The organism is Bacillus sp. BS98, assembly GCF_008432245.1.
GTDB classification, from domain to species: domain Bacteria; phylum Bacillota; class Bacilli; order Bacillales; family Bacillaceae_G; genus Bacillus_A; species Bacillus_A toyonensis.
The window spans coordinates 870141-985483 of the sequence record NZ_CP043830.1 but is presented as its reverse complement, the minus strand read 5'-3'; the positions used below and the strand labels follow the sequence as shown (position 1 = coordinate 985483).

General features: G+C 34.8%; 113 protein-coding genes and 12 pseudogenes (2 of these 125 cut by a window edge). 36 read left to right on the top strand and 89 right to left on the bottom strand.

Annotated features, from left to right (window positions below):
• Positions 1–209: the 5' end (the start) of a sensor histidine kinase gene (locus F0362_RS05120; RefSeq protein WP_000736484.1), read on the bottom strand. Its footprint begins 1165 nt before the window's first position; only the first 209 of its 1374 coding nucleotides appear in the window; it begins with the start codon at positions 207–209; its stop codon lies off the left edge, out of view.
• Entirely contained in the window at positions 206–880 is a 675-nt protein-coding gene (locus tag F0362_RS05115) for a response regulator transcription factor (RefSeq protein WP_001264540.1), read from the bottom strand. Before F0362_RS05115 ends, F0362_RS05120 begins: the two co-directional genes overlap by 4 nt.
• Before the next feature lie 174 nt (positions 881–1054).
• Between F0362_RS05115 and F0362_RS05110 the strand changes: the two genes are divergently transcribed.
• Positions 1055–1525, top strand: coding sequence for a hypothetical protein (locus tag F0362_RS05110; RefSeq protein ID WP_001246804.1), 471 nt, complete (start codon positions 1055–1057; stop codon positions 1523–1525).
• 20 nt (positions 1526–1545) lie between these two features.
• Positions 1546–1869, top strand: a complete 324-nt coding sequence (locus F0362_RS05105) for a PepSY domain-containing protein (protein ID WP_149889685.1) — start codon at positions 1546–1548, stop codon at positions 1867–1869.
• A gap of 100 nt (positions 1870–1969) precedes the next feature.
• On the opposite strand, the gene F0362_RS05100 is transcribed toward F0362_RS05105, so the two are convergent.
• Entirely contained in the window at positions 1970–2482 is a 513-nt protein-coding gene (locus tag F0362_RS05100; protein WP_001200345.1) for an RrF2 family transcriptional regulator, read from the bottom strand.
• A 210-nt stretch (positions 2483–2692) separates the two neighbouring features.
• Between F0362_RS05100 and F0362_RS05095 the strand changes: the two genes are divergently transcribed.
• Positions 2693–3334 carry an FMN-dependent NADH-azoreductase gene (locus tag F0362_RS05095; RefSeq protein WP_001044357.1) on the top strand — a complete coding sequence of 214 codons (642 nt, stop codon included), beginning with the start codon at positions 2693–2695 and terminating at the stop codon, positions 3332–3334.
• A 74-nt stretch (positions 3335–3408) separates the two neighbouring features.
• On the opposite strand, the gene dhaK is transcribed toward F0362_RS05095, so the two are convergent.
• Entirely contained in the window at positions 3409–5160 is a 1752-nt protein-coding gene (gene dhaK, locus F0362_RS05090) for a dihydroxyacetone kinase subunit DhaK (RefSeq protein WP_000720708.1), read from the bottom strand.
• A 177-nt stretch (positions 5161–5337) separates the two neighbouring features.
• On the opposite strand from dhaK, the gene dhaS reads away from it, so the two are divergent.
• A complete protein-coding gene (dhaS, locus tag F0362_RS05080; RefSeq protein WP_000204220.1) occupies positions 5338–5904 on the top strand; it encodes a dihydroxyacetone kinase transcriptional activator DhaS in 567 nt (188 codons plus the stop codon).
• Between the two features lie 19 nt (positions 5905–5923).
• A complete protein-coding gene (gene dhaQ / locus F0362_RS05075; protein WP_000723340.1) occupies positions 5924–6922 on the top strand; it encodes a DhaKLM operon coactivator DhaQ in 999 nt (332 codons plus the stop codon).
• Between the two features lie 111 nt (positions 6923–7033).
• Here dhaQ and F0362_RS05070 read toward each other — a convergent pair whose 3' ends face one another.
• Positions 7034–7651: a VanZ family protein gene (locus F0362_RS05070; RefSeq protein WP_000556718.1), complete on the bottom strand. Its 618-nt coding sequence runs from the start codon at positions 7649–7651 to the stop codon at positions 7034–7036.
• 244 nt (positions 7652–7895) lie between these two features.
• On the opposite strand from F0362_RS05070, the pseudogene F0362_RS30810 reads away from it, so the two are divergent.
• The 6 genes and pseudogenes from F0362_RS30810 to F0362_RS05040 form a co-directional block, all read left to right on the top strand.
• Positions 7896–7997: pseudogene (locus F0362_RS30810) on the top strand (TetR family transcriptional regulator); the annotation flags it as partial.
• Positions 7998–8191: 194 nt separating this feature from the next.
• On the top strand, positions 8192–8503 hold the full coding sequence (locus F0362_RS05060; RefSeq protein WP_000433544.1) for an ArsR/SmtB family transcription factor: 312 nt from the start codon (positions 8192–8194) through the stop codon (positions 8501–8503).
• A gap of 266 nt (positions 8504–8769) precedes the next feature.
• A complete protein-coding gene (locus F0362_RS05055; protein WP_000757557.1) occupies positions 8770–9945 on the top strand; it encodes an MFS transporter in 1176 nt (391 codons plus the stop codon).
• Positions 9946–10600: 655 nt separating this feature from the next.
• Positions 10601–11020: pseudogene (locus F0362_RS30720) on the top strand (Branched-chain amino acid permease); the annotation flags it as partial.
• A 1017-nt stretch (positions 11021–12037) separates the two neighbouring features.
• Positions 12038–12931, top strand: a complete 894-nt coding sequence (locus tag F0362_RS05045; RefSeq protein ID WP_000393590.1) for a helix-turn-helix domain-containing protein — start codon at positions 12038–12040, stop codon at positions 12929–12931.
• A gap of 233 nt (positions 12932–13164) precedes the next feature.
• Positions 13165–13272: a YjcZ family sporulation protein gene (locus F0362_RS05040; RefSeq protein WP_000505673.1), complete on the top strand. Its 108-nt coding sequence runs from the start codon at positions 13165–13167 to the stop codon at positions 13270–13272.
• A gap of 521 nt (positions 13273–13793) precedes the next feature.
• On the opposite strand, the gene F0362_RS05035 is transcribed toward F0362_RS05040, so the two are convergent.
• The 9 genes from F0362_RS05035 to F0362_RS04995 form a co-directional block, all read right to left on the bottom strand.
• Positions 13794–14165, bottom strand: coding sequence for an ATP synthase subunit I (locus F0362_RS05035; protein ID WP_000620620.1), 372 nt, complete (start codon positions 14163–14165; stop codon positions 13794–13796).
• A 22-nt stretch (positions 14166–14187) separates the two neighbouring features.
• Positions 14188–14772, bottom strand: coding sequence for a CDP-diacylglycerol--serine O-phosphatidyltransferase (gene pssA / locus F0362_RS05030; protein WP_139784042.1), 585 nt, complete (start codon positions 14770–14772; stop codon positions 14188–14190).
• On the bottom strand, positions 14765–15223 hold the full coding sequence (locus F0362_RS05025) for a MarR family winged helix-turn-helix transcriptional regulator (RefSeq protein WP_016090905.1): 459 nt from the start codon (positions 15221–15223) through the stop codon (positions 14765–14767). The genes pssA and F0362_RS05025 overlap by 8 nt, the downstream gene beginning before the upstream one ends.
• Before the next feature lie 159 nt (positions 15224–15382).
• Positions 15383–16822 (bottom strand): 6-phospho-beta-glucosidase, encoded by a 1440-nt coding sequence (locus F0362_RS05020; protein ID WP_000048730.1) that lies wholly within the window; start codon positions 16820–16822, stop codon positions 15383–15385.
• A gap of 95 nt (positions 16823–16917) precedes the next feature.
• The gene (locus F0362_RS05015) at positions 16918–18810 is read right to left on the bottom strand and encodes a beta-glucoside-specific PTS transporter subunit IIABC (RefSeq protein WP_097880682.1); all 1893 of its coding nucleotides are present in this window, start codon (positions 18808–18810) and stop codon (positions 16918–16920) included.
• Positions 18811–19080: 270 nt separating this feature from the next.
• A complete protein-coding gene (gene licT / locus F0362_RS05010) occupies positions 19081–19929 on the bottom strand; it encodes a BglG family transcription antiterminator LicT (RefSeq protein ID WP_001219859.1) in 849 nt (282 codons plus the stop codon).
• Positions 19930–20185: 256 nt separating this feature from the next.
• Positions 20186–20542 carry a DUF4259 domain-containing protein gene (locus tag F0362_RS05005; protein WP_000501498.1) on the bottom strand — a complete coding sequence of 119 codons (357 nt, stop codon included), beginning with the start codon at positions 20540–20542 and terminating at the stop codon, positions 20186–20188.
• Positions 20543–20961: 419 nt separating this feature from the next.
• Positions 20962–22788, bottom strand: coding sequence for an N-acetylmuramoyl-L-alanine amidase (locus F0362_RS05000; RefSeq protein WP_088115775.1), 1827 nt, complete (start codon positions 22786–22788; stop codon positions 20962–20964).
• A gap of 813 nt (positions 22789–23601) precedes the next feature.
• Positions 23602–23841: a hypothetical protein gene (locus F0362_RS04995; RefSeq protein WP_000013684.1), complete on the bottom strand. Its 240-nt coding sequence runs from the start codon at positions 23839–23841 to the stop codon at positions 23602–23604.
• Positions 23842–24026: 185 nt separating this feature from the next.
• On the opposite strand from F0362_RS04995, the gene F0362_RS04990 reads away from it, so the two are divergent.
• The 6 genes and pseudogenes from F0362_RS04990 to F0362_RS04965 all read left to right on the top strand — a co-directional run bounded on the left by F0362_RS04990 (position 24027) and on the right by F0362_RS04965 (position 26241).
• On the top strand, positions 24027–24152 hold the full coding sequence (locus F0362_RS04990; protein WP_000540377.1) for a YjcZ family sporulation protein: 126 nt from the start codon (positions 24027–24029) through the stop codon (positions 24150–24152).
• A 254-nt stretch (positions 24153–24406) separates the two neighbouring features.
• Positions 24407–24748 carry a PadR family transcriptional regulator gene (locus tag F0362_RS04985; protein ID WP_000683177.1) on the top strand — a complete coding sequence of 114 codons (342 nt, stop codon included), beginning with the start codon at positions 24407–24409 and terminating at the stop codon, positions 24746–24748.
• On the top strand, positions 24741–25223 hold the full coding sequence (locus tag F0362_RS04980) for a hypothetical protein (protein WP_000606978.1): 483 nt from the start codon (positions 24741–24743) through the stop codon (positions 25221–25223). Before F0362_RS04985 ends, F0362_RS04980 begins: the two co-directional genes overlap by 8 nt.
• Positions 25220–25747: a permease gene (locus tag F0362_RS04975; RefSeq protein WP_001004197.1), complete on the top strand. Its 528-nt coding sequence runs from the start codon at positions 25220–25222 to the stop codon at positions 25745–25747. The genes F0362_RS04980 and F0362_RS04975 overlap by 4 nt, the downstream gene beginning before the upstream one ends.
• A pseudogene (locus F0362_RS30450) lies at positions 25746–25886 on the top strand (sortase); the annotation flags it as partial. The gene F0362_RS04975 and the pseudogene F0362_RS30450, both read left to right, overlap by 2 nt.
• A gap of 154 nt (positions 25887–26040) precedes the next feature.
• Positions 26041–26241, top strand: coding sequence for a hypothetical protein (locus F0362_RS04965; protein ID WP_000042281.1), 201 nt, complete (start codon positions 26041–26043; stop codon positions 26239–26241).
• A gap of 120 nt (positions 26242–26361) precedes the next feature.
• Here the strand turns inward: F0362_RS04965 and F0362_RS04960 are convergent, their stop codons facing one another.
• Complete coding sequence (locus F0362_RS04960; RefSeq protein ID WP_098015954.1) at positions 26362–27837, bottom strand: MDR family MFS transporter; 1476 nt, start codon at positions 27835–27837, stop codon at positions 26362–26364.
• 142 nt (positions 27838–27979) lie between these two features.
• On the opposite strand from F0362_RS04960, the gene F0362_RS04955 reads away from it, so the two are divergent.
• The 3 genes from F0362_RS04955 (at position 27980) to F0362_RS04940 (ending at position 31608) form a co-directional block, all read left to right on the top strand.
• On the top strand, positions 27980–28555 hold the full coding sequence (locus tag F0362_RS04955) for a TetR/AcrR family transcriptional regulator (RefSeq protein ID WP_000999298.1): 576 nt from the start codon (positions 27980–27982) through the stop codon (positions 28553–28555).
• A 312-nt stretch (positions 28556–28867) separates the two neighbouring features.
• Positions 28868–29755, top strand: a complete 888-nt coding sequence (locus F0362_RS04945; protein WP_000776049.1) for a DMT family transporter — start codon at positions 28868–28870, stop codon at positions 29753–29755.
• Between the two features lie 473 nt (positions 29756–30228).
• On the top strand, positions 30229–31608 hold the full coding sequence (locus F0362_RS04940; RefSeq protein WP_149889684.1) for an aldehyde dehydrogenase: 1380 nt from the start codon (positions 30229–30231) through the stop codon (positions 31606–31608).
• 181 nt (positions 31609–31789) lie between these two features.
• Here the strand turns inward: F0362_RS04940 and F0362_RS30445 are convergent, their stop codons facing one another.
• The 3 genes from F0362_RS30445 to F0362_RS04930 are packed head-to-tail and all read right to left on the bottom strand — an operon-like array spanning position 31790 to position 34110.
• Positions 31790–31942, bottom strand: a complete 153-nt coding sequence (locus F0362_RS30445; protein WP_000788475.1) for a hypothetical protein — start codon at positions 31940–31942, stop codon at positions 31790–31792.
• 21 nt (positions 31943–31963) lie between these two features.
• A complete protein-coding gene (gene dnaB / locus F0362_RS04935; RefSeq protein ID WP_139380009.1) occupies positions 31964–33253 on the bottom strand; it encodes a replicative DNA helicase in 1290 nt (429 codons plus the stop codon).
• A complete protein-coding gene (locus tag F0362_RS04930) occupies positions 33250–34110 on the bottom strand; it encodes a DnaD domain-containing protein (protein WP_149889683.1) in 861 nt (286 codons plus the stop codon). The genes dnaB and F0362_RS04930 overlap by 4 nt, the downstream gene beginning before the upstream one ends.
• A 384-nt stretch (positions 34111–34494) precedes the next feature.
• Here F0362_RS04930 and F0362_RS31350 point away from each other — a divergent pair.
• Positions 34495–35440, top strand: a pseudogene (locus F0362_RS31350) (ParB/RepB/Spo0J family partition protein).
• Between the two features lie 93 nt (positions 35441–35533).
• On the opposite strand, the pseudogene F0362_RS31345 reads toward F0362_RS31350, so the two are convergent.
• From F0362_RS31345 to F0362_RS04875, 10 genes and pseudogenes are all read right to left on the bottom strand, one after another.
• Positions 35534–35767 (bottom strand): annotated as a pseudogene (locus F0362_RS31345) (hypothetical protein); the annotation flags it as partial.
• A 342-nt stretch (positions 35768–36109) separates the two neighbouring features.
• A complete protein-coding gene (locus tag F0362_RS04915; protein ID WP_001010748.1) occupies positions 36110–37144 on the bottom strand; it encodes a reverse transcriptase domain-containing protein in 1035 nt (344 codons plus the stop codon).
• A gap of 170 nt (positions 37145–37314) precedes the next feature.
• The gene (locus F0362_RS04910) at positions 37315–38724 is read right to left on the bottom strand and encodes a phosphoribosyltransferase-like protein (RefSeq protein ID WP_000455702.1); all 1410 of its coding nucleotides are present in this window, start codon (positions 38722–38724) and stop codon (positions 37315–37317) included.
• 265 nt (positions 38725–38989) lie between these two features.
• Entirely contained in the window at positions 38990–39886 is an 897-nt protein-coding gene (locus F0362_RS04905; protein WP_000879938.1) for a protein NO VEIN domain-containing protein, read from the bottom strand.
• Positions 39867–41795: a DEAD/DEAH box helicase gene (locus F0362_RS04900; RefSeq protein ID WP_002155259.1), complete on the bottom strand. Its 1929-nt coding sequence runs from the start codon at positions 41793–41795 to the stop codon at positions 39867–39869. The genes F0362_RS04905 and F0362_RS04900 overlap by 20 nt, the downstream gene beginning before the upstream one ends.
• A gap of 5 nt (positions 41796–41800) precedes the next feature.
• On the bottom strand, positions 41801–43135 hold the full coding sequence (locus F0362_RS04895; protein WP_000256855.1) for a hypothetical protein: 1335 nt from the start codon (positions 43133–43135) through the stop codon (positions 41801–41803).
• Positions 43125–44741: a DNA cytosine methyltransferase gene (locus F0362_RS04890; protein WP_000862952.1), complete on the bottom strand. Its 1617-nt coding sequence runs from the start codon at positions 44739–44741 to the stop codon at positions 43125–43127. Before F0362_RS04890 ends, F0362_RS04895 begins: the two co-directional genes overlap by 11 nt.
• 596 nt (positions 44742–45337) lie before the next feature.
• On the bottom strand, positions 45338–46309 hold the full coding sequence (locus tag F0362_RS04885; RefSeq protein WP_149889682.1) for a tripartite tricarboxylate transporter substrate binding protein: 972 nt from the start codon (positions 46307–46309) through the stop codon (positions 45338–45340).
• Positions 46306–46983: a response regulator gene (locus F0362_RS04880; protein ID WP_000921508.1), complete on the bottom strand. Its 678-nt coding sequence runs from the start codon at positions 46981–46983 to the stop codon at positions 46306–46308. The genes F0362_RS04885 and F0362_RS04880 overlap by 4 nt, the downstream gene beginning before the upstream one ends.
• 19 nt (positions 46984–47002) lie before the next feature.
• Positions 47003–48592, bottom strand: coding sequence for an ATP-binding protein (locus tag F0362_RS04875; RefSeq protein ID WP_149889681.1), 1590 nt, complete (start codon positions 48590–48592; stop codon positions 47003–47005).
• Positions 48593–48815: 223 nt separating this feature from the next.
• Between F0362_RS04875 and F0362_RS04870 the strand changes: the two genes are divergently transcribed.
• The gene (locus F0362_RS04870; RefSeq protein ID WP_000035833.1) at positions 48816–50138 is read left to right on the top strand and encodes an MFS transporter; all 1323 of its coding nucleotides are present in this window, start codon (positions 48816–48818) and stop codon (positions 50136–50138) included.
• A gap of 596 nt (positions 50139–50734) precedes the next feature.
• Entirely contained in the window at positions 50735–51682 is a 948-nt protein-coding gene (gene blaIII, locus F0362_RS04860; protein ID WP_000497833.1) for a class A beta-lactamase BlaIII, read from the top strand.
• 217 nt (positions 51683–51899) lie between these two features.
• Here the strand turns inward: blaIII and F0362_RS30440 are convergent, their stop codons facing one another.
• From F0362_RS30440 to F0362_RS04835, 7 genes are all read right to left on the bottom strand, one after another.
• The gene (locus F0362_RS30440; RefSeq protein WP_002105584.1) at positions 51900–52058 is read right to left on the bottom strand and encodes a hypothetical protein; all 159 of its coding nucleotides are present in this window, start codon (positions 52056–52058) and stop codon (positions 51900–51902) included.
• 144 nt (positions 52059–52202) lie between these two features.
• Positions 52203–52364 (bottom strand): hypothetical protein, encoded by a 162-nt coding sequence (locus F0362_RS30435; protein ID WP_000633634.1) that lies wholly within the window; start codon positions 52362–52364, stop codon positions 52203–52205.
• Positions 52365–52652: 288 nt separating this feature from the next.
• Positions 52653–53057, bottom strand: a complete 405-nt coding sequence (locus tag F0362_RS04855) for a hypothetical protein (protein WP_000598101.1) — start codon at positions 53055–53057, stop codon at positions 52653–52655.
• 317 nt (positions 53058–53374) lie between these two features.
• On the bottom strand, positions 53375–53776 hold the full coding sequence (locus F0362_RS04850) for a DUF1433 domain-containing protein (RefSeq protein ID WP_000757424.1): 402 nt from the start codon (positions 53774–53776) through the stop codon (positions 53375–53377).
• Between the two features lie 77 nt (positions 53777–53853).
• Positions 53854–54243, bottom strand: coding sequence for a DUF1433 domain-containing protein (locus F0362_RS04845; protein ID WP_000757423.1), 390 nt, complete (start codon positions 54241–54243; stop codon positions 53854–53856).
• An 81-nt stretch (positions 54244–54324) separates the two neighbouring features.
• Positions 54325–54711: a DUF1433 domain-containing protein gene (locus tag F0362_RS04840; protein ID WP_000757438.1), complete on the bottom strand. Its 387-nt coding sequence runs from the start codon at positions 54709–54711 to the stop codon at positions 54325–54327.
• Positions 54712–54793: 82 nt separating this feature from the next.
• On the bottom strand, positions 54794–55177 hold the full coding sequence (locus F0362_RS04835) for a DUF1433 domain-containing protein (RefSeq protein WP_000728331.1): 384 nt from the start codon (positions 55175–55177) through the stop codon (positions 54794–54796).
• Between the two features lie 58 nt (positions 55178–55235).
• Here F0362_RS04835 and F0362_RS04830 point away from each other — a divergent pair, with 58 nt between their 5' ends.
• The 3 genes and pseudogenes from F0362_RS04830 to F0362_RS04820 form a co-directional block, all read left to right on the top strand.
• Positions 55236–56417 carry an alpha/beta hydrolase family protein gene (locus F0362_RS04830; protein WP_149889680.1) on the top strand — a complete coding sequence of 394 codons (1182 nt, stop codon included), beginning with the start codon at positions 55236–55238 and terminating at the stop codon, positions 56415–56417.
• A 12-nt stretch (positions 56418–56429) separates the two neighbouring features.
• A complete protein-coding gene (locus tag F0362_RS04825) occupies positions 56430–56813 on the top strand; it encodes a hypothetical protein (RefSeq protein ID WP_000968640.1) in 384 nt (127 codons plus the stop codon).
• A gap of 174 nt (positions 56814–56987) precedes the next feature.
• Positions 56988–57227, top strand: a pseudogene (locus tag F0362_RS04820) (tyrosine-type recombinase/integrase); the annotation flags it as partial.
• An 84-nt stretch (positions 57228–57311) separates the two neighbouring features.
• Here the strand turns inward: F0362_RS04820 and F0362_RS04815 are convergent.
• From F0362_RS04815 to F0362_RS04760, 13 genes and pseudogenes are all read right to left on the bottom strand, one after another.
• Complete coding sequence (locus F0362_RS04815) at positions 57312–57593, bottom strand: hypothetical protein (RefSeq protein WP_000242739.1); 282 nt, start codon at positions 57591–57593, stop codon at positions 57312–57314.
• A gap of 21 nt (positions 57594–57614) precedes the next feature.
• Positions 57615–57848, bottom strand: coding sequence for a DUF4176 domain-containing protein (locus F0362_RS04810; protein ID WP_073990571.1), 234 nt, complete (start codon positions 57846–57848; stop codon positions 57615–57617).
• A 282-nt stretch (positions 57849–58130) separates the two neighbouring features.
• Positions 58131–58781 (bottom strand): Yip1 family protein, encoded by a 651-nt coding sequence (locus F0362_RS04805; RefSeq protein ID WP_000449717.1) that lies wholly within the window; start codon positions 58779–58781, stop codon positions 58131–58133.
• Positions 58782–59013: 232 nt separating this feature from the next.
• A complete protein-coding gene (locus tag F0362_RS31340) occupies positions 59014–59151 on the bottom strand; it encodes an EndoU domain-containing protein (protein ID WP_073990573.1) in 138 nt (45 codons plus the stop codon).
• A 42-nt stretch (positions 59152–59193) separates the two neighbouring features.
• The gene (locus tag F0362_RS04795; RefSeq protein ID WP_000748161.1) at positions 59194–59865 is read right to left on the bottom strand and encodes a hypothetical protein; all 672 of its coding nucleotides are present in this window, start codon (positions 59863–59865) and stop codon (positions 59194–59196) included.
• A gap of 331 nt (positions 59866–60196) precedes the next feature.
• A pseudogene (locus F0362_RS04790) lies at positions 60197–60547 on the bottom strand (SMI1/KNR4 family protein); the annotation flags it as partial.
• A gap of 19 nt (positions 60548–60566) precedes the next feature.
• Entirely contained in the window at positions 60567–61019 is a 453-nt protein-coding gene (locus tag F0362_RS04785) for a YrhA family protein (RefSeq protein WP_061529545.1), read from the bottom strand.
• A 140-nt stretch (positions 61020–61159) separates the two neighbouring features.
• Entirely contained in the window at positions 61160–61729 is a 570-nt protein-coding gene (locus tag F0362_RS04780) for an imm11 family protein (RefSeq protein WP_000707075.1), read from the bottom strand.
• A gap of 34 nt (positions 61730–61763) precedes the next feature.
• Positions 61764–62124, bottom strand: a pseudogene (locus F0362_RS04775) (AHH domain-containing protein).
• A pseudogene (locus F0362_RS30795) lies at positions 62093–62209 on the bottom strand (hypothetical protein); the annotation flags it as partial. The pseudogenes F0362_RS04775 and F0362_RS30795, both read right to left, overlap by 32 nt.
• 109 nt (positions 62210–62318) lie before the next feature.
• Entirely contained in the window at positions 62319–62510 is a 192-nt protein-coding gene (locus F0362_RS04770) for a hypothetical protein (protein ID WP_001147553.1), read from the bottom strand.
• 11 nt (positions 62511–62521) lie between these two features.
• Positions 62522–62605: pseudogene (locus tag F0362_RS04765) on the bottom strand (DUF4176 domain-containing protein); the annotation flags it as partial.
• A gap of 22 nt (positions 62606–62627) precedes the next feature.
• Entirely contained in the window at positions 62628–63296 is a 669-nt protein-coding gene (locus tag F0362_RS04760; RefSeq protein ID WP_016513836.1) for a hypothetical protein, read from the bottom strand.
• Positions 63297–63336: 40 nt separating this feature from the next.
• Here F0362_RS04760 and F0362_RS30790 point away from each other — a divergent pair.
• Positions 63337–63670: pseudogene (locus tag F0362_RS30790) on the top strand (tyrosine-type recombinase/integrase); the annotation flags it as partial.
• Positions 63671–63750: 80 nt separating this feature from the next.
• Here F0362_RS30790 and F0362_RS04750 read toward each other — a convergent pair.
• The 7 genes from F0362_RS04750 to F0362_RS04715 form a co-directional block, all read right to left on the bottom strand.
• Positions 63751–63960 (bottom strand): hypothetical protein, encoded by a 210-nt coding sequence (locus F0362_RS04750; RefSeq protein WP_149889679.1) that lies wholly within the window; start codon positions 63958–63960, stop codon positions 63751–63753.
• 3 nt (positions 63961–63963) lie between these two features.
• Positions 63964–64434 carry a hypothetical protein gene (locus tag F0362_RS04745; RefSeq protein ID WP_000595046.1) on the bottom strand — a complete coding sequence of 157 codons (471 nt, stop codon included), beginning with the start codon at positions 64432–64434 and terminating at the stop codon, positions 63964–63966.
• An 18-nt stretch (positions 64435–64452) separates the two neighbouring features.
• A complete protein-coding gene (locus tag F0362_RS04740; protein ID WP_000056150.1) occupies positions 64453–65877 on the bottom strand; it encodes a pre-toxin TG domain-containing protein in 1425 nt (474 codons plus the stop codon).
• A complete protein-coding gene (locus F0362_RS04735; protein ID WP_000373346.1) occupies positions 65874–66236 on the bottom strand; it encodes a DUF3958 family protein in 363 nt (120 codons plus the stop codon). The genes F0362_RS04740 and F0362_RS04735 overlap by 4 nt, the downstream gene beginning before the upstream one ends.
• Before the next feature lie 40 nt (positions 66237–66276).
• Positions 66277–66552 carry a TIGR04197 family type VII secretion effector gene (locus F0362_RS04730; protein WP_000529667.1) on the bottom strand — a complete coding sequence of 92 codons (276 nt, stop codon included), beginning with the start codon at positions 66550–66552 and terminating at the stop codon, positions 66277–66279.
• Positions 66553–66712: 160 nt separating this feature from the next.
• Positions 66713–67009 carry a WXG100 family type VII secretion target gene (locus F0362_RS04725; protein WP_000918593.1) on the bottom strand — a complete coding sequence of 99 codons (297 nt, stop codon included), beginning with the start codon at positions 67007–67009 and terminating at the stop codon, positions 66713–66715.
• 251 nt (positions 67010–67260) lie between these two features.
• Positions 67261–67890 (bottom strand): hypothetical protein, encoded by a 630-nt coding sequence (locus F0362_RS04715; protein WP_000913408.1) that lies wholly within the window; start codon positions 67888–67890, stop codon positions 67261–67263.
• Between the two features lie 300 nt (positions 67891–68190).
• Here F0362_RS04715 and F0362_RS04710 point away from each other — a divergent pair, with 300 nt between their 5' ends.
• Positions 68191–68976 carry a hypothetical protein gene (locus F0362_RS04710; RefSeq protein WP_000418480.1) on the top strand — a complete coding sequence of 262 codons (786 nt, stop codon included), beginning with the start codon at positions 68191–68193 and terminating at the stop codon, positions 68974–68976.
• Positions 68977–69157: 181 nt separating this feature from the next.
• On the opposite strand, the gene F0362_RS04705 is transcribed toward F0362_RS04710, so the two are convergent.
• From F0362_RS04705 to F0362_RS04640, 14 genes and pseudogenes are all read right to left on the bottom strand, one after another.
• The gene (locus tag F0362_RS04705) at positions 69158–69538 is read right to left on the bottom strand and encodes a BA_1872 family lipoprotein (RefSeq protein ID WP_000771813.1); all 381 of its coding nucleotides are present in this window, start codon (positions 69536–69538) and stop codon (positions 69158–69160) included.
• 196 nt (positions 69539–69734) lie between these two features.
• Positions 69735–70706, bottom strand: coding sequence for an ABC transporter ATP-binding protein (locus tag F0362_RS04700; RefSeq protein ID WP_000544141.1), 972 nt, complete (start codon positions 70704–70706; stop codon positions 69735–69737).
• Positions 70699–71691, bottom strand: coding sequence for an ABC transporter ATP-binding protein (locus tag F0362_RS04695; protein WP_001291166.1), 993 nt, complete (start codon positions 71689–71691; stop codon positions 70699–70701). The genes F0362_RS04700 and F0362_RS04695 overlap by 8 nt, the downstream gene beginning before the upstream one ends.
• Positions 71692–71717: 26 nt before the next feature.
• Complete coding sequence (locus F0362_RS04690) at positions 71718–72569, bottom strand: ABC transporter permease (RefSeq protein WP_001065314.1); 852 nt, start codon at positions 72567–72569, stop codon at positions 71718–71720.
• Between the two features lie 6 nt (positions 72570–72575).
• Positions 72576–73526, bottom strand: coding sequence for an ABC transporter permease (locus F0362_RS04685; RefSeq protein WP_000278784.1), 951 nt, complete (start codon positions 73524–73526; stop codon positions 72576–72578).
• Between the two features lie 177 nt (positions 73527–73703).
• Complete coding sequence (locus tag F0362_RS04680) at positions 73704–75293, bottom strand: ABC transporter substrate-binding protein (protein WP_000823576.1); 1590 nt, start codon at positions 75291–75293, stop codon at positions 73704–73706.
• A 455-nt stretch (positions 75294–75748) separates the two neighbouring features.
• The gene (locus tag F0362_RS04675; RefSeq protein WP_000895898.1) at positions 75749–76174 is read right to left on the bottom strand and encodes a hypothetical protein; all 426 of its coding nucleotides are present in this window, start codon (positions 76172–76174) and stop codon (positions 75749–75751) included.
• A 21-nt stretch (positions 76175–76195) separates the two neighbouring features.
• The gene (locus F0362_RS04670) at positions 76196–76972 is read right to left on the bottom strand and encodes an HNH endonuclease (protein WP_000871141.1); all 777 of its coding nucleotides are present in this window, start codon (positions 76970–76972) and stop codon (positions 76196–76198) included.
• Positions 76973–77244: 272 nt separating this feature from the next.
• A pseudogene (locus tag F0362_RS30715) lies at positions 77245–77337 on the bottom strand (hypothetical protein); the annotation flags it as partial.
• 32 nt (positions 77338–77369) lie between these two features.
• Positions 77370–78347 (bottom strand): ornithine cyclodeaminase family protein, encoded by a 978-nt coding sequence (locus tag F0362_RS04660; protein WP_000960271.1) that lies wholly within the window; start codon positions 78345–78347, stop codon positions 77370–77372.
• A gap of 168 nt (positions 78348–78515) precedes the next feature.
• A complete protein-coding gene (locus F0362_RS04655) occupies positions 78516–79568 on the bottom strand; it encodes a proline racemase family protein (protein WP_149889678.1) in 1053 nt (350 codons plus the stop codon).
• Between the two features lie 299 nt (positions 79569–79867).
• Positions 79868–81070, bottom strand: coding sequence for an L-2-hydroxyglutarate oxidase (gene lhgO, locus F0362_RS04650; RefSeq protein ID WP_149889677.1), 1203 nt, complete (start codon positions 81068–81070; stop codon positions 79868–79870).
• A gap of 211 nt (positions 81071–81281) precedes the next feature.
• The gene (glaH, locus tag F0362_RS04645; RefSeq protein WP_149889676.1) at positions 81282–82220 is read right to left on the bottom strand and encodes a glutarate dioxygenase GlaH; all 939 of its coding nucleotides are present in this window, start codon (positions 82218–82220) and stop codon (positions 81282–81284) included.
• Between the two features lie 503 nt (positions 82221–82723).
• A complete protein-coding gene (locus F0362_RS04640; RefSeq protein ID WP_001225458.1) occupies positions 82724–83077 on the bottom strand; it encodes a DUF3870 domain-containing protein in 354 nt (117 codons plus the stop codon).
• A 225-nt stretch (positions 83078–83302) separates the two neighbouring features.
• On the opposite strand from F0362_RS04640, the gene F0362_RS04635 reads away from it, so the two are divergent.
• Positions 83303–83533, top strand: coding sequence for a YflJ family protein (locus tag F0362_RS04635; RefSeq protein WP_100064179.1), 231 nt, complete (start codon positions 83303–83305; stop codon positions 83531–83533).
• Positions 83534–83658: 125 nt separating this feature from the next.
• On the opposite strand, the gene F0362_RS04630 is transcribed toward F0362_RS04635, so the two are convergent.
• The 3 genes from F0362_RS04630 to F0362_RS04620 all read right to left on the bottom strand — a co-directional run bounded on the left by F0362_RS04630 (position 83659) and on the right by F0362_RS04620 (position 86685).
• Entirely contained in the window at positions 83659–84612 is a 954-nt protein-coding gene (locus F0362_RS04630; protein WP_000064982.1) for a TRM11 family SAM-dependent methyltransferase, read from the bottom strand.
• A 240-nt stretch (positions 84613–84852) separates the two neighbouring features.
• Complete coding sequence (locus F0362_RS04625) at positions 84853–85566, bottom strand: hypothetical protein (RefSeq protein WP_079519117.1); 714 nt, start codon at positions 85564–85566, stop codon at positions 84853–84855.
• Positions 85567–85635: 69 nt separating this feature from the next.
• Positions 85636–86685 (bottom strand): M42 family metallopeptidase, encoded by a 1050-nt coding sequence (locus F0362_RS04620; protein ID WP_149889675.1) that lies wholly within the window; start codon positions 86683–86685, stop codon positions 85636–85638.
• A gap of 127 nt (positions 86686–86812) precedes the next feature.
• Here F0362_RS04620 and F0362_RS04615 point away from each other — a divergent pair, with 127 nt between their 5' ends.
• Positions 86813–86992: a hypothetical protein gene (locus F0362_RS04615; RefSeq protein ID WP_149889674.1), complete on the top strand. Its 180-nt coding sequence runs from the start codon at positions 86813–86815 to the stop codon at positions 86990–86992.
• Between the two features lie 21 nt (positions 86993–87013).
• On the opposite strand, the gene F0362_RS04610 is transcribed toward F0362_RS04615, so the two are convergent.
• The 3 genes from F0362_RS04610 to F0362_RS04595 form a co-directional block, all read right to left on the bottom strand.
• Entirely contained in the window at positions 87014–87340 is a 327-nt protein-coding gene (locus F0362_RS04610; RefSeq protein ID WP_000109210.1) for a nucleoside triphosphate pyrophosphohydrolase, read from the bottom strand.
• Between the two features lie 178 nt (positions 87341–87518).
• On the bottom strand, positions 87519–87830 hold the full coding sequence (locus F0362_RS04600; RefSeq protein WP_149889673.1) for a hypothetical protein: 312 nt from the start codon (positions 87828–87830) through the stop codon (positions 87519–87521).
• Positions 87831–87962: 132 nt separating this feature from the next.
• Positions 87963–88751, bottom strand: a complete 789-nt coding sequence (locus F0362_RS04595) for an enoyl-CoA hydratase (protein ID WP_149889672.1) — start codon at positions 88749–88751, stop codon at positions 87963–87965.
• A 322-nt stretch (positions 88752–89073) separates the two neighbouring features.
• Here F0362_RS04595 and F0362_RS04590 point away from each other — a divergent pair, with 322 nt between their 5' ends.
• Positions 89074–90432 (top strand): O-antigen ligase family protein, encoded by a 1359-nt coding sequence (locus F0362_RS04590; RefSeq protein WP_149889671.1) that lies wholly within the window; start codon positions 89074–89076, stop codon positions 90430–90432.
• 115 nt (positions 90433–90547) lie between these two features.
• On the opposite strand, the gene F0362_RS04585 is transcribed toward F0362_RS04590, so the two are convergent.
• Positions 90548–92017 carry a SulP family inorganic anion transporter gene (locus F0362_RS04585; protein WP_000486660.1) on the bottom strand — a complete coding sequence of 490 codons (1470 nt, stop codon included), beginning with the start codon at positions 92015–92017 and terminating at the stop codon, positions 90548–90550.
• Positions 92018–92204: 187 nt separating this feature from the next.
• Here F0362_RS04585 and F0362_RS04580 point away from each other — a divergent pair, with 187 nt between their 5' ends.
• Positions 92205–92669, top strand: a complete 465-nt coding sequence (locus F0362_RS04580; RefSeq protein WP_000955010.1) for a hypothetical protein — start codon at positions 92205–92207, stop codon at positions 92667–92669.
• Positions 92670–92704: 35 nt separating this feature from the next.
• On the opposite strand, the gene F0362_RS04575 is transcribed toward F0362_RS04580, so the two are convergent.
• From F0362_RS04575 to F0362_RS04560, 4 genes are all read right to left on the bottom strand, one after another.
• A complete protein-coding gene (locus tag F0362_RS04575) occupies positions 92705–94261 on the bottom strand; it encodes a fatty acid--CoA ligase (protein ID WP_000281987.1) in 1557 nt (518 codons plus the stop codon).
• Between the two features lie 383 nt (positions 94262–94644).
• A complete protein-coding gene (locus F0362_RS04570) occupies positions 94645–96135 on the bottom strand; it encodes a coproporphyrinogen III oxidase (RefSeq protein ID WP_002047350.1) in 1491 nt (496 codons plus the stop codon).
• A 141-nt stretch (positions 96136–96276) separates the two neighbouring features.
• Positions 96277–100710 (bottom strand): SpaA isopeptide-forming pilin-related protein, encoded by a 4434-nt coding sequence (locus F0362_RS04565; RefSeq protein ID WP_253265936.1) that lies wholly within the window; start codon positions 100708–100710, stop codon positions 96277–96279.
• 384 nt (positions 100711–101094) lie between these two features.
• Positions 101095–101967, bottom strand: a complete 873-nt coding sequence (locus F0362_RS04560) for a Cof-type HAD-IIB family hydrolase (protein ID WP_000640434.1) — start codon at positions 101965–101967, stop codon at positions 101095–101097.
• 134 nt (positions 101968–102101) lie between these two features.
• Between F0362_RS04560 and F0362_RS04555 the strand changes: the two genes are divergently transcribed.
• Positions 102102–102719, top strand: coding sequence for a DNA-3-methyladenine glycosylase (locus F0362_RS04555; RefSeq protein WP_016090877.1), 618 nt, complete (start codon positions 102102–102104; stop codon positions 102717–102719).
• Between the two features lie 179 nt (positions 102720–102898).
• On the opposite strand, the gene alsD is transcribed toward F0362_RS04555, so the two are convergent.
• The 4 genes from alsD to F0362_RS04535 form a co-directional block, all read right to left on the bottom strand.
• A complete protein-coding gene (gene alsD, locus F0362_RS04550; protein ID WP_000215029.1) occupies positions 102899–103657 on the bottom strand; it encodes an alpha-acetolactate decarboxylase in 759 nt (252 codons plus the stop codon).
• A 16-nt stretch (positions 103658–103673) separates the two neighbouring features.
• The gene (alsS, locus tag F0362_RS04545) at positions 103674–105362 is read right to left on the bottom strand and encodes an acetolactate synthase AlsS (RefSeq protein ID WP_000103539.1); all 1689 of its coding nucleotides are present in this window, start codon (positions 105360–105362) and stop codon (positions 103674–103676) included.
• Between the two features lie 251 nt (positions 105363–105613).
• Complete coding sequence (locus F0362_RS04540) at positions 105614–105967, bottom strand: YlbF/YmcA family competence regulator (RefSeq protein ID WP_000164615.1); 354 nt, start codon at positions 105965–105967, stop codon at positions 105614–105616.
• A gap of 143 nt (positions 105968–106110) precedes the next feature.
• Positions 106111–107247: a DUF445 domain-containing protein gene (locus F0362_RS04535; RefSeq protein ID WP_149889669.1), complete on the bottom strand. Its 1137-nt coding sequence runs from the start codon at positions 107245–107247 to the stop codon at positions 106111–106113.
• A 134-nt stretch (positions 107248–107381) separates the two neighbouring features.
• On the opposite strand from F0362_RS04535, the gene F0362_RS04530 reads away from it, so the two are divergent.
• Both F0362_RS04530 and F0362_RS04525 read left to right on the top strand, forming a co-directional pair.
• Positions 107382–108434: a YheC/YheD family endospore coat-associated protein gene (locus F0362_RS04530; protein WP_000242732.1), complete on the top strand. Its 1053-nt coding sequence runs from the start codon at positions 107382–107384 to the stop codon at positions 108432–108434.
• A 20-nt stretch (positions 108435–108454) separates the two neighbouring features.
• Positions 108455–109915 (top strand): YheC/YheD family endospore coat-associated protein, encoded by a 1461-nt coding sequence (locus F0362_RS04525; RefSeq protein ID WP_000658084.1) that lies wholly within the window; start codon positions 108455–108457, stop codon positions 109913–109915.
• Positions 109916–109931: 16 nt separating this feature from the next.
• Here F0362_RS04525 and F0362_RS04520 read toward each other — a convergent pair whose 3' ends face one another.
• Positions 109932–110177, bottom strand: a complete 246-nt coding sequence (locus tag F0362_RS04520; protein WP_000510453.1) for a hypothetical protein — start codon at positions 110175–110177, stop codon at positions 109932–109934.
• 521 nt (positions 110178–110698) lie between these two features.
• Between F0362_RS04520 and sasP the strand changes: the two genes are divergently transcribed.
• Complete coding sequence (gene sasP / locus F0362_RS04515; RefSeq protein WP_000013349.1) at positions 110699–110902, top strand: small acid-soluble spore protein, SasP family; 204 nt, start codon at positions 110699–110701, stop codon at positions 110900–110902.
• 50 nt (positions 110903–110952) lie between these two features.
• Here the strand turns inward: sasP and F0362_RS04510 are convergent, their stop codons facing one another.
• From F0362_RS04510 to F0362_RS04490, 4 genes are all read right to left on the bottom strand, one after another.
• Positions 110953–111687, bottom strand: a complete 735-nt coding sequence (locus F0362_RS04510) for an amino acid ABC transporter ATP-binding protein (RefSeq protein WP_000623596.1) — start codon at positions 111685–111687, stop codon at positions 110953–110955.
• Between the two features lie 28 nt (positions 111688–111715).
• Positions 111716–112414 (bottom strand): amino acid ABC transporter permease, encoded by a 699-nt coding sequence (locus tag F0362_RS04505; RefSeq protein ID WP_000281495.1) that lies wholly within the window; start codon positions 112412–112414, stop codon positions 111716–111718.
• Positions 112401–113198 carry an amino acid ABC transporter substrate-binding protein gene (locus tag F0362_RS04500; RefSeq protein WP_061529755.1) on the bottom strand — a complete coding sequence of 266 codons (798 nt, stop codon included), beginning with the start codon at positions 113196–113198 and terminating at the stop codon, positions 112401–112403. The genes F0362_RS04505 and F0362_RS04500 overlap by 14 nt, the downstream gene beginning before the upstream one ends.
• A gap of 279 nt (positions 113199–113477) precedes the next feature.
• A protein-coding gene (locus F0362_RS04490) for an ABC transporter ATP-binding protein (protein ID WP_000116604.1) crosses the window boundary here: on the bottom strand, positions 113478–115343 show its 3' portion. Its footprint extends 135 nt past the window's final position; 1866 of the gene's 2001 nt are visible here — the last part of the coding sequence; its start codon lies beyond the right edge, outside the window — the gene reads right to left on this strand; the stop codon is at positions 113478–113480.

Sequence of the window (115343 nt, the reverse complement as noted above, 5' to 3'; positions counted from 1 at the left end):
TCAAACTCATCGTCAATCTTTAACTGCCCATGCTTATATTTGATATCTTCCATGCTTTCTTTTACTGTGCTCTTTAATTGATTTTTCATATTAAAAAGCACAACTTTATCTGAAGAAGCTAAAATAAAAGCTAACACGAGTGCCATAATAATTACAATTAACCCCGTATACCAAAGGGTTACTCTCATTTTTATTGATAGTTTTTTCATGACTCTACTCGCAATACGTAACCAGTGCCTCGTACTGTATGAATTAACTTCGTTTCAAACTGGCTATCAATTTTTTTACGAAGGTATCGGACGTAAACATCAATAATATTTGAGCCACCTTCATAGTCGTAATTCCACACATGTTGCTCAATTTTATCTCGTGTCAACACAACTTCTTTATTACGAATCATATATTCTAAAATAGCAAATTCTTTACTGGAAAGATTAATAACCTGCTCTCCCCTTGTTACTTTATGCATATTGCAATCCACCACTAGATCAGCAATTTCAAACACATTAGAGGTATTCCCTGTTTTTCTTCGCATCAACACTCGAATTCTTGCTAATAGTTCATCAAAAGCAAATGGCTTTACTAAATAATCATCCGCACCTAAGTCGAGTCCTTTTACGCGATCATCAATTGTATCTTTAGCTGTAAGAAGCAAGACAGGAGTTGTATTATTGTCTGCGCGTAATCTTTGTAACACTTGTAACCCATCTATTCGGGGAATCATAATATCAAGCACAATCAAGTCATAAGTAGCCATGCTTATATAATCCAAGGCATCTGCTCCATTCCCACATCCATCGACACTATAATATTCTGCATTTAATCGTTTTACTAATATATTTTGTAAGTCTTGTTCATCTTCGACAATAAGAACTCGCATTAGCATCCTCCTTTTTTCTTATTATATATATCACTATAGTTCCAAAACATTAAAGAAAGATTAGAAACGATTTAATTATATCATTTTATTTTTTGGCACATTAATCTTCCTTTAATGTTTGTTCAGTAATATAAAGGCAAGGATAAGGTGCTCAATTAAAGGGAGGAAAACATAATGAGAAACTGGATAATAATTGGAGCAATGTCTTGTTTATTCTTAACAGCTTGTTCTACTCAATCTGATAACAATACAGAAGTACAACAACTGAAAGCGGAAAATGATAAATTACAAAAAGAAGTTGCTCAACTACAAAAAGAACCAAACAAAACAGAGCCTGCTACGAATGATACGAAGCAAATACAAGATTTCAAAAATGAAGTCTCATCTATTATAGAAAAGGCACATAACACAAAACCAGTTGGAGCAAAAGAAGAGGACTTAAATACGTACTTAGCAGCAAAAAAAGAAATTGACCAATTAGATGACAAAATAGATTTATCTGATAATCAGCTAGAAGCAGATTATCGCGCTGGAACGATAACTGTTGAACAATATCAAACACAAGAAAGAGAACAAGATATACTGGAAGATCAATTAGAGCAAGCAGAAAATGCACTTGAAGCAAGATTTGGAATAGATGATTAATCATTAAGGAGTGAATGAAAATGTTAAAACATAAAAAGAAAATAATGATAAGTGTAATTGCTACTTTAGTAATTGGTATTGCTATTGTTGGTGGATATTTTGGTATGGGTTACAATTATGCAAAAAAGAATGACCACTACACAGAAAAACAAGTTCGTGAAATTGCTTTAGCACAAACAAATGGAGAAATTATTCATGTGAAAAAAGAATTTGAATTAGAAGATGACAACTTAACACAATCTCAATTCGAATATGAAGTGGAAATCAAGACACCTGATAATCTATTGAATGTTTTAAAAGTTAGCGCTAGAACAGGCACAATAGAAATCGATCACGAAGATTAAAAAATATAATTAAGCAACGTGAATTCCATATTTTTAGGAACTCACATGATGGCATTCATGTTAAAAAACAAAAAAACTCTAACTAATTCGTCATGGCGATTTAGTTAGAGTTTTTTTGTTTGAAGTATTCACGAGTATCTACCCTTATCTTTTCAGGTAAAACAATATCAAGTTCTTTATCTAACCATGCAAGAGTCTTTTTACGAAGAAACTCACGCATGTGTTCTTCTGCTTCAAGCATTACTAAGTTAATTGTACAAGAAGAATTGCTAGGTTCACAAGAATTGCAAGCCTCGGCCTCGTCTCGATATAGTAGACCATTCTGTACAATATTTTTACATTGAAAAATAGGTTTTGGACCTTCGACAGCTTCTATTACATCCCAAAAAGAAACATCTTCTGGAGACTTAGCTAACCTATACCCGCCCTTTACACCTGGGACAGAATTTACAATGCCAGCTTTAGATAATTTACCGAAAACTTTTGAAAGAAATGTTTCAGAAAGCCCTTGGAACTCTGCCAAATCTTTTATTCCGACACTTTCCTTGGAAGGAGTGTTAATTAAATAAACTAGGCAATGCAAGGCATATTCAACCCCAACACTATACTGCATATACAAATCACCTGCTTTTTATTTTAAGGGTTATCAAATTGTATCTTAGGACCATTTAGAATTTTAGTCAAATAAAAAAAGGCTCTTTTCGAATAGTATGTATTTCGTTTGACAAAAATAATTTCAGAGCTTATATTAAAGACAAAATTAATCGACGATTAACTTTGTCGACAATTAAAACGTAAAAACTTTTAAAAAGGGGAAATACAAATGAACAAAACACTTATCATAAACGCACATCCAAAAGTGGATGATACATCATCAGTCAGCATTAAAGTTCTTAACCACTTTTTAGTATCTTATAAAGAATTAATTCCTAATAATGAACCGATTGAACAAATTAATTTATACGATGATATAGTACCAATGATAGATAAAACTGTTTTAAGTGCATGGGAAAAGCAAGGAAATGGACAAAAGTTAACTGATGAAGAACAAAAAGTAACAGAGCGTATGTCCGAAATTTTACAACAATTTAAAAGTGCAAATACGTATGTTATCGTATTACCTTTGCACAATTTTAATATTCCATCAAAGTTAAAAGATTACATGGACAATATCATGATTGCACGTGAAACATTTAAATATACTGAAACTGGATCAGTGGGACTACTTAAAGATGGAAGAAGAATGCTTGTTATACAAGCAAGTGGAGGAATCTATACAAATGATGATTGGTATACAGAAGTGGAATACTCTCATAAATATTTAAAAGCAATGTTTAATTTCTTTGGTATTGAAGATTATCAAATCGTTCGTGCACAAGGAACAGCAGTACTAGATCCAAATGAAGTATTACAAAATGCGTATAAAGAAGTTGAAGAAGCAGCTTCTAGATTGGCTAACAAATAAAATTTTTCACTGGAAGAATGATGATTATAAATAAAGATCCCCTCCACCTTAAGGCAGAGGGGATCTTCTAATTCCTATTTCAAACTACCCGCAATCTCCGTAAAGATAACTCCAAGCGCATGTGCACCTGCATCTGGATAGCCTAAACTTCTTTCACCAACTGTACCGGCGCGGCCCATGCGAGCTACGATTTCTTTCGTGTACTCTGCTCCTTTAACGGCTGCTTCTGCACCTTTTTCAAAGGCAGTTTTCATGTCTACTTCGTTTGAAGCGCTAGCTAACCAAGAATCCACACATGGAGCAAGTGCATCAACAAGTGTTTTATCACCAACTACTGCACCTCTACCGAACGATCTTTCACCGATAGATTGTATGCCTTGCAGTGCTGCTTGCAACATTTCAGCAAATTCTTTCACTGTTAACTCACGCTTCTCGCCTGCTGCTTTACTAGCTGCGCGGAATGCACCGCCCCAAATTGGACCAGATGCGCCGCCGCAATGTTCCATAATAATCATGGAACAACCGTCAAGGAATGATCCGATCGTTACATTTTCTTGTTCTACAATAGAATGCCACTCACGTTTTAATTGCTTAAATCCTTTCGCAACACTCATTCCGAAGTCGCCGTCACCTGCATGTGTATCTAACTCACAGAACGGTACTTCATTTTTAATAATAATGTCGCTCATTTTATCAACGAGATAAATCATGTTGTTTAATGTAATGATATTATCTTTAATCACAGCGTGCTCTTCCGCTGTTTCTATTTCAAATGAAACTTCTTTCTCTTCTGCCTCTTCAAGTACATTCACGTACTCTACACTTTCAACTGGTCCATCTACTTTGAACGCTGGTGTATTACATTCTTTCGATAGTAATGTTTTTAGCTCATCATCTAACTTCATCACTGTTAAAGACATACCAGCCATATCAATACTCGTCATATAGTTACCGACGAATACTCTATTAATTTTAATGTTTCTAGCAGCTAATTCTCTCGTAACTGCGTTATTAAATAAGTATAGTTCTTGCAGTGGTGTACCACCAAAACCATTTACTAGAAGCGCAATTTCCTCGCCATCTTTTACTCCTAAATCTTTTATTAAATCATTTGTCATACGGTTAGCTAACTCATCAGCTGACATCGTTTTTTCACGCTTAATTCCTGGTTCGCCGTGAATACCAACGCCGTATTCCATTTCATCTTCCGCAAGTGTGAAAGTAGGTGATCCGCTCGCTGGAACTGTACAAGAAGTTAACGCTAAACCGATTGTACGCACGTTAGCCGCTGCTTTTTCCGCTACGGCTTTCACCGCGCCTAAATCCATACCTGCTTCCGCTGCTGCGCCGGCAATTTTATGAACGAGAATAACGCCCGCAACGCCGCGACGTCCTACTGTGTATAGACTATCTTCTACCGCAATATCATCGTCAACTTTTACGTAATCGACTTCAATTCCATCTTCCTTCGCTAAATGCGCACCGTTTTTGAAATTCATAATATCGCCGCTGTAGTTTTTAATAATTAATAACGTACCTTTTTTACTAGCTGTCTCTTTAATTGCTTGATATACCTGAATTTGCGAAGGAGAAGCAAACACATCTCCGCACACTGCCGCATCTAACATTCCTTTTCCGACTAGTCCTGCATGTGCTGGCTCATGACCACTACCGCCGCCACTAATTAACGTTACTTTGTTTTCGTTCATTTCTTTCTTCTTAATTACTTTATATTTTTTCAAAAGCTCAAGCTCTGGGTGAGCCATAACCATCCCGTTACACATTTCCATAACTAATGTTTCTGGTTTGTTTATAATCTTTTTCATTGTGATTCTCCCTCAATTCCTTTAATATATTGTGATATATTTGAAATCTTCTTCTTACTAACCATGTTAAAATGAAAGCGTTTTATAGTAAACGGACAAAATGGACAATCTGTCTAAAGACACCGCTCTCATTTATAGATAGGATTTTTATATTACTACATTCTAGGGATGATTCAGATGACCTCTTCTATAATTTCTAAAAAGATAATCGCGAACTCATTGAAATATTTAATGGAAACAGAGTCGTTTCATAAAATATCAGTAAGCGATATTATGTTACACTGTCAAATGCGTAGGCAAACTTTTTATTATCATTTTAAAGATAAATTTGAACTATTAAGCTGGATTTATAGAGAAGAAACGAAAGAAAACATTATCGACTTTCTCGACTATGAAACGTGGGAAAACATTTTCGATTTATTATTTGATTACTTTTATGAAAATCAAAAATTTTACCGAAATGCTTTTAAAGTCATTGAACAAAACTCGTTTAATCACTATTTATTTGAGCATACGAAAAACTTATATATGAAGATTATTGATGAACTATCCGTGAGCTGTGGATTCAGCCTTTCTGACGAGACAAAAAATACTATTGCCTCCTTTTATAGTCACGGCTTCGTTGGAACGATAAAAGATTGGATTGAAAGCAAATGCGAAGTAGATCCTTCCATTATGTCTTCTCTCATGAAAAATATGATCAACAATCAATTACTACTATTACTGGAGCAATCAGCAAAGTAATTAAAGGGTGGCAAAAGCAATGAAAAAGATTATGAATGATGTACAACATATCGTTCAAGATATGCTGCATGGCTTTTATTTTGAACATAACGACAAAGTAAATTACGACGAAACAAACAACATCATTTATGTAAAAGATATCGACAAACTGAAGCAAGACGTCGCTATTATAAGCGGTGGTGGTAGCGGACATGAACCTGCTGATATTGGTTATGTAGGAAAAGGAATGCTTACAGCGGCAGTAAATGGCAGTATTTTCACTCCGCCTACAGTAGAACAAATTGTCGCAGCTACTCACCTTATACCAAAGGATAAAAGTATTTTATTCATCATTAAAAACTTTAAAGATGATGTTGAGAATTTTCTAGCGGCGAAGCAAATTGCCAAAGAAGAAGGAAGACAAATTGACCACATCATCGTAAATGACGACGTTTCAATTGAAGATGATGCTTCTTTTAATAAAAGAAGACGCGGCGTCGCTGGCACTGTTTTCGTTCAAAAAATACTTGGTGCGGCCGCTGAGAGTGGACATTCTTTAGAAGAACTAACAACAATCGGGCAAGCTGTCATCAAAAACTTACACACATTAGGAGTTGCCCTTTCCCCTGCCAACAATCCAGTAAAAGGAAAAGCTTCATTCACATTAAACGAAGATGAAGTGTTTTACGGCGTCGGCATCCATGGTGAAAAAGGTTACCGTAAAGAAGCACTATCCTCTTCTGAAATATTAGCAATCGAACTAATGAACAAACTAAAAAGCATTTACCGCTGGAGAAAAGGTGACAACTTCGCCATCCTCGTTAATGGACTCGGCACAACTCCGCTAATGGAACAATACATTTTCGCAAATGATATTCGCCGTTTATGTGAGCTGGAGAAATTACAAGTGAAGTTCGTAAAAGTCGGTACACTGCTAACTTCTTTAGATATGAAGGGTGTTTCGCTCAGTTTGCTTAAGATAGAGGATTTGGATTGGGTGAAGTGGCTGAATGCGGATGTTGGAGTGGGTAATTGGTAACTAAAATTATGATGATAAAAGCCTTTAGCTATAGCCAGTTAAAGGCTTTTTTTACAAATTGAAATATCGCACGAGCGTTAAAAATAAATTCGTAATCATCTCATTGGAAGATTACAGGTCTCCAGGATAATAAATTAACATCACACCTACAAGTGAGAAAACCAAATAAAAAACAGCTTCGTATTGTATAACTAGAGAAGTGTTAGTATCAAGCTTTTTCCCCTCTCTTTTATCTATCAGTTTAAATAAAACTCTATATAATACATACCCAATAATCGCCCCGAGAGTATTCGTAAATACATCATCAATATCTGTAATTCTACTATTTAGTAATTGACTTAACTCAATTGCAAGTGAAAAAAAGAATCCCGCATATATAGTATTTTTCATTTTTCTAAACTGCGGCCAAATAGTCGGTAATAAAAAACCTAACGGCATAAACAGTACAATGTTCAAAAGGTATGCAGTACTACCTGCAGTATCAAATAAAGTCAAGTTAATTTGACTTACACGAATCCACGTTTCATTTCTACTTATATCCCATACAGTCGCGATCTGCGTCACCCCATACACTAGCGAAAGGTAAAACAGAAAAACATACACCCATAGAAAATGCCAAATAGATATAGTTCTTTTCGTTTTAAAATAAAATCCAATTTGAAATACAATACAAAAAATAATAGTAAAGAAATAAGTATACAAATAACTCATCAAAACTTCTGTATGCATGCAGAATCCCCTAACTTTACATTTTCATCTATGACTTTGTCGTTTTTAGTCTCCTTCATGATGTAACTCATTTATAGGATAGGAAAAACTTCTAAAATAAAAAGTGGGGGAAACATAAAATTTTTCTTAAATCTTTAGTTGGGTTTTATTATTACTCTTCTTAGGAATCCGCCATTGATAGCTAGGCAACAACATGCTTGAACGTAACAAGATTATCATTTTTGCACGTAATCCTCGTAGTACTTTAATCGATGAAACATATATAAAATCATGTGAATCGTTTGTTCAGTTAAAACATGAAATTAAGAAATATATGACGTACTATAATCACTCTTGCTATCAATAGAATTTAAAGAAGATGACTCCTGTTTGCATACAGAAATCATCTTTTTTAGGTTACCTAACTTTTTTTAGAATGTCCTTTACAAAGAGTACAGATCAAGAACACCTTATGCCTATTCAAAGGGATCAACTATACCTTCTTCCCTTAAAATCACCAAAACCCATTTACAAATCTGTAAAAGTAGATATAATTTCCTTATGGAACCTTTATTAATTTATAAAGCATTGTCAAATGAAACAAGATGTCAAATTTTATCATGGTTGAAAAATCCAGAAAACTATTTCGATGAAAAACCTTATCTAGAGCAAGGCCTTAACTTTCAAGTTGGAGTATGTGTAGGAGATATCCAGCTTAAAACTGGTTTAGCCCAATCGGTTATTTCTAGTTATTTATTAACTATGAAAAAGGCAGGACTACTAGACTCTGACCGAATTGGAAAATGGACTTACTATCGTCGAAATGAAAAAACAATACAAGAGTTTTCTGAATACGTCCAAAACGAATTATAAAGTGAAAGCTAATAATCAATTAACATACCAATTGATTATTAGCCTTCACACATTCTGCTTTTTTATAAAATTGCACTACCTATAAAAGCAAGAAACACGGAAAGGAGAAATTTTTTTAACACATCATATCTAATTATTTAGATATCTGTTATTGTATTTCAAATTACATAGTCCTAATAATATTGACATCCAATCATGCTTGCAATAATGCTTCTTTGTTAATGAATTTACTTTCAAAATACTAGTACGAATGGAGAGTTTTATAAATGAAAAAAGTAAATCCTTTACTTATTCTGACACTCGCAATAGGTGTGTTCGGAATTATTACTACCGAAATGGGTATTGTCGGTGTATTACCACAAATCACTCAGAAATTCGGCATTTCAACTGCACAAGCAGGATTTTTAGTAAGTATATTCGCACTAGTTGTTGCTATTTCTGGTCCGTTTCTAATTTTGCTCGTCTCTGGGATTAATCGCAAAATAATTTTATTAACAGCAATTTTTACATTTGTTATTTCAAATATAATCTACGCTTATACAACACAATTTGAAATCATGCTTATTTTTCGTATTTTACCGGCTGCACTTCATCCACTCTTCTTTTCAATCGCTCTTGTAACAGCTGCTAAACTTGTCCCTCCTGAGAAAAGTGGTCAAGCCGTTACAAAAGTTTTCATGGGAATTACAGTTGGTTTTGCTCTAGGCGTACCATTAACCTCTTACCTTGCAGACCAATTTTCACTAGAAATTGCTTTCTTATTCGGAGCATTCGTTAACACTCTTGCATTCATTGGAATACTAATCTACCTTCCTTCTATGCCTGTTACAGAAAAAATGTCTTTCGGCAAACAAATTCGTATACTCGGCAAACCAGGATTATGGTTAAATATTTTAACCGTCACATTCCTTTTTGCAGCCATGTTTTCCGTATACAGCTACTTCGCTGAATACCTTGCAACAGTAACTTCCATGAATGGATCTCTCATCAGTATTATGCTATTCATATTTGGTATAGTTATGATTTTAGGTAATCATTTATTTGGTAGTCTCCTGCAAAAAAGTATAGTAAATACAGTACTATCCTTCCCTATTTTATATTCTATCGTTTACATATTAGTTTATTATTTAGGTTCCTACCTTGTTCCAATGATTTTTATAGTATTCATTTGGGGAATCGTGCATGCTGGCGGATTAATTGTTGGTCAAACATGGTTAATAAGTGAAGCAAAAGAAGCACCTGAATTTGGTAATAGCCTATTCGTTTCATTCTCAAATCTCGGAATTACTTTAGGAACAACTATTGGAGGCTGGTTCATTTCAAACTTAGGTATTCACCAGCTTATTTGGAGTGGATTTCTATTCACACTACTTTCCTTTCTATTAGTTATAATAAAACTAAAATTTTTCAATTCCAATAGTCCAGCTTCATTATCAAGCTAGTACATTACAGTTCCAAATTTGATAAAAATATTATAAATTCTTCTCTATATAACATACAGGTTATTCTTCTTATAAGATTTTCCAAACTAAAAAGTATAATGCTCAAAGCCTTTAGCCATAATTACGACTAAAGGCTTTTTTGTATATAAAGTGAAACTTTAATCAGGCTTTTACAGGCAGTTAATGCGGGTTAAAAATAAATCTCAAAGGAGCTACTTTATGGAGCATAATCAAAATGGAATACTTGCTATAATTGTTTTGGTTTTAGGATTAGTGTTTTTTGTTAGTGGAATGGTTTATCATTTATGGGGTTCTTATTAATAGCATGATTGTAATCACCCATCCCCCCTCAAGTATATCGTTCCATACTTGAGGGGGGGGGATTAATATGTTAAAAGACCATTTCTACGACCGTTGGCTGTATTTGGAGTATCAACTGTATCTTCATTTTGCTAATCATAACAGGAATGGTATTAGCTCTAAATTTTCATGTGAAAGATCAACATACTATTAGATATCGTTTATAAAGAAACTGATGATAAATCTAAAGAGATTGATAAAGTGAAACTTTAATCAGTGGGGGTTTTGTTCATCCCCACTGATTATTAGCCTTCACCAATCGGGCGTTTACGGGCAGCCCCACAAATAGCGGGATAAATTAAAAGGGGATATATCACTATTGGAAACGCAAAATAAAACGCTAGATGCTGAAGTGAAAAGATTAAAAGAAGAATTAGCAAAGAAAGAACAACCTAAAAAAGAAGAATAAAAGCGCGAAACGCAACAACCTGCTGCTCAACCGGAAAAGAAAGAAGAAGTTAAACAACAACAATCTACAGGTTCATTTGCAAATCCAGTGAAGGAAAAAGCGAAGCAATACTTCAAAGATGATTACATGACTCAAAACTTTGTTGCTAGTGAGCAAACGAAAGCGTACGATTTCTTATATGGCATTGAAATAAAATCACAAGAAGAATTGAACATGATGAAAAACGCATTAAAAGATTTTCCTAACGATTTTATGACAGCTAAGTTTGTTTATGAAGAACAGATGAAAACAAAAAATCTACAATAAACATTTTTAAAGTTCACATTACCTTTATAAGGGGATTATGAACAAAGTAGTGAAGTAAGTGATAGCACTCAGATGAGTGCTTTTACTATGTAGATCAACAAAAGAGAGGAATAAACAATATGAATAGAAAAGCTTTCATTGGATTTCTAAGTACTATCATTATTCCAATTATCAGCATCTACTATCGGCCTAATTAATTTTTCCTTATGCCCTTTAACATCAACCGTTTCAAATCTCTTTAAACTATTACATATGTTTGTACCACGCTTTGTTGATACGTTCACACTTCACAGTTGTTGAATTTTTAGACTTATCCCTTAGTGTACCCATACTATTAGAACATCCTACCATATTTAGACAGAATGTAGCCAACACACATGATATTATTAATTTCTTCAAATAGCCAATTCAAACTCTCTTTCGGTTAACGTTTTTTCATAAAATAAGTTCCATACTAATTTTACATTATATTAAAAGTTGAAAAATATTCTTATACTCATAAATTGTTACATTTAAAGGGGAGAAACAGAATTTCATAAGATATTATTATTAAAAAACTTACATATAGTTTAAATATAGCCTCTTATATAAAAAAATCCCAATAAAATATATATTTGAAACATATTTCTCAATGAATAAAATAACTTAACATGGTAAAATAATATTGGGATGAGAATCCCAATATTATTAAAATTAAGATGGTTCAAGTCGAAGAAAGGCACCTCAGGGTGTCTTTTCTTTATTTCTCAATGTAAGAACTTTAAGGATATGCTAGCAAATTCCCTTCTGTACAATGAAGGAGTAACACCTAATAGTAAGGCCCATCTATTTCCGTAGGTGGGTTTTATGTAATTTTATACTTATGCATGATGGTTCGATTCGGAAGAAGGAGCCTTTTATAATGAAATTTTATAAAAAGGCCTTAAAAAACAATAATTGCAACTATATTAATTTTACATTACATTAAGGATGGAGAATATTATTATACTAATAAAGCGCTAAATAGTAGGGGGAAAAATGGAATTTTGTGATTTGGGTATTACCATTAAAGAACTTCGAATTAAAAAAAATATATCACAATCCGAATTATGTCATGGCATATGTTCACAAAGTCAAATTAGCAAGATAGAAAAAGGTATGATTTATCCATCTAGCATATTGTTATATCAATTATCAGAAAGACTTGGTGTTGATCCAAATAATATATTTGCACTAACTCAAAACAAAAAATTAAAATACGTAAAAAATGTAAAATATGTAATGAGAGATTGTGTAAAGCAAAAACAATATAAAGAACTTTATGAAATAGTAAAAAAAGAGAAAAACGAAAACAATTTCCAATTAACAGAAGATAAACAATTTCTAATATGGTATGAAGCAATTGCTATATATCGTGTGAATAACTCAACAAAAGCGGCTTTAACTCTTCTTAATAATGCATTAAAACTAACTTTAACCAATGTTGATTGTTTATCAGAAAGAGAAATAGATATTATGCAATCAACTGCTATATTGTATGCGGAAAACAAAGAATACGAAAAAAGTATTAATATGTTAAAAAAATGTTTAACTAATTTTAATAAGTTAGATTTTCCTAGAGATAAAGAAATTAAATTAAAAATTATTTTAAATTTAGCAAAATGTTTAGACTTCACCTATCAACATGAAGAAGCAATAAAACACCTTGATAAGGGCATCAAATTAGCTATTAATCTAAACACTTTATACCTATTAGGTGAACTATTCTATTTAAAAGGTCAGTATTTATTAAAGATTAAACAACATGATGAAGAAGATGTTGTGAATAACATGAAAAAAGCATTATTTATATTTGAACTAACAGAAAAAGAACATTATATACAAATGACTAAAGATGAGTTGATTGAAATACAAAATAAAAAACACTCATAATCTCGTAAAAACTACTTACAAAGCCCACAGGAAAAATCTCTATAGTTTTTAAACTTACAACGATATTATTAAAATGAAAGTAGTTCAAGTTGGACAAAGTTACCTTAGAGTGTCTTTTTTTATTTTCAAAAGGACCTGCTCAATTATTGCGTAAAAAACATAAAGTAATTTGAATCCGTTAAAATGCATGAGTGACCTTTTGTTTTCCCCTCTTATTAAAAGGAGGAACTATTATGGGATTTGGTGGTAGTTGTGGCGGCTGTGGATTTTCTGGAGGCTTTGCTTTATTAGTTGTATTATTTATTTTATTAATCATCGTTGGAGCTTCTTGCTTCTGCTAAAAAACTATCGGAAAAGACACTCATATATGGGTGTCTTTTCTTTTTACGTTAAAAGGCCCCCTATTTCCGTAGGTGGCCTTTATCTTTATTACACAATATTAAAGTATACTCTCTTTTCCCCGTAAACTTTATGTAATTATACATATTAGTGAAAAGATACACTTAATGAATATTAAATATAGTAAAATATAAATTGTGGACATATTCTATAAAGCAGATTCTTTTGACAGGCGTAACATATCAATCATTATAGGGGATGTGGCGTTACTCCGATACTGATCTCAAATCTCTTTTATTTTATGAACTAACAATCTGATGTATATAAACAATTCTGTTTTATAGGGTGTGTTTACATTTATAACAAAGGGGTAATACGGATAGATTCGTATGAAATGAAAATGGTTCAAGTCGGAGAAAGGCACCTCAGGGTGTCTTTTCTTTATAATAAAAAAGCTCTCCATAAAGGAAAGCTTTTACGTTTATACATGTAAGTCATCCAAATTAGTGATTCACACAACTCTTTATTCCTTCACATCTTTCATGCTGTAATATCCTAAATTAATAATAATTAAGAAATACCCACCCATAATTCCAGCAGCAAATGTCCACATGAAATCATGATGTTCAATTTCATACATAATAATCGCGCCGAGTATTGCGGCTGCAAACCGATTTATCATTCCAAGCATCGGCGCTTTTTCTTTTTTCACAATGCTGTCTCCGAACTTTTCAATACGCCTTCCTAAAATCCAGGCGCAATACATACTCACTAAAAGACCAATGCCCCCCCCTACAAACTGGGCTGAAAAAGGTGTCATAAGCCATCCTAATACCATCACCCCTAGCAAACAATACATTTGTATATTGAATGATCTTAATGCCATACGAATCATGCAATGCTCCTTACCTTTCTCATTAGTCCCATCTTTCGGAGTTCAAGCTTTCCGATATATCTTTTTTAAAATGAGGAAATTTGATTTTGCTCACCATTAAATAAGCGAGTACGCATGTGCCAAACGCCACGGAAACTGGATTATTCAAAAAGCATAAAATGAGGAGACACATTGCCGCGAATGGTATTGGCATTCCGATAAATGTCGGGAGTTTGCTTTGCTGCGTGTTAAATCTCGCAAGCCGAAGCATGCCACAAATACTGTAAGCAAGCGCACATATCATCCCGATAGACTGTAATTCTTTCAATGCGACACTATATGCAAGAAGAGACGGTGCCACACCAAAGGTAACTAAATCCGCAAACGAGTCCAACTCTCCGCCAATTTCCGAAACAGCATCAAGTTTCCGAGCGACCATACCATCAAAAAAATCAAATAACATACCTGTAATAATAAAAACTGCTCCTAAATAAATATCGTGAACGAAAACAGCGTAAATAGCCAAAAGCCCACATACAAAATTTGCTATCGTAATCATATTTGGTATGTAACTCATAACATGCTTCTCCTCCTTTCTACTAATTGCTTCATCTACGTTCTTACTCATTACAATCAAGATCCTTCTGTTTTTCTTCTAATATAACTTTATTTATTTTCGTTAACGTATCGGTCATTTGCTCTAAAGCATGTATATCGATTTTCGAAAAGTACTTCTCAATTAATACATCATCTAAATCAGACAACCGCTCTATATACTTACTACCGTTTGGACCAAGTGTAAGGAAATACTCCCGTTTATTATTAGGGTTTACTTGTTTCGAAATCATCTTCTGTTTTTCCAATTTCGATAAAACTTGGCTCACAGCACTTTTCGATATATTAAAAGTAGTCGCAATGTGATTCGCTGTCGTATTTTCATTTAAATTAATATGAAATAGCATGCTCTCTTGCTGTCCTGTAAGACCGTACTCATCTTTTAGCTCCTGAAATAGTAAAATGTAAAATTCATTATAAGCCCGGTTCATTTCATTAATTACTTCTTTATACGATCTAGTCATAGCATTCTTCCTCCATGCTGTTATTTCGTTTCGTTATATAGTTAAGTTCACTTAACTTAACTATATAATACCGTTATGTTCGTGTAAAGGGAAATATAGCTCTATCCTTTATTTACAATGAAAAAAGAAGACATCATTTAAGATGTCTCCTTTCCATACTTAAGACTCCAAACTCTCACCATTCGTCTCAATTACTTCTTTATACCAATTGAAACTGTTTTTCTTCGATCTTTTTAATGAACCTTTTCCTTCATTATCTTTATCAACGTATATATATCCATAACGTTTTTTCATTTCTCCAGTAGAAGCACTTACAAGGTCAATTGGGCCCCAGCTTGTATACCCGATAATATCTACTCCATCTTGAATTGCTTCTGACATTTCGATCATATGTTTTTGCAAGTAATCAATACGGTATTCATCATTCACTTCGTCTTCACCATTTAATTGATCGATTGCACCGAGACCATTTTCAACAACAAATAAAGGTTTTTGGTAACGATCGTAAAGTTGGTTCGCTGTAATACGGAAGCCTTTCGGATCAATCGTCCATCCCCACTCTGATTTTTCCAAATATGGATTTTCAACAGAACCGAATACATTCCCGCTCGTTATGCTTTTTAACACTTCTGGATCTGTACTTGTTGCTCGGCTTGAATAGTAGCTAAATCCAATATAATCAACTGTATGCTCTTTTAAAATCTCCTCGTCTTCTTTTTCCATTTCAATTGTTACATTGTTATCTTTAAAGAAGCGTTTTGCGTATCCAGGATATTGTCCTCTTGCTTGTACATCAATGAAGAAGAATGATTCACGGTCTTGTTCCATCGCACGAAAAACATCGTCTGGATTACATGTGTATGGATACGTTGCACCAGCAGCAAGCATACAACCGATTTTTGCGTCTGGAATCATTTCATGACACGCTTTTACAGCTAACGCACTTGCGACAAGTTGGTGATGCGCTGCTTGATACTGAATTTGTTTTTTGTTCTCACCTTCTTTAAATGCTAGCCCTGCACCCATGAAAGGTAAATGTAAAAGCATATTAATTTCGTTAAATGTCATCCAATATTTCACTTTATCTTTATATCTATTAAAAATCGTTTTTGCATACGTCTCAAAGAAAGTGACAAGTTTTCTACTTCTCCAGCTTCCATACTTTTCTACTAAATGAATAGGAACATCAAAATGAGCCATCGTAACGACTGGTTCAATGCCCTGCTTTAACAGTTCATCAAATAAATTATCATAAAACTGTAATCCTGCTTCATTCGGCTTTTCATCTTCACCATTTGGGAAAATACGTGTCCAAGCGATAGATACACGTAGCGCTTTAAATCCCATTTCTGCAAACAGCGCGATATCTTCTTTATAACGATGATAAAAATCAATCGCTTCGTGTGATGGATAAAACTCCCCTTCTGCCGGTGTAAAGGAATGAATATTCCCCTTCATAATATCCCAACGTTTTTCACCAGTTGGCAATAGATCAACTACCGTCAATCCTTTTCCATCTTCTAAATATGCTCCTTCAACTTGATTGGCTGCGATTGCTCCACCCCATAAAAATCCTTTAGGAAAAATAACTTTAGACATATAGAAAAACTCCTTTATATAAGAATTAACGAGGAAAGGCATTGTAAGTTTTAAAGAATACCTTTCTTCGTGTGAACCTGTATGAAATGTAACTACTATTTAACTCCTAACTCTAGTAAGGAATCTCCAGCTTGAATCTTTTCTACTTCAGTTTTTTTAATACTATATTTATTATAATTTGTAACAACAACTGGTGTTGTCACAACATAACCCGCCTTTTGAATTTCAGCTATATTAAACTCAATAAGTAATTGCCCTTTTTCTACTCTCGCTCCTTGTTCAATATGAGAGGAGAAAAATTCGCCATTTAATTTCACAGTATCCATTCCAATATGGATTAAAATTTCAGCACCTGAATCCGCCGTAATTCCTACTGCATGATTCGTCGGGAAAAGTGCAGAAATCGTACCTGAAACTGGTGAAAATAACTTTCCTTCTGAAGGCTCAATCGCAACCCCTTCACCTAACGCACCTGATGCAAATGCAGCATCGTCAATATTTTGAAGTGGCATAACGGCGCCATGAAATGGACTCAGAATTGCCTCATCATCGTTTGATGCAGCAATTTTATCAATTGTTTCAGCTGATTCTGTAGAATCTTTCTTTTTAGTAAAACCAAATAAATAAGTAAGAACAAAACCTACTATTAAAGAGACAACCATCGCAATAATCGCGCCCCAAAATCCAGCTGTAATCCCTTCTTTCGGACTAATGAATGTTGGAAGCGCAAATATACCAAGTCCACCTGTCATATAAGCTTGCGTACCGAATACGCCAAGTATTCCGCCGCCAATTCCTCCCGCAATACAACTCATAATAAACGGTTTTTTAAGAGGAAGTGTAACACCATAAATCGCCGGCTCTGTAACACCGAAAATACCCGAAATAAAAGCTGGAATACTAAGTGTTTTTAATTTCCGATCTTTCGTTTTCATCCAAACTCCAAGAACAGCCCCAATTTGAGCAAATGAAGTAGCGAATATAAGCGCTAATATAGGATCAATACCGTGCACTGCTAAATTGTTATAACCAATCGGGACAATTCCCCAATGAAGTCCGAAAATAACGAGCACTTGCCAGAAAGCACCAAGTACTATCCCTGCTACTAATGGACTTAAATGATAAACCCAAAGTGTAGCCTGTCCTAAAAATTGACCTGCCCACGTCGCAATCGGACCAATAACAAGAAATGTAACTGGTACAACGATTAGTAACGTTAAGAATGGTAGTACAAATGTTTTCACAACATCTGGAATGACTTTCTTTAAAGACTTTTCTACTTTCGCTCCAAAATAAGTAGCAAGAATAATTGGAATAACAGATGATGCATAGTTCATTAAAATAACTGGAATTCCTAAAAACGTAATATGAATTGGTGATTCAAACATCGTTCCTGCAAATAGCGTATATAATGGCTCACTTGCTTTTAAACCGGATAGAGCCGGATACACTAACGCTCCCCCAATTGCCATACCAATGAATGGTGATCCTCCAAATTTCTTACTTGCTGTATATCCTAAGAAGATTGGGAAGAAATAAAATAATGAATCGCCAACTGCATTTAATATTTGATACGTTCCTGACTGCGTACTTAACCAGCCTAGCGCTACAAATAGTGCATTAAATCCTTTAATCATCCCAGTTGCAGCTAGTACTCCTAAAATGGGAGTGAAAATGCTAGAAAGAATATCTATAAGACTACTCTTTTTCTTCTCACTCGCACTTTCTTCCTCTGTTTCTTGAAACCCTCCAGCAGCAATAACCGCTTTATATACGTCGGATACATGGTTACCAATTACAACTTGATATTGTCCGCCACTTTTCATAACAGTCACAACATCTTCCATACTTTTCAGTACTTCTGTATTTGCTTTCCCCTCATCTTTTAACTGAAATCGTAAGCGAGTTATACAATGTACAACGCTATTTATATTTTCTCTCCCGCCAACATGTTTCAGTATGTCCTTTGCTAATTTTTCATACTTCATAGTTATTTCTCCTCCCTACAATCATCCCATTTATCATTTTTATAAAGTGAAACTGTAATCAGTGGGGGTATTCATCCCCCACTGATTACTAGCCTTCACCAATCGGGCATTTACGGCAGCCCGACTCCCACATAACTTCTTGGCCTCAGCCGAATTTTGAGGTGGGTAAAAGAAAAAACCTAAACTAACCGTAACGACGTGATACATACGAATCACTCCATTACAAGTCAATTTAGGTTTTGCCTGCCAAACAGTAACAATCCCGTTTATTCAATTACATAATTCATTGCGTTTCGTTACACGATGAATGTGCAACGTTACGTACACTTTTTCATCTTTTGAAAGATGACTATTATGTGCTTTTTGTAAGTATGCTTCAATTTTTTCTGTACAACAATATGCCTCTTCATACTTACTTTTCACTTGCTCGTATAAAAAATCATCCTCTGCCGAATGCAATTCCTTCTGCATTAAACGCTGGGCAAAGTATCGTAAATGCGTTACGAACCGACTATAATTAAATGAATTTTCATCTAAGTTCATCTTATAGTGGTACTTTACAACATTTAAAATATCTTGGACGATTTTCGTCATCGCCACCGTTTGCTGCATTGCCGGCTCTCCTTGCTGCGCATTCACGAAATGCAAGGCAATTGACCCTGCTTCATCTTCAGAAAGTCTAAAGCCAGTCTCCTCTTCAATTATGTTCAAAGCTTGTAGACCAATTTCAAACTCTTTCTGATAAAATCTCTTAATCTCCCAAAGCAAAGTATTTTTCAGATCCATTCCTTCTTTATGCCGAGTTAAGGCGAAACTTAAGTGATCCGTTAATGTAAGATAAATATAATCACTTAAAGTCCCCGGCAAAACTGTCTTAGCAAACTGAATAATTCTCTCTGTAATCTCTAAATTTTCTACAGGAATTTCAGTTAGTAACCTAGCGAGTTTCTCTGATAATTCTCTTGTTTCTAGTACAAAGGTCTTTTCTATCTTAGATTCATCAATCGCATCGCCTACTTTTTTCTGAAACCCCAAACCTCTGCCCATAAGTACAACTTCTGTCTCATTATCCTTCATCGTACAAACAACATTGTTATTTAAGATTTTATGGATTCTCATATTGTTCCGCCTTCTTCTTCTTAAAGTCACAAAAGGTAATAAAAAAACCTAAACTGATTCCAAAAGCTACACTACACCCGTAGCCTCTAGATCAATTTAGGTTTTGCCTGCCGAACAGTAACAATCCTTTTACTTATTAACTTACTTTTATTATACACAACAAGTAAGCGTTTGCAATGATAAATTATTGAACATTTTTTTACAAGAGAAAACAAAGACTAAGCATTTCAAAAAGTATTTTTCCTTTTTCGATATACTAATAGTTTATCAGCTGTTGTTTTAATGTATTTAAAACTTTCTTTCTCTCTTCATAATCTTCTGCATCAGCTTCTTCCCAAAGCTCAAGATCAGCCCCTCGCTCAATTAATGCAATCGCATTGTTGCGAACCTCATCCTGAAGACACCCTTTCTCCAATTGTATTGCCGCAAGACCAATATATACTAAAGACATAACCTCTAAATCTTCATCTATATCAAACTCATCTAAATACTCTTCTAAAATGAGCTTAGTTGCTTCTTCTACACTATTATCTTCTTCTAAGTACTCAATAAACTGTTCTTTCACATCACAAGTTGTATCATCATCAAATAACCCAGTTCCCCAAGCGCCCATATTCCACAGCCCCTTCTTTGTACTTTTCTATTATATTTCAATCTTAAATATAATAGAAATTCATTACAAGGCTAGTTATATACATCATTATATTTTACAATTACTATAGGTAATATATATATTTTACCACATGTATCATTCTGAATAATCAAACAAAATTATCGATAAAATTCCATATAGACCCATTACTGGTTAAAATGTTATAATTAAATCACCCTACATAGTTACTCATAGTCAGACTGAGGAACTAACGTCTTATTAAGCAATGCGCATAACTTAAATAAAAAAGACACTTTACAGTGTCTTTTTTATTTACATTCTATTCATTATTTTTTCATAGAAGTTATCTCTTTTATACACAAAATATATCAAACTTGAGCTCGACTATCTTTCAAGTTCCCTTATCGACCTATACTTATTTAGAGTTTCCCTTCAATCCAACTACCCGATTGGTCAAAATAGTATTTGTTACCACCAATTGATTGCCAACCCGTTAACATTGCACCTTCACCATTTAAGTAGTACCATTTACCACCTATTGATTGCCAGCCTGTTAACATTGCACCTTCACCGTTTAAGTAGTACCATTTACCACCTATTGATTGCCAACCTGTTAACATTGCACCTTCACCATTTAAGTAGTACCATTTACCACCTATTGATTGCCAGCCCGTTAACATTGCACCTTCACCATTTAAGTAATACCATTTACCACCTATTGATTGCCAGCCCGTTAACATTGCACCACTACTATTTAAGTAATACCATTTACCACCTATTGATTGCCAACCCGTTACCATTGCACCTTCACTATGTAAGTAATACCATGCACCACCGATTGATTGCCAACCCGTTACCATTGCACCACTACTATTTAAGTAATACCATGCACCACCGATTGATTGCCAACCCGTTACCATTGCACCACTACTATTTAAGTAATACCATGCACCACCGATTGATTGCCAACCTGTTACCATTGCACCACTACTATTTAAGTAATACCATGCACCACCAACATTTTTCCAGCCAGTAGCCATTTTGCCATCACTGTTTGTATAATACCAATTGTTATTTTTAAATACCCAACCTTCTTTTGTTGTATTAGGGTCTTTATCTTGAGCATTGTTAGTGAGCTTACTCCAGCTTGGATCGTATTTCACCCACTCACCTTTCTTGATTTCATACCAGCCATCTTTAATAGATAACACTTTGTATTTTTCACCCTTCTTAGCAATGCGGACAACTCCATAATTCACTCCTGCACCACTACGAACATTCACGCTTGTACCAGTGATTTCTAACTCAATATTTGGCTCAGCTGGGTTTGTTTCGTTACCATCTACATCTTCTTTTTCGTCTACTAACGGAGGATTCGTTCCAGTACCCCCATTCAGATATCCATTAGCGCCTTCTACAAATGAATTCCAAGTCCCCCTTGTGATAATAATATCAGGGCACTTCTTTCCACTCCATTGTTCATGGCGTCGTAAATTACTCGCGCTGATTCCTTCTTGTTTCATTAAATGCGCTACTAATTTTTTCGCGTTTTCTACCGCTTTATTATAGTCGCCATCTTGATTAACCGCTATCTCAATACCGATTGATTCTCTGTTTCCTGTACCTGTACCACCATCACCTGCATGCCAGCCATTTTCATTTGTTGGTAGATGCTGATAAATTTCTTTATCATCTACAGTAAAATGCCAAGAAGCCGTTCTAACAGTACCGCTTGTTGCTTGATTGTATAAATACTTTGCATGACTCTCAGCATTCGCACCCGGTGCCGTATTTGCTGTTTCATGAATCGTAATATACTTTGCTTTCATTGGGTTTGCAGGTCGAATATCTGTGTTACCAGCTGGTATAATCCACTCTACAAACGGAATTCCACTAATTGTTCCACTTTTCTTCGTTGCTGATGGATCTGCTGCTGAATACCCTATACGGTTAGAACTACGCATTTTGGGTTGCATAGAGCGAGAGCTTCCATCTCCTTTACCATCTACATCTTTAAACGCATTTTCAATATTTTTTAAAGCTTCCGCTTCCGTGACTTTTCCTGTCTTAGCTTCTTTAACGGTCTCTATATCACCATGAACATGTGCGTCTTTTTCTCCGTCTGCAATTGACAATTGATTCGGTTGATTAACACTCTCTTCTGCTAAAGTTGTTAATGGCACAGTTGATAATAAAGTTAGTCCTGTTGTTAAAGTAATTACGTATTTTCCTAGATTTCTTGTCATAGTTATTACGGTATATTTTACTAGATTAGTAGTAATACCTTCCTCCCCTATACATGATTTTTTCACTTCCAGATTTATGAAATAGAACATTCATTTCATGCATCTGATACCACCAAAATTAAAGAACAGATTTTTCGGAAACTTACTACAATGCATTAGTAAAATTAACTTCTCTCTTGTTTTATACATTCTATCTTCCGAATATTAAATACACTAGATTTATATTCAAACAATAGGTTCGTTAAATAGTAACCTTTGAGTGTAATCATTCCTATTCATTCTAGTTCTCCTAAATATACATAAGTGCAGTGGCGTCCCAGACTATATCATATATGATATAGGAGAAAAGTAAAAGGTCATATATTTATATTGTTGTAAACTTTTATAAATAATATTACATACACAAAACCACTCAAGTATATCATTCCGCATTTGAGTAGTTCTCATTTCTGCCCTAAAAGATATGAATCTATTTCTTAATAAAACTATCATAAAAATTTCAATGTAAAGCAATCGAACTGCATGAATAATAACTAAAAAAAGGCCCCATTACTGGAGCGCTCAAAAAATAATATAAGTAAATGAATTAAAAGAAATAACAGACAACTAAAATATATACGAATAAACATTCTTTAATCTATATATATGCAACATTACATAAAATTATTTATTATTACATGCTATACTAAAACTGGAGTCGATAATTGTTATTTTCTTCTTAGTTTTAAAGCAATATGGATATACCTTCTAATCGCATTTGGATTGTACAAGGAAAAGAAGACACCTTAATGGGTGTCTTCTTTTCTTATATTTTTATGAATTCTTTTGAGTTGATGCTCTCCAATCACGAAAAGATGTTGGGCGTCCAGAATAAGCTCTTTGCTTTGTAACAGCTGGTTTTTCTTCAATAATAGTTGATTTCTCTTCAGGAGTATTTGGTTTTTCTTCAAGAATAGTCAAAGCTGTTTGCATTTTCTCCAACTGTTCTCTTAAAGCTTGCTGTTCAATCTTTAAATCTGTAAGTAAGCGTAAAATCATCTCAGAATTAGCCATAAAGATCCTCCTTCTCCCAATACACAGAATAAAATACAATATGTAAACGACGAAATACCGGTGACAAAAATAAGTTCGTCAACTCTTATAAAATCCCAAGTACTTTTATTTTTCAAAAGGACCTGCTCAAGTTTATCCGTAAAAACATAAAGTGAATTAAATCCATTACGGAAGGAGGAGTTAATATGGGTTATGGCGGTAGTTGTGGTGGAGGCTGTGGTTTCGGTGGCGGATTCGCCCTACTTGTTGTACTCTTTATTTTATTAATCATCGTTGGAGCTAGCTGTTGGGGCGGCGGATTCGGCTGCTAAGGAGAGGCACTCTTGAGAGTGTCTTTTTTTTTATGTTCTACATACATATTACTTCATATAGTAATTTCCCAGCACTAAAGGCTACTTTCACAATGAAGTGCACCCCCATTGTATTGTTTGTTTCATATTTATTGTTATTTTCCCTCTCAAAAATTGCACATTTTAAAATTGACATAGCATTTCATTCACCATATACTGTTAACAACAGTATACTGTCATTAACAGTAAAATAATCTATTTTAGGAGGTCTATTTATGAAACATACAGGAAGACATACAGGGGCATTCCTTTTATTATTTCTAGCCGAGGGGGATCACTATGGCGGGCAATTATTGCAAAAGTGTGAAGAAGAACTTCCGGTCAATCCAATCGATAGCGCCATCCTATACCGCACACTAAAGAAATTAGAAAACGAAGGTGCGATTGCATCTTATGTAAGTACAGCTCATCAAGATAAACCGAGAAAGATGTACAAAATTACCCCTGCTGGAAAGGAACAATTAGCAGATTTTCAAATGGATATTGAAGAAAAAATGAAGAACTTATCCTTTTTCCTAGACAAATATACAGACTTAAAGGAATCCGATCATGATTAACGGTATGATCCTTTACACTTTAGCCATTGTCCTTACGGGAATTTCTTTTATGAAAGATCGTAATAAAACGAAAGATGCTCTATTTAAGTCATGGAAAATGTTTCGCAATCTTCTACCTGCCATGCTCTCCATCATGCTTTTCGTTGGCTTATCACTTTCCGTATTAACGCCGTCCTTCATCTCTTCCATCATTGGAGAGCAGTCTGGATTGTTAGGTATTATTTATTCTGCAATCCTCGGTTCTGTGGCACTCATCCCAAGCTTTGTCGTATTCCCTCTTGGAAATACATTAGTTCAACATGGTGCAGGTCTTCCTCAAGTTGCGGCACTTATGTCTACACTCATGTCAGTAGGGCTTACAACTATGCCGATGGAACAAAAGATATTTGGGCGAAGCTTCGCTTACGCACGTAATGCATCTGCTCTGCTCATGTCTCTCCTATTCTCCTATATTATTTGGGTGGTGATGGTATGAACGAACTAAAAAGATATCGCTTCTTTTTCGTTTTACTACTGGGGCTCTTTATATTAACTTTTATAAATCAATCTTTAGGCAAGGCGGCATTACAACTAACAGGGAATAGCATTTTAGATATGCTGTTTCTCCTTCCTCCTGTCCTACTATTTGTAGGATTACTTGATCAATGGGTGAAGAAAGAAACGTTAATGAAATATATGGGCGAAAAATCGGGCATATATGGTATCTTATTCTCTCTATTATTAGGCGGAATTGCAGCTGGCCCCCTCTACGTCGCCTTTCCAATCGCCGCATTACTTTTGAAAAAAGGGGCGAGCATTAAATACATCGTATTTTTCTTAGGCGTTTGGACAACTGCAAAATTACCAATTATCGTATATGAATTTTCTTCATTTGGAGCTACTTTCACACTTATTCACATTTGCTTCGGTTTAGTATTCTTCTATGTAATGGGCCTTATTTTTGAGAAGTTTTATGATCAGGGGCAATTGTTGCGGTATGATGTTACGGAGGAAATGTAAGGTTAATACCCATTGGATAACAGATGCAGAAGATCGAACTGTCATTGTAAAAAAAGAGAAACTAACATTAACAACTTGTTACCCCTTTAACTACATCGGTGATGCCCCAGATCGCTATATTATTGAAGCATCTTTAATTTATACTAGCTACAAAGAGGTGTCACCTTATAACTATGTGACACCTCTTTTTTACTTTAGAAACATTACCATAATCTTAATTCGACACAGTATACTAAATATATGATACAGAAAATTCAATATTTTATTTTATAATATTTTTAGAGGTGATTATCTTGAGTAAAAACGTGAATTTACTTCTTCAAATAGTAATTGGCATTACCATTATGATCGCACCTATTCTCATTACAGGGACTATGTATGATGTCACTAAAACGATGGGTGATTTATTAGTTGCAGAGCTTATTATAAGAACACTTTCCCTCATTATTGGACTTTTAGTTATTAGTAAAGCTTTACATCGTTATTCTCAATAGTTCTTCTTACTAAAAAACAGATAATACATACACCACATTTCCTTCGGCTGTTTGAACTATTATTACGAAAGAAATATAAAAAGACATCTTTAATCGTAAAGATGTCTTTTTATATAAACCTTAATTTTCGTTCTGTAAAACCCCCTTTACTTCTACTCCCTTTTTCTCTTCTTTTAAGAATAGCGATACGATAAAAGCAACAACAATAAAGATTAATCCAAGTGCAAATGCACCTTGGAACCCTGACGTTAAACCGTTTAACTTCTCCACTGGGTCCATTGGATTTGCTACGCTTTCCATATACTGAGTTGTTCCTGAAGACATTTTCGATATAAATATAGCTGTACCAATTGCGCCAGCTACTTGCTGTAACGTATTAAACAACGCTGTTCCGTGCGGATATAGATCTGGTGTTAATTGATTTAAGCCGTATGTTTGTGCTGTCATGACAAACATGAGTCCAACCATTAATACGCTATGCATGACAATAATTTGTAACATTGATGTGTCAGGCGTAATGTCTTTAAATAAGAACATTGCAATCCCTACTAACACAATGCCAGGAACGATAATAACTTTCGGACTAAATTTATCAAATAGTTTACCCGCGATTGGTCCCATTATGGCGCTAATAATACTTCCTGGAAGCATGATGATTCCTGATTTAAAGGCTGTAACGAGTAAAACTGTTTGCAAGAACATCGGTAATAAAGTCATCGTTGAAAATAACGACATCATCACAATGACAATTAATCCAACCGATAATGTAAACATCGGAACTTTAAATGCACGTAGTTCTAAAATTGGATTCTCGATTTTTAATTGTCGAACGACAAAAATGAATAATGAGATAAGCCCAACAAGTAAAGTGCCATACACTTTCGCATCAGACCATCCTAAATCACCCGATGCACTAAAGCTATACACAAGCCCACCAAATCCTAATGTCGATAAAAGGATAGATGGATAATCTACTTTTGGCCTTGTTAACTCTGAAACATTTTGAATGTACTTCATCCCAATCATAATTGAAATGATCACGATAGGAATAACGATATAGAATAACCAGCGCCAGTTCAGTGAGTCAACGATTACTCCAGATAATGTAGGACCAATTGCCGGAGCAGACATCATCACAAGTGCGATTAATCCCATTGTGGCACCACGTTTTTCAGGCGGACAAATGATTAAAATCGTATTCATTAATAACGGTGAAATTAACCCGGTCGCTACAGCTTGGACGATACGGCCTACTAATAAAACAGAAAATGTCGGTGCGAATCCCGCAATTAATGTACCGACTAAAAATGTTACCATAGCGATCAAAAACATCTGTCTCGTTGTGAGCCATTGCTGAAGTAATGCTGTAATTGGGACTAAAACCCCAACCACCAACATGTAAGCTGTAGAAAGCCATTGAATCGTTGAAGCTGTTACGTCAAATTCTTTCATTAATACCGTTAATGCATTACCAAGTAACGTTTCATTTAATAATGCAACCATTGCCCCTAGAAGTAATGCAATTAAAATGGGGGTATGTTTTATATTAGAAGTATCAACTTTGCCACTTGCAGGGCTCTTAGTTGTCATATTCATTTGCAGATTCTCCTCCTGTTTCTTACTAAAAAAACTTTAAATACACCAGAACACATGTAATATAATATACATATGTAGATTAAAAAGGGAGAATCAATTTTCAGCCATTGTATACTTAATCTACAAAAAAGGAGAATTGTAGATGAATGATAATGAAAAACAACTTGATTTACGTATTAGACGTACACATAAATTACTATGGGATTCCTTATTCGAATTAATGACGCAATCAAAGCAAAAATATAGTTCCATCACCATTAACCAAATTTGTGATCGTGCGATGGTACACCGAACAACCTTTTATAAACACTTTGAAGATAAAGATGCTTTATTAACATTTGGATTTAAACGATACGGCAAGATGATTGCTGAAATACCGGTTTCAGATCGATTAAGTAAACCATTTCAAGTAATGGAACAATTCCTACATCATGAAGAAATCGGTAAAATATTAGAGATACAAATGTCTGATGAACAATTTATTAACCGGACACAGTATTTAAGTCACGAAACAAGAAAACAAGAAGTAGAAGCGTTAAATCAACTGTGCAAAAACCATACGATGCCAAATGATCTAATCATTGAATTTTATTCAGGGGCAATCACCTCATTAAGCGCATGGTGGTTTAAAAATAAAAGAAGCGTTTCTGCTGCTGAAATGGACCAATATCTCCACCAACTCATTAACCGGGATATTTTTCAGTTTGAAAAGGAATAATTTCCCCATCAAAAAACGCCTATATGAAATAGGCTTTTTTTATATACATACTATCATTTACCGATCCGCTTCAAATCCGAACTTTCAATAATCGAATGAGAATATCTCTCTTTCCCAACTCGCACCATCGCTCTTCCTAATTGTTCCGAAGTTATCACGCTACTAAATCTCTTCAAGATAGGATAAAAAGGCTTCACCACTGGAATAAAACGTCGATAAATTTAAGTTACAAATATTCAGAATTAATATTAAAATAAATAATGGGGATAGGGGTATGGAATTATAAAATTTATACATAACGAGGGAATAGAAATGAAACTACAATTAAAAGCAGATTTAGGGCTACTACTAGTTACATTCTTTTGGGGTGCATCTATCTTACTTACAAAAGTTGGACTCGAAGGCATAGAAGAATACAATTTAATCGCATTACGATTTATTATTGCCTTTCTTTTATCAGGTTTAATATTTTACAAACATGTATTCAAAATCAATTTTAAAACGGTAAAATATGCATTTATACTCGCTTCTGTCTTATTTATCGTTTACATTTTCGCTACTTTCGGCACAAAGTATACGAGTGTTTCTAATGCTGGTTTCTTACTATGTCTCACAGTCATTTTCATTCCGATATTATCAGCTATATTTTTGAAACACATTCCGGAAAAGAAAGTTATAGTAGGAATCATTTTAACGATAATAGGAATCGGCTTATTAACATTAACGAGCGAATTCAAAATCGGTAACGGCGATATATTTTGCATACTGTCAGCCTTATTTTATGCCATTCACGTCATCATTACCGGAAGCGTAACGAAACATGTGAACTCCATTGCACTTGGAGTCATACAACTCGGTTTCGTCGGTCTATTTAGTCTTATATTTTCATTCATTATAGAAACGCCAAAACTTCCTAGCACAACCAACTCATGGTTAATTATCTTAGCCTTAAGCATATTTTGTACCGCAGTCGCATTCATCGTGCAAGTGATCGCCCAGCAATACACGACGCCTACACATACAGGCCTTATCTTTTCATTAGAACCTGTTTTTTCAGCAGGCTTTGCTTTCGTTTTCACAGGTGAAACACTTACCGGAAAAGGATACTTAGGAGCAACACTTATATTGTTGAGTGTGTTGATTGCTGAGTTGGATTTTAAAGGTTTGCTAAAGGTAAATTACAAGAAAAATATGGAATAGATATTTTACCAAAATAAATAACTACACATCCACATTAAGAGGATTCGTTTGTATTATTCTCTTAATCTAAGTGTACTTCTAAGTGAATATCTGTCCCTCAGAAGAATATTCAGGTGACTGAAGCATACTGTGCTATGCCTTTTATTCAGCGACAGGAATTTTATTTCCTGTTGCTGATATTAGTTTAGAATAAAGTTTGATTAATAATAATGCCCCCCCTATTTTTTAGAAAACAATTCTAATTCATCAAAAGCTGATAATTAATAATAATTTATAGTCCAATACATCCCACTTACGTAAACAAAAAAACGTCAGATCTACAGGAGAAATTTTCAAAGATTATCACCCTTAGTTTAACAGTAACTTTTATCAACAAACGAATGCATTAGTAAATAGGATATGTGGATGAAATGCTTTATACAATTGATGGACATGGTATGTGAATATTTTCTTACTATTGGAGGGATTTCCTAATGGTTGATGATATACAACAACTTATTCAAGAACATAGACAATTTTTCCATCATGATCATACAAGAAGTCTTCAATTTCGGCTTAAACAGTTAGAAAAGCTAAAAAATTCTATTCAAAAATATGAAAGTCAAGTGCTAAGCGCATTATATCAAGATTTACACAAAAGCGAGTTTGAAGCATACGCTGCAGAAGTTGGTTTCGCATTTAACAGTATCAATTTTATAATGAAATATCTAAAACAGTGGATGAAACCTCAAAAAGTAAAAACCCCTATTCATTTTGCACCATCCAAAAGCTACATAATAAAAGAGCCATATGGTACCGTGCTAATTATTGGTCCTTTTAATTATCCATTTCAATCATTAATTGAACCTCTCATTGGGGCAATTGCAGCAGGAAATTGTGTAGTTCTCAAGCCTTCAGAAAATGCACCAAATGTTTCAGCTGTAATGAACAAAATAATAAGTGAAACGTTTGATAAGCAATACATTCGTGTAATTGAAGGAGGCAGGGAAATAACTTCTTTATTGATTCATGCACCTTTTGACCACATCTTTTTTACTGGTAGCGTTCAAGTTGGAAAAATTGTCATGGAGGCTGCGGCGAAAAATCTTGTACCAGTAACATTAGAACTTGGTGGAAAAGGACCCGCTATTGTCGATGAAACCGCTAACCTCAATATAGCAGCCAAGCGCATTATCTGGGGGAAATTCATAAATGCTGGCCAATCCTGTATTGCACCTGATTATGTTATTGCACACAAATCTATCAAAGTAAAACTGATTTCGAAAATGAAAGAAATCATTACAAACTTTTATGGATCAGATGTATTAAAAAGCAATGATTATGGTCGAATTGTTAATGAGAGACAATTCGATAGACTTCTTTCTATATTAGAGCAAGACAAAAATTATATAGTATTTGGTGGAAATTCATCTAGAAGCCATTTATATATTGAACCAACACTTCTTGAAGTAAAATCATGGGATGATGCAGCTATGAAAGAAGAAATTTTCGGGCCAATTTTACCAATTATGGATTACAATGATTTAGATGAAGTCATTCATACGATTAACACCCAACCCAAACCGTTAGCTTTGTATGTGTTTACTGAAAACAAAAATGTTGAAAAGCAGGTATTAGGACGAATTTCTTTTGGAGGAGGATGCGTCAACGATACAATGTCACATATGGCTAATCTCCACCTACCTTTTGGCGGAGTAGGAACTGCAGGATTTGGCTCCTATCATGGGAAACATAGTTTTGATGCTTTTACACATCGTAAAAGCATTTTAAAGAAAAGCTCAAGGATAGATTTAGGGTTTTTATTTCCACCGTATAGGAACAAAATTAATATTTTGCGAAAGATTTTTAAGTAATACGATTTGTTAAACATTCATGTTGATATTAAAGAAGAAATAATAAAGGGAATCCAGTAGAATGGACTCCCTTTACCTTGTAATAACCTAATCTATTTTTAGCGATGGTTCTCCCTGCTTTAAACGGGATAGGGATACGCGTTAACAATGTTCTAGCTTATACAAATATGAATGAAGTGCTTTATTTTATCTTTGCACCAGAACCGCTAAAGAAAATGAAAATAATATACAAATTTTCCGTCTTAAGATCTGTATTTCCTCCAATTATTAAACGAACAATCTTCCCTTTCTCTTTTCCTTTCATAATTGAAGCCGCTTCTACTCCGTTCTTCAAAACACAAGCTTCTCCTTCCCACTAATTCACCCTCTCCACAAACCGCCCAAACTCCTTCAAAAATCTCAGCTTAAAACTCCCCACAGGTCCATTCCGATGCTTCGCCACATGAATTTCCGTCATCTCTTTCTGCATCGTTTCCTTATCGTAATAATCCTCTCGATACATAAGCATAATAACATCCGCATCTTGCTCAATTTGTCCTGTCTCTCTTAGGTCAGATAAAAGAGGACGCTTATCTTGCCGGGACTCTACGGAACGAGACAATTGCGATAGCGCTACTACACAAACATTTAAATCACGCGCTAACAACTTAAGCTTACGTGAAATTTCGCTAATCTCCTGAAATCGATTGCCCTTATGCTTCGGATCTCCCGTAATAAGCTGCAAATAATCTACAATGACTAAAAGCTTCTTATCATCATGCTTCCTCTTTAACTTACGAGTTTGCATCCAAATATCTTGCACCGTAACACCTGCATGATCATAAATCTCAAGTGGTAATTCCCCAATTTCCGCAAACGCCTTACTCACCTTTTCCCAGTCTTCCATCGCAAAACGGTGCTTCGGATTTTTCAGCCTACCACCTGACACTTCCCCTACGCAAGAAGCCATTCTTTTTAACAATTGCTTACTACTCATCTCTAACGAAAACAATCCAACCGCCGCTCCAGACTTCGCCGCATGCAGTCCAACATTTAACGCAAACGCAGTCTTTCCCATAGAAGGGCGCGCACCAAGGACAATAAAATCACCTTCCTGCAATCCGCACGTCATCTTATTTAGCGATGTATAACCAGTCTCAATACCTGTAATTTCTTTCACATCTTGATGAAGCTCTTCATACAAACCAACTAACGCATCCTTCAAATCAAACTCACATACGCAGTCCTTTTCCTCTAACTCACAAAGTGCCGTAATCGTCTCACCAATAACTTTCTCATTCTTCTCCGCAATAAGACGCTCTCCCATCTTGTGCCCGAGAACACCCGCCTGATACATTTTCCAGGCACCTCTAACAAGCCCCTCATAATAAGAGAAGTTGCTAGTTGTAGGCACACCATCCATTAATCCTATAAAATACTCCATTCCTCCGATCCCCTTCAAAAAATTCGGATCTACTCTAGAAATGAATGTCACAAGATCAATCGGTTGCCCTTCCTCTTCCATTTTTCGCATTAACTGAAATATAGACTTGTGCACGGGCATAGAAAAATAGTTCTCCTTCAAACGGCACTCCTTCATAAGCTCTCCATCAAGTAATAGAGAACCTAGCACCGTCTTTTCCGCCTCCACATTTTGAATACTCACGGCCGCCACCCGCGCTCCGCTAAAAAGCGCTGCAACTCTTCCTCTGACGGCTTATTCTTCTCCCACTCCTCACACTTCGCCAAAAAATTCTCCGTCTCTCCGCTACTAACAGACGACTCCTTCTTTCGAAACCTTGCCGTATCCGCCTCAACCTCAGACACTTTCGTAAATCCTTTCCCGTGCCATCCCCGCAAAATCCCCTTCACATAAGCCATCTTTCGGTTTTTATTCTCATACGAAATTTGAAGAGCCTTCAGCACAAGCTCCTCTGACAAATCATTCATCCACGCATTCAATTCCTCTACCGTATACGGAGACAAACTACCAAAATGTTGCTCATAAAACGTGAACACCTTACTTCCCGTTTCTTCCTCTATATCCTCTTCTTTCTCTGCCTCCTCGCAAACTGGATCAACATCATCCATAGTCATATCACTAGGCATACCGAAATGTGCTAAAAGCATCGGAACATTCAGCTCCTCCTCTACGCACTTCTGCAAAAACATATGTACAAACTCCTTATTCTTCACACCCTTAAGCTCACGGAGCACACACTTCTCCACATTCGTATTCGTCACAGGATTATAACGAAGCCAATTTAAAATGAATAACTCCCGCGTCTCCGCATCATAAAGGATCTTTCCATAATCAATGAAACGCTGCAAGAGCTTATCAACAGTCTCCCGGTTATAACCCGTCTCCATCTCAGCTAACCGCTTCGGAAAAGGAAAGATCCCACACTGCGTCGTCTTCGAACAAGTTAACAAATAAATATAAAAATACCGCTCCTCCGGCGTCAAATCCAAAACAAAATCATCCTGCCAAAAATTCACCTGCACATTACGATACACCGCCATCCTAATTCCTCCTGTCTCCATTCAAAAATGAAAAATCCCTCTTTGTACTATATATAGGAAGGAGGTCTGGTTTTTTGGCGTGTTATTTCAAAAATTTTTTTCGACTCCTACTACGGTGTTTGTTGGTGTTTTTGTTTTGTTGTGTTTTTTCTTAGTGATTTATTACTTGGTAGGGGCTTGGTAGGGGTATGGGAGGGGCTTGGTGTCGGTTAGTTTGATTAGGAACGTTCTGTTTTGGAAGGTGCCTCGTTCTTCTTTTTAGTATCTTAAAAGTATTCATTCTCTTAATAATACCTGCAACAATAAATTTATAAGTTAAGTAACCGTACAAATTACCTATTGAATATTCATTAATAAAACCCTAAAACAAGTAGGTGGTTTATTTTGAAATTTAAAAACATCCCTTTAAAACACATTAAACTAGAAGACGAATTCCGAAAGAATTTAGAAGATTTTAGTCTTGCTACAAGCATTAAACAAAATGGATTAATAGAACCACTTATTGTAGAAGAAAAAAATTCTAATTGTTTTATATTAGTCGAGGGTTATCGTCGTTTTTGGGCTTTAAAACATTTAAATGTTCCATTCGTAACATGCAAAGTGGAAAAACTCACCTCAAAAGACTCTAGGGTTCTAAAACGTCTCCGTGTTGAATTAAAATCCAAGAAAAAAACAGGCTATGAGCTGGAACGAATGATTAGTTTTTTACTTGATTATGGTTACACAGAAGAAGATATAGCTAAGCAATGTAACATACAAAAAAAACTGTAAAAAAATACATTAATGGCAAAGATGTTAACACTCACTGGAAAATTAGAGCTGAACAATCTGGAGCTGGAAGACATGGATTAACTGAGATTCACCATTTAACTAATATACATCCTGAAAATAAGGAATACGTAGCCTAAATGCTAACAATGTAGAAAGTATAAAAAAACTTACCACGTTAGATGAATTTAATAAATCCTCAAAAAGTTTACAAAGAGATTGCATTAACGATATGATCAACGATGAGAATTCAAGTAATAACAAACTTAAAGATATTATTTTTACAAGATTATTAAAACAGCAATACAGCCCCTTAATACACAAACATGTATTTGATAAAGCTCTTTACCTGTTTGATAAGTTAACAGATATTTGCTGTCATAACTTTGTTAATTACCTCACTCCCCTACAAAAGAAAAATTTGCAAAGAAAAATAAACATAATTTCTAATAAAATAGGGCTACCTCCTACTTCACCCACTCCTCCACCCAAAAACTTTTCTACTTCTATTAAAAAGTATCAAGAACATACAATACTAGTGAACATCAATAAGAAACCTTAAACTCCTACTAAATGCTTTTCAATACTCTACAATCTTTAAAGTTCTTTATCCTGATTTCATGAACAAATGTTATTATCCCCCATTCTCCTTATTTTACCAGTCATATAAAAACAGCAACGCCCATTTCAACGTTGCTGTCCTTCTTTCAAAATATGTATGAAGACGATACTCACATATTTCCATCGTGCATTTAAACAAAATGATTTCGTCTTCTTTTCGAATATTCATTTTTAGAGAAAAGAAGTTTTCATCAAATAATAGCAAATCTTTCGAACTACCACTCCATTTTGTCATTGTATTAATTAATTTACTACTGCTTTCTTTATCTATCCAGTAAAGCAACCAAAATATGTATTAATATTTCTGTCACAAAATCACTCTTATAAACAAGTTGCACATCGCAAATCTAATAAAATCATTCTAATTATAGTAGACTCAACATAGTTATTACTGGAAAGAATTCAGAATGAGTTAATATAATTAAATTCGATACCTATTTATTTATTTATTTACTTTCTTTCATTTTACTATATCATACCAGGAAATCTAAATTAATTTATTAAACTGTATTATATGTTTTAAATAGGCTTTACACTCATCAAAAAAAATCAAAAACTAAAATCTAAAAAATACAGAAAGATGTTTATTTCCAATTACAACTATGTTTTATTATAATGGCCAACTAATATCATTAAACGCCGCCATCATTTTTTTTCCAACTTCATGCTCTATAGATTTTACATAACAAATCTTTCCGAATAACCAATCCTTATATGCAGCCTTGTTTGATTCTCCGATATTTTCCAAATGCTTTATCGGTCCAAATTTCTTACAATATTTTAAATGAGTCCAAATTTCTTTTTTATATTTTTTTGGAATATGAACCCCATTAGTAACACTCAAACCTAAAACAATCTGCCTATTCCCTTTTTTTTGAATAGCAGTCTTATTTGGATTTATCTTAAATCCTTCATCCTTGATTATTTTCGTAACTAGACCTATTTGAGGCAAGCATCCCTTTTCACCTGAGAAAATTAAATCATCAGCATATCTTGTATAATTCACTTGTAACTTATTCGAAAGAGACCTTAAACGTTTATCTAATTTCCTTACCACTAAATTTGAAAGAGCAGGACTTGTTGGTGCACCTTGCGGCAAATATCGAACATTACTTCCCTCTGACTTAACTGTTGTTAATTTTGCTAAGTCAATTGCCACATATTTTGTGTAACCTAAACTTTTAAAAACATAATAGATTTGTTTAAAAGATATATTTTCAAAAAATTTATATATATCAACACGAAGTATTACTTCTTGATTTTTATGAACATTCGCATTTTCCCTGATTGAGCTCCCTTTCGAATAACCCATACAACTTGAATCAGTACGTATCTCTTTAAGAATAGTTTGATATATCCATTTTTGAATTATCTTCATCTCGGGCTGTGGGGCTTGAATTTCTCTAAAACCACCCCTTTTTTTTCTTATCTTAAAAGTACTATAATATGTATTAGGATTATTAGCCATATCCGATATTTTTTTATAAGGGAAATCCAAAATAAGTGCCAAATGCTTTAGTGAAAATATTACTGGAATTTCCATACTATTTAATCGATCTATATAAACTAATGCTGATTTAATATAAGAATCTGATTTACCTTCTTTGCGTGCTTGTTGTTCAAAAACATCACGGGGAAAATTCATAATGGTTACCTCCTTAAATCTAGAACTCGCGAGCGAGATAGTGCATAACCGACCAAGGGGAGTGTTATGTACCAGGTCGTTATAAAGTAACTTTATCAGTAGCCAAGCCAAATAGTCTTGGCCTCACTCTCTAACAGATAAAACCGTTTGATCGTGAAAAACTCTAACCATTATGTTTTCCCCTCAAAAGAATCTGGCAAATAAACTATTGGTTGTTTTTCCCTATCCACTTTCGATGTTTTTTTAATTTTTTTAATCTCTTTTACAACTTCAAAGTATAGCATATCTCCTACTTTAGTTAAATCCCCTTGATTGTTAAGCATCCCTTTTTGTTTTGCGCCATTTATTATTTCTTCGTATTCAGACAAAGAAATACCCAATAACTGACATATAACTATTCTACTCTTTCTTTTTCTCAACAATCTTAGTAGACCAAACGTTAGAAAATCAGTCTTCTGAACAAAAGTAATTTTTTTCCAACCTAAATTTCTTCGTCCCGATAAAAATTTATCGATGTTTTTTACTCCAATGGATTGGGCAAAACTTAAATAAAATGCTGTTTCCTTGCGAAATTTTTTTGCTTTTTCCATCTTATGTTTATAAAACCTAGGATAAATAGGGTACCAATTTTGTTTTTCTGCCCAAATAATTGGCAATGTATTATTTGGCGCCCCGTAAGAAAACGCTATCAATGATTGTGTATTTTTATATCCAAGAGGCCCTTGTTTATATAGTCCTTCTCCATAAGAGTAACATAATTGCCTTACACTTCTCATTTTAGGTCTATAACCAAATGGTGATCCATTTATTTCGAATGCCCTATTAAATATATATTTACAGTACAAATCACTTCTAGGGATTTCTTTTTTTATATTTTCAACTGCCCTAGACATAGCAGCTACTGATAAGAATTTCACCTGTGGGTATCTTGAAAGTTTATTAAATTCTTCATGCAAATTGATAAGGGAGACTTTTCTTTTTACACTCGTTCGTCCATAATAAAAATCGATTACCGAATTTCCAGTCCCAAAAAAATCATCAATCATAACTACCACTTTATTATTACCGCTATCATCATTAACCTCATTAACTAATTCTTCGGTATTAGTTATAATTTTAAACTGATGATTCAATATATCTCCACAACTACCTTTAATTAACATTTTATTTTTATAAGCGTCTGTTTTATTTAAAAAATAAATCATTGCCGATCCACTTTTTCCATATTTCCCAACAGAGATAATATAAATATCAGATTTTTCATTTAAATCTTCTAAGATATTTGTAAACTCATCATTAAATGCTTCAATTATATCCAGATCACCGAAAAAAGTAAAATTCTTCAAAATATTCAAAGCTGCATCATATTCTTCTGGTTTAAAATTTTCTAACCAGTTAATAACATCAAAATAAGTAATCGCATTTTTGAATTTTTTACATACAAGCCAAATTAAACCCTCGTACCCCTCGTATTTTTTCAGTTCATTTCTAAACAGGTTATCCATAGAAGTTCTCCTTTTTATAAGGTTAACTTGAACAATTTTCCATTCATTGTCTTGTTTCACATCATGATATTCCAATTAACAATACTCCACTAAATCACATTAATATTCTATAAACAAAATTATAAATAATGTAATGTTAAGAATATCGAAAATAAACTTTTTTTGAAACCACCACATTTTCCACTTCTTGTTCACAAACTTGATTTTCCTTCTAGCATGGACTCTATTTTTCTATACAGCCTCGTGTACCCCTATTAGAATTTATAAAAGAATCCTAATAAATTTTATCAGGATTCCTTTTACTCATCATTTTATTAAAAATACTTTCAGTTTAAATCACTTACTTAATTAGCCGTTCAATAACATGATTAATATTGTAACTAATACTTTCAATTTCATAACCTATTTCTAGATTATCAAAGATATACTTATGAGGATTTCGTATAATGATAGGCGAAGAATCAAATTTGGAATCTACGAGATACAAAAAATAATTCTCTCCTAATTTTTTAGATTGTGCTATTTCATTTCTGCTTATAAAGAACCTATTTACATAATCTGAATAACATTTAACCTCAATAAATTTATCATACTCATCACTTTTATTATCTATAAAAGACATTATGTCATATCCAATATTATTATCGTCAAGCGCGACATGCCTAATTTCACGTGAAAAATTAAATCTATTACGTTCTAGTTTTAAAACATACTTTTCAGCTTGCTCCCCTAACTCATTTTGCTTTTCTAATTGCTTTAAGAATTGCTCCTTGCTAATTTTCCGCGAGAATTTTTGCAAGTAATCTGAAAAAATACCATCAATCCGATAAAATTGCTTTATTTGAGATTTCATTATAGATTCTGAGAGTAATAATAAATTTCGAAGTGCATAGAACTCTTGATTAATTTTAATATAAAAATCGAAATCAATCCTATGTAATTCACACACCTTATTTTTGATTAATAAATTTAAAATATCTTTTATTATAGAGCTATGACTATACTCAGTGTCTATAACTTTATACTTCTTAATCTCATTTTCTTCAATTATGAAAAGATATCCTAGCACCTCAAATAACCTTAAGGTATCCCCTAAATTCATATTTATCACTATGTCATTTGAAAAATATGTATGCAATTCTTGAAAAGATCTATACTCTGACTTTAAAACATTTAGCACCAATATACATTTATGCAAATCAGCATATGCCCGACAGTTAACGATTTTTGCTAGCATAGTTTTCAATCAACGCCTTAATATCACTTTTATCAATCTCTTCATCCAATACTTGGAATAAGGGTATGTCAGAGTTTTCAGTTACACGAATCATTAAATTTTCTTTTTCAATCAGCCTATCATCAATCACTTCATCAATCGAATTTTCGGTTATTAGATAATAATAGTTTGTTATAGTGTTCATACCTAATCCATAACGATGTATCCTATCTTTAGATTGAACGTATCTCGCCCCATCAAAGTTTCGTTCTAAATAAATTGCATTGTGGCAAGCTTTATGTAAAGAAATAGATTCTGCTACAGCAAAAGGATTCGCAATGATAACCTTGAACTCAGACTCATCACTATGGAACTCCCTAATTATTTTCTCCCTAGTTTCCACAGCCTCATCTAAACCTTCTGATTCTACCTTAGTTTTCCCATATAAAATTTTACACTCTATTCCGTTTTCTAGAAGATAATCTGAAAATCTTTCAACAGTATCTATATAAATAGCCCAAACAATTACCTTTTCATCTCTTCTAATTAAATCCTGAATTAATTTTAAAGCAGCATCAAATTTAGGAGGAACTGAATTTGTTCGCTCATAGTTAATCAAGGTATTAATTAATTCTTCATCAAATGTTTTTGGAGAATAATCTATGCCTGAAATTCCTTCTTGAATTGGCTTTAATAATAAATATGGGTTACTTGCTGCTTGCATTAGCCTAATTATTTTAGCTTTTTTAAACTCATCTACTAGACCTACGTCATTATCAACTAAATCTTTAATAGTCTTTTGTTCTAGGGTCTCATAGATTAATTTTTGAGTACTATCCATGGGTACCACAATAGGTGGATTTTCCACTTTATCAGGCAAACCTAAATCTTTCTTTTTGATCCTTACAAAATATGGAGATATATCATCAATTAACAGTTGTATTCTAGGGTCTCGAGGATTTTCTGTCATGTCATCCAATTGATTTAAACTATAATTTATTAGTTCTTTATTAGGCCAAATAAATTTAAATAAATTATATAAGTCCCTATATCCATTAGGAGCAGGAGTTCCAGTTAAAATTACCCTACCTTTAGCTAACGGAGCCAACTCTAGTATAGTTTCCGCTATACTACCTCCATCTGTATTTTTTATTTTATGCGCTTCATCAAGTACGATCATTACGTCATTATTTTTTAAAAAGAACTCTAAATTTTTCTTTTGATTAATAATACCTTGGTACGAAATTAAAGTTAATTCAGCTGTATCTCTACTAAAAAAATATCTTTTTCTTAATTCACTTGAGAGGTTCCCACCTGAAAGCCTTTTCACTTCAGGCGTTCTTCCAAAACAATCTTTAAATTCATTTTCCCATGGGCCAAAGGAACTTAGTGGTCCTATCACAAGTACTTTATTTACAAATTGTTTATGTGTTATATCTAGTGAATTTAAATAACTATATGCTCCATAGACTACACTTGTTTTACCAGCTCCCGGAACTGAAAAATTACAAGCATTCTGAGAAAAAGCTAAGTGATATGCAGCCAACAACTGTAATGGATATAAAGTGCGTACTAAATTTTCATTTAATGATTCACAAAATTTCTGAAAATCTTCTTCATTTACATCTCTATTCCAAATATCTTTTGCTTTATTTGAAAACTCCTTAAAATTCATTTCTTCTTGATACAGATTAACTAATGTATGATCTGCTTCTGTATCTAAGAGTAAACTAATTTGTTTTTTAGATAAATAATCATTCAATTCAGAAATAACATTTTCATTATTTTTCGGGATTTCAAGACCTTTTTCAGTCTCAATTGCATCAAAAGCTCTCTTTAAATGGAATATGATACGCTTATTAAGCTTTTTAGTATCTTTACTCGATAGTAAATAACTTTCTTTAAGAGAATTAATTTTAAAATTTTCCATATCATTTACACCGTCTGATTTAGCTGTTTCTTAACCGTTTTAGAAAGGTTATAAGCTAAATTATTTATTTCTTTAATTGTTGCTAATACATCTTCACTATATAAACTTTCCTGATGTTCATCAATTTCTAATAACGCATTTTTAGCTCGTTCTAACAATGTTAATGGTTTGTCAGCTTCTTGAATATTCTCTAACTTACTTTTACTGTATTTTAAATTTTCTTTTATCGGATTAATAATTTTCTTTGCCCATTCTTCATCACGTTCAGTTAAGCTATCAATTATTTCTTCATCGTTATTCGCTCTCGACAAAAACACATCAATAGGATCTTCTTCAATTACTTCAACATTTTCAAAATGCTTATCTCTAAATTCTTGCCAAAGTTTTTGGGAAGCAAAAAAACTTTGAGGAACCGTTGACTTCCCATTTTTAGCTATATTTCTAAATTCTTTCCCTTCATATTGTGCACGGATGTAATCAAAACTAATTTGCAGCATTTCAGAAATATCATCATCTTGAGGATTCCAGTTCGTTTTTGCGTTTCCACTTCGACTTTTATATGCTTTTTCATAATTATTTAAATCTACAAACTGCCCCTCTCGTTTGTCCAACATTGCATACATATTATTATAGCCATAGTAATCTAGATACTGATCCATTAAATCTAATATATCCAAATACTTCTGGATATTCTTAGAACTTCCTTCTCCCATCATATCTGCTATCTCTTCAATTGAATATCCCACTTCTTTTAACTGTTGGCATTTCAAATATTTCTCAGTAGCGTTATAATCTAGTTTTTCCTCACGTCCCATTTGATACATAGTTTCAAGTTGGAGAATTTCCTTTTGACCAACATTGTCATCGAGAATAATAGCATTAAAGTAACTGCAAGGTCTTACATCATAATTTTTACTATATTCCTCTTTATTATTATTTATTTTATTTAAAAGAGAAGCTCTACGGTTGCCATCGATTATATAACCATTTTTGGTTACAATCCCATATTCTTGCTGACCAATTTTCAAAAGGCTTTTTAAAGTTTTTTTATTTCTATCATGCTTCGAATCCCACAAAAATTGTTCGATGATAAAAATGTCATTCTGATTTTCAGGATTTAACTTATGAGAAGTTACCTCAAACGTTTTTACTTTCGTACCTATTCTTCCGTTATAAGGGTTATAAACCAAATATTCCAAAGGTATTTGGTAAACATTAAATTTTCTTTCTTGTCCCTTATAAAATAGCTTTACACCGGTCATAATTGGTATACTCTGTTTGATTTCATTTAGTTTCTCTATTCTTAAATCTTCACTTAATGCTTTTGTTTTAGTTACCATCTTCAATCCCCTTTAAAATATTTTCTAACAGATAGTATGATGTAACAATTTTCATAGAAATTTCTTTACCTATTTCCTTAATAAACACAACTCTATCAAATTGATTATTCGATTCTACAAAGCCCTTAATAGCTTGTAATAATTCATCCGGCCCAATACCATCTCTATCTTCTACGGTTTTACAATATTGGATTTGGATATTGTTGAAAGAATAAGTTTCTCGAATATATTCTTTTGCAAATTTGGTTATTTTTAACATTTCCTCTGGCTCGTATAAACATAAATTCACGAAAATATTTTCGTATACTTTGGCATTTTTCCCCTGAGAATAATGAATTTTTGTTTTCCAATGGACAGTCCCATTAGAAAATTGGTTTTCTAAACCAACTCTGTAAGATTTCTCTATAATATATGGTACATGATAACTATACTTTGATTCAAACTTTTTTGGTTTTTCTTTCTTTAAATCAAAAACAGTCCCATTTAAATTTGTAAAAAGTATATCCTTATTAAAGTATTTTCGAACTGAAAATCTATCGTTAGACATTTGGTAATTTAAGTTTTCACGAATAGCCTTTGCTATTTCGTAAGAAAATTTTGGAGTTACTGCATTGCCAATCATTCTATATTTTACAGAATCACTATCCCCGTAAAATCGAAAATCGATAGGGAATGACATTAATGTCGCTACTTCTCGAATAGTTGGGAATCTGTACCTTTTTTCGGAACCTTCTAAATCAAATATCATAGATTCCCTAGAAGATCCAGACAAGGTGGCCATAATTGTTCTCGCAGGTTTATCCTTATTCTCAGGAAATGCCATTTTCCCCATATAGCCCTTATCACGTTTTTGGCGCTTGGCTTTTATCCATTCAAAATAAGGCACTTCTTTAACATAGTGATGATCTGTTAATTCTTTACTAAGCATTTCAATTCCATAAATAGGATCTTTAACCATTTCAGAAGAATTAGAGTAGCTTAAAGGAGCTGGCTTACCTAAAGCCTTTTGAACTTCTCCTAAAGTAATGATATCATTCTCTCCATTTAATTCTTGTAAATCTGGATACAGACCACATATAGAACGCTTTCGATTTGTAGGAACCCCAAAGTATTTCATATTAAATATTCTTTTTTGGGGAACATTTAATATGAAATCTCCTAATTCAGGCCAACTTAACTCCTCAGCTGTATACTTATCTTCTACAAATCCTAAAGAGTTTTCTACATTTTCCATAACCCAATATTTTAATTTGCTATTAGGCTTGCTCATCTTTCTTGCAACAATCCGCAGAAAAGCCTCAATTAGCTTTATTCCCTCAGTCTTATCCGCTTTTCCTGATTTATTCGAGTTTGAAAAAGCTATACATGGCGGTGAACCAATTATAACCTCTGTATCTGGTATCCATTTCTCAAATTCGTCATTATCTAACATGGATATTTCATAAATATCCCCCTTAAAAGCAATCTGCTTACCATTCCCATGGTTTTGATTATGTGTCAGAATTGCAGGTGCCCAAATGTCATAAGCTCTAACTATTTCAAAACCAGCTCTCTCAAATCCTTCTGAAAATCCTCCAGCACCGCAAAATAAATCAATAACTTTCAATTGTACTTCTCCTTCTTATTAAAAATATTTATTACTAAATCATTAGTTTATTTCAGCTCAATTAACCCTTTTTCACAAAATCGTTAATTATCATAGAAAAATAAAAAACATTCTATATTTTGACGATAGAGATAACTCATATATTTCCCTATCCTATAACTGTTGATAACATACTTTATAACTTTTTTACATAAAAAAAAATCGTTCTCTTTAAAATAATCAAGTCTTTATGACCAACTCAATCGAAAAGAACGATTCTTTTTTGTTTTTAAATTATACCAAAGACTAACTCACTTTACCAATTTTCATGAGAGCTAACATGCTATGTAAAATTTATAACAATAATATATTTTTATATCTACACACCATAACAAACATAGACAAATAACAAGTGAAATTATCAATATACACTGCTTCCCTTTAACCAATAAATTATTAGTCTTAATTAAAGAACATAATGAATGAATAATTATTACAAAAAATCAGAAATTCACTTTAATTTTTAAGGAAACTAATCTTTTTTCGACCAATCAAGCTCAATTTTTTCTTCATCCTAATGCTAACACCCACAAAAGGAACTAACATTATATGGTTCACTACTTTCCTCTTACATTCCTCAATTCATCATACATTTTATTTTCCTTATCGAGAAACAATTTTATTCCTCCACTATCCTTATAAAAACTCTCCCAACCCCGCTCCCTCAAAATCCCCTTCCAACTCTCACTCTCCACCATCCTCTTAATCACATCATCCCAATAAGCAACCTCTTCCCCCGTCATATCTTTTGGTCCCATAATTCCTTTCCAGTGCTGGAATATGACGTTGATTCCTTGTTCTTTCCACGTTGGGATTTCTGGTAGTCGGTCTAGCCGTTTTGGTGCGGATACGGCCAATATTTTTATTTTGCCGGCTTTGTATTGTTTTTCGGCTTCGGATAGGGTCATGGTTGCGGCGCCTATTTGTTTGTTCGTTAGGGCGTTTATGATTTTTTCTTTGTTTTCGTAGACGAAGAATTGTAGTTCCGCTGGGTTTATGCCGAAGGCTTTGCTTACTTGTACGAAGGATAGGTGATCGTCGTTTCCTAGGCCGGGGGCAACGCCGATTTTGAAGTTTTTCTTGTCTTGTTTTAGTTGTTCCATTAATTCGTTTGCGTTGTCTATGTTTGAGTCTTTTGATACAACAACAACTTCCCAGTCCGATGCGAGTGTTGCGAGCGGGGTGAAGTCTTTATATGTTAGTTTACTGTGGCCTAGTAGGTTGTTCGTTATGAGTAAGCTGGAGTTAATCGCTAGTATATGACCGCCTTTTTGTTTCGTATATTTCCATCCGACATCACCGCTTCCTCCTACTTTGTTTGTGACTATGATTGGTTTTGTGAAGATTTTTTCTTCTGTCAGCGTTTTTTGCATCGCTCGCGCTGTTAAATCCCATCCTGCTCCTTGAACGTTCGGCGCAACGATTTCTACTTTGTCGATGTTCACTGTATTCGTATGGGATTTTTCCGAGGAACAACCAGCTATTACTCCTGTCATAATCCATATACATAGTAATAATCGTTTTTTCATAGTCCTCGTCCTATTCGATACTTTCGTTCTGGTCGTCCGATAATGCCGTATGTGTACTCTACTGTGCATTCGTTTGTCGCTACTAAGTATTCTAAATATCTTCTTGCGGTTGTTCTGGAAGCTCCCATTTGTTCTCCCATTTCTTCTATTGTAATTCCCTCTTCGAATCCTTTTATAATTCCTTTCACTTTTTGCAGTGTTAATGGATCGACACCTGTCGGTAAGTTTTTCATATCTTGTATTTGCGAAGTGCCGAAGAAGTTATCGATGAGTGTTTGATTCACTTCATTGTTACTATGTAATAGTTGCTTCTTTCTTTTATAGTCTTCAATTGTGCGAACAAATTTTTCTAACGTGACCGGTTTTATAAGGTAGTTGCTTACGCCATTTCGAATTGCTTTTTCTAGCATATAGTTTTCATTCGCCGCCGTTACCATAATGACGTCAACGTTTGGAAAGTCAGCATGAATTTGTGGTAATAAGTCGGTACCAATTCCATCTGGTAAATAGTTATCTAATAGAAGCAAATCGATTTCTTCCTTTTGTAGTAGTTCTATCGTTTCTTTCGCGTTCAATGCTTTTCCAATCACTTTTACGTCCTTTATTTTTAATAAAAATTCCTCTTGAATTTGCGCGACGCGGAAATCATCTTCTGCAATTGCAACCTTCAACATATGCCCATCCCCCTGTTTGTCATGTACTTTCTCTCAATGTTTTCGGGAGGTAAATTGTAAAAATCGCTCCCCCATTTTTCTCGTTTTGAATTTCAATTGTTCCCCCTAGTAAATCTACCATTTCTTTCACGTTTGCTAATCCGTAGCCACGATTTCTTCCTTTCGTCGAAAACCCTTTTTGAAAAATGGTACTTATTTTTTCTGCTGGTACTCCTATCCCGCTATCTATTACTTCAAACACAATATCGTGCCCAATATCCGTAACAAAGAAGGAAACATTCCTTTCCTCTCGTTCACTCACCGCATCAAATGCATTGTCGATTATGTTTCCAGCGATCGTAATAAGGTGCGAAACTTTTATATGGTCTGGTAACGGATGAAGCGCACTATCTCCTTCAATATGAAAATCAATTTTCTTTTCAGATGCTGTTCCGATTTTTCCTAATAAAATAGCTTGTACTTTTGCATCGTGAATTTGATGAAATAAAATATGATTTTGGCTTTGATGAATAGTAGATTCTTGCTGGATAAATTCAATCGCTTCTTTGTAGTGCCCTAACTGAAGTAATCCTGATAAGACGAAAAGTTTATTTGTAAATTCATGCGTTTGAGCACGTAAGTCCTCTGAATACTTTCTTACCTCAGATATTGTGTTCACAAGGTTTTGCAGTTCTGTTTTATCTCTAAAACTACATACAACACCTACCGTACTGTTGTTTTCGATTATCGGCGTCATGTTTAAAATAAACACTTTATCTTGAAATGCGATTTCTTGATCGGTTTCTAGCACTCTTTCCATATTAAAATCAGGTAAAACTTTTGAAATGTGCTGCTGCATATAATCATCATTTACATGAAGCATTTCTTCTGCCGAGGTGTTCATCATCGTAATAAAACCGTTTTGATCAATGGCGATGATTCCTTCTTTTATAGATAGTAGTATCGCACTTCGTTCCCGGTATAACGCTGCGATTTCATTGGGCTCTAAACCGAGTGTATCTTTACGAATGCTACGTGCTAAAAGAATGCCACCAACAATTCCGGCTAATAATACCGCTAAGGAAAAGAGGATAATTTCTTTCGTTCTGCTCAATATGTTAGATTCAATACCTTGTATTAAAAACTCTACTGTCACAACGCCTACAACTTGATCGTAGTCTCCGTTATGAACAATAATAGGTGCCTTTGCCATTAAAGCAGGACCACTTACACCATTTCCTTCAAGCGTATAGTACCCTCCAAAAGTGAGTGCTTCATAGTTATATGGATTGTTACTCTTTGTACCAATCAACTCCGAATTAGAATGGGAATACATAAACCCATAGCGATCTTCCACAATTACATAATCCGCACCAGCTTGCTCACGAACTTGTTCCGCAATGGATTGAATGCTACTTTTATGTTCGTTATATTGAAAAGCATCTTTTATAGCTGGCATAAAAGAAAGAGATTTAGCCGTTTGCAGTGCTAGCTGTTCCACTTGACGTTTCGTATCAACGGACTGAATGTAAACAAATATTCCTGCTAATAGGAGAACGACAAATAAAATTAACGTAATAATTAAGCTTACTATTTTCGTTTGCAATGATACTTTGCGTGATTTCTTCATATTTCATATCCTTTGATAAAATATTCAAAACTATCAATCTCCTTTTTCTATTATTATGACAAAACTGAAAATGAAGCAACTATTAAAAAATCCATGTACATAAAGTACAAAAAGAATAAAATTGTCATAATATTGAGATTTCAAATAAAGAACAGTACAATTCAAATACAATGAACGCGCTTTCATATATACCTTTTATTACTAAGCAAGAGGAGGAATTAGTATGGCTCAAGCAAAATCTAACCGAGTCGCCGGCAATATCTTCAAAGGTTCTGTTGGCAATTTAATTGAATGGTACGACTGGTACGTTTACTCTGCTTTCGCCGTTTATTTTTCAGCAGAGTTCTTTCCTAAAGGAGATCCAACGAGTCAATTATTGAACACAGCAGCTATTTTCGCAGTTGGATTTTTAATGCGCCCTATCGGCAGTTTGCTAATGGGACGATATGCAGATCGGCACGGACGCCGGGCAGCATTAACTCTTTCCATTACGGTTATGGCCGGTGGTTCTTTAATTATCGCCTGTACACCGAGTTACGAAAGCATCGGTATTATGGCGCCAATTATTTTAGTTCTTGCTCGTTTACTGCAAGGATTATCACTCGGCGGAGAGTATGGGACTTCCGCAACGTATTTATCTGAAATGGCTAGTAGTGGCCGCCGTGGTTTTTATTCAAGTTTTCAATATGTAACGCTCGTTGCTGGACAAATGGTTGCGTTAGGCGTTCAAATTGTTCTTCAACAATTACTAAGCGAACCAGACATGAAAGCTTGGGGATGGCGCATTCCGTTCATTATTGGAGCGATGGGTGCAGTAGCTGTATTATGGCTTCGCCGCACGATGGATGAGTCGGAGCAGTTCTCAAACATAAAATCGCAAAAACGCGAAAGCGCAGGAACCATTAGCGCTCTTATGAAACATCCGAAAGCAGTATTAACAGTAGTCGGTCTAACACTAGGCGGCACTGTTGCATTTTATACGTACACAACATATTTACAAAAGTTCATGGTAAACACAGTCGGCCTTCCGAAAGAAGTTGTAAGCTGGATTAACTTTGTCGCACTACTTATTTTCGTCGTACTTCAACCAATTGCAGGACTACTATCGGATAAAATTGGACGCCGCCCACTATTAATGGCTTTCGGTATTCTTGGAACATTACTAACAGCACCGATCTTCTTCTTCATGGAAAAAACGACAGAACCAATCGTAGCATTTTTACTCATGATGGTCGGTCTCATTATCGTTACTGGTTACACATCGATTAACGCAATTGTAAAAGCAGAACTCTTCCCAACTGAAATTCGCGCACTCGGCGTAGGTTTACCATATGCACTAACCGTTGCGATATTCGGCGGAACAGCTGAGTTCATCGCATTATGGCTAAAGAGTATCGGAATGGAATCACTCTTCTACTTCTACGTAGCTGGATGTATCGCGATCAGCTTTATTACGTATTGGCGTATGGATGAGTCATCAAAGACTTCGCAGATTGAGGCGGAGCTTGGTGGTGGGGATAAATTAGTTAACAATAAATCTAGTTAAAATTATGTATTCTATTATCTTCGTTTATCTAAAAAAGCATAATTCATTAATATACAATTTAAAAACCTCTACTTATATGTAGAGGTTTTTGTATGACGAAAAAACACGTAGTTCCATTGTTATTTTACAAACCCCAAATTCTTCCTCATCTTAAAGTGGAACAAATTTATCACTTAGAGTGTCTAATAAGTGTATTTCTAATATGAGTTGTCCAAATTGGAGACAACATATCCCGTTTGACATCTATTTTTATGTATTACAAAAAAATGAAAGGACTTATTATCCCAAAAAGTGAAAAATATACATCGTAATACTACTGTTAAGTATTACAAGTTTAATACTTTCACAGGTGAACCATTACAAGTGAAAACAAAAAAGAAACAACCCAAACCGTGAATTATCAATCATATAAAGTGAAACTTTAATCAGCCCTCACCAATCGGGCTGCCCGTTAATGCGGGATAAACGTTTTGGATGTTATTTAACCTGTGAGATTTTAGCTGCAGTAGTATTGTTCCCCTATGCCATCTTTAATTGCATTGGTATTTAGAATACCTAGACAAAATCCATATATTCTTGAAAGAGGTTGAAAATTTATGTTCGTTTTAAACAAGTTCTTTAACATTTTACATTACAAAAAGATTGTGCCTGTAGTATTACTTTCATGTGTATCACTTATAGGCTGTTCCAATAGTAATGCTCAATCTGAATCACCTAAACAAACGAATCAAGCTAATCAAATTAAACAAGAAAATACAGGTAATCAATCTTTTGCTAAACTTGAAAAAGAATATGATGCTAAGCTTGGTATTTATGCACTGGACACAGGTACGAATCAAACTGTTACTTATCATTCAGATGATCGTTTTGCATTTGCATCTACATCTAAATCATTAGCTGTGGGCGCTCTTTTGATCAAGAACTCATTAGAAGCTCTTGATCAAAAGATTAGGTATACTCATGAAGATCTTTCTAATTATAATCCAATTACTGAAAAGCATGTTGATACAGGAATGACATTAAAAGAACTTGCAGATGCTTCAGTTCGATATAGTGACAGCACAGCACATAATTTGATTCTTAAACAGTTAGGAGGGCCCTCTGAATTTGAAAAAATCTTGAGAGAAATGGGAGATACTGTTACTACTTCAGAACGATTTGAACCTGAATTAAATGAAGTGCATCCAGGAGAAACACATGATACCAGTACACCAGAAGCGATAGCTAAGACACTTCAATCATTTACATTAGGAACTGCACTTCCAATAGAAAAACGTGAACTATTAGTAGATTGGATGAAGAGAAATACAACTGGAGATAAATTGATTCGTGCGGGCGTACCAAAAGGATGGGAAGTAGCTGATAAAACAGGCGCGGGATCTTACGGAACAAGAAATGATATCGCAATTATTTGGCCACCAAATAAAAAACCAATTGTTCTTGCTATACTTTCTAATCATGATAAAGAGGATGCTAAATACGATGATAAACTTATTGCAGACGCAACCAAAGTCGTGTTAAATACCTTAAAAGCTACGGAATAAATGATAATAGATTAAAAGTTTTCTATTTTAGGCGGGTGTTTTCATCAACTAAAAATTTAATAGTGTCCCAAAAACGAAATTTGGTGCTAACTTGTAATAAAAGGCTCATTTTTATTGTTTGGAGATAAATCGTTCTTTAAGCTTGATGGCGATTTGGTGCTATCTCTAAAACATCTGGATTTTAATAGCCAACTAAAAAATGCAAACAAAAAGACCTTTAATCAGTCGTTTTGTTTGCATTTCCTTTTTCTAAAACCACAGAAAAGATAAGTACTATAGTTAACACCATAATAAATCTTACTTCACTTCCATCACTTACAAAAAATGAATACAAAGTATAAATTAAAATTAATATTCCATAAATAATTTTGTGCAATGTACTCCCTCCTTTTTACCGTATATATTTTAGTATAAAAGTTTGATTCAAGTCCTATATCCAAATGAAAATCACCTGTTATATACACAAAATACTTTTCTCTTGTTAATTTATCTATTTTCACTATATTTATCTATTTTCTTTTTATAACTCAAACTTCTTCGAATCGTACTTTTCTAGAGTTCGCTGCAATTCATTTTGTTCATATGGAATATGTTGATCTGTCTGTACATCTTCAACATTTTCTCCACCTGTTAATAATCTCCTGTACTTAAAAGAGTGCCCTGTTAATACTGTTGTAATCATTTTGTATTGCCCTCCTTTTGTTTGATTACTTGTATCATAAAACAAGTATCTGAAGTTGATATGTAGTTTACCTAGAGTGTATGTAAATTTAAAAAATTTCTAATAAAATGTTTATGTTGTAACGTTACCAACAAAACTAGCGCTTCCAACACCATGATTTGAAGAGACAGTAACCCATATTCTAGCTTGAATTCCCTCTACAGTTCTATATTAAGTAAAACCAGTTGATCCCTATAATATAAAAAGAGCATCACTTTTTGGATGCTCTTCGTTATAACTATATATTATTTAATTTCCTTCTTTTGCTGGTACCATTTTTCCTTCTTGAGAGTCTGTACCCTCTGTTCTTTCAACAGTTTTTGCATGTTCTAGTTTTTCAGCGGCTCCCATTTCAAATCCAGGTTGAGAATCTGTACCTTCTTTTGTTGGTACCATTTTTCCTTCTTGAGAACCTGTACCTTCTGTTCTTTCAACAGTTTTTGCGTCTCCTTTAGGAGTTGCTGGCACTGCATCTTTAGGTAAATCAAAGTTTTGTGAGAAAGACGTTGTTCCATCTGCACTCTGTGTAATTACTTGATTTGAACTATTTTCATTTGACTTTAAATTGTCCATTTTCGCATCATCTGCACCTACTGCACCTCCCGCTACCAATCCTGTACTTAAAAGTGTCCCTGCTAATAACGTTTTAATCATTTTTCATTACCTCCTGTTTATTTTTAATATTCATCAAGAAAGTATCTAGAGTTAATGTTTTAGTCATTATCTTTATCTACTTGCTTTTTGATTACATTTAGCATAAGACAAGAATCTATAGTTGATATGGACTGTATCTGGAGATTATGTAAAGAAAAATAGAGGATCAATTGTATATCCTAATGGATGCTTAGACAAAATTGAAACTTTATATGAGTTTGAACAATTGAGTTCCCCTTTGTTTTTGGGTGTGAGGTTTTTAGCTGGAGTGAAGTGAGGGACTAACCTTTTCTAATTTGAAAGCAAACTTTTTATTATTAGTTTACTTTCATATTTTCAACTCTTTTATTTTCCTTCTCTTCTTTCTCAATTTCAGATACTGATTTTTCAGGATTTTTTATAAGTTTTCCTAATTTCCCAGAACGCGTAAATTTGTCTTCAAAGTTTTCAGTTGTACTTATACTAGCTATAAAATCTAATTCTTTATTATGATTTATATAGCCTTTTATATGAGGAACTCCCATTGGACTTATCTTATTTTCTGTAAATGTAATAGATTTTACATCTTTAATATTATAGTGAATATACTTTTCTACTCGGTCTTTTTGTTCATTCCAAAATTTTTCTTCTTTTTCTTTTTGTTTTAAGTATTCAATAGTAAAATACCCTCCTGCTATGAGCATCACAGCAGATACAACTAAAATCATTACTTTCTTCATTGGAAATTCTCCTTATAAAAAACACTTACCAATGCATTTTTCTTAGAATGGGATACAAAAAAAGAGTAGTTCAAAGACTACTCTTGTCTTTTTTCTTTCTCTTCTTTTTCAATTTTGGATACAGAATTTGCTGGTTTTTTTATTAGTTTTCCAAGTTCTCCAGAACGTGTGAAATCATCTTCGAAATTTTCTGTAGTACTTATACTAGCTATAAAATCTAATTCTTCATTATGATTTATATGGCCTTCTAAATAAGGAACTCCCATTGGACTTACATCTTTTTTTGTAAACGTAATAGATTTTACATCTTCAATATTATAACGAATATACTTTTCTACTCGTGCTTCCTGTACTTTCCAAAATTGTTCTTCTTTTTCTTTTTCTTTTTGTTTTAAGTATTCCATTGTAAAATACCCTCCTGCTATGAGTATCACAGCAGATACAACCAAAATCATTACTTTCTTCATTAGAAATCCCCTTATATTCAAAGCTAGTTAACATATGCTCTTTCTAAAATAGGGTACAGAAACCAAGAGTAGTTTCAAGAACTACTCTTGGTTTTTTGCTTTCTCTTCTTTTTCAATTTCGGATACTGATTTTTCAGGTTTTTTTACATACTTATCATATAATTCCCCTGAACACCCAAACTTATCCTCAAAATTATCTGTAGTACTTATACTAGCATCAAACCATAATTCTTTATCATCATTTATATATCCTTCTACAGAAGGAACACCCATCGGACTTATATCATGTTTTGTAAACGTAATAGATTTTACATCTTGAATATTGTAATGAATATATTTTTCTACTCTTGTTTCTTGTGTTTTCCAAAACTTTTCTTCTTTTTCTTTTTGTTTTAAGTATTCCATTGTAAAATACCCTCCTGCTATGAGCACCACAACAGATACAACCAAAATCATTACTTTCTTCATTAGAAATTCCCCTTATAAAAAAATTACCATTGCATTCTTCTTAAAATGGGATAGAGAAGAGAAGAAAAGAGTAGTGCAAAGACTACTCTTGTTTTTTTTCCTTCTCTTCTTTTTCAATTTCAGATACTGATTTTTCAGGGTCTTTTATTAGTTTTCCAAGTTCTCCAGAACGCGAGAATTTATCTTCAAAGTTTTCTGTAGTACTTATACTAGCATTAAACCACAATTCCTTATCATCATTTATATATCCTTTTATATAAGGAATACCCATTGGATTTACTTTATGTTCTGTAAATGTGATAGATTTTACATCCTGAATATTATAACGAATATACTTTTCTACTCGTACTTCTTGTACTTTCCAAAACTTTTCCTCTTCTTCTTTTTGTTTTAAGTATTCCATAGTAAAATATCCTCCTGCTATAATACAAATAATGGATAAAATAATTACCAATTTCTTTTTCATTTAAAATCCCCTTGTATTTGAATATAGTTAAAATATACCATGAAACGAGTTGAAACATATGAGTGAATTCAAAAAAAATCCAATTGCGACAGATGAAGATTATTTCGAGTTATCAAGTAACGTTTATGACGATGATTCTTTACACAAAGGAGCGGAAATAAAAGGGGTAGATGGTAAGAAATGGGTAGTTATAGAATCAATTAATGCAGATTGTCAAAAAGTAAAAAATGGATTAGAAGCTATTGCAGTAGTACCGAAAAAAGATTACAAAGAAAATGCAACACATTATGATTATATAATCCTAGCATTTCGTGGGACAGAGCCTAACCAATTAGCAGATTTCGAAACAGATATCGATCAGATTACGTTTGGAATTAAAACACATTCTAAAGTAATTACTCCAAGTAACAGTCAAACTATAAAACCTGATTCTGAAACATCATTTGATACTGGATTAAAATGGGCAAAAAATGACATCGTAGCAAAATATAACCCTTCTTCTCTTCATACCACTGGACATAGTAAAGGTGGTGCAGAAGCAGACCTTATCGCTGCAGAATTAGATTGTTATGCAACTACATGGGCTGCACCAAATCCTTATCGTATACTAAGTCCTGAAGCAAAAAAACGAGTAGATAAAGGGGAGATGGAAAATAAGGCTACGGATTATACACATGAGAATGACCCAATTGGTAACCACACTCAATTCGGTGCACCTCTAATTGGTAAGCAATACACAGTGAGACAGAACGATACAAAACAAGGACTTTTTACACGTTTAACTATGGACGGACACGGCAGAGATACATTTAGAGGAACATTTCATTCAAATGGAAGTCCCCTATTAAAATTAGAGCCTGAAGATATTATAAGACAAGCACAAAAAATCCAATTGCTCAGTAATCGATTATCAGATATCGCAAAAAATATAGAAGAGTTTCAAAGAAGAGAAGCTGAAGCGGTTCAAAAGTTGAAAAGTCAATTAAAATATGAAACAGGGCCAGGTGGGAAATATCATCTATTAGAAGCATACGAAATAGATGAAGCCATCTCACGAATTGCCAGAACGAAAGAAGGTGGAAATGACTATTTTCACGATGTACACATAGCAGAAGAATTAATTCATCTTTTAAGAAAAGAACAAAAAAGTTTAAGTAGATTTGGGGACGAAATTAGTGATGCAGCAAATTCACTAAGAGATAAAGACAATCAATTAGCAGGGAATTTTCAGTTTAGATAAGGAGATAATTATATGATGGATTTTATGGGGGAAATTAAAAAGATAGAAAAGCAAATCGAAAGTGTTACAGGAGATTTAGCGGATCAGGTTGTTGAGGAGTTACAAGCTGCTAAAAAACAGATTGAAAGAGAAATGCAGCGTATGATGTTAAAAACAGAAGTAGGGTTTAAATCAATAGACATTATAAAAGAAGATACATATGCTCTTCAAAAAAACATAGGGGTATTTCATGAATTACAAACAAGTCTAAGAGATATAGCAGCAGAACTAGAGAAAAGTTTCGAAAGTAAAACTGGTAGTAAAATAAATGAAACATTAAAAAAATATGAAAAACAAATTAACAACAACATTTTTAATGAGCATGTTCACTTAGCAAACAGTTGCGGAAAAAAATAAGGGAAATAGAAAAAAGTCCTCTTAATATAGGACTCTTTTTTTGTTATTCCTGAAACATTGCCTTCTCAACAATTCCCTTAATATCCTCAATTCATATAACAAAAGTATACATTCAAAATCCTATAAACAAAGAGGTCGAAAATCTATGAATAAAAACCACATATTATTGATGTCCAACCCATTAGTAAGATTCAGGCTTATCGACAATTGCAAAAAGCCGGAGATTTTGCCAATGTAGAATCCATTGGTACTCACACCATGCGAAAAACCTTCGGCTATTGGTTCTATAAACAAACAAAAGATGTTGCTATGTTACAAGAAATTCTTAACCATAGCACACCACACATCCCCCTGAAATATATTGGAATTAATAAAGAAGAAAAAGATAATATTCTTGATACATTTCAAATTTAATTCACTTAAAATTACTATTTCAATCATCATAAAAAAGACCTTTTATTTTAAAATAAAAGGTCTTTTTTTATAAACATATATGTATTAAGATTTATATTTTTTTACTGTACAAGGAATAGTTACAATGTACAAATCTATAGCATAGATTGTAACCCAGATACCTTTACCTTCAGCTTCTAACTTTTTATCTAGTTGAGACAAATGCTCTGAAACTTTTCTTTTTCCCCATCTTCTAGGAAACCATTGAAAAACCTTAGGAACATTATATTTTTTATTATACCAAGTATTCAATCTCCAAAAAATGAAAAAAACCAAAACAATAATTATGATGCGAAAAATATCAGAATATGAAATTCCTAAAACCATATTATATTTTCTCCATTTCCACTAAAACTCAGATAATTTACTTCTTAATTCTAATTCATCCTCTGTTTCGAAACCCTTAAATAATAAATGAATTATTTGATTATGATTAAAAAACACATTATATTCTTTTGATAAATTACCATGAGGATATGGACAAGAAACATAATCGCATAATTTATTATCAGCTTGTTGTTGCTTTCTTCCATAAATCATAAGAGGTTGATTAATTTCTTCTATAAGAGCTACAGAACCAATTGGTAATAATTAGCCTCCAATTGGAAAATAAGGGACAAACAAGGACAATCTACTCAGCTACCCTAAGATTTTAATGGTTTAATATTTTGATTTTCAAGTTTGCCTTCACAAATTCCTGTTAACACTGATAATAAGAAAAACAGGCCGTAACGGGCGATCAATTTGATCATAAAGGTCATACGCTTCGCCAAGTGGAACATCCGAATCATGTGGTTGTTCACCCTGTAACAATTACTACCAGCAAGTAGAAAACGTTTGGATAAATAAAAAGCAAATAAATTATTAAAAGATTGTAACCCCTACTATAAGAAATACTATTATTACTAAAGGAAGAATGATAATCATAAAGGACACTATTATTGTTAATAATGCTTTCCATGCTGAAAATTGGTGTGCTTCTCCTAAACATTTTAAGGAAATAATGATTGTCCAAATTCCAATAACTATATCGATTATGGCAAAAATAAGAAACAAAATCGTTAAAGTTATGCTACTCTCCATTTTCGGTGTCTCACTCGTAAAGTTTTCTATCCCAAACAAGAAAAATGAAGGCACCCAAACTAATATAAGAGAATAAACGTAAGGGATATAAGAATAGGCAACTGAGTAACGTGTTTTTTCAAATGTACCTTGTCCACCAAGTTTTTTTGCCACCCAATTAAATAACGCTGGTAGCAAAAAATAATAAATTAAGAAAGCAACGAAGGTACCGAATATAACCATTGAGATTATTGAAACTGGACTACTTATTGAATCCGCCATATTTTTAGAAGATGCTCGATCTAAAGTCTGTACGAATGAGCCTAGTAAAATGAGTAAAAACACATTCTTAGGTTTGGATATAAAAATTTCTTTCATTGTATCACGTGGTTTTGTCCAAATGGAGAACCAAGGATTAAGCGCACGTTTAAATTGATTTTCTGGAGTTTCCATATAAAAAACATTCCCCTTTCTTAAAACACATTAAATATAAATCCCTAATTATCCCAATTATGTACATATAAATATTAAAGCATAAATAGTCGATTATTTAAATGTAAATATTCAATCATTTAATTTCATCTGAAACTTAGGGGGAGTTCTTCTTAGCAATTACCTCTATATTTTCTTGCATTTTTAACTATGGACTGAGTAGTTACTTTCATTTTTGAGTACCCCACATTCTTTAATACATTGGATAAACAGTTATAATCTTACCATTAATAAGAACAAACCTAATTTCCATTCCTTGAGATGTTTTACCAGAATATAACCTTCCACCTATACATCTTTTATCGCTATAAGCCTCGTGAATGGCTTCCATAAGAAGAATGCGATTATATACTTGAAATGCAACAAATTCTCTTTAAAAGCCTATACGTATTTTCCCTCCATCTTCTATATGCTTCCGTAAATAATAATACTTATGGAGTTCTATAATCATATAAAACAAAACAAACGAAATCACTGTGCATGCAGACATAAATACAATGGCCCCCATCTGTTGTGTTGCAATGCTAAGAATTATATTAGCAATTAACTGCCCCGATCCCGCTGCAATAGTTGCTACTTTTACACCACCAGTTCCTTTCGCTGATTTTGATTTTTTTCTTGGTTCCTGAAGTTTTTCAATATGATTTTTATAAAAATAATACAAAGCAAAACCATACAAACCAAATGAAAGAATAAAATAGATGGGAGTTTGTAATTGTAACACTTCATAAGCATATTTTTGAGTTATAACCAATAATCCGACTGAACATATGGCGCCATATACTCCTCGAAATAGGGTGTATTGTAATTGTCGTTTCCGAGGATTGATAGCAATCCATATCGCCCACAAATTTAAAAAAATAACTGGAGGAGTTACTATATATACATAGAGTAATTGAAAAGGATTTGCGAACGCAGGCAAAAGAACAAACACGTCTGCCCCCAAAAGGACAAGAACAATTACGTGGACTCTTATTTCATTTACAGGATAAAGAGCCATATAATGTGCAAAAGCTTTCTTATTAAAATCTATACTTTTTTTCATGTTAATTAAACCACCCTGCTACTGTTGACCAAGTTTTTTTCATTTTCCCTTTAATACATAATGAGTAAAATTTGAATCGGTTAATTTTACTAAAAATATTATGAGATTTTGTTGCGAATTTTCAAACATCAAATCTTTCTATTGAATATTAGCATATAATCAATTCTAATCATGAAACATTCTACTTTTTTTGCTTTGATTATTTCTAAAATACTGAAAATAACCCCTAAATCAAATATTTTTCAGCGTTAGAGATATTATTCCCAAATTTAATAATAGGTGCATTTAATCCAAATCTTTCATTCCATTAATTAATCTTAATACCCAATCACTCTTTAAATTTAATTGTTAAAAAGTTAAGTTCTGTTACTTCAAAAAACACTAATGAATCATCATCATCTACATCATCTAGGTTTGGATTATATTCATAAATATCTTGCCTTAAACGGAAATCTGCAACTGAAATCGGGTCCATAAATCTGTTGAAAAACGTTCTTGTATCAGACTTTAAAAAACCACAACCTATTTCTTGATAAAAGCGTTTCAGTTCTTTTGGAAGTTCCATTTGTAATAAGCTTTCTGCCTCATCTATCTCATCTTGATATATAGGATAGAAAATAGGTTTTTGTTTAGAACGGACACTTCTGTCTGCTACAACATATTCTTTTAAAAAATTAAACATAATTTTTAATACCCCCCTATTAAAGAAGAGTTATTTTTAACGCTTCCTCAAGCATTGTATTAAAATCATTATATGTGTTCATTACCGTACTTGATGGTTTATCAAGTTCTAAATAAGTACCGTCTGATAAGCTCTTACAAAACCACGCAATATTTGAATCGCCAAAGAAAAGATACTCTTTTTGAAATTCATTTTCATACCAAATCTCATTCGTGTCTATAAAGCCGCAAATATGTTCATCTTTTTTTGTTTCTAGTAAAGAAGAATCAACTCCGTAAAGTACCAGTCCATCAAAGTCTAAACCATTTACAGTTTTAAGAAACTCTTCGTATTCCCTCGGTAAATCAACATTAAATTTCTCTTTTACATGTTCTCTTAATCTTTGAACTTCAGTATCCGTTGCAGGTGTATTCAGCTTATAATTAACACTTTTCAATATATCTCCAATTTCCAAAATCAGATTTTTCCACATATAAAATTCACCATTGCTTCAGCTTGAATCAGTTCAAAAATTTCTTTTTCATTTCCCTCATAATTGTTTAACATTCTTAGAATTTTTAAATCCTTTACATCCATGTCACTAACTCCTATCAATTATTTTAGGCCTTTCTTTTATATGTTGGCTTCTAAATCCCATACCTCTATAAATTCAAAACCTTTTAAATCACTTTCTAACACTGTATTTCTAAATTCATCTGATACAAAAACGGAAGGAATATGTAATATTTCATTTAAGTAAACTTTGAATATTGTTTGGTTCTTAACCATATTAGGTAAGAATGCGTATTTTTTGAAATCTATTACTAAACCAGAACGTAGTTTCTTTAGTATAGCTTTCTCATAGTCAATAGCATCTAGTGCATTTAAAACGTTAATTATATAATACACTTCTCCCGTCACATCATGAATTAGGGGAAGAAATTCTACATTATCACCAAGTATAGACTCTAAGAATTTTTTAGCTTTCCCACTAACCATTGGTGTACCAACTTCTCCCCAAAAGTGAGGCAAATTACTTTGATTTCCTTCTTCTACACATTTAATACGTATTTCTCCCCATGAATCAGATGCTTTTACTGCCGAGTCAATTTTTCCTTCAAAATACTTTTTAGAATCTTCTAAGTTCAACAGTTGAAAGGATTCATAGTCATCAAATGAACTCTTTAATTCCCAAATTTTCATTTTTACTCTCCTTTGTTATTTTTCTATTATAAGATTACTCTTTCTTCGGTTTATTTAATTTTAATTCACCATTCAATAAACGCTCTCTTATATCATGTAAGGCGTCAACAGCATCTTCTTGAGTACCGCCCCGTTTCTTAACAAGACTTAATACTCTCTACTTTAAGTATGTACTCTGAACTATGCTTTCCTATGTGTAAGACCTCAGTAGTCACGTATTCATTAACTTTATAAGGTAAAAATACTCCATTAGCCGCCGAATCATGGTCTATCCCAAATTCCTTTAATAATTTTTGTGCCTTTTCTGCCCTACTATCGTTCCAAGGTGTTAGATGATGTGCTGCATTAGAATATGGGAGTGGTTCAATCCCTGCATCTTTTCCCCCATGCTCCAATCGCTTTTTCTGCGTTATGAATCCCTCCAAAACCAGGATGTAGTGGCAGCGGAACACCAACAGCTTGACCACCACCAATATGGTGATGGACTAATTTAGTTCCACGTAATCCGGTAAAATCATATTGTGGAAATTCCCCTCTAAATCCTTAATGATTTATTCATATTTTGAATTCCTCTATCACATAAGTAATATCATTTCTTATTAAATTTACTGTGTACCAGTTCAAAGAATTTATTTGCACCAAGTGAAATTGCGCCAATAATAAGAACACCAATAATAAAATAAATCTTTTTAAATAAGTTGTAAGGAGATAAAATAGCAACTACAAGAAGTATTATAATTGCAACGAATGTGACTAGTTTTCCAACTTTAAATGCTTGCATATCAGCTTTCCTCCTTCTGGATAAAAACAGCCAATATAGTCATACATCACAGGTTCTTTAAGCATAAGTTTTTGTTTCCTTCCATAAATCACAATACTTAACATTCAATAAACCTCTTTAAAAGGCTTCGTGTGTTCTACCTCCACCTTCTATATGCTTCCTTAAATAATAATACCTATGGAGTTCCATAATGAAATGAAACAACATAAACGAAAGCATGGAGTATACACACATTAATACAATTGCTACCATCTTTTGTGTTGCAAAACCAAGACTGATATTAGCAATGAGTTGACCCAATCCTACAAAAGCCACTACTCCAAAACCAGAGTTTTTTTTCGATGATTTTGATTTTTTGATTGGTTCCTGAAGTTTTTTAATATGATTTTTATAATAATAATTCAAAGCAAAAATATACAAACCAACCGAAAAAATAAAATAGATGGGAGTTTGTAATCCTAACATTCCATATGCAAACTTTTGGGTTATAACTAATAATCCTACTGAACATACGATGCCAAATACCCCACGAAATAGAGTGTATTGTAATTGCCGCTTCCTAGGATTTATAACAATCCATATTGCCCATACATTTAAAAAAGCAATTGGTGGAACTATTATGTACATATATATCGGTTGAACAGGATTCGCAAAAGCAGGTAAAAGCACAAATATATCTGCTATCCCAATGACAAGAGTAATTATAGTTGATCTTATATCATTTACAGCATAAAGAGCCATATAATATTCAAAAACTTTTTTATTAAAATCTGTATTTTTTTTCATGTTAATTAAACCACCCCGTTACTGTTGACCAAGTTTTTTTCGCACCCGTTTTCACCATATCCTTAATACTATCATCTTCACCATCACCATCTAAATCAACATCCCATTTTACACCTTCTGTGAAATATTATTCCCTTCTCGAAAAGAAGATCAACCCATTAATAAGATCTAGGCTTATCAAAAATTTCAAAAAGCCGGAGATTTTGCTGGTATCGAATCTATTGGGACTCACACCATGCGCAAAACCTTCGGCTATTGGTTCTATAAACAAACAAAAGATTTCGCTATGTTGTAAGAAATACTCAATCATAGCACCTCATAAATTACACTTAACATATATTGGTATCAATAAGGAAGAAAAAGATAATATCTGAGTTACATTTCAAATTTAAAAAATAAAAAGGGCATATCCCTTTCAGAATTGCCCTTTACCTTAAAAGTATATGTCAGCTTATTATTTATTTCTTTTCACAAAATGATGAATCCCTTCAAAGATTACTTCTTTTAAAGCTTCTGGATAATCCGAATAGCCTTCTTTTTCCATAATTATCTCCAACACTTCCCTTAAATTCCCATCAAATATTATAGTAACTCCTGGCGTTAGTTCACCAGTTTCTTCATTTTTAAATGTTTCTTTTATCATAACTACTTTATTTTCTTCCATGACCTAATCCTCTCTAACTAAATAGTTTTTATTCTCATCTTCCCAATATCTATATTCATAGGGTACTTGTTCATCAAATCGCTGTAAATAACCTCTCCAGTTATTCGGAATATATTCTTCAAAAGATATTGATTCCGGATAATTAGAATAAAAAATTAAACGCTCAAAGTCTATTAGGAAACATGGATTATAATCATAATAGGCTTCTTCTCTATTAGTTCTTAGTTCCCTTAAAAATTCTAACCTAATATCTTCTGTAAATCTTTTATATTTTTCTATTCTTTCTAAAAAGTTAGCTATTGTAGTCTCATTTAAAATACTAATGCCTTTTCTTTCCTCTGGATATTCACTAGGAGAATATCCAGCTTGATTATAATCTAAATACCATAAATCCGATTCAGTTATATACCAATTGAGCTTATTTTTATATTTTACACCTACTATAATATTTTCGGCGTATAAAGGCTTAATCATTTAACACGCTCTCCTCTCTTACTTAATAAGTTTAGCATTCCGTCCGTATTCTACCAACCACCGACTAATGGGGTCAGGTAATTCGTATGCAACACCTTCAAATCCATATTTATCAAAAATACCCTTGTCAACAATCTTAGGAGCTGTTCTACCTTGGTTAAGTGGATTAGTTTTATAACCCTTCTGAGAAATCGCATTTTCTCTAATTAAATCATCTAAATACTGTGGTACATCAAATTCCACAATATATGAGTCTGCTCGTTTATTTTTGAAATATGTAGAGTGATCTTTTCCAGTAGATACATTTAAATTATGATCTGCCCTCCATTTACTATTTAAAGAGAGTGTACCATCATCATTAACTAAAATTAACTCTTTACTATCACCACCTTGAACCCTACGATAAGTAACGTTTTCTTCTCCTACACTAGTTCCGCTGACTTTCTTATTAACTTCACTTGTACCTTTAGCTTCATTTACTTTCTCAACAGGTACTTTTTTAGTTTTATTTACAACCTTAGTAGCGTCAGCAGTCATCTTTACACCCTTACCAACTTTCGAAATTTTTCCAATTGGGGTAAGACCAGCTACTACCATCCCACCAGCTAAAAATCGGTCCAAAGTAGACAGTTTTTCTCCAGATGATGGATCAACACCATCCCAAGCCCGACGAATATCATATTCACCACTTATTTCACCAGCTATATCCCTTGCTAGTTTTTTACCATCAAAACCTTTTTCTTCTGATTCCGATGAAAATCTACCATCAATTGCTCCTTCTTCAATTGTACCACTATTTAGAAGGTTATCAGTCTGACGATTTCTATCTTCTGTAATTGTTTGAATTGAAGTTGTCCATTCCATATTCAAACCTTGTGTACTAAACGTACCACTTACGGGACTAAACCCTTTCCCACTTTGAACTTCCGCAAGACCTGCAGCAATACTAGCTGCTAATTGAAGTGCTGTACTATAATTATTACTAGAGGTCTGATTGAATTGATACAAATGATCCAGCTTTTCTTGTAGTTTTTGCCTCATAACAATAAAAAGATTTACCATGGCATCCATACCCGGCATTGGCATAGCTTGATTGACAGCTTCCATACTTGTTTTCATTCGGTCAATTTCTCGAATTTGTTCTAACACTTCTTGTTCAATAACATCTGCCTGAGCTACTTGTGATTGAAATTGACTTGGAAAGGCATTATTCTGACGGATTAGTTCTTCACATAAGTAAATAATTCCTTGTGCTAAAGGACGAAAGGTTTGTACAAAAAATGCTTTTGCACTACTATATGTTTGCCCTTGTAAAACAGTATCAACTGCAAAAGCGTCAATCGACTGAATGGCTTGTTCCATACCTTGAATGGTAGCAGTACATACAGCATTCATGCTTTGAGTTTGGCTTCGTACTTCTCCCAAATACATATTTAAACTCATGCATTGACCTCCCTTGCTAATTTTTGTTGTTGATAGGAAAGGGCGTTTTCTAAATCATTAAGGTCTCGTCTTTCTTTAAGCAACGTTTCTTTTTTGTTTTCCAATTCAAATGTGACTTTTCGTTCAATATGTTGTGCATCTTGATACGTATTCATAAAAAACTGAGACATTTCTCTATCACCATGCCAAGTTCCTAAAATTCGATCAAACAAACGACGATTTCGACTTCTACATTCATAAAAATCTGCTTCCGCTTGTTCTTGAGCTTGAATCGCAGATTGATTTCGGTCCTGTTCTTCAAATACACTTCGTAACTTTAGATTTAACTCTTTAATTTGATTTTCAATATCCCGATCCATCTTTTTCCTCCTACTATTTTACTTTACGTAGGTTGTCACATTAGCGAAAAGTGTTGTGAAGTTCGTTATCCATTCTCTCAAATTCATTAGATACTGAATGAATATTATCAACCGCTTGTTGAAAGGCAGCGGAAAATTGTTTCGTCAAGTCTAAAACTTGCTGATTCGCTTCTTGTGCTTTGAAGTTAACAGATAATGTTGTACGCGTCGCCTTTGTTATGGAACGACTGGTTGCACTTTGAATCCTATCAGAGGCTGATCCCATTTTCGTAGCAATTTGCGTTGCTGTTTGTAAATTACTTTGAAATTGTCCCATTCTTTCAAACCCTTTCTATAAGTTTTCCAAACGCATCAAAGAAATCTCATTAAATATATATCCCTATCAATATCACTCGCTAGGCATGAAATCAAATGAGCCATACAATATAAGCTGTATGGCTCATTTGAAATACTTGTTATATAGAGTATGACAATTTTTATTTCAAACCGAAATTACGTGATAATTCTTCATCATGAGAAGCAACAGCCTCTGCAGTTTTATTAAGCTGCGTATTAATTTCTTGTAATAGCTGTGCGAAGTTTTGTACCTTTGGCTTTAATTGATTGAACTGTTGGTCAAAACCTTCAAAAGCACGTCCTTCCCATTCTCCTCTTAATTCATTTTGTAAGTTTTGTAGTTGACTTAAAATGTCCTCAATTTGATTTGCACCTTGTCCATATCGAGCCGCTTTCGATTTAAGCTCCTCTGGTGACATACGAATTTGTCCAGCCATTTTTATTTCCCCTTTAATAGATAATAAGCAAAATATATATTGGTTAATTTTACTAAACATATTATAATGTATTATTTTGAACTTTTAAATATTTTATCTTTCTATTGAATATTAGAATATTAATATTCTACTTTTTCTTGCTTTACAATATTTTATGCAAACAAGGCCAACAAAAGGCAGTCCCTCATAACGAAATTCTGTGTTAACTTGTAACAAAAAAAGAGGAGCCATCTCCTCTTCATAAATAAACACTATTTAATTTGCTCCTTATACTCATGGTTAACAACTACATACCACTTTCCTGTATCAAATTTTTCTTTATTAATCACGTAAACTTTACTTTCTCTCCTTACCTCCCCTGGTTTTAATTCCTTAGTAATAGTAGAGGTCTCGCCTTTTTCAACCCCATAACTACTAGCTGCCCACACATCACTTTGGTAAGCATTATCATTTTCATCCACTAAATCCACTGATGGTAAAACGGCTAATTTCATCGATTCGTTTGTGATATTTTTCCCTTCTGCTTCTACAACAATAAAGGCATGTCCATCTTCAGGTTTTTGGAATCCTATACTCTCTTTACCAACCTTATCTCTTTCTACAACTCTTTTTACAGTTACATCAAATTTAGGTGTATGAAAATTCTTGTTTACAGCATACTCTTTTTCTTTTATTTTTGATTTCTCTTTTGTTTGTTCTGTATTTTTCTGCTTTGTATTCTCTTTCGTTTTCGCCTCATCAGTTGTTTGCACTTTCTTTTCCTCTTGTTTAGAATTAGTTTCTTTAGATTCTGAAGAAGTTTTGTCGGATGTATTGCCACAACCAGATAAATTGAATACTAAAGCGCCACCTAAAATACATGTAGTAAATTTTTTCAACATCTTTTTTTATCCCCCAATAACACGATATGTAAATTCCTTACTTATCATAGCAAAAAATACCACCTTAAATTGTTGCATCTTGTCGAATGATTAAGAATAATCAAGTTACTCCACGTCCTCTTTTATTATAAAGGTAAATATAAGTCTATATTGGGGTAGCATCAACATAGACTTATATGCTCTATAAAACCTGCTATAATAGGTTTTTACACCCTTAGTGTACAATTTTTAACTTTCGGTAATGTGCCCCCTATTTGAAGGATAATTGAAATATTAAGACCAACTGATAGAGGTGTTTGCGTGGAATTATTTGAGTATTATAAAAAAAAAGGGAAGTTTAAGTGTTTAATTGGAACTGGGCTTTTTCTTTATGGATTAATTGGTATGTATAATACTTGGGGTAATATTAATTGGGGACCAGTAATCTTAATTATTATAGCTTTTCTTGTATTTTTTAGTATTGGATTTTGGCAATTAAGAAAAGGAAATTTACTAGAAAAAAATATAGTTAAAAATGATTTAACATTTTGGGATATTGATACTTATGTTTTGTTAGAATTACCCGGCAATAATAAACATTTAGGTTTATATACTCCTGATGGAAGATATGTAGCAGGAACAAAGATGATTTCTTCAACATTACCTATTTTAAAAAATAAAGAAGTTTTTGGATTGGAAGCAAGTGATGGAGAAATTCTTGCATATTTTCAAAGTGAAGTTGAAAATTATGATTGGGCTATTTATGATTCCAATTATAATTGTATAGGTATGTTTAAAGAAAATATGATACAAGGATTTGGAATGGTACGTGGTTCTTTGATGAATGAAAAAGCGATAAAAATTTCTGAGATAGAAGTGGAATTTGATTTTTTCGAAACGTCTTTTCATACAATGGATGATCGTATATTAATAAACTGCAAGAGGGGATATATGCCTTTAGAATGGAGTGAAAGATTCGGATTAAATGTACCTATTATTAAATTAGGTAATAATATTTCTAATGCTGAAAAGATATTTGGTTTAGGTATTCTTCTTTATATTTTAGAAACAATTAAAGTAAGAAAAAGTAGGATTTTTAATGATTAGAATTAAATATTTATATTATGAAATTTATTGAATCTTTTATTAGAGATTACATCGCCGAAAGTGAAATATTGTATATTTTAGAATTACTTTACGTTCACTTCTTGAAATTGATGAGCATTTGTTATGCCAGAACCAACTGGAAATGGAAACGGCAAGCGAGTATACTCCGCTTGCCGTTTTTTCATAGCTTCGTATGTATTTGAATTCCTTTCGCTTTCTCTTCTTCACCCTTCACACGTACAATTAAATCATATGATCCGGATTTTGGCGCTTCAAAAGAAAGCAAACCTTCTTTTTGAGAAGTGACTTCTTCTTCATAAATGACCTTATCGTCTTTTGTGACTTGCAATAAAATCGTACCTTCTTCAACTGCTGCCTCATAAGGAATTTCCACATTTCCTTTTTCAGCTTTAAGCGTTTGTACATCGTAATACCCCTGCAAAGAACCAATTGTTAAAGTCGTTTCGCCATTTTTTTGAACCTTTGTGACTTTTGTTGCTGTATTACATGCACTTAACAATACAACAAGAGTGAAAATGAGAAATAAACGAAGCAATTTCATAGAGAGTCCCCCTTCCATTAAATATATTAAAGATAAAATATACAATCTAACATATCATTACAATTATAGTTGAAAAATAAGGAAAATTATATAACAGGAAATGCAACTATAAACAATCACTGACCATTAGTCTACAACCAATCCCACACCCCAGCACAAAAGAAAAAAGCACCAGGTCCCCCTTAGTGCTCTCCCTCTAAAACAAATGACAGGCCACCTGATGCCCTTTCGCAATCTCAACCATTTTCGGTACTTCCTGTGCGCATTTTTCAGTGGCGAATTTGCAGCGCGTTCTGAATTTGCAGCCGGATGGTGAGTTGAGCGGGCTTGGAACTTCACCTTGCAGAATGATTCGTTCTTTGCCTGCGTTTGTTGGGTCTGGTTCTGGCATGGATGAGAGTAGTGCTTGTGTGTATGGATGTGCCGGTTTTGTGTATAGGTCTTCGCTGTCGGCAATTTCTACTATGTTTCCTAAGTACATGACTCCGATTCGGTCTGATATGTGTCTTACCATAGATAGGTCATGTGCGATGAATAAGTATGTGACGCCTGTTTCTTCTTGGATGTCTTGCAGCATGTTTACGACTTGTGCTTGGACTGAGACGTCGAGTGCTGAGATTGGTTCGTCACATAGGATGAAGTCCGGTTTTACAGATAGTGCGCGCGCGATGCTAATTCGCTGTCTTTGGCCTCCGCTAAATTCGTGCGGGTAGCGATATAGGTGTTCTTCTTTTAGGCCAACTTTTTTGAGTAGGTCTAGAATGATTTCTTTTCTTTCTTCGGCTGTGTAAGAACCGTGAATGTTCATCGGTTCGCTAATAATTTGGAATACATTCATTGCCGGGTTTAATGATGCGTATGGATCTTGGAAAATGATTTGCATTCGTTTTCGATATTCTTTTAGTTCACTTTCCTTTAAACTTGCGATATCTTTTCCATCAAATAAAACGTTACCTGAAGTGACATCGTGTAAGCGAATGATACTTCTTCCTGTCGTTGATTTTCCGCATCCAGATTCTCCTACTAACCCGAATGTTTCACCCTTTTTAATAGTGAAGCTTAAGTCATCGACTGCTTTTAATTGCTCTGTTTTTCTGCCGAATAGTCCTTTTTTAATAGGAAAATACTTTTTTAAGTTCCGAACTTCAATTAAGTTTTCTTCATGCATGAAAATCACCTACCGCCCTATCGTTTAGCCAGCACATGGAACGTCTTTCGTTTCCGATTTCAAAATATGGTGGACGTTCTTTTTCACAAATGTCCATCGTATGCGGGCAACGCTCTGCGAACGGGCAACCTTGTGGTGGGTTTAATAAGTTTGGTGTTACACCTTGAATCGGAGCGAGTCTTTCTTTTACGCCGTTCGCTATTTTTGGCAGAGAGTTTAATAGCCCTTTCGTATATGGATGATTCGGCGATTGGAAAATATCAAGTACAGGTCCTTCTTCCATAATAAGTCCGCCATACATAACGATAACGCGTGTACAGTTTTGTGCGACTATTCCTAAGTCATGCGTAATAAGAAGTAACGCCATGTTCGTTTCGTTTTTTAAGTTTTTCATTAAATCTAGTATTTGTGCTTGTATCGTTACATCAAGTGCTGTCGTCGGTTCGTCCGCAATGAGAAGGTCAGGGTTACAAGACATCGCCATTGCGATCATAACTCGCTGCTTCATACCTCCGCTTAGTTCATGCGGATATTGTTTCACCCTTTCTTCTGGTGAAGAAAGACCGACTTGTTTTAACAAGTTGACCGCGATTTGCTCTGCTTCTTTCTTTTTCACTTTTTGATGTCGTATAATTACTTCCGTCATTTGCTTCCCAATTTTCACGACTGGATTTAGCGCCGACATTGGATCTTGAGAGATAAGTGAAATTTGATTTCCTCGAATAGAACGCAATTCTTTTTCAGATTTAGAAAGGATGTTTTCATTATGAAAAAGAATCTCTCCTTCTTTCACTTTCCCTGGCGACGTAACGAGAGACATAACGGACTTTGCCATTACACTCTTTCCGCTTCCAGACTCCCCAACGATACCGACTACTTCTCCTTTATTTAAGCGGAATGTAACGCCGCGAACTGCTTCAACTTCGCCACTTTCTATGAAAAAAGAAGTCTTTAAATTTTTCACTTCTAGTAGTTTTTCAGACACGTTTCTCACTCCTTTCACTTAACACGTTAGTTTTCATGTCCAGCTCCTTTTGGCGCGAAAGCTTTCTTAAGCGCTTCACCAATTACGTTAAAACTAAGTACCGTTAAAAGGATAAGAAATCCTGGGAAGAGTGTTAAATACCAAGCTTCACCAATATATCCTTGCGCATTGTTTAGCATGCTGCCCCAAGAAGAATCTGGTTCTCTAATACCTAATCCTAAGAAGCTAAGTGATGATTCCATTAAAATCGATGTCGCAATAGTTAATGTCGCGGCGATTATAATGGTTGATAAAATGTTAGGAATGATATGTCTTACAATTATCATGAGTGATTTTTGTCCTGATACTTTTGCGTATAAAACGTACTCTCGCTCTTTTACAGATAACGTTTCTGCCCTTACGATACGCGCAGTGTCCATCCACGTTAGTAATCCAATAATAAGAACTAACGTCGTAATTCCTGGTTTTAAATACGCATTTAATAGTAGCATTAAAAAGAATGATGGAATTGACATAAGTACTTCAACAACTCGCATTAAAAAGTTGTCTAACTTTCCGCCAAAATATCCGCTAATTGTTCCAACTGCAGTGCCGATTGTAATAGAAACAACCATCGCAAGGAAACCGACTGCAAGTGAAACGCGTCCGCCATATAACGCCCTCGTTAAGTAATCCCTTCCATAATCATCCGTTCCGAAAGGATGACTTAAACTCGGTTCTTGTAAACGATCTGGAATCGACATTTTACTAGGATCGTATGGCGATACGAATGCAAAAATTGATGCGATCGTTAAAACCGAAAGTATAATAACTCCCATTACTACAAACTTATTTTTCGTAAAACTACTTTTTATCGTTTGAAATCTCCTATTATTCATTCCAAATCACCCCCTCATGCGAATGCGCGGATCTACTACGCCATATAAAATATCAGCAATTAAGTTACCGAGAATTAACATGAATGATGATAGTAATGTAATTGCCATGATAATCGGATAATCAAATCTAAAAATAGCATTTACCCCAAGTGAACCAAGTCCTGGCCATGAGAATACTGTCTCCGTAATAAACGCTCCGCCTACTAAACTTGGAATCGATAATCCGAAAATTGTAATGATCGGTATTAATACATTTCGAAGCACGTGATTAAATAACACTGTTTTCTTTGAAGCACCGTACGCATATTGAATTTGTACATATTCTTCTTCTAATTGCTGAATCGTACTTGAACGAATATATCTCATATAAACAGATACGTTTTGGAACGCTAGCACCATGCAAGGTAAAATGCCGTGTTGCACAATATCCCAGACAGAATCTTTACCTACGGTGCGCATACCCATACTCGGAAGTAGGTTCAATTTTAAAGAGAATAAGTAGACTAATAGTAGTGCAAACCAGAAAACCGGCATAGAAATACCAACGTATGAAATAAAGTTTATAATGCGGTCAAAGTATGAATTCTTTTTCACACCTGTAAATAATCCAAGTGGTATTGCGATTACGAATGAGACGAGTAAAGATGATCCCATTAACCCAATTGTTGCAGGTAATCTTTCTGTGATAAGTTCCAAAACAGGACGATGATTTTGAAGTGAGTAACCAAAGTTTCCTGTTAAAATGTTTTTCAACCATAAAAAATACTGCACGTAAATGGGTTGATCTAGTCCTAAACTTTTGCGAATACGCTCCACGTCAATTGGACTCATATTCGGCGTGACAAAGTTTCGAACCGGATCCCCTGGCGCTAATTTTATTAATAGAAAAGAAATAATAGAAATAACAAATAAAAGTGGAATTGCATTTAAAAGCCTCTTTGCAATTACTTTATACACAAACTTCCCCCCTCAGGATAAAGCGAAACTTTAATCAGCCTGCACCAATTAGGCTTTAACGGACAATCCGACGACTCCCGCCTTACTTCCTCGCATTCATCGAGTTTTGAGGCGGGAGCCTTACTGCCCGTTAAGCGGGATAAAGAAGCTGATTTCCACCAGCTTCTTTACTGTTTCTTATTTCACTTCATAAATCTTAGATAGATCTTCAAACATTGTGACAGGAATTGCTTTCGCTTCTTTCAATCCATCAAACTTTTTATCTACTGCAATAACTGCTTTCGGATATGCGATTGGTAGATAAGGTACGTCTTCTCTCGCTGTCTCTTGAATTTTATGGTATAGCTCTGCGCGTTTTGTTTTATCTGTTTCAACTGCAGCTTCTTCCCATAACTTATCAAAATCAGCGTTTTTATATCGTGCATAATTGTATTCCGCATTACTTAAGAATAAGCTCTTATATGAATCTGGCTCAGGTCCCATAATGTAACCACCAAATGTAATGTCATATTCTTTATTCTCTTTATCTAAGCCTTTTTCGCTTGCCACACTAGCATCTAATGCATTTAGTTCAACTTGTAAGCCAACTTCTTGTAATTTTTGTTGTGTATATAACGCTAAGCTTTCCATAATTTTATTATTCGTTACATACATAACTCGTACTTTTTCTTTATCTTTCACGCCAGCTTTTGCTAATAAATCTTTCGCTTCTTTTTTATCATACTTATAGTCTTTAATATCTTTCGCATAATACATAGCATCTGGCGTTAAGATTGAATTTGCTGGTTCTGCAAATTCACCTGAAACGAACGCTGAATTAATCATTTCTTTCTTATCTAACGCATGCGCAATTGCTTGGCGCACTTCTTTTTTCTTCATCAAATCTGTATTCATGTTATAAGATAAGTAGAATAATCTACCTTCAGGGAATGTCACCATTGAGAAGTTCCCAGTGCTATCTAATTTCTTAAAGTCTTGCGGCTCAATCATCTTCATGTTGATTTGACCATTTTGCAGTGAAACATTTGCTGTATTACGGTCTTTTACAACGCGGTATACGATAGAGTCTAATTTAGCTTTACCACCTACATAATCATCGAATCGATCTAATGCAACGTACTCATCTGATTTATACTCTTTAAACTTAAACGGACCTGATCCAACAGGCTGTAAGTTTTTCGTACTCTTCGCTAAATCTGCTTCCCCTTCAAATACATGTTTCGGAATTGGGAAGAAATCATTCATTACACCTTCGAAAGATGCACTTACTTGCGGTAAAACAAATTGAGTCGTTAACTCATCTACTTTTTTCACCTCAAGCGGTTTTCCTTTAAAAATAAAGTTTTCACGACTTGAGCTATTTTGCTTCTCATCTAAAATAGATTGGAATGTAAATGCTATATCGTCTGATGTAATTTTCTTACCATCATGCCATTTTAAATTATCTTTTAATTTCAACGTCCACGTTAATTGATCTTCTGAAGGCGTAAAGCTCTCAGCAAGAACAAACTTTTTCTTACCGTCTTCCATGTGATATAGCGGCGCATATAAAGCCTGCTGCACAGTTAATGACACACGATCATTCGCATAAAGCGGATTCATCGTATCTGGATTATCGCTAACACCAATCGTTAAGGCCCCTCCATCTTTCGGATTCCCTGACTTACTAGTGCCCGCTTGCTTCGAAGAATCTTTTTCCCCAGAACAAGCCGCTAATGCAATAAGTAGTATTAGGACAAATGGTAATGCAAATAACTTCCGTTTCATCTTTCGGCCCCCTCGAACTATTTATACACATAAGAAAACTCGGAATTAATTCCGAGTTTTCTTATAAGTTTTAAATTACCACTACCAGTATGTATTGTCAAACTTTTTCGTATATGTGGAAAGTTTTAAATTTATTAATTTAACCCATAATAAACTGATCTGAGCATAGAAAATAACTTCTTTCTTGTATTGAATATCCCATAATTATCCCTATCTAATTAAAATTAATCTATTTTCCAAATTCATTTCTCTAATTAGATACTAGTATGTTTTTTACATATACAACCAGAAAATCCTGATTACCAAAGCGTTTTGAACATAAATATCTTATATTCTTTAAGATGTATCTCTTTAGAGTATTAAATAAATAAAAAACAGCCAACTCTTTGCATAAAAATCGGCTGCTTTCTTATACAAAAAAATTATTCAGTATCTAATCTAGTCGTTCTCTAATATCAAATTAAATTCCCTTCAATATCAACACTTCCATCTTCATTAACCCAAAACAAAACTATATTTAACGGTTTAATGGCTAACGAGATTTTAGTAACACATTTTCTATGATTTTCATTATTTGGTAATGCCATCCCAACAACCACAGCATTACCATCATTCATCTCCCTTGTTAAAATCTCCAATATTTTATACACCGCTACCCCAACATGCGTCTTTACTTGACTATAATTAAATGGTTGCCCATAACGATTCGAATTCTTGTTAGAACTTGATTCACCCTTCGCTTCAATTATTAACTTCATCCCTGATTTCAACGCAACGATATCATCACCTTGTTCTTTCGTACTTAATTTTTGGATGATTTCAAAATCATGCTCAGCTAAATAATTACATACAAACTCAATTACTTCCCCTTCAAATAACATCTACAATTCCCCCAGCTTAAATTACTTATTAATTAACACTTTCAATTCTTCAGGCGTTAAAAAGGAACCATTCATACTTTTTCTATGAAGCATAGCATGGCAATTAGGACAAACTGGTATCAAATCATTCACATAATCCACCTCATACTCATTCCCTATTTCACTAAGTGGTATTTTATGATGAACATGAATGAATCCCTTGCCTAAAGAACCGTATTGTTTTTCAAAATCTATATGACAAACATGACAATAACAACCATGGTGTTCAATACATTTCCTTCTTGCTACAGCACTACGCTCGTACTGATTAACGATTACTGTTTTTCGATGTCCTTCCATAATAGATAATTGTTCTGGCACTTCATCTGGATAAACTGATTTTGAACAATCTTCATTAAAACACCGCTCAATATAGCTTAGTAAATCGACTTTTGACTCTAATTTCATTGGACCTTGAATATTACCTAACAATCCGTTTTCCCTTAACTTTTCAAAAGCTAAGTCATCAGACTCAATCTGTTGTTGTAAATACAAGCGCATAAATTTTTTTGTTTTTGCCTTTTGATAATCTTCTTTATCTATCCAAAACCCATCATCACCGTTAATTTTCCCCCATGGTATATTTACATCTTCCACAATACACTTAAATTTTATTTTCCCTATAAAAGCCGAACAATAAATGTAAATAACATCCCCAACTTCGTGATTTGCACTTTGGCTCCAATCAATATAATCATATTGATTAAAAGCACTTACTACGTCATATTTTTTCGGGTTTGCTGAAATTATCCACTTCATATCCTTAACCTCTTTTTATATTAACTATAACAAATAATAGTCAAGCTTGATGACTTTTTATATAAACCATACAAAGACATTCAACCATCACTTCTGTGTATGTTATATCAATCTTCCCCCTCAGGATGAACAATAATTTCTTCAATTGAACTTTGAAACACTTTAAATATATCCCTTCCTCACTACCTATTTATGTACGAGACATTACTATCGTTCATATAGAGCATGAAACAAAAAACAGCCGACTCTTTGTATAAAAGTCGGCTGCTTTCTTATAATTCGAGCTCTCCCATGCGAAGAAGCTCGACAACTGCTTGTGAACGTCCTTTAACCCTAGCTTTTGCATTTGATACGTGTACACGCATTATAAACAAAAAAAGACCACCAAAAGGCAGCCTCAAAATTCAATCCTATTCCCTATCCCACGCTCCACCGCTTTCTCATACAAATACTTCGCAACGATAATATCTACTACGGCCAAGCCAACTGATTTGAAAATAGTAATCTCTTCCTCATTCTCTCTACCAGCTTTTTCACCGCTTATAATTTGACCAAGTTCGGCGTGTATGTCGCTAGCTTTAAATAAACCTTCTTTTATTGGCACTTGAAGATCGCCCGTTTCTTCTAATGCTGCTTCTTTTGATTCGACTACTACTTTGTTTGCGTTCGCGATGGCGTGAGATGGTAGTTCTTGCATGCTCGGTCTGAATGAACCGACGGCGTTTATGTGGACACCTTTTTGTAGTTTTTCTGAGAAGACTGGTGTAGATGCATTTGTTGTTGTGACGATGATGTCTGCTTCGCTTATCGCTTCATTTGGATTTCTATAAACGTAAGCAGGTTTGCCGAATGTCGTTTGTATATGTTGCACGAATGCATACGCTTTTTCTTCCGTTCGATTGTATAAAATGACCTTTTCGATATTTCTAACCGCGAATACTGCTTCTGCAATTCCTTTCGCCTGTTCACCGGTTCCAATAATACATAAAGTTTTTGCGTCATGACGAGCTAAATATTTTGTTGCTACTCCTGATAAGGCACCTGTTCGGATCATCGTTAAGTACGATCCTTCTAAAAGTGCGAGTGGTTCTCCCGTTTGAAAGTCTGATAGCATTACAATCCCGTTTATCGTTTTCTTTCCTATCTTTTTGTTCTGCGGGGCGACTGTTACTACTTTTAAGCCGAGTGCCTCAAGTCCTTCCGCTACTGAAGGCATAATTAATGCCGTATTTTGTTCGCTTGCAAATGGTAATGAAGTACGTATTGGTGTGATTGTTCTTTCTGCGGAAAATTCTTGTAAAGCAAGCGCCGCGTATGCAATGACTTCGTTCATATTTACTAAATTTCTTTGTTCTTCTGCGCTTATAACTAGCATATCTTTCCACCTCCTCCTTCTATCCCGTATTAACGGGCAGTAAGACTCCCATCTGAAAATTCGGTTGGACAAAGAAGTTATATGGGAGATCAACTGCCCGTAAAAACCCGATTGGTGTGGGCTAATAATCAATGGAGGATAACCCCCTCCGCTGATTAAAGTTTCACTTTATCCTAACAAAAATCCCCGATTCAAATCATCTCTCGGATCTAATACAAACTGATGAAATCCTGTAATAAATGCCTGCCCAGTTACTTTCGGAACGATTGCTTCATATTGAGCTACCTCTGTTACAGATAATACTTCTCCCACAAAATGACCATCTGTGATACATTCGTGGATAAAAGTTTCTCCCTTTTGTAAGGCACCTTTTTCAAAAAGAGTTGCGAGTCTCGCAGAAGTTCCTGTGCCGCAAGGAGAACGGTCTACTTGCCCGTCAGCAAAGATTGTCACATTTCGTAAAGTAGCATCTTTTTCTTTCGGTTCATCTGAGAAAATAACACCGTATATTCCTTTTAAACCTTCTTCCAATGGATGTTTTACTTCCATTTGACTTTCAATATAATGTTTAATTTTTCCGCCCCACGTTTGAATAGCAGGTAAGTCTTTGAAATCGACTTTCAAACCAAATTCTTTACTATCCACTACAGCATAAAAGGCTCCACCAAACGCGATATCTACTTGAAATTCATAGTTATCTATTTTGATAGGAACGTCTTTTTTATATACAAATGAAGGAACATTTTCAAATGATACGGATTCTACCTCGCTCCCGTTATACTTTGCATACGCGATGACTTCCCCGGCAGGACTATCAATAATGAACTTTTGTTTTTCACCAGTCACTTCAAACATACCTGTTTCAATTCCTACTGTAATAACAGCAATAATGCCGTGGCCGCACATCGTACTCCAGCCTTCATTATGCATAAATAAAACACCAAAATCAGCGTGAGCACTTGCAGCCGGTGTAATGATACAACCATACATGCCATGATGCCCTCTCGGTTCATACATAAGAATCTCACGAAGGTGATCCAAATGATCCATACAATATGCGCGTCTTTCTAGTTGCGTTTCCCCTTTTATTTCTGGCAAGCCGCCTGTAATAATTCGAAGCGGCTCCCCAGCTACGTGAGCATCAATTGTTGTATATATTTTACTAACCTTCATTTCTATCTCTCCCCTATATGTTAATACTATTTTCATTGCAAATATCATGCCAACGGATAGAGCATAAAATGAAACTTTAATCAGTGGGGAGTTTGTCCATCCCCGACTGATTATTAGTTGAACCAATCGGGCTTTTACAGGCAGTTGATTCCCACCTAATTTCTTTGCTTTCGCTGAATTTTGGGGTGGGATTCTTACTGCCCGGCGAATAGCGGGATAAATCTGTATACATTTTTAAAAAAACATACACAACTGTCTACTTTTTTATACAGTAGATAGTTGGTGACTATTATCCCCACTCACCAAACCTCAAAGCAAAAAAATCCCCTGAAAACTCAGGGGACCCATCAAACCCTCACCGCCACCACATCCGGCACTTGCTTAGCAATTTCCTCACCAATCTTTATACTTGCCGTTGCAGCTGGAGATGGTGCATTACAAATATGCAGAGAATTGATGCCAGGAATAATGCAAAAGTCATCAACCATATTTCCGTTTGATAAAATAGCTTGTGCCCTTACCCCTGCATGTGTTGGCACGATATCCTTCTCTGTTAGTTCTGGTATGAGGCGCTGCAAGCTTTTTAAAAATGATTGTTTACTGAATGAGCGCACCATCTCTTTTATGCCTGCTTTCATATTTGGCATCGCCATTTTCCAAAAGCCTGTGTATGTCATTGTTTCCATGAAGTCTTTCATATCAAAGTCCGTTTTCGTATAACCTTCGCGCTTGAAGCTTACTACTGCGTTTGGTCCTGCATGTACGTCCCCGTTTATCATTCTTGTAAAATGAACACCTAAAAATGGGAATTCTGGGTTTGGAACTGGATAAATTAAATGTTTTACGAGATGGCGTTTTTCTGGGACGAGTTCATAATATTCACCGCGGAACGGCACGATTTTCATATCTGTTAATATGCCTGTCTTTTTTGCGATGCGATCGCTATGTAAGCCTGCGCAGTTAATGAGAAATTTCGTTTTAAATGTGCCTTTGTTTGTCTCAATTGTTACAGCGTCTTTTTTCTCAATAATACGCTCTGCGGCTGTTCCTAAATGTATTTCTCCGCCGCTTTCCTGAATCAAACGGGCAAATGCATAGCTTACTCCTTTATAATTAGCAATCCCGCAAGAAGGAACACGGATGGCCCCTAGTCCCTTTACATGAGGTTCAATTTCAGCTAATTCTTTCTTATCTATTTTTGAAATGTGTAAATCGTTTTGTAAGCCTCTTTCATATAAGTTATGTAAAAGAGGCAGTTCTTCTCTTTCTGTAGCGACAATTACTTTTCCGCACATGTCATAAGCGATGTCATTTTCTTTACAAAATTGAACCATAGCTGCATTTCCTTCTTTGGCAAACTTTGCTTTATAACTCCCTGGTTTATAATAAATGCCAGAATGAATTACTCCGCTATTATGTCCAGTTTGATGGTGTGCAAGTTCCTTTTCTTTTTCAATGATCGCGACTTTCGCACGAGGGAATTTTTTCGTTAAAGCCATTCCAGTTGATAGACCAACAATTCCTCCGCCAATAATTATAAAGTCATACACTCTAATTCCCCCTTAATCGTATAAAGTGAAACTTTAATCAGTGGGGTTTCGTCCATCCCCACTGATTATTAGTCTTCACCAATCGGGCGTTTACGGGCAGTTAATCTTCCACCTAACTTCTTTGCTTCAGCCGAATTTTAAGGTGGGAGTTTTACTGCCCGGCAAATAGCGGGATAAAAGGCAGGTCTATTCGAAAGACCCGCCGTACATATTATTTAGAAAAACAACCGCGCTGACGCATGAGTTCTCTATATAAATCTTTATTTTTCTTAAATGCAGCTCTTCCGTGCATCCAAAATAAATTGTTTAAAAGAACTAAGTCACCAACTGGTAATTTTAATGCATGTGTTGCCCTTGAGTTTTCAACTGAATAGGATAAGTCTTTCAAATAGTTCGCTTGTTCCATATTATCTGGATAAGCGAACTGATCAATAAAGCAAATACATGGTGCGTTATTTATATCAAAAAACGTTTCACGATAGACGATTTCTTGCGCATTTTTACTTGGTGGTGCTTTATACGTAATTTTAACAGATGCGAGTGAATGGTTTCTAAATTTTTGAAGATCTTCCCAATCGTCTAAATGTAGTAAACGAGATTCTCCTCCTACTGCATTTTGCTCTTCCATTTTCATCATAAGAAGCCAATCTGTCGGTTCATCAACGAATGTACCGTCTGTATGAAGTGTAAACAATCGGTACGCTTGACGAAGGTAAGAATCACTACTATCCGTATCTTTCACATTAAATCTAGCATAATACGTTCCTGTCATTGCATCAAAGTTTGGCGTCCCAATTAAATGGGTCAATGCTGTTGCAAATTTCACGTAATCTGCTGGATCTGCCGTTTCACCTTGCACCCCAATTGTAAATCCGCCCGTTTCACGGTCATGAATAATGCCGCGAATGTTATCCATAAATGATTGCCCAAAAATCTTTCTCATTCCATCAGCAAGATTAAACCGTGAATACGGAATGTATTGTAATGACTGCTCTGAATGCTCTTTTACCTCTTCAAAAAACTGCTTAAGCAATTGCTGATTTAACATAATATGATATAAACGTTTATGCTCCGGATGAGGAATAATTTCATAACCCTCATATTTTTTTGCAAACTTCATCTTCGTACTTTGTTCTGTAATAATCGACATTTCAATTCCTCCCTAAATGAAATATGAAGAACGTATTGACGCTTTTTACAGACAGTTATCCTTATCTTCTTATGCCGAGATTTGGTCTTACTGCCCTAACAGCAAAAAGCCAGTCATACGCACCACGACAGAAAATCGTAGAAACGTACAACTGGCTTATCATTACGAGTGTCTTTAATCTCTTAAAGTACAATAATAATAGACAGTTCATATGAAAACATGTGTAAACAGGAAAACAAGATCGAATTTAGAGAAGGCTAATTTCTCGAATGGACCTTATTAATTAAATAATAATTCTAAATATTCTAACTGTCAATTCGTTTTTTATTATTTCCTCGACATACTTTACACATTTTATAAATCCCCTTTTTTCGCTTCTTGTTTTACAACTTGAATTTCTTTTCACGTATTCATCTTACTTACTCCCAAATAAAATAAGCCAGTCGCATCTCTTTAAAGGAAATACAACTGGCTCTCATTTATCGTTATAAACTAGACATTGATTATAAATTTGTTTCCTCGTACTCTTCCACAGGCTTTTCATCATTTAAATAACTTACATATTGGCGATGCAAATCTTTGACCGCACTGACGATAGCATTTTGCGCTTTTCCTTGATAATGATCTGTAATATCTTGCACAATTTCTTCAATACCATCTCGTAAACTATGTCCTCTTAAAATTTGGGCGACGAAGCCTCTCCCGTGCTCTGTTGCAAGCGTACATGACGCTTCAATAATGACATGATATTTATGATCTGCTTCAATTGTAATTGTTAACGTTTCGTACATACTGCGAACCGCCATCCCTTTCGGAAGTCTCGAATGTCCAGCCATGAAAAAAGTTCCTTTGCGCATATTTCACCCTCCGTTACTATGTTAAAAGCCAGAAAAGCATCGTATACAGCTGCATTGAATTTTATTTACTCCCCTTATCCTTCTAGCTCGTACTCCTGCTAAAGAAGCTCAAGTGGAAAGAAGTTACTCTCTTCATTTTCAAATATAAATCCGGGCTTACAGCGAGGCTACTCACTGCCATCCGATACTAAATTAATCATAATGTAAATAAACTGAATATTCAATATTAATTTGATAAGAAAGTTCCAAATCCCCACAACATATACTGTTCAAAAGAAAAAAGGAAGTGGTCTCATGTATTACGGAACAAAAGGCTGGTACGTAGCTGAACTTAAAAAATTAGGTGTCCGCTATCATGAAGGACGAAAACTAGAAAGTTACCGCGGACACGTATTGCGCAATTTATTAATCGCACAACAAGAGAAAACGAAAGAAGAGCAATCTAATATCGATTGATTCTCGAAATATATTAGCGGTTCAACATAGTATATCGACTTATCGACAAATCACCTCCCCATTCCACCAACCAATCACACATTCATACAAACCAAAAAGGCCACCCTAACGGGTGACCTTTTTTCTTATTCACAAACAAGAATTTGTCTAGAAAATGATCCTTTTCTTGTGATACAGCGGTCTGTAATTTCAAATCCCGCTTCATGAATCATGTCGTCCATTGTTTCCATCGTGACAACGACTACTTTTTTTGCGATACGGCGCGCACTTGAAAGAATCGAGAGTTGATCTTCTGGTGTTGCGTGCGTAAATAGGTCGTATGGCATATCGATAATTGCGACGTCGTAGTTCTCAGTAATTTCTTCAATTGGGCCTTTTGTTACTGTTCCTTCAAACCCGAAATGTGCGATGTTTTTTCTCGTTCCAAGAACTACAAGTGGATTTATATCTCTACCAACGATGTTAATCCCCATAGAAAGTGCTTCTACCACTACTGTTCCAATGCCACAGCACGGGTCAATTGCTCGTACTCCATCTGGGTTTGGTACAGCGATATTTGCGACAGCTCTAGCAACACGTGTGCTCAGTGATGTCGAATAGCTATGCGGTTTTTTTATGTGATGATACCAAACTGGATCACTTTCTACATAGTGCCCGAAGTACCAACGTCCTCCAAGAGGAACAATCCCGAATACGCGCTCTGGATTACGAACGTCTGCTTCTCCTTCAATATGCATACCGAGGTCTCGTTCAATAAGGCGTCTTTCCCCATATTCAATTTTATTTTCTTTACCAAGATCATTGATTTTAACGAAGATAACTTTGAATGTCGCTCCTGCTAAATCAATTTGTTCCACTTGTTCTAAAATGCTTTCTAAGTCGTCCCCTTCATACATAACCTCAACGCGCTCTTTAATAAACGGACTTCTACTCGGAGCAATCTTGACTTCACTTTTCAAAATATTAACGTGAGACTCCATCCCAAAGAACGAGCGCATTTCCAAGTAACATAAAGCACGCTCCTCTTCGCGAAACGCATACGTATATATACATGCAGGTGTTTTACTATGATTACTCAATCTATTATCATCCTTTATCGTTTAAAATTGTTATGATCACAATTACTCGAATATTTTTGTATATAAAATTAAATGATATCATATGCCGGAAATAAAGAGAAACCTTTCTAAATCCTTTCGCAAATAAAAGAGACTGCCTATTGGCAATCTCTTTATTTTTAATAACAAAAAGAAGATACATTCTGAGCTTGTTCTTCCTAGTAATCTAGCATACTACCATAAGTTGCTTCTCCTAATGTATCATTTGAAATTGTCCTTAACATATACATTCCCTTCCTCCAAAGGAAGCTTTTTCTGATCAACCCGTTTCGCTTTTCCCGTTTCAAGATCGGTTTGGAAAGTCGAAAAATACCACATTCCTTCTCCATTATCATAATTCCCAATAAGAAACTTCCCTTTATCTAAAGCTTTAAAACAAGTTCCTGTAATACCAAAATCATCTTCATCGATTTTCACTTCGAGCACTTTCCCTCTATGAATGTAAAAAGCTTTCACTGTTGAAAAATTAGAAGACTCACGTTGCAGTGCTACGAAAAAATCTGGTGTACCTTTACTTACAAATCCATTTTTTCTAGACGTATTAAATACAAACTCTCCAATTTTCGCCTCTTGCAAATATAATGTCGCGCTTGTAGATTGTAAGGCAAGCTGATATTCACCTTTATATATTTGATCCCCTTCTTGTGCACCAACCCAAGGTTCTTTTTGCGCTTCATGTTGTTCATTATTCGAAAAAACATGCAAAGTATACGCTTCTCCCTCAGTAGAATTCATTAAAACAGTGTAGCGACTTTGCACTTGTGGATTTATTTGTGACCCTTGTATTTTCCTACTCTCTTTTTTATTCCCCTGGGTATCCTCTACCTTCGTCACTACTTTTTCATCTGAACCTTCTTGAGCACATCCACTTAACACTAAACTTACAACGATACTCCCCATCAATAATTTCTTCATCTTGCCCCCCTAAATGAAAAGCTGATTAAAAATAATATTTTTAATCAGCCCACTTTATTTTCTATGAAATTAGTCTTCAATTAAATTAGACATTACATACGCATATACTAATGATTCTGTATGTGCAATGGAACTCTCATGCGTACGTTCAAAAGCGTGAGAAGAATCAATACCGGCTCCAATTAATGCATGTTTCACATCAAATCCAGCGCGAATCGCAGCTGATGCGTCAGATCCGTAGTACGGGTAAATATCTACTTTATATTCAATATTGTTCGCTTTCGCAAGTTCAACTAAATGTTTACGTAATGCATAATGGTATGGACCACTAGAATCTTTTGCGCAAATAGATACTGTATATTCATCAGATGTTTGTCCATCACCTAACGCTCCCATATCAACTGCTAAATATTCTACAGTTTCTTCTGGAATGTTAGAGTTTCCACCGTATCCAATCTCTTCATTATTAGAAATTAAGAAATGCGTCGTATATGGTAATGTTACATTTTCATCTTGCAATCTTTTAATTAATTTTAATAGAATTGCTACGCTTACTTTATCATCTAAATGACGTGATTTTATGTATCCACTGTCTGTAATTTGAACACGCGGATCGAATGAAACGAAGTCTCCTACTTCAATTCCTAATTCACGTACTTCATCAGCTGAAAAGACACGCTCATCAATACGAACCTCAATATTTTTCTCATCGCGTTTCGCTTCACCTGCATCTTTATATACGTGTACAGATGTTTGATGCATTAAAATCGTTCCTGTATACGTCTTACCGCTTGACGTTTCAATTTCGCAATATTCCCCTTCTACAGAGTTCCAGCGAAATCCGCCAATCATAGATAAACGAAGACGACCGTCAGATTTAATTTCTTTTACCATCGCACCTAACGTATCAACATGAGCAGTTAATAAACGATGTTGATCATCATTTTTCCCTTTTACCGTTAAAATAAGAGCGCCTTTATTATTACGCTTCGTCTCTACATTCCACTCACTCACATAGTTTTCAATGAAATTAATAATTTTCGCCGTATTTCCAGATGGACTCGGAATAGAGACAAGCTCCTTAATGAGTTCCATCGTTTCTTTCGTATGATGTGCCATTGTCGTTTCCTCCTCATTTTCTCTATTATTCAGTATACAAAATTTGCTATGAAACCTCTACTTATATAGTCTAATTTTCTAAATTATAGTAAAATTCTCTTTAGTATGTAAAAAGGAGCTATAAAATATGAATATATCAAAAAAATATATACACATTGCACTCATTTGGTTTTTAGCATCATTACTTTGTTTACAAGTTTTTTATGCTGTTCATACTACTACTTCTATTACAATCGGCTGGGGATTAACGGCTATCTTCTTCATTATTGGCCTCATTGCAGCAAAAAAGCATAGCGTTAGTGAGTAACGCTATGCTTTTCCTATGAAACTATTCTTCTGAAACATCTAATAAATAAATCCCTCTTTCAAATCCACCGTGCTCTTCTTTTTTTTGCTTACGAAGGCGCTCTACATCTTCAATTGTTGCTCCTTCTGCACGCGCTAATGACATAATCACTTCCAGTGCATCCGCAAGAGAATCTAACGCATGTTCACGCTCTTTCATAGAAGCAAATTCACGAACTTCTTCCGTTCCAATTTTCGCTAACGCTTGTATGTAAGCTTGGCCTGTTAATTTTTGTGCTGTATATGTTTTTCCAGACATTAATATTTTCTCTGGAACACGGTCTCTTACTAACTTGTTATAAGTTGACATCATTCATCCTCCTATGTTCAATAACACCCGAGCTCTGCTTTATCCCGCATTAACGGGCAGTAAAACTCCCACCTCAAAATTCAGACGGGGAAAAGAAGTTAGGTGGGAGATCAACTGCCCGTAAACGCCCGATTGGTTCAACTAATAATCAGTGGGGGATGAACAAAACCCCCACTGATTAAAGTTTCACTTTATAGAAAAACCACTCTTTTTTCACACACGCACTTAACATATCAATTCCTGATCCGTGCGCCCTTACATGCGGAAAGAAATAGTGCTCTGATTTTTCTTCTTCATTACCATATAAAGTTTGGTACTCATCTGGAATCACTTCTTTTTTCACATCTTTTTCTTTCGTTACTTCACCAGAAAACGCAACACTTGGATGCCCTTCAAAAAATAATGCAGTTCGTACAGCCATAGATGGTGTACTGTGCAATGCATAATATACAAACAAAATTATACCGGTAATACCTATAATTTTTTTCATGTATGACTCCTTAAAAAAAGTGCTAACACAATTATACTAAAATGTGTTAGCACTTTCTCCCTTTTATCCCGAATTAACGGGCTAATAATGAGTGGGAGGTGAACAAAATCTCCTACTCATTAAACTTTCACTTTATTCCCCTTTAAATACTGGTAGACGTTTTTCTAAAAACGCAGCAATACCTTCTTTATGGTCAGCTGTTTGTCTCATCGCATATTGACCGCGTTTTTCAAGTTGCAACGTTTGTTCTAAATTAGAGCGATTGACTTCACATAAAATTTGCTTCGTTTGAATCATCGCCTTAACCGGTTTCTGTAACCATTCATTAATTTTTTGCTTCACAGCCGTTTGGAAATCCTCGCCAATTACTTTATCAATTAAACCGATATCTAACGCTTCTGTTGCCGATAATTTCTTGCCTTCCCAAATAATTTGCTTCGTCATATTTTCACCGACGCGCTTTTGTAGGAAGAAATGACCGCCACCATCTGGAATTAAAGCGATTCCAATAAAGTTCATCGCAATAACTGACGATATATCTGCCATCACATAATCAGCAGTTAATGCAATACTTAATCCAAGACCAGCAGTTGGTCCATGAATTGCACTAATCACAAGCTTCGGCATCGTATATAAAGTTACAACGACTTCAGAAATGGTATTCATAATACCGTCAAACTTGCTTTCATCATTACTTGAAAGCATCGATTTAATATCCCCACCCGCAGAAAAACCACGGCCGTTCCCGCATAGTACAACAATATGCGCAGAACTCTCCGCTACTTCTTTCAACTTTTGTAATAGCTCTTTTAACGTTGGCTCATCTAATGCATTTAACACTTCTGGGCGATTGACCATCACCGTTGCTACGCTTCCTTCATATTTCACAACCACAGATTCTGTTTTACTCGTTACTTCCATCATATACCCCTCTTTTCTACATAAAGATTATACTTATATAATTATAGAAAACAGGTAAAAAATCCTTCTTTTTTCTTAATTTTCTGTCTAATAATCTCACAATTTGTATATATCCTGTATAAAACATACCATTTCGTTAAAAAATATAGCAATCAAAGTCCGTTTATCCATACCTTTCATCTATCTATCATTACAATAAAATAATGTCTTCTTGCATGTAATGCTTAAAAATTAATATTGAAATTCATTCGCCTTACTATAAAAAGGTATTTATCCCCTCACTCAGGTGCTGAAATAAAAGAATGAAGAAATGGAGGAACATATGGTTAATAAGTTGAAACAGACGGATAACTACTTCCCACATTTCCTACTGCTATTCATTGTGTTTCAACCAATTTTAGATTTACTAACATCTTTTTCAATCTATGTATTACATATGAGCACAACAGTCGGAATCGTAGTCCGTTTCGCCTTTATGCTTCTTGCATTAGGGTATCTACTTCTTCATCACAAACAACAAGGTGCGAAAAAATACATTCTCTACTTATGCTTACTTGGAACTGTACTCACAATCGGCCTTGTTAATAATTTAATGGTCAAATCTCCCGTTTCTTTCGGAGAAGAAGTGAAATTTATTTTAAAAAGTGTATATCCAATGGTACTACTGTTTGGGTATATTATCGCTCTTACAGAGTTAAAAAATAACGAATATGCGTTTCATAAAATCATTATCTATTTCTTATATGCAACGTTAATTTTGAGCATCTCAATCATTGTGGCTATGTTGACTAGTACAGATTTCCCAAGCTATCCGAACTCAAAGATTGGTTCAAGGGGATGGTTCTTTGCTGGAAATGAGTTAAGTTCCATTTTCGCCATTACGTTCCCCATCGTTGTCTTGTACTCAATTCATAAAACAACTTCTTTCTCGAAAATCTATTACTGGATTCCAACTGTACTTGCGATGTATGCAAGTATTATGATTGGAACGAAAGTAGGCTATGGTGCCATTGTTATTACACTTGGTATCGCTCTTTTTTTCTTATTCATTGAATATATTATTCATCGTAAAAAAGAAGGAAAAGGATTCACATATCTTGTAAATACAATTGTTGTCGCTATCGTATTAGGAGGTATACTCATACTTACACCATATACTCCTATCGCCAAAAACATGAGCATCCATTTACAAATATATAAATATAAAAATTCAGTACAAGAAGGAAAGGAAATTAAGGAAGAACGTGAGCAGGGTGAACTAACAGACTCTGAAATGAAAAGTTTAATTTACAGTGATCGTGACAAGTTTTTAAACGTATACAAACAATACTATAAGGACGCACCCCTATCTCAAAAACTATTTGGAATGGGCTACGCTGGTAACTATACAACTACACCTAAGTTAGTCGAAATGGATTTCTACGACCTATTCTTTGCATTCGGCATTGTTGGATTCCTTATGTATTTGCTGCCGCTTCTTTATTTCGGTATTAAAATATTCATTCGCATCATTACTAACTTCAAAAAACTATTAAATGTAAAACACATGCTACTAGCTAACACACTCGTCCTATCGCTCGGCATCGGCTTTATGTCTGGTCACGTATTAACAGCACCAGCCGTAAGTATTTTCTTCGTTGTTATACTTGCTTATATGATTGTTGACTTGGGAATTGAATAACAAAAAGAAGGTACTCTGAAAAGTCCGTTATACTGGATTTTCGAGCACCTTCTTTTTATTTCATTCGTGTTTTACATACTCTAAATTTTCTTTTGCGATATTTTTATTATACCGTCTAAACACCTAAAAACTTCAATTTCTCTTTCTGTTCGTCGTTCGCCATTACTACAATTGTTTTTTCAATACTTGGATGTACTTGTTCAAGCGTTACACTCGCTCCAGCTTTATTTGACTGCTCAACAAAATTTAATAATGCCATCGCTCCTGACACATCCATATAGCGCACATCTTTCATACGTAAAACAATCGGTGACTTCACATCTTGTAAAGTAGTAAAAATACGATCTACTGATAAGAAAGAGAGCGGTCCTTGAATCGTATACGTTGCTTCTCTTTCTTTTACAATCGAAGTTTTACGTTCTTTACATTTCACAATGTATAGGATGAAGGAAAGAATAATCCCGAATGCAACAGCGATCATTAAATCAAACTTCACTGTAACGATCATCGTTACGAGCATAACAATAACATCACCTTTTGGCGCTACATGCATTTTCTTCATGCTTTCCCAATCGAACATTCCAATACCCGTTAAAATTAAAATACCTGATAATACAGCAAGTGGAATGTATTGTACGACTGAACCGAGTCCCATAATGAAAATAAACAATATAACACTATGCATACTTGCCGAAAGCGCCGTTTTACCGCCACTTCTTATATTAACGATAGATCGTACAGTCGCCCCTGCACCTGCTAATCCGCCGAACAATCCGCTCATCATATTACCGATACCTTGTCCGACAAGTTCTTTATTACTTTTATGACGTGTACCTGTCACATTATCCATTACGACTGACGTTAATAAAGAGTCAATCGAACCTAATAAAGCAATACTAAGCGCTGGTAAAATAAGTTCTGCTAATCCTGTTCCACTTAAAGATGGAATATGAAGCGTAGGCATCGCTTCTGGAATCGTTCCAATCTTTTCAATTACTTTATTTAGTGAAAGATTTCCGATAATCGGTACCTTCACTGTAAGCCCTTCTAACAATGAAGAAAATAAAGGCAACAACGCAGTCACACCGACTAACGCAACTAAACTAGATGGAATGGCCTTAATCCATTTTCCAGAAACAATCATTACAATGATCGTTAATACTACGAGCAGAAAACTATTTTGCACGTGTTTTATTTCACCTAAAATAATAATCAATGCAATACCGTTCATAAATCCTGAAACGACAGGATACGGAATATATCGAACGTAAGAGCCTAGCTTACATACCCCGAATAAAATTTGAAAAAGTCCCGCCATCATAAATGCTATAAAACTCGCCTCTAACCCGTGCGTCGCAATAACTCCTGTCGCGATAACCGTAATCGGTCCAGTTGGCCCAGTAACCTGACCAGGTGTACCACCAAATAACGCTGCGAATAAACCTGCAAAAATGGCACCATACAATCCGACCAGTGCTCCTTCAGACGTTCCCGTTGCCGCAATACCAAACGCAATGGCAAGTGGCAACGCAACAATCGCAACCGTAAATCCTGCTAAACATTCCTTTGCAATTTTTTGAAACATAAAATAACCACCTTCATATAAAGTCCACGTTCCATTGTACACCTAAAAAGATTTATTCGTTAGCGTACTTTTTACAGTCTCGTGAAGTAAACGTATTCAATGAAAAGTTTCCCCCTTACCTTTGGAAACAATTGCAACTATGCTATAATGAACAAATTAAATCTTTTACTATATACTTGGAGGCACTATGCTAACTTTTGAAGAAAAATTATCGATCATTGAATCTTTCCCTGAATTAGAAAGAAAGAACGTATCATTAAAACGCGTAAACTTTCACTTTGAAGAAAGTCGTTTAGATAAAAAGAACGTTGTATATCATTTACACCCAAATGGAAACGGATTTGTATATGCAAGCGGTATTAAAGGTTACAAAACGGACGATAAAGGTATGATTAACATCCGTGAATTTTCAGCGGAAGAATTACGTTCAGTAATTGAGCAATCAATTGAACTATTATCACAAGAAGAAGTAGTAATCCCTGCAGAACCTGCGAAAGAAGAAGAATGGCATAACGAAGATGGTCATATTCTTACTCTTATATCAGAGGATGACATGTGGAACGTTTATGCTGGCGTAAACTTAGACGGTACATTCAACTCTTATCCAGAAGCAGCGGAATACCTTGATGAAGAAGGTTTTTCACGTAAATAATAAAAATGCCTTTCCAAATTGGAAAGGCATTTTTATTATTTTTTCGTACCTTTTAACGACTCTCTCAACACAAATTTCTGCAGTTTCCCACTCGCATTACGAGGAAGTTCATCCACAAATAAATAATGACGTGGGCGTTTATAATCTGCTAATTCATCACTTTCTTTACAATACTTTTCTAAATCAGCTTCTGTGATTGTTTCATCTTTCTTTACAATAACGGCTACAACACGTTCTCCCCATAATTCATCAGGTTCACCAAGCACTGCAACATCTAATATACCAGGGTGACTATGGAGGTAATCTTCAATTTCACGAGGATAAATATTTACACCACCGCTAATTACCATATCATCCACGCGATCTGCAACGAATAAATAGCCGTCTTTATCAAAGTAACCTAAGTCACCTGAATGATACCATCCTTTATACAGCGATTTTGTGTTTGCTTCTTCACGATTATGATAGCCAGCCATCATAGTCGGACCGCGCAAAATAATTTCTCCCACTTCATAAGGAGGTAATACATCATCTGGCTCTGCAGGTGCATCTTCGTTCGGCTTTACAATACGAATTTCATGGCTAAAACATGGCGTCCCTGCTGAACCAGCTTTCGTAATTTGATCCTCTTCCACGAGAAACGCAACAACTGGCCCCATTTCTGTCATTCCGTATATTTGGACGAGATCAATATAAAGACGTTCTTTACATTCCTTCACTAAAGCCGGTGCCATTGCTGCTCCGCCATATATACCAATTTTCATCGAAGTTAAATCATATTGGGATAAATCTTTTTGCAGCAACATATTCCACATCGTCGGTGCTGCAAAGAACGTTGTAATCTTCTCTTCTTGAATCGTATGTAATACTGTTTCAGTATCAAAGTGATGCAAAATAACATTCTTTCCGCCAACTTGAATGCGCGGTATAATCCCAGCATTCAACTCACCACAATGATATAAAGGTGCTACTACAAGCCCGACACTATCCCTGTTATATTTTAAGAAATACGTACAAATCATACTATGCTCAGTCATTTCACGATGACGATGCAATACGCCTTTCGGATGCCCTGTCGTACCGCTCGTATAAAGCATAGAGCAATAATCCATTTCATCAATTTCGATATCTACTTTCTCAGAAGATGCTGCATTTACTTTTTCATGGTAGGAGCTTGCATAGGAAGGTTTATCGTCTTCTACATACCAAAAGGATGTATTTGGAAAATCCCTTTCAATCATAGCAACAGTTGACTCAACTGCTTTTTCAAAGACAACTACTTTCGAGGATGCGTCCTGAAGAATATAAGATACTTCTTTCGCTTTTAAGCGGAAATTAATTGGATTAAAGATTGCACCAATTTTTGCACAAGCTAAGTAAACGTTTACAAATTCACGACAGTTATATAAGTAAACAGATACACAATCTCCCTTTCTTACTCCCTCTTCTAATAGAGCGTGCGCCGTTTTATTTATTTGTTCATCCCACTGTTTATACGTCCAGCGAATATTTTTTTCTGGTTCCACTAACGCCTCTTTATTCGGATACTTACCAACAGATAAATCAAAAATTCTCCCTATCGTCATGTACATGCCAACAATTTCCCCCTTTTCTCTTTCATAAATCTATCATTTCGTCTATAAGTAGACATTGTCCTCTATAAAATTGACTAATTTTTCTGATTATTATCGACATAGTTTTACAAATGGAGGTATGTTTTTATTCACTTCTCAGTAAATAAAATTATATCGGCGTTTTTTTGAATATATCGACCGCAACTTGAAATATATCAGCGATTTTTAAAATATATCGACCGCAACTCAATATATATCAGCGATTTTTTGAATATATCGACTTACCGACAAAAACTGACAAAATAAAACGAAACTTTAATCGGGTTTTTACAGGCAGCCTTCCCCCCGCAAATAGCCGGATAAAAAAGAGACTGTTCCAAATCGGAACAGTCCTCTTATGCTTAAACAAACAGCTCTTCTAAAATTTTCAGTTTATCTTCTGTATATTTTACAAAGCCATCGTTATATGATTTTGGATCTTTCGGATTCGCGAAATGCGTAATTGCGCCCGTCTTCGGATGAACAAACTTACTTGAAGCACCACAGCCAAGCCCGATAATCGATTGTACTTCTTCCATTATGACAATGTTGTAAATACTTTCTTGCGTAGGCATTGCATAACCAACGTTCTCTAAGTTACCTAAAATATTCTTTTGACGATATAGGTAATATGGTACGTAATTATGCTTTTGCGTCCACTCTTCTGCTTCGTGCATCATCGCTGTAATTTCTTCGCGACCAGCTACTTTATATTTACGTTTGTTTTGCGTCATTTCAGAAGCACGTTTAAATGATAACGTATGAACTGTTAACGATTCTGGCATTAACTTTTCTGTCTCATCTAACGTGTGCTTGAAGATATCTAGCCCTTCACCAGGAAGACCAATAATTAAGTCCATATTAATATTGTTCATTCCCATTTCACGAGCTAAGTGATACTTCTCAATTGTTTCTTCTACAGTATGATGACGCCCAATTGCTTTTAATGTCTCTTGATGGTATGACTGCGGATTAATACTAATACGGTCAATATTCCATTTATTTAACACTTCTAGCTTAGCTGGCGTAATTGTATCAGGGCGACCTGCCTCAACTGTTACTTCACGCACATTTTTCACATCTGGGAACGCTTCATACATTTCTTCATACAGCATATCCATCTCTTCTGCTGTAATACTTGTCGGTGTACCGCCGCCGTAATAAATCGTCGTAACTGTTACACCTTTTTCTTTTAAAAACTTACCAATTTCACGAACTTCATAATGTAAACCACCTAAGAATGAATCAACAGAGCCTTGGCGTCCGTTAATTGCATAAGCCGGGAATGTACAATATGCACATTTTGTTGGGCAGAATGGAATACCGATATAAATACTTACTTCCTCTTTCAAACGGTATAAATCCGGAACTACCGCTAATTGGCAATCCACAATACGCTGAAGAAGTTCAATTTTCTCTTCATGAATTAAATAGCTTTCACGAAGCTCTTGATGCGCTTCTTCTTTTGACATACCATTTTGAAGCATTTTATGAAGAAGTTTTGTCGGACGAACTCCTGTTAAAATGCCCCAGCTTTGTTCAAGACCAGTTAACTGCTGAAGAACAGAAAGATATACATAAGAAACAACGTGCTTCACTTGCTTCATACGCTCTTTCTCATCTGTGAAAGCAGATAAATCTTTTGCGAACGTTTCTTCATACACATTTCCAGTAGCAACATCTGTTAAACGAGCAGATGCTTTCACATTCTCTTCAATGTGTATATCAACGATAAGATTTGCTTCCTCTTGTTCAAATCCAATCGTACTATCTTCAAAAAATAAGCCGCCAATATTTTGTAGCGGACGTAAAAAACGATCATCTTGTAACGTTTTAATTGAAATTAACAACATTATCACCTTTTCATTTGCAAACTCTCTTTAGTTTACTTGAAGGGCGTTTGCAGGTCAATACAGAAGGTTTTACCTTATTCCTTCTATTAATAACTTAAAGGCATAAGAGATAACATTTCTCTTATGCCTTTTATACATCTATTAACTATTTTTAGTCATAAATCTTAAACGTATTCCTAATAACACAAGAACAAAACCAACGAATGGGAGATAGTTCATATCATGTCCTGTGGCTGGAAGTTGTTGATTATTAGAAGAACCTTCCCCTTTTTCGGGTAAGTTAGGCTTCTCTGTTCCTTCACCTGGTGTTTCTGTTCCTCCACCTGGTGTTTCTGTTCCTCCACCTGGTGTTTCTGTTCCTCCACCTGGTGTTTCTGTTCCTCCACCTGGTGTTTCTGTTCCTCCACCTGGTGTTTCTGTTCCTCCACCTGGTGTTTCTGTTCCTCCACCTGGTGTTTCTGTTCCTCCACCTGGTGTTTCTGTTCCTCCACCTGGTGTTTCTGTTCCTCCACCTGGCTCTTTTTGATTTGTAATTTGAAGTTTTATAACTTCAATTTTTTGATTAGAAATCGTAAACTTAACTTCCTTATTAGATAAAGTGTATCCTTCTGGAGCCTGTACTTCTTTTAAAATGTAATCTCCTGGTTCAAGTTTCTTGGAAATTGCTTTACCATTTTTATCTGTTGTTAATTTGTCTATTTTCGTTCCGTCTTTCAAAATTTCAAAAACTGCGCCTGCTAATATTTTATTTGTATCATTCGCATCTACCTTTGTAATTTCTACTTGACCTGTTATTTTTTCTTTCACTTTTTCATTCAATACTTCTTGTTTTACTAATTCATTTGCTACGATGTTTACTTCTACTGTCACTTCCAGCGCCTTATAACCTTCTGGCGCTTTCGTTTCCTCTAACGTGTATTTTCCTGGCACTACGTTTTCGAATTTCACAACACCATCTTTATCTGTTGTTTTCATTTCTCCAACTACTTGACCACTTTCGTTTTTCAGTATAAATTCTGCGCCTGCTAGAACTTTTCCACTCTCTGCATCCTTTTTGATTACTTGTAAGCTTCCTAGTTCTTTCGCGTTTTCCACTTGTACTTGTACTACTTTATTTGCTTCTACAACGACTTCAATTTCTTCTTTTAACAACTTATATCCTTGTGGTGCTTTCGTCTCTTTTAATGTGTACTTCCCTGGTTCTAATTTCTGAGAGATTACTTTACCTGTTTTATCTGTTCGTAATGTCTCTACTTTTTTACCATCTTTATACACTTCGAATTCTGCGTCTGATAATACTTTCGCTTTATCATTCGCATCTACTTTTACGATTTCGAATTGACCTGTTACTTTTTCGTTCGTCACTTCTTGTTTTACTACTTCATTCGCTACGATGTTTACTTCTACTGTCACTTCTAGCGCTTTATAACCTTCTGGCGCTTTCGTTTCCTCTAACGTGTATTTTCCTGGCACTACGTTTTCGAATTTCACAACACCATCTTTATCTGTTGTTTTCATTTCTCCAACTACTTGACCACTTTCGTTTTTCAGTATAAATTCTGCGCCTGCTAGAACTTTTCCACTCTCTGCATCCTTTTTGATTACTTGTAAGCTTCCTAGTTCTTTCGCATTTTCTACTTGTACTTGTACTACTTTGTTTGCTTCTACAACGACTTCAATTTCTTCTTTTAACAACTTATATCCTTGTGGTGCTTTCGTCTCTTTTAATGTGTACTTCCCTGGTTCTAATTTCTGAGAGATTACTTTACCTGTTTTATCTGTTCGTAATGTCTCTACTTTTTTACCGTCTTTATACACTTCGAATTCTGCGTCTGATAATAGTTTCTCTTTATCATTTGCATCCACTTTTACAATTTCAAATTGACCAAGGCTCTTACTATTCGTTACTTTGACATCAATAACTTTTTCACCGTCAACTGTTACATGAATTACTTGTTTTGTTAACTCATAACCTTCTGGCGCTTTTGTTTCTTCTAACGTATATTCCCCCGGCACTAGTCCGTCTACTTTTACAATTCCAGACTCATCTGTTGTAATTCCTTCTTTTACAACATTTCCTTTCACATCTTTCAATGTAAATTGTGCGCCTGCTAAACGTTTCGTTTGATCTTTATCATCCATTTTAATAATTTGTAGAGAACCTAAGATTTTTTCGTTTTCTGCCTCTATTTTTACTACTTCTTTCTCGTTTTGAATTGTTACTTTCCATTCTTTATTAGAAAGTTTATAGCCCGTTGGTGCTTTCGTCTCTTTCACTGTGTATTCACCTAATGGTAATTTCGGTGACATCACTTTTCCACTCTCATCTGTTTTCAGTTCCGCTACCTTTTCACCATCTTTATACACTTCGAATTCTGCGTCTGATAATACTTTCGCTTTATCATTCGCATCTACTTTTACGATTTCGAATTGACCTGTTACTTTTTCGTTCGTCACTTCTTGTTTTACTACTTCATTCGCTACGATGTTGACTTCTACTGTCACTTCCAGCGCTTTATAACTTTCTGGCGCTTTCGTTTCCTCTAACGTGTATTTTCCTGGCACTACGTTTTCGAACTTCACTACGCCATCTTTATCTGTTGTTTTCGTTTCTCCAACTACTTGACCACTTTCGTTTTTCAGTATAAATTCTGCGCCTGCTAGAACTTTTCCACTCTCTGCATCCTTTTTGATTATTTGTAAGCTTCCCAGTTCTTTCGCGTTTTCCACTTGTACTTGTACTACTTTATTTGCTTCCACAACGACTTCAATTTCTTCTTTTAACAACTTATATCCTTGTGGTGCTTTCGTTTCTTTTAATGTGTACTTCCCTGGTTCTAATTTCTGAGAAATCACTTTACCTGTTTTATCTGTTCGTAACGTATCTACTTTCTTGCCATCTTTATACACTTCAAATTCTGCGCCTGATAATAGTTTCTCTTTATCATTTGCATCTACTTTCACGATTTCGAATTGACCTGTTACTTTTTCAGGGATTTTTTTATTCAACACATCTACAGTAATTACTTTATTAGCCTCTACATTTACAGGAACTGAACTAGATGATAGTTCATATCCTTTCGGGGCTTCTACCTCTTTTAATGTATATGTTCCAACTGGAAGTTGTTTTGATAAAGCTTCACCTTTACTGTCTGTAATAATTGTTTCGACAACTTTCCCATCTTTATCGATAACATCAAATTTTGCACCTGGTAGAAGTTGACCAGATTCATTATCTTTTTTCAACAATTTAAATTGGCCATTTTCAACTTTTTTCGTATTCTTCATAACAAGTTCAATTACGTTTGTACTATCAATTGTTACTTTTACTGGTGTATCAACTTTTATATATCCTTCTGGTGCACTAATTTCTTTTACAAAATAATCACCAAGTGGTAAATCTTTTACTTCCGCAATACCCTTTTCGTTTGTTGTAACAGTAGCCACAACAGTATTATCTTTGTCTATAACATCAAATTTTGCGTCTTTTAAAACAATGTTTTCATCGTTTTCATCAACTTTTTTAATTTGTAAATTTCCTTTTTCAGCTGCTGGCTTATTCCACTTTGGCCAGTTAAATTTAAAGTTATGAACCTCAAATCCATCTCTTTGGTGTAATCCTCCAACATAGGCTTGTCCATTAATAGAACCACCTTTTGTCTCTACAACTGCATTAGGTGCAAACACACTACCTACTACACCATAACCTTTAGTTGTTATCTTTGTAGCATTAGGAAACACCCAAATTACCTTACTAGCTAACTCAGTAAAAGATGAATTAGGGTCGTATGCTTGAGATGTATTAATTAAGTCTGTTGCCATCCCAGTATTTCTTGTATCATACAAAATTGCACCGCCACCAAAACTCACTTCTTCTGCATCTGAATAAATAACAATGAAGTCTTTATTCTCTACATTTGGAAGATAAACGTCTTTTACATCAAATGTTTTCTTTCCCGTTTGGCCTGAAGAGACATAAATATTAGGGTTGTTTACATCTTCACCGATTCCAAAGCTCATATTAAGTGTTGGCTTATCAGTGTGTAATTGGCCCGCATCCCCGATTACACCATCAACGTCTTTTCTAAATTCTTTAAACTTAGCATCAATCTCCGCTTGCTCTTTATAAGAGATACGGTCATATGACGTTTTCATTGCGCCATCTGGGTCACCGTCTTTTGTCATGGCCACTGTTCCATCTTGAATAATTACTTGTCCTGCTCCCGCTTTCGTAAATTGACCGCCTAGTAATAATGATGGATATCCTTCATCTACCCAAGTTGCTCCAGCTAAGTTATTTGCTCCAGTTGCAGCCGCTACGACTGTATAACTTGATGCGTTCATATTTTTCTGAACAGCCATCGCACCTTCAATATCCGCACTCGTTGCACTATGATCTCCAAAAATGATGGCGTTGTAATAAGATACATCACCTAAACCTTTTAATTCTGTTGTAGCTGCCTCTGCTTTAAATGGTAAATGGATTAAAAAATTCATACATATTAGTAATACAACTATTAAACTACTACTTAACTTTTTAATTTTTTGATTAAATGATTTCCTCAAGAAATTCATTCCCCCTTTTAAACTTCCTAAAATCATAAAAAGAAACACATTTCATATGTGCCAGATCTTACTCACATTAACTTAAAATAATCCATTTAAATAAAACAAAGAAACGCTACAACTAATTAATAAAATTACTACAATTCATTTTTGAAATAATACGTGAACTACACTATCATGCGGAAATGTTTTACATACGGGAGCCCAATAAAATTTATCTGAAGAATATTTCATGTGGTGTAACTATTTTGGGAACATCATCCACTTTACATTAGTTTTCTAAAGGATTCAAGTGAATTGTATAGATTTCATACACAATTCACAACCTAAAACGCTTTCATTCCTTTTAGTAAGTTCAACAAAAAAACGTAGCCACAAAGCTACGTTTTTCTTTCATCGTTTCGGTGTATTTTTATGGTTTTTCAAAAACGGAAGTGGGAATTGCTTACGGAAATGCTCTTTAATCATATACTCTACACCGTTCTCACTATTTGAACGTGTAATCCAATCTGCCGCTTGCTTTAACTCTACAGGCGCATTCCCCATCGCTACCCCGAGTCCAACGTTTTCAATGACCTCTAAATCTTCCATGCTATCCCCAATCGCAACCATTTCATTTAGCGAAATATTTAAATGCTCTCCAAGCAACTGTAATCCGCGTAACTTTGATACATTTTGCGGCAAAATTTCTATTCGTTTTGCGTCACATTCAACATACTCTATATCTTGGAATGCTTTTCTTAGCGTAGTTAGCCCTCTTTCCTTTTCACCTTTACTATGGAAAACAACATCAATTTTTGGTGCCGCTACCGGATGATCACGAAGCGCATCGCCTAACGAATCTACAAATTGAACTGGATAAAATAACGGATCTGCGCTTGATAATACAGTACGCGCAATTAAGTTTGGTGTATTTCTCTCCCGGTTTCCGATTGAAAACCGCTCATGAGAAATGCGTACATTACAATCAAAGTGCTCTAACACTTGCACAATGTTAAAAGTCTTCTCTTCAGATAATCTTCTTTGAACGTAAGGCTTATCTAACGTTGCTGAAACGAAAGCACCACCGTGTGTCACTAATATAGAATCTAATTTTAACGCCTTTGCTACTTTATGAGCGGATTGAAAATTACGGCTCGTAAATAATGTAACGTATACATCTTTTCTTTTCACAAATTCAATTGTTTCTCGTAATCCTTTTGCGATTTTTCCGTTATTGTATAGTAGTGTCCCATCTATATTAAGAGCTAGTAAGCGATAAATCATGTCGCACTCCCCCTCTTCGCTGTTGTACTCTATCCATAATTTATGAAATAAATGTAGCAAATAGAACGAGTTAGAATTACTACTGAAAATTTGGTTTACTATATACATATACACTCAGTAAAGGAGATAGTACAATGCAGGCACCACCTTCTTTTTACGAAGGCGACACGTTAGAAGTCGCAAAGAAATTACTCGGCCAAAAACTCGTTCATATTGTAGACGGAATAAAACGAAGCGGCATCATTGTAGAAGTAGAAGCATATAAAGGCCCAGATGATAAGGCCGCACATAGTTATGGCGGCAGACGAACGGATCGTACAGAAGTCATGTATGGCGCACCGGGGCATGCTTACGTATATTTAATTTACGGTATGTATCATTGTTTTAACGTCATTACAGCGCCAGTTGGCACCCCGCAAGGCGTTCTCATTCGAGCGCTTGAACCTGTAGATGGGATTGAAGAAATAAAACTAGCGCGCTACAACAAAACAGACATTACGAAAGCACAGTACAAAAATTTAACAAACGGTCCTGGCAAACTATGCCGTGCACTCGGAATTACTTTAGAAGAACGCGGCGTATCATTACAAAGTGATACGTTACATATTGAACTCGTTCCAGAAGAAGAACATATGTCATCACAATATAAAATAACAGCAGGACCTCGTATTAATATCGACTATGCAGAAGAAGCTGTGCATTATCCGTGGCGGTTTTATTATGAGGGGCATCGGTTTGTTTCAAAGAAATAAGCGATATCAACGATTTTTCAAATATATCTATCGTAACTTACAATATATCAACGATTTTTCGAATATATCTATCGTAACTTACAATATATCAACGGTTCGACAAGAAATATCGATTTATCGACAAATAATAACATTACGAATAAAAGAAGACTGTTCCAAAATGGAACAGTCTTTCCCTCTTACTCTGCACCTTCCGCAGTCGCAATATCATTTTCTAAGTTTTCTCTTGATAATTCAGCCGCCATAAAGTCAGCTGTTTCTGGAAGTGCTAAATGCATATGAGCTTTTTGACAAATTTGGATCGTACAGTTTTCTATAACATAGTCGAAAACATGTCCGCCCCCGCGAATTTCATCATCAATGTAATGTAAGTGGAACCCAGCTACACCAATGCCTTGCGCGTAATCTGGTGTCCAAAATCCAGCTAGTGTACCTTCTGTATTTTTAAACGAAAAGATTGGTTGTGATTTCGTCACTTCAACGAGCGGTGTATACGGTTTTTCTTGTCTTGGAACAGTTCTCGTCCTTACTTCACGGAACGTACCGTCCATTCGAATAGCGTAGAATAAGTTTTTACTCGGCATTAATTCATGTAATAACGCTTCAACTTCTTCACGATTCATCGGACGCTCTACCGTATAACTCATTTCTTTTTCAAAAAACGTTACAGTCGCAAATGGCGTTGTTTCTTCTGGCTCTACTTTTTCTGCTGAACCGTCTGAACGTAAATGATAAAATTCATTATCAAATGCAATCATTTCACCATCTAATTGATCAAATGTGCCGATGCCAAAATCACCATGTTCTTTTAGTTCCTCAAAGCTAATCACACCATCATATATACCATCTAATAGCGCAAGCATTGTAGATGTTTGATATACTTCATTACTCGTTTTCGTTTTTTTTGCATCAATATCAATTAATTGCGCAACAGTCATCTCAAATCTGCCTCCATTAGTTTAATTGGTTTGGTAATAATTTTTCGCTTAATTTAATGTTGTCACGATAGTCAATTGGAATATCAATAATGACAGGACCATCTGCTGCTAATGCTTCTTTTAATACCCCTTCTAATTCATCAGGCGTGTTAACACGAAGACCTAACGCCCCGAAACTTTCTGCATATTTCACAAGATCAACATCGCCAAATTCTGTAGCTGATGTTCTACCGTATTTCATCATTTGTTGGAACGCAACCATATCATATGTACCGTCTCTCCAAACGAGATGTACAACTGGTGCATTTAAACGTACCGCTGTTTCTAACTCCATCGAAGAGAATAAGAAACCACCATCACCTGACACGGAAACAACTTTTTTTCCCGGTTCAACTAAAGTAGCGGCAATTGCCCAAGGTAGTGCAACACCTAACGTTTGCATACCGTTACTAAATAATAGTCTACGTGGTTCATAAGAACGGAAACATCTCGCCATCCAAATAGAATGGGAACCGATGTCACACGTAACAGTTGTATCGTCACTAATTAAAGAACGAAGTGTGCGAATGACTTGAAGCGGATGCGTAACACCTTCAGAAGCGCGGTTTGGAACTTCTGCTTGCTCTGATAACTTCGCGCGTAATCGTTCTAACACTGCTTCTGATTCCGTGCTTAATACAAGTTTCGGTAATTTTTCTGCAATGCTATTTACAGTTAAAGCGATATCGCCAATTAATTCACGCTCTGGTTGGTAATCATGATCGATATCTGCTTGATGGTCATCAAGATGAATGATCGTTCTGTCCCCAAGTTTATTCCAAAATTTCGGATCGTACTCAATTGGATCATAACCGATAGAAATAACGAGATCCGCTTCTTCTAGTAAAATATCACCTGGTTGATTACGGAATAATCCAACGCGGCCGAAGAAATGATCTTCTAACTCACGTGAAATTGCACCAGCTGCTTGATACGTTTCAACGACAGGAAGTTCTGTATCAGCAATTAATTCACGAACAGCTTTCGTCACTTCATTTGTGCTCGCTCTCATACCGAGTAAAATAACTGGTAATTTCGCTGATTTTATTTTTTCTACCACATATGTAATATCATATGTGGGAGCGATTCCAAGCTGTGGCTTAGAAAGCGCACCGATAGACTCTACAGTCGTTTCCGCAGTCATAACATCTTGCGGAAGACTTACTAAAGTTGCTCCCGGATTTGTGGAGGTAGCACTTCGAAATGCATTTGATAGTGCTTCTGGTACGTTATCCGGATGCTCTACTTCTACGCTATATTTTGTGATTGGTTCGAATAGTGCAGCATTATCCATAGATTGATGGGTACGTTTTAATCGATCCGTACGTGGAACTGCACCAGCTAAAGCAACAACGGGATCACTCTCCGCATTCGCAGTAACAAGACCTGTCGCTAAATTTGATGTCCCTGGTCCTGAAGTCACAAGACACACACCCGGTTTCCCTGTTAATCTACCAATAGCAGCTGCCATAAATGCTGCGTTTTGTTCATGACGACAAACGATTAACTCTGGTCCTCTTTCTTGCAATACATCAAATACAGAGTCAATCTTCGCTCCTGGAATACCGAAAACATGTGTAACACCTTGTTTAATTAAACAATCAACAACAAGATCTGCTCCTTTTGTTTTTGTCTTCACGTCGTTTGCTTTTACACCTGTACTCATCAAACTAATCATCCCTTTATTTCATAATGTGTGTAATAAAGATTTTAATTTCACCTAGTTAATTAACGTGGTGAAGTATCATGTATCATTATATTACAAATGCATTATTTTTCCAACAATATGAATTTGACAGTATTTTGACAACCCTTAAAGAATACGCTTACAATTAATTTGTTTTTTAAAATAACATTTACTTTTAAACTTAATTCCCTAAACAAAAAAGACGCCCCATAAAGGAGCGTCTTCCACTATTACGCTTGTTGCGCGCTATATAATTCTTCAAGTGGCTTCATGATAATTTTGTTAACGTCACCGATTACAACGTTTAGGCGTTGCTCAGTTTCCATTAATTTTGTAATTTTAGCATCTTGTTGAATGCGAGCTACAACTTCTTGTGCTTGTTGGTTGTCTTCTTCAGTGATTTCTTGGCCTTGCATCATTTTTTGTTGTAGGCTAAGTTGCATCGTACGGAACTCTTCAAATAAGTTCTTTGAAGCTGCATCTCCTTGTACTGCCGCATAGCTCTCTTTTAAAGTTTTGAAGTCTTCGTTTTCAGCGATTGCTTTTTGTAATTCATATGCTACATCATGAATGTTTTTTGTCATTTTATTTTTCCTCCTTTAGAAGGCTAGCGCTTTTCGCTCACACTGCCTTTTAAGTGCATTTACATACGCACCTCTTCTTACCATATCAAACTATGCAAGAGATGTGAAGAAATTTCACTCTTATTTCTATGTACTTATCTTTACTACCTAAGGAACAACAGTAACAACCCTTGCACGAGTCCAATCATTCCGCCTAATAAGGCACCTAAATACGTAATCATTTTCAGCTCATTTTTTGTAATGGACAGAACTAAATCTTCTAGCCTCTCTGTTGAAAATGTAGACACTTCTTGCTGGACAATTTCCGCAAGATGTAGATTATTTAGTATGGTCTCTACATTTTCTGTCCCCCACTTCAAGCCTTTCGTTACTGCGCTTGGAACCACTTTTTCAATGATTGTTTCTCGAACTGGCGCACACACTTGCTGTACCGATTGGTTTAAAAACTTACTCACTGTTTCCTCAACTTTAACTACAGACAATATGGAGCTTACAATCATTTCTTTTTCTACAAACGTTTCTAATTCTTTTACATCTCTTCCCTTTAACTTTTCCCACTCTTTTTGCAGTACATTAGTTAAAAGCTTTTCCGTACCATCTTGACCTAAAAATTTAATTACTTCTGGCTGCACACGATCCACTACACTTACATTCCCTAGAAACATCCCGACTAAGTTAAGTAATGTTCCACGAGAAGCAAAGAAATCATCAATCATTTTTGAAAGGCGCGCTTTCCCTTCTTCACTTTCAAAAAATTCAATTCCTCGCTCTAAAATAAAAGCCGAGACATTTGGAATTGCATTCTCTATTTTTTCATGTACAGAATGAGGTAGAGCTTGTTCCCATGTATATGTATAGTACTCCGCTAAAAATTCCTGAACTTTTTTTGTAATCACATGCTCGATTTTCCCGGTCGCCTCTTCTTCTACATGTGCTACATTCCATTTTTCTAACATATGTCGCAGTGATTGTTCATTCGTAATGACTTTATCCACTTCCACTTGCACCCAGTGAATTAAACTTTTTTGAAACTCTTCATTTGTTAGCTTTTTTCCGATTCCTTCTGGCGTTAACAAATGCTCGACTACCATTTTCCCTAATTGAACAGCAAGCTCATCACGTCGCTTCGGAATTAATCCAGGTGTAAATGGCAATTGAAACTTTCCAATATAAATAGGACGATGGGGACGAAATAACATTTTTATCGCTAAGTGGTTCGTATATCCTCCAATAATCGCTCCGAGCCCTGTCGTCGTTAACATATTCAACCATATATTCATTACAATCAACCTTTCGCTTCTCCAAAACTATAGCATATCATCATACGGACAAAAGTATAATGGTATAAAAAAGTATTTGCAATATATAGCTTCGCCTATTATGCCAACACTTTGTTAGTAAAGGAGTGATTTCGTTGGTTCTCGGTATTTTAACTTCCCGGCCTCATTATGAGCAAACTTATTACACCGAAATCGCCAAACGCGCTCGGCTTTATCATAATGTCGTTGCCCAGTTTACACCATTTTGTATTGATCCTAAAACAGACCTTGTTTCTGGTCTTATTTATGATACAGATACAGGAAAATGGAAAGAGCAAACATTCCCTATTCCTTCTTATATATACGATCGTTCTTCTTTTAACGAGGATACAGACTTTGAAAAGGCTAAATCAATTATTCATTCATTACACAACCGTCCTTCCACTACCTTTTTAAATAACACACTTATTGACTTAAGCGAACTACATGATTTATTTCTTACTAATAAAAAATTATCTCCTTATATACCAAAATTTGAAATAGCAACGATACAAAACATTTTCAAACTTTTATTAAAAACAAAAGATATTATTATACGTCCTACTCATACACATTCCAATGAAAGTCTGTACCGGATCGCTTATAAAAATAAAACGTTTCATATCGATACAATACATGACGCATATCATAATTCTACTCCAATCAAACGGACAGATGAGTTTATATCTTGGTACACATCTAACATACAATCAACACGTTATATCACCCATACGATGCTACAACCACCGAATCAACTAACGTATCCACTCCACATTCGAACCATTTTGCAAAAAAATAAAGAACAAAAATGGAACGTTATCGGTCAATTTATACAAAAAAGCTCATTTCCGAACCAATTTTTACTTTCCGTAACGGATGATTCCTCGCTGCATTCATTATCAAAAATTAAATATGTACTATCTAATACCGGTGTGCAACTATTACAAGACGCTTTACACGACATTATAAATGAAGTGTTTCAAACATTAGATCAATCTTATTCTTCTTTATTCGAACTAGAACTTTCCACAATTATGGATCAAAAAGGGGCGATTTGGCTTATGTATGTCAACACGATTCCCCCTTACGAACGTTACATTCATCATAATGATTCGTTAGCTGAAAAGATCTTTCACGGACCACTAAAATTTAGCCGCTTTACACCATAACGAAAGGAGGGAATCCCATTTTGAAAGAGCACATATATACATTAAACATTTCAGATGAGCATCCAAATAGTATTACTTTACCTTACATTTTTTCTATTACACCACCTATTACATCCCTTTCCTTCGGCAGACGCCATGTTGCAAGTGAAGAGGTAAAAATTCATTATTCCTTTACTCGTGAAATTATGATTGGAAAACGAATTGCAGAAAAACTTTTACTCCCTCATTCCACTACCATTCATGCCTTTACACAAAATGAAACAATTATTTTCGGACCATTAGTCGGTATTTTCACAACTGGTTTTAACGATGACTCACCTATTCCTTTAGGAAACCGTTCCACATCTCTCAGTGAGTTACTAACACCACCATTTACATTACGACCGTTCGTATTCGTTTTTGGCGTTCAACATATAAACTGGGAAGAAGAAACGATTGATGGGTATTTCTTTCAAGAAGGAAAATGGCTAAAGAAAAAAGTTCCTTTGCCAAATGTCATTTACGATCGACTACCAAATCGTAAAGCAGAAAATTATAAACCAATCGTTAGAGCAAAAAAGAAATTAGAACATGACTATAACATTCCATGGTTTAACCCAGGATTTTTTAATAAATGGGACGTTCATCAACTTCTCATGAAGGACGATTCAATTGTGCCTTTATTACCAAACACAGAGACATTTCAGCACTTCGAACAAGTAGAACGGTTTCTTGGCACATATAAATCAATTTACATGAAACCGATACACGGTAGCTTCGGAAGAAATATTCATCAACTATTTTATTCTCAAACAGAGAATTGCTACTACTGTCGTTATCGCGAAAATGAAGAGAATAAACTAAGAAAGTATCAATCATTAGAAACACTTCTGAACCACGTATTAAAAGGACATGATTTAAAGAAGTTTATCGTACAGCAAGGTATTTCTTTACTTCGCTTCGACGGGCAACCTGTTGATTTTCGCATTCATACAAATAAAAACCATTTCGGTAATTGGGTCGTCAGTGCCATCGTCGCCAAAATTGCTGGCAAAGGTAGCTTAACTACACATGTAAATAGCGGTGGTGATACAAAATTACTACAAGAACTTTTTCCAGATTCAACGAAACAAGTTCAAATTGAAAATAAATTAAAACAAACAGCCTTGCAAATAAGTTACGCGCTCGATGGGCAAGTAACTGGGAACATTGGAGAAATCGGTTTTGATATCGGTTTAGACACAAAGGAAAATCCGTGGCTATTTGAAGCAAACTCAAAACCTGGGCGAACTGTATTCCAAGATGAAAAGTTAAAAGAACAAAGTGAACTGACGCGCCAATTATTTTACGAATATGCTATCTACTTAACTGAACATTCTTTGCGCGATGCAAAAGAAAAAATGTCCCAAATGAAATTAGGGACTTCATCAAACACCGAACATATCCCTTCTCCTATGATTCACTCACAAATACGAAAACAAAAACTTCCACCTCATTCATAAGGTGGAAGTTTTCTATTTACACAAGTTTTACTACAACCTCAGTTTCCACGTTACATACTCCGCAATAAAAAATATGATTGCAATATTCTTGTGAATGATTATGTGTTAATCCATCTACCTCACTTAATAATTCCTGATCCATATACGCACTATAATCGTCTATGTAATCTACAGTTTTCCCATAATCTTGGAGTATACCTTGGCAATTTTGACAAGAATAGGTTTGTGATTCGAATGCGTTGCAAAGCGGGCAAATCCCCATCATGATTCCTCCATACATTATCGTTTAACATCATTTAAAGTTCTTTTTTTTTAGGTTGCAGAAAGCATCTAGCCATGAGTAGATACGGTCAGTTCCTTTCTTTCCCTTTCCATGCCCCATCCCTAGTTAAACCAGAAATGAGAAGTTAATGCCTTTTTAGTTTTTATATTACTAAGCTGCAATTGTAATGTATCTCACTTTCATAAACCATCAATAAAAAGCTAATTATTAGCCCTAACATAGTAGGGTTCAAAGAGAACACCATATTTAATATCGCTCTTAGTTTAGCCTTCTTTCTTAAAAATACAACGATTACTCTTATTTCATAATTTACGAAATCACTACGTTTTTTTGACAAAATTTACAAATTATTATTTTGTATATCTTTCTAGGTAACATCCATACTATGAGTACAAACTTAATTACCGATGGATTAGCGCCAAACGGGGCGATAATATCTGGTTCAAATCCAGCTAGTCCAACCAAAAAAATTTTTATAACTCTAAGGAGGATATATTCCTATGGCAAACCAAAGTTCTTACAATCAATTAGTAGTACCAGGAGCAACAGCTGCAATCGATCAAATGAAGTACGAAATCGCTCAAGAATTTGGTGTACAATTAGGAGCAGATTCTACGGCTCGTGCTAACGGTTCTGTTGGTGGAGAAATCACAAAACGTCTAGTTGCAATGGCTGAGCAAAGCCTTGGCGGATTCCAAAAATAAATATATATGGCAAAAAGGTCTCAAGGCATATGCCTTGAGACCTTTCTTAATTATTGAAGCATTTGTAAAAATTTCTTCGTGCGTTCTTCTTTTGGATTTGTAAATACATCCTCTGGTGTACCTTGTTCGACAACGACACCGCCATCCATGAAAATAACACGATTCGCAATTTGATGAGCAAAACGCATCTCATGCGTTACAATAACCATCGTCATGCCTTCTTTAGCAAGTTCTTTCATTACCTTTAGAACTTCTTGAACGAGTTCAGGATCAAGTGCTGACGTCGGTTCATCAAATAGTAACACTTCCGGTTCCATCGCAAGCGCGCGAGCAATTCCAACGCGCTGTTGTTGTCCACCTGATAATTGGAACGGATATAAATCCACTTTATCTGCTAAACCAACTTTTTCAAGGAAGTAGTTTGCTTTTTTCTTCGCTTCTTCTTTCCCCATCTTTTTCACTGTAACGAGCCCTTCCATTACATTTTGAATGGCTGTTAAATGCGGGAATAAGTTATGATGTTGGAACACCATTCCTGTTTGTGTACGAAGATTTACAATATCTTTCTTCGATACTTTTTGAGCGAAATCAAGCTCTTTATTGCCGATACGAATGCTACCAGCGTTCGGTGTTTCTAGAACGTTTAGGCAACGTAGAAACGTCGTTTTACCAGATCCAGAAGGTCCGATAATAACAACAACCTCGCCCTTCTCAACTGATAAATCTATATGCTTTAGTACGGTATTATCTCCGAAACTTTTTTGTAAGTGCTGAATTGAAATCATAAAAACAAAAACTCCTTTTGTAAAAGGATTATTTTAATGTGTAGCGTTCTGAACGCTTTTCTAACATCTGTTGTACGATTGATAATAAGAAACAAATAACCCAATAAATAAGACCTGCTTCAAAATAAACAATTAAAAACTCATAGTTCATTGCCGCAATTTCCTGCGCTTTTCGGAACATTTCTGTTACTAAAATTAACGATGCTAATGAAGTATCCTTCACTAAGCTAATAAATGTATTCGAAAGCGGCGGAATTGATACGCGCGTTGCTTGCGGTAAAATAACACGTTTTAATGCTTGTGGATATGTCATCCCAATTGTATAAGCTGCTTCCCACTGTCCTTTCGGAATTGAAAGGATAGAAGCACGAATAATTTCAGATGCATACGCACCAACATTTAATGAAAATCCAATAACTGCTGCTGTATACGGCTCAACTTCAATATTAAGAGTTGGAAGACCATAGAAAATAATAAATAACTGTACAAGAAGTGGCGTTCCGCGAATGATAGATACATAGATACGAGCAATCCATTGTAAAATACGACTACCTGAAATACGCGCGAGCGCTGTTAACGTCGCCAGTATAATTCCGATAATGAATGTAATAAGCGTTAATGGAATTGTCGTAAAGACAGCTTCCTTCAGCATAGGCATGAAGGAAGACTGCATAATATCTATCCAAGTAGACAATCGATCTGAAACCAATGCACTACTTAGATACATTTTCACCGAACCATTTTTTCGCTATTTTGTCGTACGTACCATCTTTTTTCATATCTTCTAACGCTTTATCAACTTCTTGTACAAGCTTATTGCTACCTTTACGGAATAAGAATCCACTTTGTGAAGCTTCTTTTTCTGTATCTACAATTTTAATTTTTGCATCTTTTTTCGTTTCTAAGTAGTTTAATACTGATAACTTATCATTAATTGTGAAATCAACACGGCCAGTGTTTAACAATTCTGCCGCTTGGCTAAAGCCTTCTACGTTAGTAATTTCCGCACCATTTTTCTTAGCAATATCTGCATAGTTACTTGTTAAAGATTGCGCTGCTTTTAACCCTTTTACATCAGCAAATGTAGCAGGTTTATCTTTATCTTTTGCAATAACTAATACTGCTGAAGATGAAACGTATGGTTTAGAGAAATCATATTTCTTTTGACGATCTTCACGAATACCAACTTCGTTCGCAACCATATCGAAACGCTTCGCATCTAAACCAGCAAGTAAGCTATCCCATTGTGTTTCTTTAAATACAGGTTTTACACCTAAACGTTTTGCAACTTCTTCTGCTAATTCAACGTCAAATCCAGTTAATTTATTGCTTGAATCGTGGAACGTAAATGGTGGGTATGTACCTTCTGTACCAATTACAAGTTCACCGCTTTGTTTAATCTTTTGTAATGCGTCTTGACTAGCTGTATCTTTTTTCTCTTCTTTACCGCAGCCGGCTACAATCCCGATCGCTAATGTAGTTACTGCAAGCACTGAAAATAATTTTTTCATGATGGTAATCCTCCAAGTATTCTGATAGGAATTTAAAAACTATATTGATTGTATGCAATCTTGAACAATTTTTCAATGAAAATGTTCTTATTTAGTTTATCCTTTTTCTTCATAATCAAACAAAATGGAAAAATAACGCTACATACAAAAAATAAGTAACATTTTTTAATATAGCATTAATTGTAGGAAAGGTAAAATAATACTTCTTATTATGTACCTTTATCGCCGACATTTTGCCAACAAAAAAGAACTTGCGACAATCGCAAGTTCTTCCCCGCATTAAGCGCTCTGGTTCCCTTCCATTTGCGTTTTGTACATATCATAATAACGCCCACGCTTTTTCATTAATTCATCATGAGAACCTTTTTCTAAGATTGTTCCTCTATCGAGTACAATAATTTGATCCGCACTTTTAATCGTTGAAAGACGGTGAGCGATAATAAACGTCGTTCTCCCTTTTTTCACAACTTCTAGCGCTTGTTGAATCATTGCCTCTGTCTCTGTATCAATACTAGATGTTGCTTCATCTAAAATTAAAATGGCTGGATCAAAAGCGAGTGCTCTAGCAAACGATATAAGCTGACGTTCTCCGGTTGAAAGTGTACTTCCTTTCTCCGTAATTTCTTCGTTTATATTGTTCGCAAACCTTTCCGCACCCACATCACGTAATGCTTTTACGATGCGATCTTTTGAAATTTTTTCGTTCTCTAAGCTTACATTGGAAGCGACCGTCCCGCTAAATAAAAACGGATCTTGTAATACGATTCCCATATGCTCACGAGTTGCTTGTTTCGGCATTTCTTTTACATCGTGACCGTCAATCGTAAGCTTTCCTTTTTCAAACTCATAAAATTGAAAGAGTACATTCATAATGGAACTTTTTCCTGATCCAGTATGACCGACAAGTGCTACTGTCTCGCCTTGTTTCGCTTCAAAAGAAATATTTTTTAGCACTTCATCTTTTCCATTATAAGAAAACGAAACATTATCAAACTTCACATTTCCTTGCAAGCGAGGCATGCGCTCTTCTTCCACTGCCTCTCCCTTTTCCTCTAGCAATTCGAAGACACGCTCTGACGCAACGCGCGATTGTTCTAAGTTAGCAAGCTGATTTACCATATTTGTAATTGGTGAGAACAATCTCGTTAAATAATCGACAAACGCATACAGTATCCCTAGAGAAATGATGCCTGAAGCACTTAATGAAGCTCCCCCAAAATACCAAATCACACCTGTGAAAGCGATATTTCGTAATACAGACACTAAGTTATGCGAAGTTGCTGCATTTAAATTTAAAATTTTATTTTGATACTTAAAATAATCGCCATTTAATTCTTCAAACTCTTTTTTCGTTTCACGTTCTTGACGGAACGTTTGAATAATTGGCATCCCTTGAATCGATTCATTCACTGTACCGTTAATATCGGATAAACGTGAACGCATTTTATGATTGTATACAGATGCATACTTTCTATATAAAATCGCCCAAACAATTAAAATCGGGATAATTAATAAACAGAACGACGCAAGTTTCACATCGAGTAAAAATAGCGCTGCAAATATCCCGATAATATAAATGATACTAGAGACGAATGTCGCAAGCACTGTTACGTATAAATCCCGAATCGCCTCTGTATCATTCGTTACACGCGAAACGATTTTCCCTGCTGGTAAATGATCAAAGTACCTGATCGGTAACGTTTGAATATGAGAGAAGACGTCTTCCCTCATAATTTGAATAATTTTGTTTGCTGCCTTCTGTAAAAAAAACTGCTTTCCATATGCAAATAATGACACAATTACTAATAGAGCAAAATAGCCTCCACCAAGTAATAGTAGGGGGTTTATTTCTGGCTTATAAAACGCAAACACTTCTTCCTTCGTTAATGCTTTCGCTTTATACACTTGCACCGCCTTACCATTTTGAATGGTAATCATATCCCCTTTCACAGAACGTGACCCTTCAATATTTACTTTATTTGGTACAAAGTAATATTGAAAACCGACTTGCATCACGCGTACTTCTTTTCCTTTTTTCTCACCTTGTTCAAAGCGATCACTTCGCTTATAATAGGCGCCATTATATGAAACAGCATCTTCACTCTTTTCTGTCTCATACCAAGATTTTTCTATCGCGACGATATG

Bases quoted from the DNA above. Each gene is read 5' to 3' on its own strand.
- F0362_RS04745 (WP_000595046.1), bottom strand. From the start codon at position 64,434: ATGATTAAGCCTTTATACGCCGAAAATATTATAGTAGGTGTAAAATAT.
- F0362_RS31340 (WP_073990573.1), bottom strand. From the start codon at position 59,151: ATGGAAGCCATTCACGAGGCTTATAGCGATAAAAGATGTATAGGTGGA.
- F0362_RS05055 (WP_000757557.1), top strand. From the start codon at position 8,770: ATGAAAAAAGTAAATCCTTTACTTATTCTGACACTCGCAATAGGTGTG.
- F0362_RS04570 (WP_002047350.1), bottom strand. From the start codon at position 96,135: ATGTTGTTAATTTCAATTAAAACGTTACAAGATGATCGTTTTTTACGT.
- F0362_RS04830 (WP_149889680.1), top strand. From the start codon at position 55,236: ATGAGTGAATTCAAAAAAAATCCAATTGCGACAGATGAAGATTATTTC.
- F0362_RS04945 (WP_000776049.1), top strand. From the start codon at position 28,868: ATGAAACTACAATTAAAAGCAGATTTAGGGCTACTACTAGTTACATTC.
- F0362_RS05035 (WP_000620620.1), bottom strand. From the start codon at position 14,165: ATGATTCGTATGGCATTAAGATCATTCAATATACAAATGTATTGTTTG.
- F0362_RS05040 (WP_000505673.1), top strand. From the start codon at position 13,165: ATGGGATTTGGTGGTAGTTGTGGCGGCTGTGGATTTTCTGGAGGCTTT.
- F0362_RS04780 (WP_000707075.1), bottom strand. From the start codon at position 61,729: ATGAAAATTTGGGAATTAAAGAGTTCATTTGATGACTATGAATCCTTT.
- F0362_RS04565 (WP_253265936.1), bottom strand. From the start codon at position 100,710: ATGAATTTCTTGAGGAAATCATTTAATCAAAAAATTAAAAAGTTAAGT.
- dhaS (WP_000204220.1), top strand. From the start codon at position 5,338: ATGACCTCTTCTATAATTTCTAAAAAGATAATCGCGAACTCATTGAAA.
- F0362_RS04750 (WP_149889679.1), bottom strand. From the start codon at position 63,960: ATGGAAGAAAATAAAGTAGTTATGATAAAAGAAACATTTAAAAATGAA.
- F0362_RS05045 (WP_000393590.1), top strand. From the start codon at position 12,038: ATGGAATTTTGTGATTTGGGTATTACCATTAAAGAACTTCGAATTAAA.
- F0362_RS04955 (WP_000999298.1), top strand. From the start codon at position 27,980: ATGAATGATAATGAAAAACAACTTGATTTACGTATTAGACGTACACAT.
- F0362_RS04560 (WP_000640434.1), bottom strand. From the start codon at position 101,967: ATGATTTATCGCTTACTAGCTCTTAATATAGATGGGACACTACTATAC.
- F0362_RS04845 (WP_000757423.1), bottom strand. From the start codon at position 54,243: ATGAAGAAAGTAATGATTTTGGTTGTATCTGCTGTGATACTCATAGCA.
- F0362_RS05020 (WP_000048730.1), bottom strand. From the start codon at position 16,822: ATGTCTAAAGTTATTTTTCCTAAAGGATTTTTATGGGGTGGAGCAATC.
- F0362_RS04840 (WP_000757438.1), bottom strand. From the start codon at position 54,711: ATGAAGAAAGTAATGATTTTGGTTGTATCTGTTGTGGTGCTCATAGCA.
- F0362_RS04540 (WP_000164615.1), bottom strand. From the start codon at position 105,967: ATGACAAAAAACATTCATGATGTAGCATATGAATTACAAAAAGCAATC.
- F0362_RS05105 (WP_149889685.1), top strand. From the start codon at position 1,546: ATGTTAAAACATAAAAAGAAAATAATGATAAGTGTAATTGCTACTTTA.
- F0362_RS04590 (WP_149889671.1), top strand. From the start codon at position 89,074: ATGGTTAATAAGTTGAAACAGACGGATAACTACTTCCCACATTTCCTA.
- F0362_RS05110 (WP_001246804.1), top strand. From the start codon at position 1,055: ATGAGAAACTGGATAATAATTGGAGCAATGTCTTGTTTATTCTTAACA.
- F0362_RS04660 (WP_000960271.1), bottom strand. From the start codon at position 78,347: ATGCTAGTTATAAGCGCAGAAGAACAAAGAAATTTAGTAAATATGAAC.
- F0362_RS04700 (WP_000544141.1), bottom strand. From the start codon at position 70,706: ATGCATGAAGAAAACTTAATTGAAGTTCGGAACTTAAAAAAGTATTTT.
- F0362_RS04760 (WP_016513836.1), bottom strand. From the start codon at position 63,296: ATGAAAAAAAATACAGATTTTAATAAAAAAGTTTTTGAATATTATATG.
- F0362_RS04930 (WP_149889683.1), bottom strand. From the start codon at position 34,110: ATGGCGGTGTATCGTAATGTGCAGGTGAATTTTTGGCAGGATGATTTT.
- F0362_RS05015 (WP_097880682.1), bottom strand. From the start codon at position 18,810: ATGAAGTATGAAAAATTAGCAAAGGACATACTGAAACATGTTGGCGGG.
- F0362_RS04500 (WP_061529755.1), bottom strand. From the start codon at position 113,198: ATGAAAAAATTATTTTCAGTGCTTGCAGTAACTACATTAGCGATCGGG.
- F0362_RS04785 (WP_061529545.1), bottom strand. From the start codon at position 61,019: ATGTGGAAAAATCTGATTTTGGAAATTGGAGATATATTGAAAAGTGTT.
- F0362_RS04535 (WP_149889669.1), bottom strand. From the start codon at position 107,247: ATGAATATATGGTTGAATATGTTAACGACGACAGGGCTCGGAGCGATT.
- F0362_RS04620 (WP_149889675.1), bottom strand. From the start codon at position 86,685: ATGGCACATCATACGAAAGAAACGATGGAACTCATTAAGGAGCTTGTC.
- F0362_RS04960 (WP_098015954.1), bottom strand. From the start codon at position 27,837: ATGAATATGACAACTAAGAGCCCTGCAAGTGGCAAAGTTGATACTTCT.
- F0362_RS04625 (WP_079519117.1), bottom strand. From the start codon at position 85,566: ATGAAGAAATTATTGATGGGGAGTATCGTTGTAAGTTTAGTGTTAAGT.
- F0362_RS04850 (WP_000757424.1), bottom strand. From the start codon at position 53,776: ATGAAGAAAGTAATGATTTTAGTTGTATCTGCTGTGATGCTCATAGCA.
- F0362_RS04795 (WP_000748161.1), bottom strand. From the start codon at position 59,865: ATGAAAAAAAGTATAGATTTTAATAAGAAAGCTTTTGCACATTATATG.
- F0362_RS04825 (WP_000968640.1), top strand. From the start codon at position 56,430: ATGATGGATTTTATGGGGGAAATTAAAAAGATAGAAAAGCAAATCGAA.
- F0362_RS04705 (WP_000771813.1), bottom strand. From the start codon at position 69,538: ATGAAATTGCTTCGTTTATTTCTCATTTTCACTCTTGTTGTATTGTTA.
- F0362_RS04640 (WP_001225458.1), bottom strand. From the start codon at position 83,077: ATGCGCAAAGGAACTTTTTTCATGGCTGGACATTCGAGACTTCCGAAA.
- F0362_RS04615 (WP_149889674.1), top strand. From the start codon at position 86,813: ATGAATATATCAAAAAAATATATACACATTGCACTCATTTGGTTTTTA.
- F0362_RS05095 (WP_001044357.1), top strand. From the start codon at position 2,693: ATGAACAAAACACTTATCATAAACGCACATCCAAAAGTGGATGATACA.
- F0362_RS04575 (WP_000281987.1), bottom strand. From the start codon at position 94,261: ATGTACATGACGATAGGGAGAATTTTTGATTTATCTGTTGGTAAGTAT.
- alsD (WP_000215029.1), bottom strand. From the start codon at position 103,657: ATGACTGTTGCGCAATTAATTGATATTGATGCAAAAAAAACGAAAACG.
- F0362_RS04895 (WP_000256855.1), bottom strand. From the start codon at position 43,135: ATGGTAACTAAAACAAAAGCATTAAGTGAAGATTTAAGAATAGAGAAA.
- alsS (WP_000103539.1), bottom strand. From the start codon at position 105,362: ATGAGTACAGGTGTAAAAGCAAACGACGTGAAGACAAAAACAAAAGGA.
- F0362_RS04980 (WP_000606978.1), top strand. From the start codon at position 24,741: ATGATTAACGGTATGATCCTTTACACTTTAGCCATTGTCCTTACGGGA.
- F0362_RS04880 (WP_000921508.1), bottom strand. From the start codon at position 46,983: ATGTTGAAGGTTGCAATTGCAGAAGATGATTTCCGCGTCGCGCAAATT.
- F0362_RS05000 (WP_088115775.1), bottom strand. From the start codon at position 22,788: ATGACAAGAAATCTAGGAAAATACGTAATTACTTTAACAACAGGACTA.
- F0362_RS04505 (WP_000281495.1), bottom strand. From the start codon at position 112,414: ATGTATCTAAGTAGTGCATTGGTTTCAGATCGATTGTCTACTTGGATA.
- F0362_RS04900 (WP_002155259.1), bottom strand. From the start codon at position 41,795: ATGGAAAATTTTAAAATTAATTCTCTTAAAGAAAGTTATTTACTATCG.
- F0362_RS05100 (WP_001200345.1), bottom strand. From the start codon at position 2,482: ATGCAGTATAGTGTTGGGGTTGAATATGCCTTGCATTGCCTAGTTTAT.
- F0362_RS04680 (WP_000823576.1), bottom strand. From the start codon at position 75,293: ATGAAACGGAAGTTATTTGCATTACCATTTGTCCTAATACTACTTATT.
- F0362_RS05060 (WP_000433544.1), top strand. From the start codon at position 8,192: ATGGAACCTTTATTAATTTATAAAGCATTGTCAAATGAAACAAGATGT.
- F0362_RS04735 (WP_000373346.1), bottom strand. From the start codon at position 66,236: ATGGATCGGGATATTGAAAATCAAATTAAAGAGTTAAATCTAAAGTTA.
- glaH (WP_149889676.1), bottom strand. From the start codon at position 82,220: ATGTCGATTATTACAGAACAAAGTACGAAGATGAAGTTTGCAAAAAAA.
- F0362_RS04985 (WP_000683177.1), top strand. From the start codon at position 24,407: ATGAAACATACAGGAAGACATACAGGGGCATTCCTTTTATTATTTCTA.
- F0362_RS04595 (WP_149889672.1), bottom strand. From the start codon at position 88,751: ATGGAAGTAACGAGTAAAACAGAATCTGTGGTTGTGAAATATGAAGGA.
- F0362_RS04885 (WP_149889682.1), bottom strand. From the start codon at position 46,309: ATGAAAAAACGATTATTACTATGTATATGGATTATGACAGGAGTAATA.
- F0362_RS04815 (WP_000242739.1), bottom strand. From the start codon at position 57,593: ATGGTTTTAGGAATTTCATATTCTGATATTTTTCGCATCATAATTATT.
- F0362_RS04670 (WP_000871141.1), bottom strand. From the start codon at position 76,972: ATGAAGTGGATAATTTCAGCAAACCCGAAAAAATATGACGTAGTAAGT.
- F0362_RS04580 (WP_000955010.1), top strand. From the start codon at position 92,205: ATGCTAACTTTTGAAGAAAAATTATCGATCATTGAATCTTTCCCTGAA.
- F0362_RS04870 (WP_000035833.1), top strand. From the start codon at position 48,816: ATGGCTCAAGCAAAATCTAACCGAGTCGCCGGCAATATCTTCAAAGGT.
- F0362_RS05070 (WP_000556718.1), bottom strand. From the start codon at position 7,651: ATGCATACAGAAGTTTTGATGAGTTATTTGTATACTTATTTCTTTACT.
- F0362_RS04835 (WP_000728331.1), bottom strand. From the start codon at position 55,177: ATGAAAAAGAAATTGGTAATTATTTTATCCATTATTTGTATTATAGCA.
- licT (WP_001219859.1), bottom strand. From the start codon at position 19,929: ATGAGAATCCATAAAATCTTAAATAACAATGTTGTTTGTACGATGAAG.
- sasP (WP_000013349.1), top strand. From the start codon at position 110,699: ATGGCAAACCAAAGTTCTTACAATCAATTAGTAGTACCAGGAGCAACA.
- F0362_RS04770 (WP_001147553.1), bottom strand. From the start codon at position 62,510: ATGCAAGCATTTAAAGTTGGAAAACTAGTCACATTCGTTGCAATTATA.
- F0362_RS04975 (WP_001004197.1), top strand. From the start codon at position 25,220: ATGAACGAACTAAAAAGATATCGCTTCTTTTTCGTTTTACTACTGGGG.
- F0362_RS04520 (WP_000510453.1), bottom strand. From the start codon at position 110,177: ATGGGGATTTGCCCGCTTTGCAACGCATTCGAATCACAAACCTATTCT.
- F0362_RS05025 (WP_016090905.1), bottom strand. From the start codon at position 15,223: ATGACTAGATCGTATAAAGAAGTAATTAATGAAATGAACCGGGCTTAT.
- F0362_RS05005 (WP_000501498.1), bottom strand. From the start codon at position 20,542: ATGGGCGCTTGGGGAACTGGGTTATTTGATGATGATACAACTTGTGAT.
- F0362_RS04690 (WP_001065314.1), bottom strand. From the start codon at position 72,569: ATGAATAATAGGAGATTTCAAACGATAAAAAGTAGTTTTACGAAAAAT.
- F0362_RS04725 (WP_000918593.1), bottom strand. From the start codon at position 67,009: ATGGCTGGACAAATTCGTATGTCACCAGAGGAGCTTAAATCGAAAGCG.
- F0362_RS04940 (WP_149889684.1), top strand. From the start codon at position 30,229: ATGGTTGATGATATACAACAACTTATTCAAGAACATAGACAATTTTTC.
- pssA (WP_139784042.1), bottom strand. From the start codon at position 14,772: ATGAGTAAGAACGTAGATGAAGCAATTAGTAGAAAGGAGGAGAAGCAT.
- F0362_RS04675 (WP_000895898.1), bottom strand. From the start codon at position 76,174: ATGTTATTTGAAGGGGAAGTAATTGAGTTTGTATGTAATTATTTAGCT.
- F0362_RS04990 (WP_000540377.1), top strand. From the start codon at position 24,027: ATGGGTTATGGCGGTAGTTGTGGTGGAGGCTGTGGTTTCGGTGGCGGA.
- F0362_RS04510 (WP_000623596.1), bottom strand. From the start codon at position 111,687: ATGATTTCAATTCAGCACTTACAAAAAAGTTTCGGAGATAATACCGTA.
- F0362_RS04585 (WP_000486660.1), bottom strand. From the start codon at position 92,017: ATGTTTCAAAAAATTGCAAAGGAATGTTTAGCAGGATTTACGGTTGCG.
- F0362_RS04655 (WP_149889678.1), bottom strand. From the start codon at position 79,568: ATGATATTTGCAATGAAAATAGTATTAACATATAGGGGAGAGATAGAA.
- F0362_RS04805 (WP_000449717.1), bottom strand. From the start codon at position 58,781: ATGGAAACTCCAGAAAATCAATTTAAACGTGCGCTTAATCCTTGGTTC.
- F0362_RS04715 (WP_000913408.1), bottom strand. From the start codon at position 67,890: ATGTTGAAAAAATTTACTACATGTATTTTAGGTGGCGCTTTAGTATTC.
- F0362_RS04855 (WP_000598101.1), bottom strand. From the start codon at position 53,057: ATGATTAAAACGTTATTAGCAGGGACACTTTTAAGTACAGGATTGGTA.
- F0362_RS04875 (WP_149889681.1), bottom strand. From the start codon at position 48,592: ATGAAGAAATCACGCAAAGTATCATTGCAAACGAAAATAGTAAGCTTA.
- F0362_RS04740 (WP_000056150.1), bottom strand. From the start codon at position 65,877: ATGAGTTTAAATATGTATTTGGGAGAAGTACGAAGCCAAACTCAAAGC.
- blaIII (WP_000497833.1), top strand. From the start codon at position 50,735: ATGTTCGTTTTAAACAAGTTCTTTAACATTTTACATTACAAAAAGATT.
- F0362_RS04610 (WP_000109210.1), bottom strand. From the start codon at position 87,340: ATGTCAACTTATAACAAGTTAGTAAGAGACCGTGTTCCAGAGAAAATA.
- F0362_RS04905 (WP_000879938.1), bottom strand. From the start codon at position 39,886: ATGCTAGCAAAAATCGTTAACTGTCGGGCATATGCTGATTTGCATAAA.
- F0362_RS04915 (WP_001010748.1), bottom strand. From the start codon at position 37,144: ATGAATTTTCCCCGTGATGTTTTTGAACAACAAGCACGCAAAGAAGGT.
- F0362_RS30435 (WP_000633634.1), bottom strand. From the start codon at position 52,364: ATGATTACAACAGTATTAACAGGGCACTCTTTTAAGTACAGGAGATTA.
- F0362_RS04730 (WP_000529667.1), bottom strand. From the start codon at position 66,552: ATGGGACAATTTCAAAGTAATTTACAAACAGCAACGCAAATTGCTACG.
- dhaK (WP_000720708.1), bottom strand. From the start codon at position 5,160: ATGAAAAAGATTATAAACAAACCAGAAACATTAGTTATGGAAATGTGT.
- F0362_RS04600 (WP_149889673.1), bottom strand. From the start codon at position 87,830: ATGAAAAAAATTATAGGTATTACCGGTATAATTTTGTTTGTATATTAT.
- F0362_RS05115 (WP_001264540.1), bottom strand. From the start codon at position 880: ATGCGAGTTCTTATTGTCGAAGATGAACAAGACTTACAAAATATATTA.
- dhaQ (WP_000723340.1), top strand. From the start codon at position 5,924: ATGAAAAAGATTATGAATGATGTACAACATATCGTTCAAGATATGCTG.
- F0362_RS04555 (WP_016090877.1), top strand. From the start codon at position 102,102: ATGCAGGCACCACCTTCTTTTTACGAAGGCGACACGTTAGAAGTCGCA.
- F0362_RS04995 (WP_000013684.1), bottom strand. From the start codon at position 23,841: ATGGCTAATTCTGAGATGATTTTACGCTTACTTACAGATTTAAAGATT.